The sequence below is a fragment of the Microbacterium oxydans genome, assembly GCF_900095745.1.
GTDB classification, from domain to species: domain Bacteria; phylum Actinomycetota; class Actinomycetes; order Actinomycetales; family Microbacteriaceae; genus Microbacterium; species Microbacterium oxydans_B.
In genome coordinates this window covers 503,944-618,412 of record NZ_FMIR01000019.1, presented here as the reverse complement: position 1 = coordinate 618,412, position 114,469 = coordinate 503,944, and the positions used below count along the sequence as shown (strand labels likewise).

Here is a 114,469-nt window from a genome sequence, read left to right as displayed (position 1 = left end):
GATCTCTCCCTGGTCGAGTCCTGCACGAAGGCGGACGGCACCGTCGCCACGCCTGACAAGCCGAAGCACGAGCAGATCATCGAGAAGCAGACCGCGGCCGAGATCACGCGCATGCTCGAGAACGTGGCCGTGCAGGGTGGAAACGCCGAGCGGATCCAGGTACCCGGTTACCGCGTGACCAGCAAGACCGGAACCGCTCAGGTCGCAGACCCCATCAACGGCGGCTACAAGAACGGCGTGTACTACACGAGCATGGTGGGCTTCGCGCCGGTGGATGATCCCCAGTACGTCGTCGTGGTCACCCTGGACGAGCCGACTAAGGTTGTATCGTCCGCGGCCACCGCATCCGCCTTCCAGAAGGCGATGACGCAGGTGATGAAAACGTATCGCGTGATGCCGTCCTCTGTCCCGATGGACGAGCTCCTTCCCAAGTTCGGATAGTCGGCGAGAGCCGCGCATGGAGATGAAATGATCGCCCTGACGCTCGCTGAGATCACCGCCGCAGTGAGCGGTGATCTGCGCGTGGCCGGAGAAGACACGGCCGAGACGGTCGTCGACGGCCTCGTCGACACGGACTCGCGGACGATGGTCCCCGGCTCGATCTTCGTCGCGAAGCCCGGAGCGGAGACCGACGGTCACCAGTTCGTCGGAGCTGCCGTCGCTGCCGGCGCGGTGCTGGCGATCGTGGAGCACCCGGTCGATGTCCCCGTCAGCCAGATCGTCGTCGCCGACGCCGTCGCGGCGCTGGGAGAGCTGGCCAGAGAGGTCGTGGCACGTGTGCGTGCCGGCGGCTCCCTCCGCATCATCGGGATCACCGGATCCAACGGCAAGACCACCACGAAGAACTTCCTCGCACGCATCCTCGAGGGTGAGGGCGAAACCGTCGCGCCGGTCAAGTCGTTCAACAACGAGGTCGGCGCCCCCGTCACGATGCTCCGCGTCACCGAGAACACGCGGTTCCTGGTGAGCGAGTTCGGGGCGGCGGCACCGGGCAGCATCGCGCACCTCGCCGGTCTCGTCGAGCCGGACGTCGCTGTCGTGCTCATGGTCGGCATGGCTCACGCCGGCGGATTCGGGGGGATCGAAGCAACCGCGAAGGCGAAGGCCGAGCTCGTCGAAGCGGCTCGCGTGCCCGGGACCGCCGTTCTCAACGTCGACGACAGCAGGGTCGCCGCCATGCAGGAGCTCGCCGAAGCGCGTGGCCTGCAGGTCGTCGGCTTCGGGCAGGGTCCGAGTGCCGATGTCCGCGCGCACGATATCTCCGTTTCCGCCTCCGGCACGACCTGCACCGTCGAGGTCGGCGGCGACCGCCTGACGCTGCGCCTGCGGGTCCTCGGCGCGCATCACGTGTCCAACGCGCTGGCAGCCATCGCCGCAGCGCTCGTCGTCGGCGTCACTCCCGTAGACGCTGTCGCGCGCCTGGAGACGGTGGAGATCGCCGAGCGGTGGCGCATGCAGCCGCTGGGCAGCGACCGCGTGCGGATCATCAACGATGCCTACAACGCCAGCCCCGACTCGATGTCCGCGGCGTTGCGGACTCTCGCGCAGATCACCGGGCCGGAGGAGCGCACCGTCGCCGTCCTCGGCGCGATGACCGAGCTCGGAGAGAGCGCAGGGGAGGAGCACGACCGGATCGGTCTGCTCGCCGTCCGACTCAACATCCAACGCATCGTCGTCGTCGGCCCCGAGGCGCGGCGGCTCTACCTCGCTGCTGTCGGCGAGGGCTCCTGGGACAGTGAGGCCATCCACCTGGCCGACCAGGACGCAGCCTTCGAGTACCTGCGCACCGAACTCCGCGACGGCGACCGCGTACTCGTGAAGTCATCCAATTCCGTGGGCCTCCGGCATCTCGGCGATCGTCTGGGAGAATTGTTCTCGTGAGGTCTCTCATCATGTCGGCGGCGATCTCGCTCGCCTTCACCCTGTTCCTGACTCCTGTCTTCCTCCGACTCTTCCGGAAGTGGGGCTGGGGGCAGGTGATCCGCACCCCGGAGTCAGTGCACAATCCGAGCCACGAGGCGAAGCGCGGCACGCCCACGATGGGCGGTGTCATCTTCATCGTCGGATCCATCGTCGGTTACTTCACCGGCGTGCTGGTGAGCGGCGAGGTGCCCGCACTCTCGGCGATCCTGGTGATCTGGCTGATGGTCGGCTTCGGCGCCGTGGGCTTCATCGACGACTACATGAAGGTCCGCAGCCAGCGCAGCCTCGGCCTGTCCGGCTGGCGCAAGGTGATCGGCCAGTTGCTCGTCATCGTCCCCTTCGGCATCGTCGCTCTGAACTTCCCGAACAAATGGGGGCAGATGCCGGCGAGCCCCGCGATCTCGCTCTTCCGCGACATCACCTGGTTGAACCTCTTCGCCTTCGGCGTCGTGCTCGGCTGGATCCTCTACCTCGTGTGGATCTCGATCATCGGCGTCGCGACCTCGAACAGTGTGAACCTGACGGACGGTCTCGACGGTCTCGCCGCCGGGGCCGGAGTCATCGTCGTCGGCGCCTACAGCGTGATCGCGTTCTGGCAGTTCAAGCAGCCCTGCATCGGCGGCGATCCCGACGCCCTCGGCGGATGCTACGAGGTGCGCGACCCGTTCAACCTGGCCATCATCGCGGCGTCGGTCGCGGCCAGCCTCATCGGATTCCTGTGGTGGAACGCGCCCAAGGCGAAGGTTTTCATGGGCGATGTCGGCTCGATGGCGATCGGCGGCGTGATCACCGCGATGGCGATCCTGACCCGCACCGAGCTCCTCCTGCTGGTGATCGCCGGCGTCTTCGTCCTGTCCTCCGGCTCCGTCATCCTGCAGCGGGCGTACTTCAAGATCACGCGCGGCAAGCGGCTGTTCCTGATGAGTCCCTTCCATCACCACCTCGAGATGCGCGGCTGGTCCGAGGTCACGATCGTGGTGCGCATGTGGATCATCGCCGGACTCCTCGCGGTCTCGGCCGTCGGCCTCTTCTACGTCGAGTGGCTCACCCGTGTCGACTGATCGGCTCAGCGGACTCACGAGCTGGAACGCCGATTGGCGCGATCTCCGCGTCGCCGTGCTCGGTTTGTCGATGACGGGCTTCTCGGTGGCCGACACCCTCGCCGAGCTCGGTGCGGAGGTGCTCGTGCTCAGCGAGTCCGCAGAAGAGGAGTACGCGCGCCTGCTCCCGGTGATCGGTGCCGCGCTCGAACTCGGCTCCCTGGCCGACGTGCCGGCCGCACTGGTGGACTTCGCCCCCGAAGTGGTGATCGCCTCGCCCGGTTTCTCGCCGTCGCACTCCGTGATCCGCTGGGCCCAGGAGTCGGGAATCGCGATCTGGGGCGATGTCGAACTCGCCTGGCGTGTCCGTGACAAGGTGGTGCGCGCCGACGGAACGCCGGCCGATTGGGTGCTCATCACCGGGACCAACGGCAAGACGACCACGACGCAGCTGACGGCCTCGCTGCTGGTCGAGGGCGGCCTGCGGGCGGCGCCCTGCGGCAACATCGGCGTACCCGTCCTCGATGCGGTGCGGGACCCCGCCGGCTTCGACGTGCTCGTGGTCGAGCTCTCCAGCCACCAGCTCTGGTACCTCGGCCAGTCGCGGCCCGAAGGTGAGCTCTTCCCGCACGCGGCCGTGTGCCTCAACCTCGCCGACGACCATCTGGTGTGGCACGGCAGCGCCCAGGCGTATCGCGACGCGAAGGCTGTGGTCTATCGAAACACCCGCGTCGCCTGCGTCTACAACAAGGCCGATGAGGCGACCAGGCTCATGGTCGAAGAAGCCGAGGTGGTCGAAGGAGCCCGCGCGATCGGCTTCGATCTGGGTATCCCCGGACCGAGCGACCTCGGCATCGTGGAGGGGCTCATCGTCGATCGGGCCTTCCTCGACGACCGCGCGCGCAGCGCCCTCGAACTCACGACCATCGCGGCCCTCGACGAGGTCGGGCTCGCAGCTCCGCACATCGTCCAGAACATCCTCGCCGCCAGTGCCCTGGCGCGATCGCTCGGAGTCGAACCGGAGGCGATCCACACGGCGCTGCAGAGTTTCCGCCTGGACGCGCACCGCATCCAGGTCATCGCGCGGCATGCGGGCATCACCTGGGTCGACGACTCCAAGGCCACCAATCCGCACGCCGCGGCGTCGTCGCTGCGTGCCTACCCCGGAGCGGTATGGATCGTCGGGGGTGACCTGAAGGGCGTCGACATCGCCGACCTGGTCGCCGATGTCGGTGCGACGGCTCGAGCGGCAGTCGTGATCGGGGTCGAGCGGGCCTCCGTGGTCGCGGCATTCCGGCGACACGCGCCGTCGGTACCGGTGTTCGAGGTCGATGCTGGCGAGACTGGACAGGTCATGAACCGTGTCGTGGAGATCGCGTCGGGGATCGTCGAAGGCGAGGGCACAGTCCTGCTGGCCCCGGCGGCGGCATCGTTCGATCAGTTCTCGAGCTACGCGGATCGAGGTCACCGTTTCGCCGAGGCGGTGCGTGGCTGGATAGACCGGGGGAGCGCCGATGACGCAGGTGTCCCGCCCTCCGCGCTCTGAGTCCGGCGGACTCGCCGCCAGGGTGTCGCTCGGACGCCGGTTCACGCCGGTGTCCACCGAGTTCCTCCTCATCGCGTCGACCGCTCTGCTGCTGACGCTCTTCGGCCTGGTCATGGTGCTCTCCGCGACCAGCGCGACCGCGGTGGCCAGCGGATCCGATCCGATGGGCGGCGTCCTCCGCCAGGGGGTGTTCGCGCTCCTCGGAGTCCCGCTGATGTTCCTGATCAGCCGTCTACCCGTCGCGTTCCTGAAGAAGATGGCGTGGCCCGCGCTGTTCGGCGCCGTCGCCCTGCAGCTGCTCGTGTTCACCCCGCTCGGGATCGAAGACGGCGGAAACCGGAACTGGATCGACATCGGCGGCTTCACGCTGCAGCCCTCCGAGTTCCTGAAGCTCGCACTGGCTCTGTGGATCGCCGCGGTGCTGCTGCGCAAGCAGGCCATGCTCGGCACCTGGCACCACGTCTTCATCCCCGTGATCCCGGTCGGGGCGCTGGCGATCGGAACCGTGCTCGCCGGGAAGGACCTCGGCACCGCGATGGTGCTGGTTCTCATCCTGCTGGGCTGCCTCTTCTTCTCGGGCGTCAAACTCCGCCTGTTCATCATCCCGGTGGTGATCGGCATCGGCGCGGTCCTCGCCTACGCGCTGTCGAGCCAGGACCGGATGCGGCGCATCACGGCGACCTGCGACAACATGGCGCTGTACGAGAGCGACTGCTACCAGTCCATCCACGGCATCTGGGGGATGGCATCGGGCGGGATATTCGGGCTCGGGCTCGGCAACTCCCAGGAGAAGTACGGATGGTTGCCCGCCGCCGGCAACGACTTCATCTTCGCGATCGTCGGGGAAGAACTCGGGCTGATCGGCTGCATCGTCGTCCTGGCGCTGTTCACGTTCTTCACGGTCGGTGCCTTCCATGTGATCCGGAAGACGCCTGATCCCTTCATCCGCGTCGCGGCAGGCGGAATCACGGTGTGGATCGTCGGTCAGGCCGTGCTCAACATCGGCGTCGTCATCGGCGTGTTCCCGGTGATGGGAGTGCCGCTCCCGTTCATGTCTCAGGGAGGTACGGCCCTGCTCGCCGTGCTGATCGCCTGCGGCGTGCTGCTCGCCTTCGCGCGCACCATTCCCGTGGTCGAGAAGCCCTCAGCCGAGCGGGGTAGGGTCACCAGGTGACCTCGTACCTCCTCGCCGGCGGTGGCACCGCCGGCCATGTGAATCCCCTGCTCGCCGTCGCCGACGCACTTCGTGAACGCGACGCCGATGCCACCGTGCTCGTGCTCGGTACGGCCGAGGGGCTCGAGTCCCGGCTGGTGCCCGCTCGAGGCTACGAACTGCTCATCGTCGACAAGGTCCCGTTCCCGCGTCGTCCGAACCGCCAGGCGGCGGCCTTCCCGATGCGGTTCCGCAAGGCGATCGCTCAGGTGCGCGCGCACATCCGCCGACACGGCGTCGATGTCGTCGTCGGATTCGGCGGCTACGCGTCCGCCCCCGCCTACGTGGCTGCGCGGCGCGAGGGCGTGCCGTTCGTGGTGCACGAGGCCAACGCCAAGCCCGGTCTCGCCAACGTGCTCGGGGCCCGCCGTGCCGCGGCCGTGGGCGTCGCGTTCGAGGGCACGCCGCTCCGGGGCAGCGAGACGGTCGGGATGCCGCTGCGCCAGGAGGTCATCACGCTCGATCGTGCGGCGGCGCGCGCGGAGGCCGCGGAGTACTTCGGTCTCGACCCGGATCGCCCGGTGCTGCTCGCGTTCGGCGGCTCGCTCGGTGCTCAGCGCCTCAATGAGGCCCTCGAGGATTCCTGGCGCGATGTCCTGGCGGCCGGGTGGCAGCTCCTGCACGTGACGGGTGAGCGCAGCGAACTCGCCGATCCTGGGGCCGAGGGGTACGCACTGCGGCGCTACGTCGACCGTATGGACCTGGCTTTCGCCGTCGCGGACCTGATCGTCTCGCGGTCCGGATCGGCGACGGTCAGCGAGATCAGTGCGCTGGGCATCCCCGCCCTGTACGTGCCCTACTCGGTCGGCAACGGCGAGCAGCGTCTGAACGCGGCGTCCGCGGTGGCGGCGGGTGCGGCCGAGCTCCTCGACGACGCGACCTTCGACGGCGACGCCGTGCGGCGCATCGTCGTGCCCATCCTGGGGGACCGGGACAAGCTCGACCGGATGGCCGCAGCGGCCGAGACGGCGGGAACGCGCAACGGCACCGAGAACGTGATCCGGCTGATCGACCGCGCGCTGGACGCGGTCTGACACGGTCGACGACATCGAAGAAAAGTAGACTGAAGCGGACATGATCAGACCCGACCTCACCCTCCCCATTCCCGAGACGATCACCGCTGCGCACTTCATCGGCATCGGTGGTTCCGGCATGAGCGGCCTCGCCAAGATGTTCCTCGACGCGGGGATCCGCGTCTCCGGCAGCGACCGTGCGGACAGCGACAATCTGCGCGCCCTGGCAGCCGCCGGGGCGACCGTGCACGTCGGCCACGACGCCGCCCACCTCGGTGATGCCGACACGGTCGTGCACACCGGAGCGATCTGGCCCGAGAACCCCGAGTTCGTGACGGCGAAGGCGCGCGGTCTGCACGTGATCCACCGGTCGCAGGCGCTGCATTGGCTGATCGGTTCGCGGCGGCTGGTCTCGGTCGCGGGTGCCCACGGGAAGACGACCTCGACCGGGATGATCGTCACGGCACTGCGCGAGCTCGGCGCCGACCCGCACTTCGTCAACGGAGGCGTCATCGAACAGCTCGGCACCTCGAGCGCCACGGGCACGGGCGACCTGTTCGTCGTCGAGGCCGACGAGTCCGACGGCACGTTCCTGCTGTACGACACCGCGGTGGCGCTCATCACCAACGTCGATCCCGACCACCTCGACCACTACGGCTCGGAAGAGGCATTCCACGACGCTTTCGTGCGGTTCGCCGACGCGGCCACCGAAGCCGTCGTCATCTCGAGCGACGACGCCGGTGCGCTCCGCGTCGGTGCAGGGCTGTCCCACCCGAACGTGCTCACGTTCGGCCAGGCGGAGAACGCCGACGTGCGCGTCACCGACATCGTCGCGGCCGGACCGGTCGCCGCGACCATCAGCCAAGGGGATGAGCAGGCGCGCATGCAGCTCGCGGTCCCCGGCGTGCACAACGCGATCAACGCGGCCGGAGTCGTCGCGGTGCTCCGAGCACTCGGGTACCCGCTCGTCGACGCCGTGCGCGCGGTCGAGGGCTTCGCCGGGACCGTGCGCCGCCTCGAGCAGCACGGCGTCGAACGAGGCGTCACGGTCTACGACGACTACTCGCACCATCCGACGGAGGTGCGGGCGGCGCTCGAGGCCATGCGCAGCATCGCGGGGTCGGGACGGATCATCGCGATCCAGCAGCCGCACACCTACTCCCGCACACAGCACATGTATCAGGAGTTCGCCGACGTCCTCGAGGAGTTCGCCGATCACACGGTGATGCTCGACGTGTACGGCGCTCGCGAAGACCCCGTCCCCGGTGTCACGGGCGAGCTGGTGAGCGCGGCGTTCCGCGATCCGTCGCATGTGCACTTCGTCGCCGACTGGCAGCAGGCGGCCGACTACACCGCCGCGGTGGCCCGTGACGGCGACTTCGTCGTGACGCTCGGCTGCGGCAACGTCTACCAGATCATCCCGCAGGTCCTGGATTCGCTGCGCCGGACCGACGAGGCGTAGCGATGCGCCGTCCCCCACCGCTGCCGTCCGCACCGGAGAGCCCGGTGGAGAAGGGCGACGCGTCAGAAGCACGGGCACGCCACGGACGGCGGAGCGACCGCAGCGGGGTGCGGTCCGAACCGGATGGGTCGGTGCCGGAGCCTCCGGCCCACGACGGATTCGACGCTGCCGGCGCGGACGAGCCGGAGCCGACCTCGACCAGGGACGTGTGGCGTGCAGCACGGGCCAGACGTAAGGCTCTCCGCTCCGAGATTCGGCGCTTCACGCAGCGCTCCCGGCGTCGACGGATCATCTGGCTGAGTAGCATCGGTGCCGTGATCCTGTTGATCGGGGGCAGCGTCGCGGCCGCGTACAGCCCGCTGTTCGCGGTGGAGAAGATCACCGTGGTCGGGGCCGGGAGCCTCGATCCCGCCGCGATCGAGGCGGCGCTCGGCGACCAGATCGGCACGCCGCTGGCGCTCGTGGACACCAGTGAGGTGAAGGCCGCGCTGCTGGCCTTCCCCCTCATCGAGACATATGCACTCGAAGCGCGTCCGCCACACGACCTCACGGTGCGGATCGTGGAACGCACGCCGGTCGGTGTCATCCGATCGGGCGCCGGGTACACCCTCGTCGATGCCGCGGGAGTCGCGCTCTCGACCACAGCCGATCAACCGGCGGGCCAGCCGGTGATCGACGTCGACGGCGGCGTCGAGTCGCGCGCTTTCCAGAGCGCCGGTCTCGTCGTCCGTGCGCTGCCGGCAGATGTCCGTGCCGCTCTCACAGGCGTGCGCGCCACGACCGCGGATGATGTGACGCTGACCCTCGAATCCGGGCTGACCGTGGTCTGGGGGAGCGCAGAGGAGTCGGCCCTGAAGGCGCTCACGCTCTCCGTCACGATGGCCAAGAACCCGGACGCTGCCTCCATCGACGTCACTTCTCCCGAGGTGGCCGTCGTCGGCTGACGGCTTTCGAAGCCACGCCGAAGGCTTTCGCGAAGGAATGGCGCGACACGCCCAGGCGATCGCGCGCGCGGAGCCAGGCGGCGCTTACCTTCGATCAAAGAGAACGCAATACCGGGAAATACTTTACACCTCTACTTGAGGTTTAAGGTTCACCCTTTTCCAGGCTCGAATAATCGGAGGCCGGCCATGAGCCAGAACCAGAACTACCTCGCCGTGATCAAGGTCGTCGGCGTCGGCGGTGGCGGCGTCAACGCCGTCAATCGCATGATCGATCTCGGTCTCCGCGGAGTCGAGTTCATCGCCGTCAACACCGACGCTCAGGCGCTGCTCATGAGCGACGCCGACGTCAAGCTCGATGTGGGCCGTGAGCTCACCCGCGGCCTCGGCGCCGGCGCGGACCCGGAGGTGGGTCGACGTGCCGCCGAGGACCACGCCGAGGAGATCGAGCAGGCCCTGACCGGCGCCGACATGGTCTTCGTGACCGCCGGCGAAGGTGGCGGAACCGGAACCGGAGGCGCACCGGTCGTGGCTCGCATCGCGAAGTCCATCGGCGCCCTCACCATCGGTGTCGTCACCAAGCCGTTCTCCTTCGAGGGTCGCCGTCGTCAGAGCCAGGCGGAGGCGGGTGTGGTCAAGCTCAAGGAAGAGGTCGACACCCTCATCGTCGTCCCCAACGACCGTCTCCTCGAGATCAGCGACCGCGGCATCTCGATGATCGAGGCGTTCGCCACCGCCGACCAGGTTCTGCTCGCCGGTGTCCAGGGCATCACCGACCTCATCACGACCCCGGGTCTGATCAACCTCGACTTCGCGGACGTCAAGTCCGTCATGCAGGGCGCCGGCTCCGCGCTCATGGGCATCGGTTCGGCGCGCGGGGCGGACCGGGCCATCAAGGCCGCGGAGCTCGCCGTGGAGTCGCCGCTGCTCGAAGCCTCCATCGAGGGTGCCCACGGTGTGCTGCTCTCGATCCAGGGTGGATCGAATCTCGGAATCTTCGAGATCCACGATGCCGCCGACCTCGTCAAGGAGGCCGCGCACCCCGAGGCGAACATCATCTTCGGTACGGTCATCGATGACACTCTGGGCGACGAGGTGCGGGTGACGGTGATCGCCGCCGGCTTCGACAGCGGGGAACCGTCGCTGCGTCTCGACCCGATGGTGGTCTCGCGTCCGTCGGCCGCGACGCTTCCCGAGGTGGCCCTCCCGGACGAGTCCGAGACGAAGAGCGAGCCTGCACAGGCGGAGCCCGTGCACCAGCGCGTGCCCGCCACGAGCATCGAGCCGGCGTTCGCCGACGACGACATCGACATCCCCGAATTCCTGAAGTGACCTCGGCGGTCGACGGCCAGGAGCCATCGGGCCTGGCCGCGCGGCTGGCGGCGATCGACGAACGGATCGCCGCCGCCGCGCGTGCCGCAGGCAGAGATCCCGAAGAGCTCACCAGGATCGTGGTGACGAAGTTCCACCCGGCGTCGCTGGTCGAGGAGCTGTGCGCGCTCGGTGTGCGGGACGTCGGTGAGAACCGGCAGCAGGAGTTGTCGGCCAAGCAGGCTGAGCTCGCCGCCCTCGACCTGGCCTGGCACTTCATCGGCCAGGGGCAGACGAACAAGGCGGCGGCTATCCGTCGCAGCGCCGACGTGGTGCACTCGGTCGACCGAGGCCGGTTCGCCGATGCCCTGCACAGAGCAGCCGACGGTGACGATGTGCTCGACGTGCTCGTGCAGGTCAACCTGACGGATGATCCGGGTAGAGGAGGCGTGGCCCCCGCCGATGCGGTCGGTCTCGCCGAGCATGTGCTCGCCCTGCCTTCCCTGCGCCTGCGCGGCGTGATGGCGGTCGCTCCTCTCGATGAGGAGCCTGGTGCCGCATTCGCTCGTCTGCGCGACGTCTCCGATGCCGTCCGAGCCGCGGCCCCGGACGCAACCTGGATCTCGGCCGGGATGACCGGAGACTTCGTCGAGGCGATCGCCGCCGGCGCGACACACCTGCGGATCGGCTCCGCAATCACCGGACCCCGGCCCGACCGGGGTTAACCTGTGAAAAGACCAGCCCCAAACGTTCGAACCGGAGGACACGATGGGTAACCCGCTGAAGAAGACCATGGTGTATCTCGGCCTCGCCGACGAGGAAGAGGTCTATGAGGAAGAGGCGCAGGCTCCTGCCCGCGCTCACCGCGAACGAGACCGTGACCGCGAGGAGCCGGCACCGGCCCCCGTCACGCCGTTGCGTCGCCCCGTCGCCGTCCGCCAGCCGTCTGCAGGAGCCGTGAACGAGATCCTCACCGTCCACCCGAAGCAGTACCGCGACGCGCAGCTGATCGCCGAGAGCTTCCGTGAGGGCGTCCCCGTCATCATCAACCTCTCCCAGATGAGCGATGCCGACGCGCGTCGCCTCATCGACTTCGCGAGCGGGCTCTCCCTCGGTCTGTACGGCCGTATCGAGCGCGTCACTTCGAAGGTGTTCCTGCTCTCGCCGGAGAACATCGCGGTTTCGGGCCACGGGGGCATCGCACACGCAGACGCTGAGTCTGCGGGCTTCGACCAGTCGTAGCCCGTGGAGCTGGTCTCCGTCGCAGCGAGCATCGTTCATCTGGTGCTGCTGCTGTACATCTTCGTGCTCTTCGCGCGCCTCATCCTGGACTACATCCCGATGTTCAATCGGGAATGGCGTCCGAAGGGTTTCGGTCTGGTCGCCGCTGAGGCCGTCTACACGGTCACCGATCCACCCATCCGGTTCTTCCGGAGGCTCATCCCGCCCCTGCGGATCGGATCGCTGTCGCTCGACTTCGGGTTCACGCTCACGCTGCTCGTGGTGCTGATCCTCATGAACATCGTGCGGCTTTTCATCCGCTGAACTCCGCCCGCTCCTCGCGTCGGGCACGCCCCGAGTTCGTGCACTCTGAGTGTCGCGACATCGCGGCGCTGAGGCGCGGGGACTATGCTGGCACCCAGGTGCGCGCCCCGGGTTCGCGCCACATCACGACCACGCCATACATCGATACTGGCATTCGAACTCATCGAAAGAGGAGCCACTCATGGCACTTACCCCGGATGACGTCGTCACCAAGCAGTTCCAGCACGTCCGATTCAAGGACGGCTTCGACCCGGACGAGGTGGACGACTTCCTCGACGAGATCGTCATCGAGTGGCGCAAGGCTCTCGAGGAGAACGTCGAGCTGAAGGCCAAGCTGGCCGCCTACGAGTCCGGTGCCGCCCCCGAGGCCCCCGAGGCCGCCGCACCTGCCGCGACCGAAGCTCCCGCGCCCGTCGCCGAGGTTCCTGCAGAGCCCGCACCGACCGGATCCGCGACCGCGACCGCCGGCATCATCGAGCTCGCGCAGCGTCTCCACGACGAGCACGTGGCCGAGGGTGAGGCGAAGCGCAATGCGCTCATCGCCGAGGCCGAGACCGAGGTGGCGCGCATCCGCACCGAGGCCGAGGCGAAGCAGCGCGAAGAGTCGGCACGCCTGGAGCGCGAGCGCAACACGCTCGAAGCCCGCATCACCGAACTCCGCAACTTCGAGCGCGACTACCGCTCGCAGTTGCGCGGCTACATCGAGGGCCAGCTCCGCGAGCTCGACGAGAAGTCGGCGTCGACGGACTCCACGCCCGTCTCCGCGATCGGTCTGTAAGGCGCCCCTTGTCAGGACGCCCGCCCCTTCGTCGGTCGGCGGCCGGTGCGATCGTTGCGATTCTCGCAGCGCTCGTGCTGGCCGCCGATCAGTTTGTGAAGTACCTCACGATCGAGAACCTGCCCCTGCATGAGCCGGTTCCGGTTCTCGGTGAGTTCCTTCAGCTGTACTACGTCCGTAACCCCGGCGCGGCTTTCTCGCTCGGGTCCGAGGTGACGTGGATCTTCACGATTGCCCTCGCGGTGGTGGCGTCGATCATCATCTGGAAGGCATTCGGGATCAAGTCCCGGCTGTGGGCCGTCGTTCTCGGCTGCCTGCTCGGCGGTGTGCTGGGCAACCTCACGGACCGTCTGCTCCGCGAGCCCGGTTTCCCCGTTGGGCACGTCGTCGACATGATCTCGATGCCGTGGATGATGCCCGCGATCTTCAACGTGGCAGACATCTTCATCGTGACCGGCATGATCTCGGTCGCCCTTCTCGTCGTTTTCGGGCTCCGCTTCGACGGGACGCGCGAGCGCGACCACGCCGTCATCGAGACCGAGGAAGAAGCCGAAGCGGCCGCTGTGGCCGCCATGGCCGAGACCGAGACGGATGCAGAATTCGTCGACGCGGATGATGCAGCGGCGGATGCCGCAGGCACAGGCCGCTCGAGCGACGACGATGCGTCATCGGAGGATGCGGCTCCCGCATCCGAAGGACGCTGACCGTGGAGTCCCGGTCTCTGCCGGTGCCCGACGGTCTGGACGGCACTCGCGTCGACGCGGCTCTGGCGAAGCTCATGGGCTTCTCGCGTACCTTCGCCGCCGACGTCGCCGCAGCAGGCGGTGTGCGCTTGGACGGCCTGACGCTCGACAAGTCCGACCGCCTTCGCGGCGGCGGTTGGCTCGATGTGGAATGGCAGCCGAAGGAAGCGCCGAGGATCATTCCGATCGCGGTGCCCGAACTCGGCATCGTGTACGACGACGACGACATCGTCGTGGTCGACAAGCCCACCGGCGTCGCGGCGCATCCCTCGGTCGGTTGGGAAGGCCCGACGGTCGTCGGTGCTCTCGCGGCCGCAGGATTCCGCGTCGCCACCAGCGGCGCTCCCGAGCGCCAGGGAGTCGTGCATCGGCTCGATGTCGGCACCAGCGGTCTGATGGTCGTCGCGAAATCCGAACACGCCTACACGGTGCTGAAGCAGGCGTTCAAGGATCGTACGGTCGAGAAGATCTATCACGCCGTCGTGCAAGGGCACCCCGATCCGCTCGCCGGGACGATCGACGCGCCGATCGGGCGCCATCCGAACCACTCCTGGAAGTTCGCCGTCGTTCCCGACGGCAAGCCCTCGGTCACCCACTACGAGACGCTCGAGGCGTTCCCCGGTGCTTCGCTCCTGGAGATCCATCTCGAGACGGGACGCACTCACCAGATCCGTGTGCACATGGCCGCCCACCGGCATCCGTGCGTCGGTGATCCGCTGTACGGAGCCGACCCGACGATGTCGGCCCGTCTCGGACTCACGCGGCAGTGGCTTCATGCGCATCAGCTGGCGTTCGCGCACCCGGCGACGGGGGATTGGGTGCAGTTCGATTCCCCGTATCCGGAGGACTTCCGGCACGCGCTGGACGTGCTCCGCGGCGAATAGCCCGCGCTTCGTCGAGGCGATGTCTGCGTCGTGCGCCACACTGATCGCATGGACATCGAGGTTCGACCAGCAACGGAGTTCGATGACGTCGCAGCGCTCGTCGGCCCGAAGAAGCCGACGTCCAACGTCTGTTTCTGCCTGAGCTATCGCATCGGCAGCAAGGAGAACGTCGCACTGCGTGGGTCGCAGCGCGCTGATCGCGTGCGCGACCTGTGCCATCAGGATCCGCCACCTGGGGTCATCGCCTACCTCGACGATGAGCCGGTGGGCTGGGCGGCGCTGCATCCACGGCGTGACACGAGCTTCGCGCGCAACCGTCTCATTCCGCACATCGACGATTCGGACGTCTGGTCGCTGTGGTGCTTCCGGGTGCGGCCGGGACACCGCAAGCAGGGCATCTCCCACGCGCTGATCGACGGTGCCGTGGCCTACGCGAGGAAGCGCGGCGCGCCGGCGATCGAGGGGTATCCCGTCGACAACGGCGGGGAGAAGGTCAACCTGACTATGGCGTACGTCGGTACGCGAGCGCTCTTCGAGAGCGCAGGCTTCGTGAAGGCAGCCGATACGGGCTCCGTCCTCGACGGCTTCCCTCGGGTGTTGATGAGGCTCGATCTGGGCGCCTCACGAAAGGCGTCGAAGAAAGCGTGAACCGTTTTCGTGAATCGTCCCAATACTCAGTGTGAGCACGGACAGCGAGATCATCCAGCGGTCGCTCGAAGAACCCGGAGTCTTCTCCGAGATCTTCGAGCGGCACGTCCGACCCGTCGGCGGCTACATCCGACGACGGGTCGGGGCGGACGCCGTCGACGACGTTCTGAGCGAGACGTTCCTCGTCGCCTTCCGGCGACGCGCGTCCTTCGAGCTCGGGACGGAGTCGGCGCGGCCGTGGCTGCTCGGCATCGCGACCAGGGTGGTGAAGAGCCATCGGGCTGCGGAAGCGCGGCAGTGGCGGGCCTTCGAGGCCTCGGCGTCCGCAGGGGAGGTTGCGGCAGAGACTCCGCAGGTCGCATCTGAGTCCCGGATCGACGCCGATGCCGCTCTGCGAGCGCTGGCCCCGCGGATCGCGGCTCTCGCGGCGAAGGATCGCGACACCTTGCTGCTGCACGCGTGGGGCGATCTCACGTATGAGCAGATCGCCGCTGCGCTGGGCGTGCCCGTCGGAACCGTGCGGTCCCGACTGAATCGCGTTCGTCGCAAGCTCGCACCGCCCGGCTCGCACGGAGCAGCCCGACTGACATGGATGGCGAAGGAGGAGAGCGATGCAGCTTATGGAACAAGTTCGTGAGATCGGGATCGACGAGTCCCGTGTGGATGAAGACACCGTTCTCGCGGCGCGACGGGCGCTGACGCGAGAGATGGCGCGGAGTGCGCGTCCGGAGCGAGCGCGGTCGTCGAAACGACGCACGTGGACCGGGATCGGTCTCGGGGGTCTCGTGGCCGGAGCGGCCGTGACCGCGATCGTGGCCGGTTCTGTCATCGCGCCACCGAACGCACCCGATGCGGCCGCAGCCGAGGTGCTGGAGCGCGCGTCAGCGGTGACGCTCGATGCGCAGGACACCACACTCGTCCCCGGGCAATACCTGCGGATCGAGACCGTCGGTGAGTACCTCCATTTCTGGAAGGCCGAATGGGCCGATGACGATGACGAGAACACGTTCGCGTTCAACGCCTCGCGAGACGGCGGCGACGCCGCCGTGCTGGAGCGCGACACGCGCGTGCTCTACGTCCCGGCCGACCGGGCTGGTGACTGGTTCTACGACTGGGGCTCCTCCGAGGTCGTGGACTCCTTCGGATCCCGTGGCGCGGAGGCGGCACGGGAGTGGTCATCCTCGCCCGGCTCCGCGATTCGTGAACGCGGCACGATCGAGACACTCCCGGCGGGCGAGTATCTCGCCGTGGGAGGCGACGAACCGCCGATGCCGTACCTGGCGGACGGATACCGTCCGTACTACGACGAAATGCCGAGGGATCCTCAGAAGCTGCTCGATTGGCTCCGCGCGCAGTCGGGGATGACGGGGGAGGAGGGGGACCGCTGGCTTGTGGCGAGTCTCAGCGACCCGTCGGCGATCAACCTGATGCCGGCCGACCTGCGCTCGGCGTTCTTCCTCGCGATCGCGCTGATCCCCGGATTCGAGGTGGTGGCGGAGGACGGTTCGACGGCGACGCTGCAATACGTCGTTCCCGGCCACCGGACGACGAAGATCGCGATCGATACCGAGCAAGGCCTCGTCGACTCGATCTCGGAGAATTACGAAATCGGTGGGCCCGCAGGAGACACGGTCGACTCCGTCACCACGGTGCACACCTCCGTCGTGGACTCCGCGCCCCAGGGCTAGCGGCCGAGGCTGAGCCCCGGCGCCGACCTCCGGTGTCGGGGCTCCGCCATAGACTCGGCGGGACGCCCAAGATAATTTCGAACCGTTTGCCGACTCAGGGGCAATACATAGTGTGAGCACAGATAGCGAGATCATTCAGCGGTCGCTCGGGCAACCCCGAGCCTTCGCTGAACTGTTCGATCGGCACGCGGGATCGGTGGGTCGGTATGCCGCTCGCCGCCTCGGTCCCGATGCCGGTGAGGACATCCTGAGCGAGACATTCCTGGTCGCTTTCGCGCGACGGAAGTCTTTCGACGCGGCGTGGGACTCCGCGCTGCCGTGGTTGTTCGGCATCGCCTCGCGGTTGATCAAGAAGCACCGAGTTCGGGAGGCGAAGCACCACCGATCGAGTGTGGAGTCCGCACACCGCGAGGAACACGTGTCGCTCGGCGATCTCGAGGGGACGATCGCTCGCCTCGATGCCGAGATCTCCACCCGAGAGCTGGCGCCCCGCATCGCCGCGCTGTCAGCGAAGGAACGGGACACGCTGCTGCTCTACGCCTGGGGAGACCTGACGTATGAGGAGGTCGCCGTCGCCCTCGGCGTACCTGTGGGCACCGTCCGCTCGCGAATGAATCGAATACGGACTCGACTCGATCCGACCAGAGGGAACCGCCGAGAACGAGTTGTGAGCGAGAAGGAAGGAGAGGTCGATGGACGTTTTCGAACGCGTGCGTGAGGTGAACACGAGCGCGAGCCTCACGGACGACCGTGTAGCCGCGGCTCGTGCACGCCTTCTGAGTGGGATCGACGAGAGCCGGGAGCGGAATCGCCGACGTCTCGCGCATCGAACCCTGTTGATCGCCGGCGCCGTGGCGACCACAGCCGCGGTGGCCACAGCCGTGGTGGTCTTCACGCAGGAGACAGCGCCGCCGCCTCGCGTCGAGGCGATTCCGACACCGACAGCGACGCCGCAGCCGCAGGCGTCGCCGAGTCCGCAGCCCTCCGCGACCTCGGGAACCGGGACGACCGAGCCTTTCCCCGGTACGACCCCGCAGGCGGGACAATACCTCCACATCGTCAGCGTCACTGAACGTCTGCACTACACAGCCTCGTCAGGGGAGGTGTTCCCCTGGGCCTGGACGACCCAGTCCTCGTCCCCACCCGTCTCGGCTCTGCTGGCGCGCGATCGCGACGAGCAGTACGTCCCCGCGGATCGCTCGGGCGATTGGTATCAGGCGCACGGCCCCACGGCCGAGAGGGTGAAGCTCTTCCCGGGGGTGCAGGGGCCCGATGAGGAGCAGAGGTGGAACACCCTCATGCCGGTGGACGGCAATGTCGGGGAGACATGGAGCACGGGTGGGCTGGCGGGCGACGCTTTCCCCCCCATGGGTTCGACGGAGTACTACGCGGACCTTCCGCGGGAACCGCAAGCACTTCTCGATCATCTACGGACGGTTGTCGGCGCCTGGACGTCCAGCCAGGAAGAGACGGACGATGCACTCCTCGAGAACATGACGTCCACGTTGCTGTCGAACTTCGCACCGGCCGATGTCCGCGAGGCGTACATGGGTGCATTGACCCTGAGTGGCCTCGCTGTGACGACATCGTCAGACGACGGGACCGTCAGTTTCGAGGTTCGCCGAGAACAGTACTCCCCGCGGACCGAGACGATACGCGTCGACGAAACGACGGGATGGGTGACTGTCCATACTGTGCGTTACGACCGTCAGTCCGGTGCGTCGGGGGACATGGTGCCCGCAGACGTGCCCGACATCCGGACGACGTACACCGTTTCCCTCGTGAATTCGGGTCCGTAGCGGTCGCCGATCGCAGGCACAGAGCCCCGACACCGACCTCCGGTGTCGGGGCTCCGCCGTAGACTCGAAGGCATGGCATCCGACTCCTTCGTCCACCTGCATGTGCACAGCGAGTACTCCATGCTGGACGGTGCGGCGAAGATCAATGCGATGACCCAGGCGGCCGCCGATTACGGCATGCCGGCCATCGCGGTGACCGATCACGGCAACACTTTCGCGGCGTTCGAGTTCTACAACGCGGCGCGGAATGCGGGCATCAAACCCATCATCGGGCTCGAGGCGTACATGACCCCGGGCACCCACCGCAGCGACAAGACGCGCGTGCAGTGGGGGTCGCCCGATCAGAAGAGTGACGACGTCTCCGGCTCGGGCGCCTACACCCACATGACGATGTGGAGCCAGAGCACTGCCGGCATGCACAACCTCTTCCGGATCAGCTCCCGGTCCAGCCTGGAGGGCTACTACTTCAAGCCCCGCATGGACCGCGAGCTGCTCCAGACCTACGGCAAGGGGATCATCGCGACGACGGGGTGCCCGTCGGGCGAGGTGCAGACGCGGCTCCGGCTGGGGCAGTACGACGCGGCGCGGGCGGCGGCCGCAGAGTTCCAGGACATCTTCGGCAAGGAGAACTACTTCGCCGAGATCATGGACCACGGTCTCTCCATCGAGCGACGGGTGATGACCGATCTGCTCCGCCTCTCGAAAGACCTGAACATCCCGCTGGTCGCGACGAACGACTCGCACTACACGCACCAGCACGAGGCCGATGCGCACGAGGCTCTGCTGTGCGTGCAGTCGGGCTCCACCATGGATGACCCGAACCGCTTCAAGTTCGACGGCGACGGCTACTACATCAAGACCGCCGCCGAGATGCGGCAGCTGTTCCGCGATCACCCCGAGGCCTGCGACAACACCCTGTTGATCGCCGAGCGCTGCGAGGTCGAGTTCGACACCTCGGCGAACTACATGCCGCGGTTCCCGGTGCCGGACGGCGAGACCGAAGACAGCTGGCTCATCAAAGAGGTCGAGACGGGCCTGCACTACCGGTATCCGGGTGGTATCCCCGACAAGGTGCGCAAGCAGGCCGAGTACGAGACCGGCATCATCCTGCAGATGGGTTTCCCCGGCTACTTCCTGGTCGTCGCCGACTTCATCAACTGGGCCAAGGACAACGGCATCCGCGTCGGTCCCGGCCGTGGCTCCGGTGCCGGCTCCATGGTCGCGTACGCGATGAAGATCACCGACCTCGACCCCCTCGAGCACGGCCTGATCTTCGAGCGGTTCCTGAACCCCGACCGTGTCTCGATGCCTGACTTCGACGTCGACTTCGATGACCGGCGCCGTGGCGAGGTCATCGACTACGTCACGGAGAAGTACGGCTCGGAGCGCGTAGCCCAGATCGTCACCTACGGCACCATCAAGTCCAAGCAGGCGCTGAAGGACGCGGGTCGCGTGCTCGGGTTCCCGTTCAGCATGGGGGAGCGGCTCACCAAGGCGATGCCGCCGCCCGTCATGGGCAAGGACATGCCCCTCGACGGCATGTTCGACTCGGCGCACCCGCGGTACAAAGAGGCGAGCGAGTTCCGCGTGCTGATCGAGACCGACCCCGAGGCGAAGACGGTCTTCGACCGTGCGCTCGGTCTCGAGGGCCTGAAGCGTCAGTGGGGCGTGCACGCCGCCGGCGTGATCATGTCGTCCGACCCCCTGCTCGACATCATCCCGATCATGAAGCGGGAGCAGGACGGTCAGATCGTCACGCAGTTCGACTACCCGTCGTGCGAGTCGCTCGGCCTGATCAAGATGGACTTCCTGGGGCTCCGAAACCTCACGATCATCTCCGACGCGCTCGACAACATCCGGACGAACCGTGGCGAGGAACTCGACCTCGAGCACCTCGGCCTCGATGATCCCGGCGTGTACGAACTGCTCGCGCGCGGCGACACCCTGGGCGTCTTCCAGCTCGACAGCCCGCCGCTGCGGTCTCTGATGCGCCTCATGAAGCCTGACAACTTCGGTGACATCTCGGCCCTCATCGCCCTCTACCGCCCGGGCCCCATGGGTGCGAACTCCCACACGAACTACGCGCTGCGCAAGAACGGTCTGCAGGAGATCACGCCGATCCACCCTCAGCTCGAGGAGCCTCTCGCGGAGATCCTGCAGGAGTCCTACGGTCTCATCATCTATCAGGAGCAGGTCATGGCGATCGCTCAAGCGGTGGCCGGGTTCAGCCTCGGACAAGCAGACATCCTGCGCCGAGCGATGGGAAAGAAGAAGAAGTCCGAGCTCGACAAGCAGTACGAGGGCTTCGCGGGCGGCATGAAGCAGCGCGGATTCGGCGAGGCGGCGATCAAAGCCCTCTGGGACATCCTGCTTCCGTTCTCCGACTACGCGTTCAACAAAGCCCACTCCGCCGCGTACGGCCTCGTGTCGTACTGGACCGCCTACCTCAAGGCGCACTATCCCGCCGAGTACATGGCCGCGCTGCTGACCAGCGTCGGTGACTCCAAAGACAAGATGGCGCTGTACCTCAACGAGTGTCGCCGCATGGGCATCAAGGTGCTCCCTCCCGATGTGTCCGACTCGATCAATTACTTCGCGGCCGTCGACGACGACATCCGCTTCGGTCTCGGCGCTGTCCGCAACGTCGGCAGCAACGTCGTCGACGGCATCGTGCGCGCACGAAAAGACGAGCGGTTCACCTCGTTCCACCACTTCCTCGACAAGGTGCCGCTGCACGTCTCGAACAAGCGCACCGTCGAATCGCTGATCAAGGCCGGTGCCTTCGACTCGATGGGCGATTCGCGACGGGCTCTCATGGAGGTGCACGAAGACGCGGTCGAAGCGGCCGTCGACCGTAAGCGCAATGAGGCCCAGGGCGCGATCGGGTTCGATTTCGACAGCCTCTACGACGGGATGGAAGAGGCAGCCCCTGCCAAGGTGCCCGCTCGCCCGGAGTGGATCAAGAAGGACAAGCTCGCCTTCGAGCGGGAGATGCTCGGCCTCTACGTCTCCGATCACCCGCTCGCGGGCCTCGAGGTTCCGCTGGCCAAGCACGCCTCGATCTCGATCCACGACCTCAACAACTCCGAGGATCTTCAGGACGGCGATCAGGTGACGGTCGCCGGACTCGTGACCAGTGTGCAGCACCGCGTCGCCAAGGCCAGTGGAAACCCGTACGGCATGATCACCGTCGAGGACTTCAACGGCGAGGTGACCGTGATGTTCATGGGGAAGACCTACACCGAGTTCCAGCACACGCTGCAGCAAGATGCGATCCTCGCTGTCCGCGGGCGAGTCTCCCGACGTGACGACGGGCTCAACCTGCACGCCCAATCGGCGTTCGCGCCCGACATCGGCTCATTCGATGCCGCGGGTCCGTTGGCGCTCGTCCTCGCCGAGCAGCGCGCGACGGAGCGGGTGATGACGGAACTCGCCGAGGTTCTTCGTCGGCACAACGGCGATACCGAGGTGCTGCTCCGCGTGCACCGCGGCGGCACCGCGAAGGTCTTCGAAGTGCCGATGCCGGTCAAGGTCTCCGCAGACCTCTTCGGTGACCTCAAGTCGCTGCTCGGACCCACCTGTCTGGGGTGAGCGGGTAGGATCGTGAGCCGTCGGCAGCACGACGAACACCCCGTCGAGCACTGTGACGAAAGGACCACCATGAGTACGGACACCTCCGAACCCGACCTTCCCGAATCGGACCCCGAGGACTCGATCTTCAGCGACGACGACGGTGTGCTCTACGACGACGAGGTGACTCCGGAATTCGGCATTCTCGGATTCACGCTGCGCGAACTGCTGATCGTCGGAGTGTGGGTGGTCTCCTTCGTGCTGTCCTTCTTCCCGCTGACCGGCGGCCTCTCGCTCTGGGGGATCGGCATCCAGTGGATCCTCCCCATCGCACTTCCGACCGTGGCGGTCTTCCTGCTGGTGCTGCGCCGCTTCTCACCCGATGGCATCCGCCGGGTGGGCTCGCTGGGCATCGACCAGTTCGCCTCGGTGGCGTTCTCCGTCGCGGCGGTCGTCTGGGTCGGGAATCTGTGGCTCTCGATCTCGGGGCTGATCGCCACCGGCTACTGGGGACTCCCGTGGAATGGCGTGGGAATGGTCATCACCTCTCTGGCGCTGGTCACGTTCACGGTCTTCGCCCCGATCATTCCGGGGCTGAAAGAGGACTTCCACGGCCGCCTCGTCACGCTCGCTCATCGCAATGCGAATCCAGTGCGACCGGTGATCGCACGCCCGCGGCCCGAGCCCGAGCCCGACCCCGTTGCCGAGTCGACCGCCGCGCCCAGCGGTACTCAGGCAGAGGTCACCGTCGATGCATCAGCGCTGCCGCCGGTGACCGGCCTCGACGTCGAGATGAGCGGGCGCCAGGCGACCGACGAGATCGCGCGACTCGACCTCGCGGAGCAGGTGCCTCTCACGGCGCACGCCTCCGGTGGCGGTGTCGGGACTGACCAGGACACCTCCGACGAGGAGTATGTTCCCACCTACTCCCGTCGATCCCGCGGGCAGGAGCCCGAGATCGTCTCAGACACTGGGAGCATCGAGTCGCTGCTCGAGACGGCGGCGACCTACGAGACCGGTGATGTCTCGGCTGAAGCGGAACCCCGCATCGTCGAGGGCTTCGCCGACGCCGACGCTGATCTGGATGCGACGAATCCTCGTGAGACGGCTCCGGCCGCGCAGCCGTTCTGGATTCTCGCCGCCTCCGAACGGGATGTGCATGACGAGCGAGGAGAGCCGCTGTTCCGCATCGGGCCGAGCGCCTGGGCTCTTGTGATCGAGGACCGTGGAGGTGCGTACGTCGTCCGACATGACGACGGACGGATCGGCTACCTCCACGACATCCACGACATCTCGAAGGGCTGAAATGCGCACGATCGATCTGCGGGGGCGCGAGCTCTCGCCCGCTGACATGCTCGCGGCCGTGCCGCGCGCCACACAGGCTCGAGCGGAGGCGCTCGACACCGCCGCCCGCATCGTCGAGGACGTGCGCGTTCGCGGCGAAGCCGCTCTCCGTGAGCAGGCGGAGCAGTTCGATCGGGTGACGGGCCACGAGGTGCGTGTTCCCGCCGAGCACATCGCCGACGCCCTCGCATCCATCGAACCCGCCGTCCGGGCCGCGCTCGAAGAGGCGATCGTGCGTGTGCGCCGCGGGTCCGAAGCCCAGGTGCCGGCACCGCGGACAACCGAGATCGGTACCGGTGCGCGCATTCTGCAGCGGTGGCAGCCCGTGCACCGCGTGGGCGTGTACATCCCGGGCGGTAAGGCTGTCTATCCGTCGAGCGTGATCATGAACGTGGTCCCCGCGCAGGTGGCGGGCGTCGAGCAGATCGCTCTGGCGTCGCCGCCGCAGGTCGATCAGGGCGGTCGGATCCACCCGACGATCTTGGCGGCCGCCGCCCTGCTGGGCGTCACCGAGGTCTACGCCATGGGGGGAGCCGGCGCGGTCGGCGCCTTCGCGCATGGTGTCCCGTCGCTCGGGCTCGACCCCGTCGACGTGGTGTCCGGTCCGGGAAACAACTACGTCGCGTCTGCGAAGCGCGCCGTCGCCGGCGTCGTCGGGACGGATTCCGAGGCCGGTGCGACCGAGATCCTCGTCGTGGCCGATGCGGATGCCGACCCGCGACTCATCGCCGCGGATCTGGTCAGCCAAGCGGAGCACGATGAGCAGGCCTCCGCGGTCCTGGTGACGGATGCGGTCGAGCTCGCCGATCAGGTCGCCGCCGAGGTCGAGCGGATGGCGGCGGTCACACGCCACAGCACGCGTGTCGCCGCGGCTCTGTCCGGTCCGCAATCCGCGATCGTCCTCGTCGACGACCGTGCCATGGCGACGGCCTTCAGCAACGCCTACGCCCCGGAGCACCTCGAGCTGCACCTCGCCGACGCTGAGGACGCGGCCGCGGCGTTCACCAGCGCCGGTGCCGTCTTCGTCGGCGACCAGACGCCCGTCAGCCTCGGTGACTACATGGCGGGGAGCAACCACGTGCTCCCGACCGGTGGTCAGGCGCGGTATGCGCCCGGTCTCGGGTCCTACACCTTCCTGCGACCGCAGCAGGTCATCTCCTACGATCGCGCGGCGCTGTCAGCCGTTCGCGCCGGCGTCGTGGCCCTCGCCGAAACCGAGGTGCTCCCGGCACACGGCGAGGCGATCGAGGCGCGTTTCACGGCGTAGGATCGGTCAGATGCACTGCCCCTTCTGTCGTCATCCCGACTCTCGTGTCATCGACTCGCGCACCAGCGACGACGGGCTGTCGATCAGGCGCCGCCGTCAGTGCCCGGAATGCGGGGGCCGGTTCACGACCACCGAGACGGCGAGCCTCAACGTCATCAAACGGTCCGGCGTCATGGAGCCGTTCAGTCGCGAGAAGGTCATCTCCGGCGTGCGCAAGGCCTGCCAGGGACGGCCGGTGACGGAGGCTGACCTGGCCATCCTCGCGCAGCGGGTGGAGGAGGCCGTTCGCCAGACCGGTGTCTCGCAGCTCGACGCGAACGAGATCGGTCTCGCCATCCTCGGCCCGCTGCGTGAGCTCGACGAGGTCGCGTTCCTCCGGTTCGCCAGTGTCTACCAGGCGTTCGACTCGCTCGAGGACTTCGAGGAAGCGATCACCGATCTGCGAGCCGACCACACGAAGCAGGAGTCCGCGGACCGGTAATCTGGCAGGGATGTATCCGCTGCTCTTCCGCGCTGTCCTCTCGCGCTTCGACCCCGAGTTCGCCCACCACGCCGGAATGGCGGTGATCCGAGTTCTCGGCGTGCCTCCGCTCTCTTGGGCGACACGTGCGATGACCCGCCCGGACCCATCCCTGCGTGTCGAGGCGCTCGGTCTCACCTTCCCCTCGCCCTTCGGCATCGCGGCCGGATTCGACAAGAACGCCGTCGGGGTGCGGGGCCTGGCTGCTCTCGGCTTCGGGCACGTGGAGGTCGGCACGCTCACGGCGATCCCGCAGGACGGCAACCCGAAGCCGCGTCTGTTCCGTCTCATCGCCGACCGTGCCGTGATCAACCGGATGGGCTTCAACAACGCCGGCGCGGATGCTGCGGCGCGTCGTCTGGCCCGCCTGCGCCGCGGAGCGCCCGACACGGTGGTCGGCGTCAACATCGGCAAGAGCCGGGTGGTGGACGTGGAGAACGCGACGGCCGACTACGTGGCCTCCGCGACTCGCCTCGCCCCGCTCGCCGACTACCTCGCCGTCAACGTGTCGTCTCCGAACACGCCGGGGCTGCGCGGGCTGCAGGCGGTGGAGACCCTCGCCCCGCTCCTGCGCGCGGTCAAGCAGGCCTCCGGTGCCACTCCGCTGCTCGTGAAGATCGCCCCGGACCTTCCGGACGAGGAGATCGCGGCGATCGCGCAGCTGGCAGTGGCCGAAGGACTCTCCGGAATCATCGCGAACAACACGACCATCAGCCGAGACGGCCTGCTCGCGGATGCGACGAAGGTCGAGGCTGCCGGCGCGGGCGGTCTGTCGGGTGCGCCGTTGAAGCAGCGCTCACTCGAGGTGCTGCGCGTCGTGCGAGCCGCAGTTCCCGACGACTTCTGCGTGATCGCGGTCGGTGGAGTCGAGACCGCTGCAGACGTCCAGGAGCGTCTGGAAGCCGGCGCCACGCTCGTGCAGGGTTACACGGCATTCCTGTACCGCGGTCCGTTCTGGGGCCGCGAGATCAACAGGGGACTGGTCAGTCGGGGTACTGTCCGCGCTTGACCTGCGGCTTCGGCAGACGCATGAATCGCATCTGCAGGGCTCGCATCGCGGCGTACCAGCCGAGACCGCGCTCGAGACGCTCCTTGCCGAACTTCGCCGCCGCTTTGCGCTTGACGCGCATGCCCAGCAGAACCATGCCGCCGATCGCGATCACCAGGTAGCCCATCATGACCATGTAGGCGTAGAACGAGATCATCATGTTCGTGGGCAGCAGCGAGGCGAGGATGACCAGCACCATGACGCCCATCACGAACTCCGCCGGGTGCCAGCCCGCGTCGACGTAGTCACGCACCCAACGGCGCTGAGGCCCCTTATCGCGGACGGGGAGGTACTTCTCCTCGCCGGCGGCCATACCGGCCTGCGCCTTGGCTCGGCGCTCGTTGAGCTCAGCCTTAGCGGCGGCTTTGGCCTCTTTGGTGTTGGCGACCAGGGGGCGGCGGCGGGCAGCCTCCTGCTCCGCACGGGTCGGCGTCGCGCGCCCCTTTCCGACGGCGGGCGTCTCGGGGGCGTCGTCGTTCGTCGAAGGGGAGACAGGGGTAGTGGCCACGGAGTTCCTCGGTTCGCTGCGGGGGATCACCTTAAGATTACTCGCATGACCTCTCCTGTTCCTCCCCGTGAGCCCGATGCCGCCGTCCTCGAGGCAGTGGCGACCGGTATCCCCTCGGCATTGTCGGACCTCGGCCACCTCGTGCGCATCCCCGGAATGGCCTGGCCCGCGTTCGACCAGACCCAGTTGGAGCGCAGCGCGGAAGCCGTGGCGGCGCTGGCCTCGGGCACCGGCGTCTTCGACGAGGTGCGCGTGCTCCGTGCGGCGATTCCGGGCACCGATGAGCAGGGACAGCCGGCGATCCTCGCCACTCGGAAGGCCCGCAACGGCAAGCCGACGATCCTCCTCTACGCGCACCACGACGTGCAGCCTCCCGGTGATGACGCCCTCTGGGAGACCCCGCCGTTCGAGCCCACGGTGCGCGACGGGCGTCTGTACGGACGCGGCGCCGCAGACGACAAGGCGGGGATCATGGCGCACATCGCGTCGATCCGAGCCGTACACGAGGTGCTGGGCGACGACCTCGACCTCGGTATCGCGATGTTCATCGAGGGGGAGGAGGAGTACGGGTCTCGTTCCTTCGCTCAGTTCCTCTCCGACAACAAGGAGGCGCTCCGCGCGGACGCCATCGTCGTCGCCGACTCCGGCAACTGGGATTCGGTCACCCCGGGCCTCACCGTCTCGCTTCGCGGGAACGCCCGCTTCACGCTGCGCGTGCGCACCCTCGATCACGCGTCCCACTCGGGGATGTTCGGGGGAGCGGTGCCCGACGCGATGATGTCGACCGTGAAGCTGCTCTCGACGCTGTGGAACTCCGACGACTCGGTGGCGGTGGCGGGGATGACGGAGCGCGATGCTCCCACTCCTGATTACACCGAGGCGACACTCCGTGACGAGGCAGGGCTCTTGCCCGGCACCACTCCGATCGGTGACGGCACGATCCTCAGCCGGATCTGGAACAAGCCCGCAGTGACGGTGATCGGCATCGACGCGACGAGCGTGGCGGCGGCATCCAACACCCTGCTTCCCGAGGTCACGGTCGTGATCAGCGCTCGTGTCGCACCGGGGCAGACAGGACAGGACGCCTATGACGCGCTCGAGAGCCATCTGCGGGCGCACGCCCCGTTCGGCGCTGAACTCACCTTCTCGGATGTGGACCTGGGGGATGGTTTCCTCGTCGACACCAGCGGATGGGCGGTGCAGCTCACGCGTGACGCCATGCGGGACGGCTACGGCGTCCCGCCGGTGGATCTGGGAGTCGGCGGGTCGATCCCGTTCATCGCCGACCTGGTGCGGGAATTCCCGTCCGCCCAGATCCTCGTCACCGGTGTCGAGGACCCGCACTCGCGCGCGCACAGCCCGAACGAGTCGCTGCACCTCGACACCTTCCGCCATGCGGTCGCCACCGAGGCATTGCTGCTCGCCCGCATGAATGCTGCAGAACTCTGAGCCTCTCAGGATCTGCGGCGGTAGAATCGTCCGAGAAGCCGTGCACCTGCGGCCCGTCACAAGGAGCGACATGAGCGACACCACACTCTCCCCAGAGACCACCCGCGCACACGGCGTCACCCTGACCGACGCTGCCGCCGTCAAGGTGAAGAACCTCCTCGAGCAGGAAGGCCGCGACGATCTCCGTCTGCGCGTCGCCGTGCAGCCCGGCGGATGCTCGGGCCTGATCTACCAGCTGTACTTCGACGAGCGTTACCTCGAGGGCGACGAGACCGTCGACTTCGACGGCGTCGAGGTGATCATCGACAACATGAGCGTCCCGTACCTCGACGGTGCGGCGATCGACTTCAAGGACACGATCTCCGAGCAGGGGTTCACGATCGACAACCCCAATGCTGCGGGCAGCTGCGCCTGCGGTGACAGCTTCCACTGATCATCCGTCTGCCGAATCGGCCGCCGTCACCACTGGTGACGGCGGCCGTTCCGCTTTCGGAACCTGCGTGGTTGGCATGAATCAGGTGTGAGGTTGCCCTAGACTTGGGTGTGCTCTGTTCGCGATCTGAAAGGTGCATCGTGCCCTCGAAACGCAGCCTTCGTTGGGCCGCACTCCCTGTGGGAGTCGTGGCAGCCGTTGCTCTGGCGGGATGTTCTCCCACCGAGCTGAACGGCTTTCTTCCGGGCTTCGTGGAGGGTGGCCCCGCAGCCACCAATCAGACCGAGCGCGTCTCCTCGCTCTGGGTGAACTCCTGGATCGTGCTGCTCGCGGTCGGCATCATCACCTGGGGCCTGATGGCCTGGGCCGCGATCGCCTACCGTCGCCGCAAGGGGCAGACCGGCCTCCCGGTGCAGATGCGCTACAACATGCCGATCGAGATCTTCTACACGATCGTGCCGCTCATCCTCGTGCTGGGGATGTTCTTCTTCACCGCTCGTGATCAGACCGAGATCGAGGCCAAGTGGGACGAGCCCGACGTCGAGATCACCGCGATCGCCAAGCAGTGGGCGTGGGACTTCCAGTACGACGGCGAAGAGGAAGACAACTCCGACGCCGTGTGGACGATGGGCATCCAGGCCCAGCCCGACGCCGAAGGCAACATCGATCAGTCGCAGCTGCCGACCCTGGTTCTGCCGGTCGACAAGAAGGTCACGATCGACCTGCAGTCGCGCGACGTCATCCACTCTTTCTGGATCATCGACTTCCTCTACAAGAAGGACATGTTCATCGGGAAGGACAACTCCTGGTCGTTCATCCCCACCCGTGAGGGCGAGTACGCCGGCAAGTGCGCCGAGCTCTGCGGTGAGTATCACTCGATGATGCTCTTCAACGTGAAGGTCGTCTCTCAGGACGACTACGACGCGTACCTCGAGTCGCTCGAGGAGAAGGGCAACACGGGCGACATCACCGACGCGTACGACCGTCTCTCGAACTTCCCGGGGACGACCCCGAAGACCGACACCGAGGAAGGAGGGGAGTAAGTCATGTCGACCACAGAAGCTCCCCGTACCGACGAGACTCCCCAGTCGCGTCCGACCACTCTGCCCGCTCGCCAGGCCGCTCTCATGAGCTCCTCGCGCGTGGAGCAGAAGGGCAACATCGTCGTCAAGTGGATCACCTCCACCGACCACAAGACCATTGGGTACATGTACCTGATCGCGTCCGTACTGTTCTTCCTCCTCGGTGGTGTGATGGCACTCGTCATCCGCGCCGAGCTGTTCGCGCCGGGCATGCAGATCGTCCCGACGAAGGAGCAGTACAACCAGCTGTTCACGATGCACGGCACGATCATGCTGCTGATGTTCGCGACGCCGCTCTTCGCGGGCTTCGCCAACGCGATCCTGCCGTTGCAGATCGGCGCCCCCGACGTGGCCTTCCCGCGTCTGAACGCGTTCGCCTTCTGGCTCTTCCTCTTCGGCTCGACCATCGCGGTCGCCGGCTTCCTCACCCCGCAGGGCGCGGCGTCCTTCGGATGGTTCGCCTATCAGCCATTGGCCGGTGCGTCGTTCTCGCCGGGCGCGGGTGGAAACCTCTGGATGGTCGGACTGGGCATCTCCGGTTTCGGAACGATCCTCGGTGCCGTCAACTTCATCACCACGATCATCACGATGCGCGCTCCGGGCATGACGATGTGGCGCATGCCGATCTTCTCGTGGAACACGCTCATCACGAGCCTGCTCATCCTGATGGCGTTCCCCGTGCTCGCCGCAGCGATCTTCGCTGCTGCAGCGGACCGCATCCTCGGCGCTCACATCTACGACCCCGCCAACGGCGGCGTCCTGCTGTGGCAGCACCTGTTCTGGTTCTTCGGTCACCCCGAGGTCTACATCATCGCTCTGCCGTTCTTCGGCATCGTGTCGGAGATCTTCCCGGTCTTCAGCCGTAAGCCGATCTTCGGATACAAGACGCTGGTCTACGCGACGATCGCGATCGCCGCTCTCTCCGTCGCCGTGTGGGCGCACCACATGTACGTGACCGGGTCGGTGCTGCTGCCGTTCTTCGCCCTCATGACGATGCTCATCGCGGTGCCGACGGGTGTGAAGATCTTCAACTGGATCGGCACGCTCTGGCGAGGATCGGTGACCTTCGAGACTCCGATGGTGTTCGCGCTCGGATTCCTCGTGTCATTCGTCTTCGGTGGTCTGACCGGTGTCATCCTCGCGGCCCCGCCGCTGGACTTCGCCCTCTCCGACTCCTACTTCGTCGTCGCTCACTTCCACTACGTGGTGTTCGGCACCGTCGTGTTCGCCATGTTCGCCGGCTTCTACTTCTGGTGGCCGAAGTGGACCGGCCGCATGCTCAACGAGCGTCTCGGCTACGTCCACTTCTGGATGCTGTTCATCGGCTTCCACATGACGTTCCTCATCCAGCACTGGCTGGGTGTCGACGGAATGGTGCGGCGCTATGCGGACTATTCCGCGGCCGACGGCTGGACCTGGCAGAACCAGGTCTCCACGATCGGAGCGATCATCCTCGGCGCCTCGATGCTGCCGTTCTTCCTGAACGTCTGGATCACGGCCCGCAAGGCTCCGAAGGTCACGGTCAACGACCCGTGGGGCTACGGTGCTTCGCTCGAGTGGGCGACGTCGTGCCCGCCGCCGCGGCACAACTTCACGTCGATCCCGCGCATCCGCAGCGAGCGTCCTGCGTTCGACCTGAATCACCCGGAGGCCGCCGAGTTCGCGACCACGGCGCCCGGCGAGCGAGAGGCCCACTAAGTCATGCGCGACAACGTCATTCTCTGGTGGGTGCTGACGGCGTTCTTCGCCCTCGTCGGTGTCGTCTACACCGGCTGGCACATCCTGGTCACTCCGTCCGACAACTTCGCGATGCGGATCGAGTGGGTCGGAACCGTCGCCCTGTTCTTCGCGGCGTTCATGGCAGCGATGGTCGCGTTCTACCTCGACCGCACGCACAAGGCGCAGAACGGCGAGCTGCCGGAAGACATCCTGACGGCGGACATCGACGACGGTGACCCCGAGCTCGGCGAGTTCAGCCCCTGGTCCTGGTGGCCGATCGTGCTCGCGGCTTCGGCCGGTGTCTTCGTCGTCGGCCTGGCCGTCGGTCACTTCCTGCTCCCGATCGGTCTCGCGATCTTCGTCGTCGCGATCGTGGGCTGGGTGTACGAGTACTACCGCGGCAACTTCGCCCGCTGACGCTGGCGTAGATGTAGCGAAGGCCCCCGGATTCGTCCGGGGGCCTTCTTCATGTACCCGCAAGCGGATCGGTTCGAGTGCGGAAAGCGGGGCTCTTCACGCCCTCGTTCGGACGCGTGCGATGCCGGTCAGCGGGTCGACGGGGCGGCGGTGCACACCGTCAGCGTCCTCCACGGGATAGCCCTCTCGTACCCAGTATTCGAAGCCGCCGATCATCTCGCGCACTTGATAGCCGAGGCGGGCGAACTCGAGGGCACCTTTGGCTCCGGCGTTGCAGCCCGGGCTCCAGCAGTACACGACCACATCTGCGTCTGCGGGGATCTCCACTGGCGCGCGGTCGGCGATCTCGCTGTAGTGCATGTGTACGGCGCCGGCGACCCGACCTTGCGCCCAGGCCTCGTCCGAGCGCACATCGACGATGACGATGTTCTCGCCGGCCTTCTGCGCGGCGCGCACATCGCTGGCGTCGGTCTCGTAGGCGAGTTTGGCCGTGTAGAAGTCCGCGCGATCGATCATGCTCTCAGCCTAGGACGAGGCCATCCGCTGGTCCGAGTGGATTCCAGTCGTCCAGAGAGCGAATGCCGTCAACGTCGTCGCATCAGAGGGTTGCCGACATCTGCACGCGCGGGCCGTATCTGAAGAGCCCGAGGGCGGTCTCCGTGTCGACGAGGGAGCGGAGCAGAGTGGAGTCCGGCTCGGTCACTGTGAAGCCGCAGGAGGCGTAGAACGGGGCGTTCCAGGGGACGTCACGGTAGGTGCGGAGGGTGATCGTCTGATGGCCGCGGCTTCGTGTCTCGGAGAGCGCAGCCTGGACGAGCCGACGGCCGATTCCGCGGCGGCCGAATGAGGGCAGCACGGAGAGCTGTTCCAGATGGGCGTGCCCGTCGATCTCCAGGACGTGCACGAAGCCGACGGCGTGTGCAGACACAGCTGAGGCCTCCCGAGCCTCGGCGACGAGCACGAAGCCCGGCATTGACGTCCGTTCCTGCGCAGTGGTCGGGGGAGGCCAATCGGCGGCGCCGAAACGATCGACGAGCATGGCATCTGCCGCGACTTCGATCTGTTCGGTCGCCCCATCATCCGCCGGACGTGCGGGACGCACGCGGATCTCCATGGTCACTCTCCGGCGACGGCGGCGATGGCCTCGATCTCGACGAGCTGGTCGTCGTAGCCGAGTACCGTGACCCCGAGGAGGGTGCTGGGGACGTCGTGATCGCCGAAGGCGGCGTGGACCACATCCCACGCCGTGACCAGGTCGGCCTGCGCGGAGGAGGCCACCAGGACGCGTGTGCTGATGACATCAGTGAGGGTCGCGCCGGCGACGGCGAGTGCTGCCTCGAGCGTCTTCACGCACCGGGCCGCCTGAGCCGCGTAGTCGCCCGGCGCGGCGGTCGTCCCGTCGTCGTTTAGAGGGCAGGCTCCGGCGAGGAAGATGAGGCGCGAACCCGCAGGTGCGGTGGCGGCGTAGGCGTAGGGGGCATCAGCGAGGGCGGTGGCGCGGATCAGCTGGACGGCAGATGACATGGTTCGATCCTCTCATTCAGGGATTAACGATGAAGGCCCCGTCCGTGTGGACGAGGCCTTTATCGTGTGGGGGAGTGGCGACTACTCGCCATCCTCCGACTTCTTGCGAGGCTTCTTCACCGGCTCAGTCGCGATGACCGTGCTAGGGGTGTTCGGCGTCTCGTCGACGTGCGTCTCATCGACGGTGAGCGGGGCATCAGGGAAGCCGGCGCGCTCGTGAGCGCCCTGGATCTCTGCGGCCTCGGTCTCGTCGTTCTGAGCCGTGACGTGGTGCTGGTGTGCATCAGCTGCTTCGACCTCTGCCTGCGTGAGCGGGGCGAGACGGTCCTCGAAGAACCAGCGGGAGATCGAGGAACGGAGGTTCTCCGTCCACGGGATACGTCCCTTGGCGTTCGGGCGAACCACGAGGGGTTCGTAGCCGTCGACATCGATGAGCTTCCAGCGGTCGTACTGGTCGACCGGCTGGTGCACCTCGATGAACTCGCCACCGGGGAGGCGGACGATGCGGCCGGACTCGAAGCCGTGCAGCACGATCTCGCGGTCCTTCTTCTGGAGCGCGATGCAGATGCGCTTCGTGACGAAGTATCCGAGGATCGGGCCGAGGAACAGCAGCGCCTGCAGCGTGTGGATCACGCCTTCCATCGTGAGCATGAAGTGCGTCGCGATGAGGTCGGACGATGCCGCAGCCCAGAGGACGGCGTAGAAGATGACGCCGGCCACGCCGATCGCCGTGCGCGTCGCCGCGTTGCGGGGACGCTGTGCGATGTGGTGCTCGCGCTTGTCGCCGGTGATCCACGCCTCGAGGAACGGGTAGATCGCGACGACCACGATGAAGAGGCCGAGTACGAGCACGGGCGCGATGATTCCGAAGGACCACGTGCGGTCGAGGAAGACGATGTCCCAGTTCGACGGCGCCAGACGCAGAGCGCCGTCGGCGAAGCCGATGTACCAGTCCGGCTGCGTGCCGGCGGAGACGGGGGACGGGTCGTACGGGCCGTAGTTCCAGATCGGGTTGATCTGGAAGAACGTCGCGATCATCACGATCACGCCGAACACGATGAACAGGTAGCCGCCCATCTTCGACATGTAGACCGGCATCATCGGGTAGCCCACGACGTTGTCGTTCGTGCGGCCGGGGCCGGCGAACTGCGTGTGCTTGTTGATGATCATGAGCATCAGGTGCACGACGATGAGCGCGATGACGAGCATCGGCAGCAACAGGATGTGCAGCGTGTACAGGCGTCCGACGATGTCGGTTCCGGGGAACTCGCCGCCGAAGAGGAGGAACGAGGTCCAGGTGCCGATGAGGGGGAGGCCCTTGATCATGCCGTCGATGATGCGCAGACCGTTGCCCGAGAGCAGGTCGTCCGGCAGCGAGTAGCCGGTGAAGCCCTCTGCCATCGCGAGGATGAACAGGACGAACCCGATGACCCAGTTGAGCTCACGCGGCTTGCGGAACGCTCCCGTGAAGAACACGCGGAGCATGTGCACGCCGATGCCGGCTATGAACACGAGCGCCGCCCAGTGGTGGATCTGGCGGACCAGGAGCCCACCGCGCAGGTCGAACGAGATGTGCAGCGACGACTCGAGGGCCGCCGACATCTCGATACCACGCATCGGCGCGTAGGCGCCGGTGTAGTGGGTCTCGACCATGGATGCCTGGAAGAAGAACGTCAGGAATGTTCCGGAGAGGAACACGACGACGAAGCTCCACAGCGCGATCTCGCCGAGCATGAACGACCAGTGGTCGGGGAAGATCTTGCGTCCGAGCTCCTTGACGAAGCCGGAGAGGCTGGTGCGCTCATCGATGTAGTTCGACGCGGCACCGACGAAGCGACCGCCGAGGGGCGCCTTGGTGTCCTTGTCGTCTTTGGACAGCGTTGCGGTGCTCAATGGCGCTCCCAGAAGCTCGGGCCGACGGGTTCCTTGAAGTCGCTGCGTGCGACCAGGTAGCCCTCGTCATCGACGGTGATGGGCAGCTGCGGCAGCGGGCGTGCCGCCGGGCCGAAGATGACCTTTGCGTGGTCCGTGACGTCGAACTGCGACTGGTGGCACGGGCACAGCAGGTGGTGCGTCTGCTGCTCGTACAGAGCCACGGGGCATCCGACGTGCGTGCAGACCTTGGAATAGGCGACGATGCCGTCGTAGGACCAGTCCTTGCGGTCCTCGGCCTCGATCAGCTGCTCGGGGCGTAGGCGCATCATCAGGACGATGGCCTTGGCCTTCTCTTCGAGATAGCCGTCGTGGTGGCTGAGCGTCGCGAGCTCTTCGGGGATCACGTGGAACGCCGACCCGAGGGTCACGTCCGCGGCGCGGATCGGGGTGCCGTCGGGGTCGCGGACGAGGCGCGCGCCCTTCTCCCACATTGTGTGCTTGAGCAGCACGACCGGGTCGCCCGCGGTGGGGTCTTCCGGCGTCGAGTGCGGAGCCAGGCCACGGAAGAGCGTGACGCCCGGGATGATCGAGGCGACGAGTGCGGCGAACAGCGAGTTGCGGATCACCGTGCGGCGGCCGAAGCCGGACTCCTCGTTGGCGTCGGCGAAGGCCTGGATGGCCGCCTCGCGGGTCGCATCCTTGCCGCGGGTGGGGTGGCGGTGCTCGATGAACTCCTTGTCGGACATGAGCGCCTTGGACCAGTGGATCGCACCGATGCCGAGGGCCAGCAGCGCGAGGGCGATGCCGAGACCGATGAAGAGGTTGTTCTGTCGGATGTCGATGAGCGCGCCGCTCTCGATCGGGAACAGCATGTAGGCGGCGACCGCCCAGATGCTCCCGGCGAGCGAGAGGTAGAACAGCGTGTACACAGTGCGGACAGCGGCCTTCTCAGCGCGCGGGTCCTTATCGGTCATCCGCGCGCGGTGCGGCGGAAGCCCGGGGTTCTGCACGGGATCGCTGACTGCGACACCCAGCCCCGGAGAGGGCTGGTAGGCCCTGTCAAGAGCCTGCGAGTCGTCGTCGTGTGCCATGGTGCTCCTCGTACGTTCCTCTTCGATGAATAAGCGTCAGTTGGACTTCGCCGTGATCCACACGGTGATGGCGACGAGCGCGCCGATTCCGAAGATCCACACGAACAGGCCCTCGGAGACCGGGCCGAGCGAACCGAGCGAGAATCCGCCGATCTGCACGGACTGCTGCTGGAAGAGCAGCGCCGAGATGATGTCGCGCTTGTCCTCGTCGGACAGGTTCATGTCGCCGAAGACCGGCATGTTCTGCGGGCCGGTGACCATGGCCGCATACATGTGCAGCGCGCTGGTCTCCTGGAGTCCCGGTGCGTACTTGCCCTCGGTGAGTGCTCCACCCGCGGCGGCCACGTTGTGGCACATCGCGCAGTTGACGCGGAACAGCTCGGCGCCGTTCGAGACGTCGCCCTCTCCGTCCAGGATGTGGTCGGCGGGGAACGTCGGGCCGGGAGCCTCGGACTGCACGAAGGACGAGATCGCGAGGATCTGGTCTTCGGTGAACTGCGGTGCCTTCTGTGGAGCCTGCGGTCCCTGCATCTGCAGGGGCATGCGACCGGTGGACAGCTGGAACTCGGTTGCCAGCTCGCCCACGCCGTACAGGCTGGGGCCGTTGGCGGTGCCCTGCAGGTCGAGACCGTGGCAGGTGGCGCAGTTCGCCTGGAACAGCTTCTCGCCGTCTTCGACGGTCAGCTGCGTCGACGCGGTCGGCGTGTCGGATGCGGCGAACGCAGCCGTGGCACCGGCGTACACGGCGCCGGTGATCATGAGGCCTGCTCCGATGAGCGCGGCCGCCGCCAAAGGGCTGCGACGACCGCTGGAACGGCGCTTCTTCTCTCGTGCCATCTCGGGGATCAGCTCCGCTCTTATTTCAGGAAGTAGATAACGAGGAACAGCACGATCCAGACGACGTCGACGAAGTGCCAGTAGTAGGACACCACGATCGAGGAGGTCGCCTCCTTGTGCCGGAAGTTCTTGACGGCGTATGCGCGTCCGATGACGAGCAGGAACGCGACGAGGCCGCCCGTGACGTGAAGGGCGTGGAAGCCGGTAGTCAGGTAGAAGGCGGAGGCGTACGAGTCGGCGTTGATCGGCATGCCTTCAGCGACAAGCTGTGCGTACTCCCACACCTGGCCGGAGACGAAGATCGCGCCGAGGGCGAAGGTGAGGAAGAACCACTCGACCATTCCCCAGCCGAAGAGGCGACGGCGTCCGGCGCCGTTCTTCTGCCCCTTGCCGATCTTGTAGGGCTGCAGGTCTTCTGCCGCGAACACGCCCATCTGGCACGTGAACGAGGAGAGGACGAGGATCGCAGTGTTCACTGCGGCGAACGGGACGTTCAGCAGCTCGGTCCGGTCTGCCCACAGCTCCGGGGAGGTGCTGCGGAGAGTGAAGTAGATCGCGAAGAGTCCCGCGAAGAACATCACCTCACTGCCGAGCCACACAATGGTGCCGACAGCTACCGGGTTGGGCCGCTTAATCGTTCTCGCCGCCGGGGCATACGTCGCTGAGGTCGTCACCCCTCCATTATGGCCGATCCTGGGGCGTGATTCTTGCACCCACGACCTTCGAATCGCCGGTCCTTGACTTAGGGGACCCTAAGAAAACACTGCGAATACCCGGTGAATCCGCGGGAAACTGGGGGTGGGCGCGGAGTGCGCATGCGTGCGGAAGCATCTGCATGTTTTCTCCACGCCGATAGGATCGCACACATGCCTGATTCGTTGACCTGGCCCGACGTGCTCACCTCCCTCTTGGAACGCCGCGATCTCAGCGTCTGGGAGTCCACATGGGCGATGCGTCAGATCATGCAGGGCGGAGTGAGCGAGGCTCAGCTCGCGGGATTCCTCGTCGCACTCCGTGCGAAAGGGGAGACGATCGACGAGATCGTCGGGTTCCGCGATGCGATCCTCGAGGCCGCCGTGCCGCTCCCGGTCTCGCCGGATGTGCTCGACATCGTGGGCACCGGCGGGGACCGCGTCGGTACCGTCAACGTGTCCACGACCGCAGCGATCATCATCGGTGCCACCGGCGTGCCCGTCGTGAAGCACGGCAACCGCGCGGCCAGCTCCGCCTCCGGATCTTCGGACGTGCTCGGAGCGCTCGGCCTGGAGCTTTCTCTGAACCCCGCTGACGTGGCATCCATCCTCGACCGCACCGGGATCACCTTCGCGTGGGCGGGAGCGTTCCACCCCGGCTTCAAGCACGCCGGCGCCGTCCGCGCCGAGCTGGGGGTGCCGACGGTCTTCAACATGCTCGGACCGCTGTGTAACCCGGCCCGTGCGGAAGCCAATGCCGTCGGTGTGGCGCAGATCGAACGCGTCCCTCTGATCACGGGTGTGTTCCGCACCCGTGGCGCGACCGCCCTCGTCTTCCGCGGTGACGACGGCCTCGACGAGCTGACGACGACCGGGCACAGCCGCATCTGGGAGGTCACCCGCGGTGACATCCACGAGCATGACCTCGACCCTCGCGACCTCGACATCCCGATCGCCGACCTCGCCGACCTGATCGGCGGCTCGCCGCAGCACAATGCCGAGGTGCTTCGGCGGACGCTTGCGGGGGAGACCGGCGCCGTGCGTGACATCGTGCTCCTCAATGCCGCTGCCGGCATCGTCGCCTTCGAGCTCTCGCAGGACGCCACCCAGGTGCAGCGGCCCATCCTCGAGCGGTTGCGTGCCGGGTACGACAAGGCTGCCGCGGCCGTCGATGACGGTCGCGCCCTGGCCAAGCTCGATCAGTGGATCGGTGTCAGTCGCGAGCTGGCGGCTACACAGGAGTGATCGTGGATCCCGTCGACGCGCTGCTCGAGATCGCTTCCCTCCTGGAACGCGAGCGTGCGTCACGGTACCGGGCGAAGGCGTTCCGCCAGGCCGCGGCGACTCTGCAGGATCTTCCCGACGACGTGCAGGCCGATCCCACGAGACTTCGTGCGGCCAAGGGCATCGGCGAGTCCACGTTCGCGGTCATCCGGCAGGCACAGGCGGGGCAGGTTCCCGATTATCTGGTCGAGTTGCGCGGCGACGTCGAGCCGGAGCGCGTCTCGGCGCTGCGCGCCAAACTGCGCGGTGACCTGCACGCGCACACCGACTGGTCGGACGGCACGACGCCGATCCCGGTCATGGCCGCGGCCGCGCGGGCGCTGGGACACGAATACCAGGCGATCACGGATCACTCTCCCCGCCTGCGCGTGGCGCGCGGGCTGTCAGCCGAGCGTCTTCGCGAGCAGATTCCGTTGGTGCGCGCCGAGTCCGGCGACGGCTTCACGCTGCTCGCGGGGATCGAGGTGGACATCCTGGAGGACGGCACCCTCGACCAAGAGGATGAGCTGCTCGCGGAACTCGACATCGTCGTGGCCTCCGTGCACTCCAAGCTGCGTATGGACGCACGGCCGATGACGGCGCGGATGATCGCCGCCGTCTCGCATCCACGGGTGAACGTGCTCGGGCACTGCACGGGGCGGCTCGTGCAGGGCGATCGGGGAACGCGTCCGCCGTCGGCGTTCGACGCCGCGGCCGTGTTCGCGGCATGCGCGGAGAACGGCGTGGCGGTGGAGATCAACTCGCGGCCCGAGCGGCAGGATCCTCCGGACGAGCTGATCGCCATCGCGCTCGACGCGGGGTGCCTGTTCTCGATCGATTCGGATGCCCACGCGCCGGGGCAGCTGTCGCTGCTCGATCACGGCGCCGAGCGCGCCGAACGGGCAGGGATTCCCGCCTCACGGATCGTGACGACCTGGGGCCTCTCGCGCCTGCTCGCCTGGGCGGAGTGACTTACCCGCGAACGTCGGTCAGTCGGCTCCGAGGGCAGCTTTCGACACAGCGGCGACCGCGCGCGTCATCGAACCGCCGAGGTTCCACTTCTCAGCGAGAGCGGTGGCGGCGTCGACCTCGGCGGGGTCGAGAACGCGCAGCGGGATGTCGGGCGCACTGATCGGCAGCGAGGTCGCCACGGCGACAACGGTGGGGGCGACGTCGAGGTAGGCAGAAGCCGCCAGGATCTTCGTGCGGACTCCCGCGCTCATTCCCTCGCCCTCCTCCGCCGCGGCGCGGATGCCGGTGAGGTCGCTGTGAGTCTGGAGGAGCGTCGCCGCCGTCTTCTCTCCCACGCCCGCGACGCCGGGCAGCCCGTCGGAGGCGTCGCCGCGCATCGTCGCGAAGTCCGCATACTGCGAAGGGAGCACTCCGTACTTGGCCACGACCGTCGCATCGGTCACGATCTCGAGGTTGCTCATGCCACGCGCGGTGTAGATGACGCGGACGTCGCGGGCATCGTCGACGAGCTGGAACAGGTCGCGGTCGCCCGTGATGATGTCGACCGGCATCGTGGCGTCGGTCGCGAGTGTGCCGATCACATCATCGGCTTCGTGTTCGGCGACCCCGATGATGGGGATGCCGATGGCGGCGAGAGTCTCGCGGATCAGAGGGATCTGCGCCTCGAGCGGGTCGGGGATCTCCTCGACGTCGGGCCCACTGGCCACGACTTCGACGACTCGATGGGTCTTGTAGCTCGGGATGAGATCGACGCGCCACTGCGGGCGCCAGTCGTCGTCCCAGCACGCGATCACATGCGTCGGCTCGTACAGGGTGACGAGCTTGGCGATGATGTCGAGGAGACCGCGGGCCGCGTTGATCGGCGACCCGTCCGGCGCCGTCACCTTGTCGGGAACGCCGTAGAAGGCGCGGAAGTAGAGGCTGGCGGTGTCGAGCAGCATGAGGCGGTCGGCGCGGGGCATGGACTCAGCGTAGAGCGCGGTCGGTCCGCGGTCAGCAACCGGGCGCACCGGGTTGCTCGACACAGGTTCGAGCGACCAGTGCGGTCTCTGCTTCATAGACCCGGATCTGCTGTGCCGGGCCGTCGATCGCCAGTTCGCCCGCGACCGAGAACCACCCGCCGCCGATATCGATCTCGGCGGTGTAGTGGACGGTGACGTGTGCCGAGTACGTGCCGCGGTCGCGATACGAGTGGCTCGTCGGAGTCGGGGTGAACTGCGCCTGACCCAGCGTCGCCCAGGACCGGCCGCCCGTGCTCGAGATGGCCGAGGCGCCGTCGCCGAACGCGAAGGTGAATCGGACCGGGGTGAAGCGCACGCTGATCGGTCTGTCGAAAAGCGTGCCGGCGCGCGTGTGCACGGCTGCCGCGGCCACGAAGTTCGTGGGCATGCCCGCGATGCCGACATTGCCCGGCTCTCCCGCGGTCGTCGCAGGGGTGGGGGCGAACTGCGCCACATCGGTGATGGTGAGGGGCTGGCCTTCGTCGTTCGTGATCCGCTCAGCCGTGATGTTGCAGGACGCCTGGCGGACGGGGTCGGTGGTGCAGGGCTTCGGTTTGTCGGGACTCGTACGTGGGTCGGTCGGAGAGTTGGGGGACCGGGAGGTGTCGCGGGGCGATCGGGTATCGGTACCGGAGACGACCACGGCGTTGTTGACGTTGGATGCCCATGCGTCATCGATCCCCGCCTGGGGTGGCGGACTATCCGTCTGTCCGGATGTCACGACGCTGGTGACCAGAGAGATGACTAGTAAGGCACGAACTCCTAGCATTCGATCGCCGTCGTAGAGATGGTCGAAGAGATCGCAAGCGCAGAACTCGTCATGGCGCGCGTGAACTGGACCTCGAGCGATTGTCGAGGGGGACGGTCGGCGGGCACAGCTGAAACACCGTACGCATCGAGCAACTCAACATCTGATACGTCCAAACAAAGACGAGCGGTGACGATCTCGCCGTCGTACGAAACGGGTGAGAACGAATCGAAGGTAGTCTCGCCGGTGCGACTCATGCCATTGGCGTAGAAGTCGCTGTAGTTGTCTTTCGCTGCTGAGAGCGCTTCACCTCGAAGCCATCCATATAGGGGTTCAAACGAACGCGCATCGCGTAGGTCCGTCGCGTTGGATGCGTCGGTGTATTCCCGATACGTCGCCTCGGCGGCGGCGAAGGCCTCGTCTTCCGAGGCGAAGGCGGGGGTCGGAGTAGGCGAGGGCAAGGGCTCGGGGGTGCAGCCGGCGAGCAGGAGAAGAGCGCTCGTCAGTGCTGCAACGCGCGCGAACGAGCGGAAGGAAGGCGTCGGGGAGATCACCCGGTCACGCTAACTCGCGAGACCGCCTGCCCCTTCGAGTTATCCACAGCTCGCCTGCCCGGAATCCGACTCCCTGCAGCATCCGAAGTTCTGATAGCCTTAACCGTCACTCGTGGCGTGCATGCGCATGCCCTCGTGGCAAGAAAACCAAAATCCAACTGCTGAGAAGCATGCAGTCGGCCGTGCGCGGTCGTTGCCTCTCAGCCTGAGTCTCCATTCACAAGGACAACCCACTACATGACTACCGCAACGACCGCCCCGGCCACCAAGCAGGTCGCCATCAACGACATCGGATCTGCTGAGGACTTCCTGGCCGCGGTCGAGAAGACCCTGAAGTTCTTCAACGACGGCGACATCATCGAAGGCACGATCGTCAAGATCGACCGCGATGAGGTCCTCCTCGATGTCGGCTACAAGACCGAGGGTGTCATCCCCTCGCGTGAGCTTTCGATCAAGCACGACGTCGACCCCAACGAGGTCGTCGCTGTCGGCGACCTGGTCGAGGCCCTCGTTCTCCAGAAGGAGGACAAGGAAGGCCGTCTGATCCTCTCCAAGAAGCGCGCACAGTACGAGCGTGCCTGGGGAGACGTCGAGAAGATCAAGGAGAACGACGGCGTCGTCACCGGAACGGTCATCGAGGTCGTCAAGGGTGGACTCATCGTCGACATCGGCCTCCGTGGCTTCCTGCCGGCGTCGCTCATCGAGTTGCGTCGCGTCCGCGACCTCACGCCGTACCTCGGCCAGGAGATCGAGGCCAAGATCCTCGAGCTCGACAAGAACCGCAACAACGTCGTCCTCAGCCGCCGTGCGCTGCTCGAGCAGACGCAGTCGGAGTCGCGCACCACGTTCCTGAACAACCTGCACAAGGGTCAGGTCCGCAAGGGTGTCGTCTCGTCGATCGTCAACTTCGGTGCGTTCGTCGACCTGGGTGGCGTGGACGGCCTCGTGCACGTCTCCGAGCTGTCCTGGAAGCACATCGAGCACGCCTCCGAGGTCGTCGAGGTGGGCCAGGAGGTCACCGTCGAGATCCTCGAGGTCGACCTCGACCGCGAGCGCGTCTCCCTGTCGCTGAAGGCGACGCAGGAAGACCCGTGGCAGGTCTTCGCCCGTACCCACGCGATCGGTCAGGTCACGCCGGGTAAGGTCACCAAGCTCGTTCCGTTCGGTGCGTTCGTCCGCGTCGCAGACGGCATCGAGGGCCTCGTCCACATCTCCGAGCTCTCCAGCAAGCACGTCGAGCTGGCCGAGCAGGTCGTGTCGGTCGGCGAAGAGGTCTTCGTCAAGGTCATCGACATCGACCTCGAGCGTCGTCGCATCTCGCTGTCGCTGAAGCAGGCCAACGAGTCGGTCGACCCCAACGGCACCGAGTTCGACCCGGCCCTGTACGGCATGCTCGCCGAGTACGACGAGGCCGGCGAGTACAAGTACCCGGAGGGCTTCGACGCCGAGACCGGTGCGTGGAAGGACGGCTTCGACGCCCAGCGCGAGGCATGGGAGCAGGAGTACGCTGCAGCCCAGGCTCGCTGGGAGGCGCACAAGGCTCAGGTCGTCAAGGCGGCCGAGGCCGAGGCAGCAGCCGGAGAAGACTTCGGCGGCGGCCAGTCCTTCGCCAGCGAGGTCGCCGGTGCCGGCACCCTCGCGGACGACGAGGCTCTTGCGGCTCTGCGCGAGAAGCTCTCGGGCGGCAACGCTTAAGCAGCACTCTGAAACGGGTCGCCACCTCGCCTTCGGGCGGGTGTGGCGGCCCGTTTCGCGTTTCCGGGATGCGGCTGCTGTTGCGTGACGGAACATTACGACGGCATTCGTAACAATCGACGCGCCCCGCCAGCATGGGGGTATGACCGCTCTGCTGCCCGCGTCGCGCACCGCTGACGCTTCGCCGTCGGCAGGAACTGCGCAGGCCGTCCGTCTCGACGGGATCGACCGTTCCTTCGCGCTGCCGCGCGGGAGGCGCGACGTGCTCCGCGGCATCGACCTCCGTATCGCAGCGGGGGAGATCCTCGCGGTCGTCGGCCCCTCCGGGTGCGGCAAGTCCACCCTCCTCCGTCTCATCGGCGGACTCGACGCTCCGTCGCGCGGACGCATCCTCCTCGACGACATCGACGTCGCCGACGTCGACGAGCGGACAGCCATCGCCTTCCAGGAGCCGCGACTGCTCCCATGGCGCACCATCGCCCAGAACGTCGAGCTCGGACTGCCGCGAGGCACCGCTCGTCGTGACGGCCGAGAGCGGGTGCGCGAACTGCTGCACCTGGTAGGACTCGAACACGCGGCCGACCAGCGGCCGCGCGAGGTCTCCGGCGGTATGGCCCAGCGCGCCTCCCTTGCCAGGGCGCTCGCCCGAAACCCCGGGGTGCTGCTGCTCGACGAGCCGTTCGGCGCGCTCGACGCCCTGACGCGCCTGCGCATGCACGATCTGCTCCTGAAGATCCATGCGGCCGAGCCCACGACGATCCTGCTGGTCACCCACGACGTCGAAGAAGCGCTCTACCTCGCCGACCGCGTGCTGCTCCTGCGGACGCTGGACGCCTCGGGCACGGGCGCCGACGACGAACCGTCCATCGCCCGCACGATCTCCGTGCCGGGTATCCGTCCCCGCGACCGCGCCGATCGCGGCCTCGCCGACCTGCGCGCCGACCTTCTCGAAGGACTCGGCGTCGACACCCACCACCGCATCACCGAGGAGTCCCGATGAGCATCACCACCCGCCGAATCGTCCCCGCGATCGCGATCGCCGGGACGATGATGCTCGTCGCGACCGGTTGCGTGGCCGGAGAGAACGCCAAGGCGTCCGACACGGAGAGCACGCCGGGCACGACCGAGTGGTCGTCGGACACGCTGTCGATCGACTTCGCCACCTACAACCCGTTGAGCCTGGTGATCAAGGACCAGGGCATCCTCGAGGAGATCCTCGGCGACGACGTCGAGGTCGAGTGGGTGCAGTCCGCCGGGTCGAACAAGGCCAACGAGCTGCTGCGCTCCGGCTCCGTCGATGTCGGCTCGACGGCAGGATCGGCTGCACTGCTGGCTCGGGCGAACGGCTCGCCCATCCAGGTCATCGACATCTACTCGCAGCCCGAGTGGTCGGCCATCGTCGTGGGTCCGGACAGCGACATCACCTCGCTCGAAGACCTCAAGGGTGCGTCCGTCGCCGCCACCAAGGGTACCGACCCCTACTTCTTCCTCCTGCAGGCGCTCGAGGAGGGCGGCCTGTCGCTCTCCGACGTCGAGGTGCAGAACCTGCAGCACGCCGACGGCCGGGCCGCGCTCGACGGTGGCTCCGTGGACGCCTGGGCGGGACTCGACCCGATCATGGCCGCGGCCGAGGTGGAGTCGGGTGACCAGCTCATCTACCGCAATGTCGACTTCAACACGTACGGCTTCCTGAACGCCACCGAGGACTTCATCACGAACCATCCCGACCTCGCACAGGCTGTCGTCGACGCGTACGAGCAGGCCCGCGAGTGGGCTCTCGAGAACCCGGAGGAGACGGCCACGCTGCTCGCCGAGGTCGCCGGCATCGACCTCGACGTCGCCACCACGGTGATCGAGGAGCGCTCGAACCTCGACGTGAGTGGCGTCCCCGGTGACGACCAGATCGCGGTGCTCGAGAAGATCGCGCCCGTGCTCGTCGAGTCCGGTGACGTGCAGGGCGGCAAGGACTCCGTCGACAAGGCGCTCTCATCGATCGTGAACGACACGTTCGCGAAGAAGGCGGTCGACGGCGAGTGACCATTCCCGACCGACTGATCGTTCCCGAGGAGTCTCGGGACGCGTTCGACTTCGCGAAGGGCGCGTCACAGCCACGGAGCGGGGCTGCGCGGCGCTCGTGGGATCGGCCGGTCGTCCGGGTCATCGCCGGTCTCCTGCTGCCCGTGATCATCCTGACCGCGTGGCAGGTGGTGACGACGAGCGGGATGGTGCCGCCGTACCGCCTGCCCACGCCGGCGTCGGTGTTCCAGGCCGGCGTGGAGCTCGCCGAGACCGGACAACTCTGGACGCATATCGCGATATCTGTACAGCGCGTGCTGCTCGGTTTCGCGATCGGGTCCGTCATCGGGCTCGCGGCCGCAGGTGTGGTGGGGTTGTCCCGGCTGGGAAAGGTGCTTCTCAGCCCGACGCTCACGGCGGTCCGCGCCGTGCCGTCGCTGGCCTGGGTGCCGCTCCTCATCCTCTGGATGCAGATCGGCGAGGAGTCGAAGGTCACGCTGATCGCGATCGGTGCATTCTTCCCCGTGTATACGACGGTCTCGTCAGCGCTCCGACACGTCGATCCTCAGCTCGTCGAGGCCGGGCGTTCGTTCAGCCTGCGGGGCTGGTCGCTGTTCCGGATCGTGCAGCTGCCGGCGGTCGTGCCGTCGGTCGTGTCCGGGCTGCGTCTGGCGCTCGCGCAAGCCTGGCTGTTCCTCGTCGCGGCCGAGCTCATCGCAGCGTCCATGGGCCTGGGGTTCCTGCTGACCGAGTCGCAGAGCAGCGGTCGCGTCGACCGCATCCTGCTTTCGATCGTGCTGCTCGCCCTTCTGGGAACGCTCACCAACGGGATCCTCGTGCTGGTCGAGAAGTACCTGCTCCGTCGATGGGTGTGAACATGACCGAGGCTCGACTGCAGGAGTCGCGTGTGTACGCGCCCGGCGGCGGATTCAGCGACGCGAACGTCACCGCGGAGGCGTATGCGCGCGCCGCCGCGGATCCGATCGCGTTCTGGGAAGAGGCCGCGCACCGGCTGGACTGGTCCGAGCCCTGGCACACCGCCCACGAGTGGGATCCGCCGGTCGGCGACGCGGTTCCGGCCGCACGCTGGTTCCTCGGCGGGAAGCTCAACGTCGCGGTCAACTGTGTGGACCGTCACGTCGAAGCCGGGCGCGGCGCCAAGGTCGCCCTGCACTTCGAGGGCGAGCCCGGCGACCGTCTGTCCGTCACGTACGCCGATCTGCAGCGCCGCGTGTCGCAGGCAGCCAACGCGCTCGTCGCCCTCGGCATTCGTCCCGGCGACCGCGTCGTGATCTACCTGCCCGTGCTCGTCGAGACGGTGGTGATCACGCTCGCCTGCGCACGGATCGGCGCCGTGCACTCGCTCGTCTTCGGCGGCTTCTCGGCCGAGGCCGTGCGGTTCCGTCTCGCGGACACCGGCGCGAAGCTGCTCGTCACGAGTGACGGTCAGTATCGCCGCGGAACCGCCACCGAGGTGAAGTCGACGGCCGATGTCGCTGCGGCGGAGCTTCCCGACCTCGAGCACGTCCTCGTGCTGCGCCGCACGGGGCAGGACATTCCGTGGACGGATGGCCGCGACGTGTGGTGGCATGACGTCGTCGACACGGCGTCGCCGGAGCACAAGGCGCAGGCCTTCGATGCGGAGCATCCGCTCTTCATCATCTACACATCGGGAACGACGGGGAAGCCGAAGGGGCTCGTGCACACGTCGGGCGGGTACCTGACACACGCAAGCTGGGCGCACTGGGCGCATTTCGACGCGAAGCCCGACGACGTGCACTGGTGCACCGCAGACCTCGCGTGGGTCACGGCGCACACCTACGAGATCTACGGTCCGCTCTCGAACGGACTCACCCAGGTCCTCTACGAGGGGACGCCCGACGCACCGCACCGGGAACGCCACCTCGAGATCATCGAGCGCTATGGGGTGACCGTCTACTACACGGCGCCCACGCTGATCCGCACGTTCATGACCTGGTTCGGGGCGGAATTCCCACGGGGACATGACCTCTCCACCCTGAGGCTGCTCGGAACCGTCGGCGAAGCGATCAATCCCGAGGCGTGGGTCTGGTTCCGACGCAACTTCGGCCGCGACGAGCTGCCCGTCATCGACACGTGGTGGCAGTCGGAGACCGGCGCGGCGATGATCGCCCCGCTCCCGGGTATCACCGCTCTCAAGCCGGGATCAGCCTCCGTGCCACTCCCGGGCATCGATGCGGCCGTGGTGGACGAGCGGGGCGACGAGGTCGCGCCCGGGCGCTCAGGAACACTCGTGGTCCGCAGACCTTGGCCAGGAATGGCCAGGACCGTGTGGGGCGACCCCGCCCGATATCGCGACGCCTACTGGTCGGCGTTCGCCGGACGGGGCGAGCACGGCGGGTTCTATGTGGCCGGTGACGGAGCGACCAGGGACGCCGACGGTTACATCTGGATCCTCGGCCGGCTCGACGACGTCGTGAACGTGTCGGGACACCGACTCTCCACGATCGAGATCGAATCGGCACTGGTCGCGCACGACACCGTGGGTGAGGCCGGGTCCGCCGGAGTCTCCGACCCGGTCACCGGGCAGGCTGTCGTCGCCTTCGTGACCCCGTCCGGCCGGGCAGAGATCACGCCATCCGACCTGCGCACGCAGGTCGCGCACGCCATCGGCCCCGTCGCCAAGCCGAAGCACATCGTGATCGTGCCCGACCTGCCGAAGACCCGCTCGGGCAAGATCATGCGCAGACTCCTGGCACAGTTGTGGGAGGCCGAGCAGGATCGCCGGTCAGGCCGCGACCCCGGCCCGCTTGGGGACACCACATCGCTCCAGAACCCCTGGGCCGTCGACGACATCGCCGACGTGCTCGCCGCCGCCGAACTGAGGACAGCATGACGGAAGAACACCGCTTCGGATTTCGCACCAGAGCCCTGCACGCCGGCGGTACGCCTGACGCGGCCACCGGTGCCCGGGCGGTGCCGATCTACCAGACGACCTCGTTCGTGTTCGAGGATGCGGCGGATGCCGGGAATCTGTTCGCTCTGCAGAAGTACGGCAACATCTACTCGCGGATCGGCAACCCCACGGTCGCCGCGCTGGAGGAGCGCCTGGCTTCGCTCGAAGGCGGCATCGGCGCCGTCGCGACCGCGTCGGGCATGAGCGCCGAGTTCATCACGTTCGCGGCGCTCGTCGGGGCCGGTGACCACGTCGTCGCCGCGGCCCAGCTCTACGGCGGGACGGTGACGCAACTCGACGTGACACTGCGACGGTTCGGCGTCGAGACGACGTTCGTCCCGTCCACCGACCCTGCCGACTATGCGGCGGCCATCCGTCCGGAGACCAAGGTCGTCTACGTCGAGATGATCGGCAACCCGTCCGGGGAGATCGCCGACATCGAGGGACTGGCCGCCGTCGCCCACGAGGCCGGGGTTCCGCTCGTGGTGGATGCGACGCTCGCCACGCCGTACCTGGCGCGGCCGCTCGAGCACGGTGCCGACATCGTGATCCACTCCGTGACGAAGTTCCTGGGCGGGCACGGCACCACCCTCGGCGGCGTCGTCATCGAGAAGGGCACTTTCGACTGGGGCAACGGCAAGTTCCCGCAGATGACCGAGCCCGTCGACTCCTACGGCGGCATCAAATGGTGGGACAACTTCGGGGAGTACGGATTCCTCACGAAGCTTCGCTCGGAGCAACTGCGCGACATCGGCCCGGCACTCAGCCCGCAGTCGGCCTTCAATCTGCTCCAGGGGATCGAGACGCTCCCGCAGCGCATCGACGCCCACCTCGCGAATGCACGCATCGTCGCCGACTGGCTCGCCTCCGATCCACGGGTCGCGTACGTGACGTGGGCGGGTCTCGAAGGACATCCGCATCGTGATCGGGCGGCGAAGTACCTGCCGCTCGGCCCCGGTTCGGTGTTCGCGTTCGGCGTCGCGGCGGAGGACGGACACAACGCGGGGGAGACGCTGATCGAGAACCTGCAGCTCGCCTCGCATCTCGCCAACATCGGCGACGCTCGCACCCTCGTCATCCACCCGGCCTCGACGACGCATCGCCAGCTCACCGAGGCGCAGCTCGTGGCCGCCGGCGTGCGCCCCGACCTGATCCGCATCTCGGTGGGTCTCGAAGACGCCGAGGACATCATCTGGGATCTCGACCAGGCCCTCACGACCGCGACAGGAGCGAACCGATGAGCGAGACGCAGACGGCCACCGCAGAGTCCTGCGCTGTTCCGGCGGTGTCGGACGGGGTGGCCTGTGCGCTGCCCGGCGCCCCCGCAGCTCATCCCGAGCGGAGCTGGGTCGGCCCGAGCCAGCAGGAGCGCTTCGGGCTGCTCCGGCGGGCCAAGTCCATCGCGATCGTGGGGGCGTCGAACAACCCGGCGAGGGCGTCGTACTTCGTGACGACCTATCTCCTCTCCAGCACCGGCTACGACGTCTATCTCGTCAACCCGCGCGAGACCGAGATCCTCGGGCAGCCGGTCTACGCGTCGCTGAGCGACCTTCCCGTCGTCCCCGACATCGTGGATGTGTTCCGCCGGCACGACGACCTTCCGGGTGTCGCGCAGGAGGCGATCGAGGCGGGCGCGCAGACGCTCTGGCTGCAGCTCGGCTCATGGAACGAAGACGCTGCGGCAGTCGCCGAGGCGGCAGGGCTGTCGGTCGTGATGGATCGCTGCATCAAGATCGAGCACGCCCGATTCCACGGCGGTCTGCACCTCGCCGGGTTCGACACCGGTGTGATCAGCTCGCGGCGTCAGCTGCTCGCCCGCTGAGCGTCGACCTGATCGAAACATAGACTGGCGACATGCCACTCATCGCGCTCACCGGCGGCATTGCGTCGGGGAAATCGACCATCGCCCGGCGACTGGCGGAGCACGGAGCGGTGATCGTCGACGCCGACCAGATCGTCCGCGACGTGCAGGCGCCGGGCTCGCCGGTGCTGGAGCGGATAGCGGAGACGTTCGGGGCGTCGATGATCGATGGCGAGGGTGCGCTCGACCGCGCAGCCCTGGGTGCGAAGGTCTTCGGAGACCCCGAACTTCTCGGAAAGCTGAACGCCATCGTGCACCCGGCCGTGCGAGCGGAGTCGCAGCGCCGATTCGATACGGCGTTCGCGGCCGACGCGGATGCTGTGGTCGTGTACGACGTGCCGCTGCTCGTCGAGGCGAGGGTCGACGATCCGTGGGATCTGATCGTCGTCGCGCATGCCCCCGCGTCGGAACGGCTCCGACGGCTGACCGAACTGCGCGGCATGGAGGAGAAGGCCGCGCAGGAGCGGATCGATGCCCAGGTCTCTGACGAGAGGCGGCTCGCCATCGCCGATGTCGTGATCGACACGGCAGGAACCCTGGAGCGCACGCACGAGCAGACCGACGCGCTCTGGGGTCGGCTCCGGCAGCGGTGACGTTCGGCGAGGTGCTTGACCTCCACCGTCGTGGGCTCCGCTCCGGGGACGCTCAGATCGACGGCCCCATCCTCGCCTGACGGCCTCGATGTCGGAGGGGCGGCATACGCTGGAGGTATGCAACCCACGCGCAGTGTCCGCCCCTTCGAGGTCATCAGCGAGTACGCGCCCGCCGGCGACCAGCCGGCGGCGATCGCCGACCTGGCGGCGCGGATCAACGCGGGCGAGACCGACGTCGTGCTGCTCGGAGCTACGGGTACCGGAAAGTCGGCGACCACCGCCTGGCTCGTCGAGCAGGTGCAGCGGCCGACGCTCGTTCTCGCGCACAACAAGACGCTCGCGGCCCAACTGGCCAACGAGTTCCGCGAGCTCATGCCGAACAACGCCGTCGAGTACTTCGTCTCGTATTACGACTACTACCAGCCTGAGGCCTACGTTCCGCAGACAGACACCTTCATCGAGAAGGACTCGTCGATCAACTCCGAGGTCGAGCGGCTGCGGCACTCCACGACCAACTCGCTGCTGAGTCGTCGCGACGTGATCGTGGTCTCGACCGTGTCCTGCATCTACGGACTCGGTGCTCCCGAAGAGTATCTGCGCGCCATGGTGGCCCTACAGGTGGGGGAGCGATACGACCGCGACGCGCTGATCCGTCAATTCATCGCGATGCAGTACAACCGCAACGACGTCGACTTCTCACGGGGCAACTTCCGGGTGCGCGGCGACACCATCGAGATCATCCCCGTCTACGAAGAGCACGCCATCCGCATCGAGCTGTTCGGTGACGAGATCGAGGCACTGTACTCGCTCCACCCGCTGACGGGCGAGGTCATCGAGAAGCTCGACGCCGTCCCCATCTTCCCGGCGTCTCACTACGTCGCCGGTACCGACGTGATTCAGCGTTCGATCGGCACGATCGAGCACGAGCTGGAAGAGCGCCTGGCCGAGTTCGAGCGGCAGGGCAAGCTCCTCGAAGCGCAGCGTCTGCGCATGCGCACCACCTTCGACCTCGAGATGCTACAGCAGTTGGGCTTCTGCTCGGGGATCGAGAACTACTCACGTCACATGGACGGGCGCATGCCGGGGGAGCCGCCGCACACGCTGCTCGACTTCTTCCCCGACGACTTCCTCATGGTGATCGATGAGTCGCACGTCACCGTGCCGCAGATCGGCGCGATGTACGAGGGAGACGCGTCCCGCAAGCGCACCCTCGTCGACCACGGTTTCCGGCTCCCGAGCGCGATGGACAACCGCCCGCTGCGATGGGACGAGTTCAAGAACAGGATCGGGCAGACCGTCTACCTGTCGGCCACGCCGGGCAAGTACGAGATGGGGATCGCCGACGGCATCGTCGAGCAGATCATCCGTCCGACCGGTCTGGTCGACCCGCACATCGTGGTCAAGCCGTCGAAGGGTCAGATCGACGACCTGCTCGAGGAGATCCGCGTCCGCGTCGAGCGGGACGAGCGCATTCTCGTCACGACTCTCACGAAGAAGATGGCCGAAGAGCTGACCGACTTCCTCGGTGAGCATGGTGTGCGCGTGCGGTACTTGCACTCCGACGTCGACACCCTGCGTCGTGTCGAGCTTCTCAGCGAGCTGCGTGCCGGCGTGTACGACGTGCTGGTCGGCATCAACCTGCTGCGTGAGGGCCTCGATCTTCCCGAGGTCTCGCTCGTGGCGATCCTGGATGCCGACAAAGAGGGCTTCCTGCGGTCGGGGACGTCGCTCATCCAGACCATCGGTCGCGCCGCGCGAAACGTCTCGGGCGAAGTGCACATGTATGCCGACAAGATGACCGACTCGATGGCGAAGGCGATCGACGAGACGGATCGTCGACGCGAGAAGCAGGTCGCGTACAACAAGGAACATGGCATCGACCCGCAGCCCCTCCGCAAGCGCATCGCCGACATCACCGACGTGCTCGCCCGCGAAGGCGCCGACACGGCAGAGCTGATGTCGGCCCGTGGTCGCGCATCGGGCAAGGGCAAGTCGCCGACGCCCAACCTGCGCCGCACCGGCATCGCGGCCGAGGGAGCGCTGCAGCTCGAAGCCACGATCCAGGATCTGTCCGACCAGATGCTCGCGGCGGCGGCGGAGCTCAAGTTCGAGCTCGCCGGACGCCTGCGCGACGAGGTGCAGGACCTCAAGAAGGAACTCCGGGCGATGGAACGCGCGGGGCACGCGTAAGGCGACGCGCGGACCATGGATGCTGCGGGGGACGAGTTGGCCGATCGGATCAGGGCGCTGCTGAGCGCCGACATCGAGATCGAGGAGCGGCGGATGTTCGGAACCCGGGCATTCCTCGACGACGGTCGCATTCTTCTCGGTGCGCGTCCGGGCGGCGTCCTCCTGGTGCGCGTCGACGACGAGAACGGAGCGGCGCTCGTGACTCGCGCGGGTGTCGCGCGGGCGGTCATGGGCTCGCGCACGATGGGTTCCGGATGGCTCGACGTCTCGCCTGAGGCCATCGAAGACGACAGCGAACTGATGTTCTGGCTCGATGTCGCGCGCGAGTCGACCGGCTCGGCGACCGATACCTCCGGCTCGGACTGACCTACGGGCAGTGCATCAGTGGCTTGGGGCCCGATCGATCGATCTCGTGCTGGGTCATCGGTGCACCGCACAGCGGGCATGCGCGTTCGGCGCGTTCGGCGGCACTCGGCGGAGGAGTCTTCTCGTACGGGCCGACGGAGGCAGGACCGGCGAGCCGGATGAGGTTCGTGTTCACCCAGGAGTAGAGGCCACCTGCCTCGCGGATGCGGGTGCGAAGGGGCGGGCGGTCGGAGTCCTGTGCCATGTTGCTTAGTGTACTAATGATTAGTGCAGATGTATAGTCGTCCATGTGACGGCTGACGACGACCTGCTCAAGCTGGAGAACCAGCTGTGCTTCGCCCTGGTGACCGCGGCACGCAACGTCGTCGCCCTCTACCGCCCGATCCTCGAGCCCCTGGGACTCACGCACCCGCAGTACCTCGTGATGCTCGCCCTGTGGGAGAGGGCGCCGCGCACGCTGAACGATCTCGCTCTGGATCTCGCGTTGGAGCCTGCGACCGCGTCGCCCCTGGTCAAGCGGCTCGAAGCGGACGGACTCGTGGCGCGACAGCGAAGCAGCGAGGACGAGCGACGACTGGAGATCACCCTGACAGCGACAGGCGTGGCACTGCGCGAGCGCGCCGTGGATGTTCCGCACCAGGTCATGGCGGCGGTCGGCATGGGCATCGATGAGATCGCTGCGCTCCGCGACGGCCTCGGTCCGTTCGCCGGGCGGCGTCCGGATCTCGGCTGAACCCGAGCGATGCCGCCCACGACTCGCGCGACCGACGACGGATTCATCGGGAGTCGCGCCCTAGGGTGGAGGCATGTCGCGCGCCGAAGCCCCGGTTTCCGGGGACCGGCGCGTCGGCGGCTCTCGCGCGGTCCGCGTCTTTCTGTCTCTGGTCACGGTCGCGGGCGTCTTCGCGGTCCTCATGTTCGTCGCTGCACACCAGGGTCTTCCGCAGTTCCGCCCGCTGTCCGGCAACGGTGCGGAGATCGTCAATGAAGCGACCAGTGAGCCCGCGCCTGCCGAGTCGACGCCCGGACCGATGGAGCAGACCGAGGAATCGCCCCTGCTCAAGGTGATCGGCGCGGTGATGGCCGCCCTCGTCGCGATCGCGGTGTTGACGCTGCTGTTCTTCGGGGTGAGGATGCTGGTCCGCTACGCGCGCGGTCTCTGGCGGGATCGACCGCTCGCGCGGCGCGAGGCCGCCGACATCGATGCGTCGAGCGCGGCTGTCGCCGGGGCGGATGCCGAGCCTGACGCAGCGGTCATCCGAAGAGGGATCGACGAAGCACTGCGGACGATCGACGTCGACCCGGCACCGGGCGACAGCATCGTCGCCGCGTGGGTCGGTCTCGAGGAATCGGCGACGGATGCCGGCGCCGGCCGCGCCCCTCACGAGACGCCTTCCGAGTTCACCGTCCGGATCATCGGCCGACGTGCGGGGATAGCCGCCGACGTCGTCGGGCTGCTCCGACTGTACGAGCAGGTCCGTTTCGGCGGTCTCGTCGCGGACGAGCGCGATCGCGCCGCGGCAGCGGCCTGTCTGCACGGCATCCAGGAGGGGTGGCGATGAAGGCGCGGCTGATTCTCCTGGCGCTCGGGGCGGTCGTGGCGGCCGTCGTCCTCGTGCTGCTCGGCGCACTCGGCGTGCCGTTGCTGTTCGCCGCCTCCTGGCTGCTGATCGTGCTGACGATCGCGCTCGTGAGCCGTCAGGTCTTCTTCGACGAAAGCTCCCTCTGGCCTCCGGAGCAACGCCGAGGTGCGGAGCGCGGCTCCGAAGTGTCTCGGCTCGCCTGGTCGATCAACTCGCGGACCGGCGTCGCCGGGCACGTGGTCGTTCGTCGAGTGCAGAACGTGCTGCATCGTCGACTGGCCCATCGGGGGCTCGACCTCGATGATCCCGGTCAGCACGCGACGATCGATGCGCTTCTCGGGCCGGGAGTCCGTGACGCGCTCCACAAGCGCGAGGTTCAGGCCGCCGATCTCGAAAAGGTGCTCGACGCGGTCGAGGGCATCACGACCGAGGCCTCCGCGAACGCAGACCACCCGACCGCCGCGAAAGCCGGCATGGAGGAGAACCGATGAACACGGATGACGTCACCCGGATCGCTGCTGTCGGACACCGAGTGCGGGAGAGCGTCGGCGCCGCCGTCGTCGGCATGGACGAGCCGCTCACGATCGCCCTGGCCGCGATCTTCGCCGGTGGTCACGTGCTGTTCGAAGACGTCCCCGGGCTCGGCAAGACACTCGCAGCGCGGAGCCTGGCCTCTGCGCTGGGTCTGGACTTCCGGCGCTTGCAGTGCACACCCGACATGCTCCCCGGAGACGTCACCGGGTCATACGTCTATGCACCGGCGACAGGCGACTTCGAGTTCCGGCCGGGGCCCATCTTCACCGGGCTGCTGCTGGCGGACGAGATCAACCGCACCACCCCCAAGACCCAGTCGGCGATGCTCGAGGCGATGGCGGAGCACCAGGTCACCGTCGAGGGGAACAGGTTCCCGCTGCCCCAGCCGTTCCATGTCATCGCCACGTCGAACCCGATCGAGTACGAGGGAACCTACGCGCTTCCCGAGGCCCAGCTCGACCGCTTCATGGTGCGGCTCTCGGTCGGCTATCCGGACGTCGACGACGAGACCCGCATCATCCTGGACCGCGTGCGACGGCAGTCGCCCGACGTCTCCGTCGAGCCGGTCGTCGACGGCGAGGGCCTGCGGGCGATCCAGCGAGCGGTGGAACGGATCCACGTCGACGCGGACGTCGCCCGCTACTGCGTCGAGCTGGTCCGCGCCACGCGTGAGGTGGCGAACGTCTCGGTGGGTGCCTCTCCGCGCGGCTCGCAGTCCCTGGTGCTGCTTGGACGCGCACTCGCCGCGCTGGACGGGCGGGCGTATGTGCGGCCGGACGACATCAAGCGCATCGCGGAACCCGTGCTCGCACACCGCCTCACCCTCACCCCGCAGGCCTGGGCGCAGGGCGTGGATCCCCGATCGATCGTCGCGGCGGTCGTCGCGAAGACGTCGGTGCCACCGACCGTATCCGCGGTGCGATGACCGATCCGATCCGCGTCACGGAACACACGACGCTCCGGTGGCAGCGGACCCCCGTCGTCGCAATCGGCGTGGCCGGAGCGGCGCTGCTCGTCGCGGCAGGGCTCGCGTTCTCGCGGCCCGACATCGTCGGCATCGGTCTGCCTCTTGCGCTGACGACGGCCTGGATGCTGGTGCGCCGACCTACCGCGGCCGAGCTGCGCGTCGAACTGCGCGCGCAGGCCGGTGCGGACGGTGAGCAGGCGGAGGCACGGGGCGAGGTCGACGTCCACGTCGATGCGGATTGGGTGCAGCTCGCCGTCGCACAGGACCAGGGCCCGCAGCGACTCGCAGACGTCGGCGTCGGTCGATGCGTGGTCACCACGAGAACCCGCCTTCAGCACTCCGGTCCGGTGGATCTGTTGAGCGTGACGGCCAGGTGTGTGGCGCAGGACGGCGCCTGGATCACGGACGAGGCTCCGCCCGTGGGGATCCGGTGGAACACGCCGCCGCGCGTGCGTCACATAGGGGGACTCCCCGTCGCGCCGCGGCTCACCGGTCTTCACGGCGCTCATGAGGGCGGACGCCCGGGCCAGGGCGGCGACTTCCGCGACATCCATCCGTTCGCGCCGGGTGATGAGCTGCGCCGCGTCGACTGGCGTGCCACCGCCCGGGCCGCTCGGAGGCCCGGCGAGCTCCTCGTGCGCCGGAACAACACCCTGAGCGACTCGTCCGTCGTCCTCGCAGTGGATACGGCAGAGGATCTCGGCGCTGTGGTCGCGGGCTGGGGCGCCGCCGACCCCGACCGGTCCGGCGTGACCTCGTTGGACCTCGCCCGAGAAGCGGCGCTGTCGATCGCGACCACGGCCGTCGGTGCGGGCGACAGGATCGCCTACCACGCGCTGTCGAGCGGGGGACGGAGCATCCCCTCGGGCGGAGGAGCGCGACACCTGGCCCGGATGCGCGACGTCATCGCCGCGACCGGTCCGAGCACCGATGGCTCGCCCTATCGCCGTTCGCCCGTCGTTCCGTCCGGCTCCATCGTGTACGTGCTCTCGACCTTCTTCGACGGGGTGGCTGCTCAGCTGGCGACCCGATGGCGTGCGGCGGGCCACGCCGTCGTCGCGGTGGACGTGCTCCCGACGCCGGACGCATCACGCCTCACGCGGGAGCAGCACATCGCGTTGCGCACCGTTCTCGCGGAACGGACCGACATCCTGACCGAGCTGCGCCATGCGGGTATCGAGGTGGTGTCGTGGGCGGCCCCGGATGTCGATGCCGCGATGCGTTTGGCGGCCCTGCGCCAGCAGCGGATGAGGGCGGTGCGACGATGAGTCGTACGATCCGGCGGATCCGGGTGCCGGGTGCCGTACCCGGGATCACGATCCGGCTGCTCCTCCTCGGCGTCGTCTCGGTCGGCGCGGTGGTGCTGGTCCCGTTCCCCCTCTGGCAGGGGATCGCGGTGGTCGCGGCCCTGGTCGCCGTCGTCATCCCTCGCACGCTCACGGCGTGGACGGCTGCGGCATGCCTCCCGTTCGGCGTGATCCTCACGGAGCCGTCTCCCGGCCGGACGGCTCTTGCGCTCCTGCTCGTGCACGCCATCCACGTCCTCGCCGCGCTCAGCCTGGTCGTGCCGTTGCGGTCGCGCCTCGCTCTGCGGGTGCTGGGGCCGACCCTCCTGCGGTTCCTCGTCGTGCAGCTCCTCTCGCAGCCGCTGGTCTTCGCGATGTGGCTGCTCGCTCCGGGCGGTGTCGACCGAGGAACGGCATGGCTCGCGCCGGTCGCCGCCGCGGCCCTCGTCGTGGGGGTACTGCTCGCGCTGCGGGCTTCGAAGCGGGCGGATGCGGAGCCGGCGCACACGGCCCCAGGCGGGGGAGATGCCGTCGTGGAAGCCGGAGTCGGAGCCGATGTCCGTGGTCCCTCGTAGACTTGTTCGGTGCCCATCGTCCCCGTTGCTTCCTCAGGAAAACTCAGTGTCCGCGGTGCCCGCGTCCACAATCTCAAGAACGTCGACATCGACATCCCGCGCGACTCACTGGTCGTGTTCACCGGCTTGTCCGGGTCGGGCAAGTCGAGTCTCGCGTTCGACACGATCTTCGCCGAAGGGCAGCGTCGCTACGTCGAATCGCTGAGCGCGTACGCGCGCCAGTTCCTCGGGCAGGTCGACCGCCCCGACGTCGACTTCATCGAGGGTCTCAGCCCCGCGGTCTCCATCGACCAGAAGTCGACCAACCGCAACCCTCGGTCGACCGTCGGCACCATCACCGAGATCTACGACTACATGCGTCTGCTCTGGGCGCGAATCGGCATCCCGCACTGTCCCGAATGCGGGGAGCGCATCCAGCGTCAGACGGTGCAGCAGATCGCCGATCAGCTCATGGAGCTTCCGGAGCGCACCCGATACCAGGTCGTCGCACCGATCGTCTCGCAGAAGAAGGGCGAGTTCGTCGACCTGTTCCGCGAACTGGGTGCGAAGGGCTACTCGCGTGCCATCGTCGACGGAGATCTCGTCCAACTCGCCGAGCCGCCGACGCTCAAGAAGAGCTACAAGCACGACATCGCGGTGGTCGTCGACCGCCTCGTGGCGTCTGATGACATCCTCGGCCGCGTGACCGATTCGGTCGAGACCGCGCTGGGTCTCGCCGGCGGAGTGGTGCAGATCAACTACGTCGACGGCGAGGGCGACGACGCGTGGCAGACGTTCTCAGAGAAACTCGCTTGCCCGAACGGGCACGCGCTCACGCTCACCGAGATCGAGCCCCGCACGTTCTCGTTCAACGCGCCGTTCGGTGCGTGCCCGGCTTGCTCCGGGCTCGGCACCCGCATGTCGGTCGACGTCGACCTGATGCTGGGCGACGAAGATCTCTCGATCCGTGAGGGCGTCATCATCCCCTGGACCACCCAGGGCAAGGGCCTCTTCCAGTACTACGAGCGCCTGCTCGAGGGACTCTCCCGCGATCTGGACTTCTCGCTGGACACCCCGTGGCGCAAGCTGCACTCCGATGTGCAGAACGCGATCCTGCGCGGCGAGAACTACAAGGTGACCGTCAAGTGGAAGAACCGCTACGGACGCGAGATGCGCTACGCCTCCGGCTTCGAGGGCGTCGTCCCCTACATCGAGCGGCAGTACCTGCAGGCGGAGTCCGACAACCAGCGCAGCCGGTGGGGCGAGTACCTCCGCGAAGTGCCGTGCCCGGTCTGCGACGGCAACCGCCTCAAGCCCGAGGTGCTCGCCGTACAGGTGCACGGTCACTCCATCGCCGAGGTCTCGCACCTCAGCCTCGCCGACGCCCGCGGGTTCATGGAGACCCTCACCCTCACCGACCGTGAGGCGAAGATCGCCGCTCAGGTGCTGCGCGAGATCCGTCTGCGTCTCGACTTCCTGCTCCAGGTCGGACTCTCCTACCTCAACCTCAGCCGCTCGGCCGGATCCCTGTCCGGTGGAGAGGCGCAGCGCATCCGCCTGGCCACGCAGATCGGCTCCGGCCTCACCGGGGTGCTCTACGTGCTCGACGAGCCGTCGATCGGACTCCACCAGCGTGACAACCGACGCCTCATCGACACCCTGCTGAAGCTGCGCGACCTCGGCAACACGCTCATCGTCGTCGAGCACGACGAGGAGACGATCGAAGCGGCCGACTGGGTGGTCGACATCGGTCCCGGCGCCGGCGTCAACGGCGGCGAGGTGGTGCACTCGGGTCCGTATTCGGCACTGCTCGAGGACAGCGACTCGATGACGGGGGAGTATCTCTCGGGTCGCCGTGAGATCCCCATGCCGACGAAGCGCCGCAAGATCGAAAAGAAGCGGATGCTGAGCGTCGTGGGCGCTCGGGCCAACAACCTCCGCAACGTCACAGCCGACTTCCCGCTGGGTGTGCTCACGGCCGTCACCGGTGTCAGCGGCTCCGGCAAGTCCTCGCTCGTGAACGACATCCTGTACCAGGTGCTCGCGTCGCGGCTGAACGGTGCTCGCACGGTCCCCGGCAAGCACACGCGCGTGACCGGACTCGACAACCTCGACAAGGTCGTCCACGTCGACCAGGCGCCGATCGGCCGCACCCCGCGGTCGAACCCCGCCACATACACGGGCGTGTTCGATCGCATCCGCACACTCTTCAGCGAGACGCCGGAGGCGAAGGTCCGCGGCTATCAGCCCGGTCGCTTCAGCTTCAACGTCAAGGGTGGCCGTTGCGAGGCGTGCTCCGGTGACGGCACGATCAAGATCGAGATGAACTTCCTGCCCGACGTGTACGTCGACTGCGAGGTCTGCCACGGCAAGCGGTACAACCGTGACACGCTGGCCGTGCACTACAAGGGCAAGAACATCGCCGAGGTGCTCGAGATGCCGATCGAAGAGGCGGCCGACTTCTTCGAGCCGATCCAGGCGATCCACCGTTACATGAAGACGCTCGTCGACGTTGGGCTCGGCTACGTCCGACTCGGACAGTCGGCGACGACGCTCTCGGGTGGGGAGGCGCAGCGCGTCAAGCTCGCCACCGAGCTCCAGCGCCGCAGCAACGGACGCAGCATCTACGTGCTCGACGAGCCGACGACGGGTCTGCATTTCGAAGATGTCCGCAAGCTCCTCGAGGTGCTGAACGGACTGGTCGATAAGGGCAACACTGTGATCGTCATCGAGCACAACCTCGATGTGATCAAGTCGGCCGACTGGGTGATCGATCTCGGCCCCGAGGGCGGTTCCGGCGGTGGCCAGATCGTCGCCACGGGCACCCCGGAGCAGATCGCACGCGTCGAGGCGAGCCACACCGGCCTGTTCCTCGGCGAGATCCTGGGTGAGGGGCGCTCCGCGCGGAAGGCCAGCTGATGGCCGACGTGCTGCCGTACAAGCCGCGGCCGGGGGAGATACCGACCGATCCCGGCGTGTATCGCTTCCGTGATGCGTCCGGCCGGGTGCTGTATGTCGGCAAGGCGAAGAACCTGCGTCAGCGCCTGTCGAACTACTTCGCCCCGCTGCGGACGCTCCACGAGCGCACCCGGCGCATGGTCACGACGGCGGCATCCGTCGAGTGGACGGTCGTGTCGACGGACGTCGACTCGCTGCAGCTGGAATACATGTGGATCAAGGAGTTCGATCCGCCGTTCAACGTGCGCTACAAGGACGACAAGTCGTATCCCTTCATGGCGGTGACGCTCGCCGACGAAGCGCCCAGGGTGATCGTCACGCGCAATCGCAAGATCCCCGGTGCGCGGTACTTCGGTCCGTTCCCGAAGGTGTGGGCGGTGCACGAGACCATCGATCTGATGATCAAGGCGTTCCCGATCCGCACCTGCAGCGACTCCAGCTACAAACGTGCGATGCAGACCGGCAGGCCCTGTTTCCCGGGGCAGATCGGCAAGTGCGGTGGTCCCTGCTCGATGACGGTGAGCATCGAGGAGCACCGGGCCATGGTCGATGACTTCGTGGCGTTCATGGCCGGCGGTGATGAGCGCTTCACCCGCGAGCTCACCAAACGGATGCTGGCTGCTTCGGCGGCGATGGACTACGAGGCGGCGGCGAAGTACCGGGACAAGCTCACGGCGATCGAAGCGGTGCTGGGTAAGAGCGCACTCGTGCTCCCCTCCGACGAGGACGCCGATCTCTTCGGGATCGCCGAGGACGAGCTGGCGGCGGCGGTGCAGCACTTCGTGATCCGCGGCGGCCGGGTGCGCGGTGTGCGTGCGCTGACCATCGAGAAGGAGATCGACATCTCGAGTGGCGATCTCGTCGAACAGGTCCTGCAGCAGGCGTACGGCGAGGCGCAGGACGTCCCTCGCCGCATCCTGGTCCCGACACTGCCCGACGACGCTGCCGAGCTCGAGGTGTGGCTGCGCGAGCGTCGTGGCAAGAAGGTCGAGATCGCGGTCGCGCAGCGCGGCCAGCGGGCCGACCTCATGCGCACCGCGACGCTGAACGCGCAGCAGGCGCTGATCCGCTACAAGACCCGTCGCACGAGCGACTACGTCGCCCGCACACAGGCCCTCACAGACCTGCAGGAGGCGCTCGGGATGTCCGAGGCCCCGCTGCGCATCGAATGCTTCGACATCTCGCATCTCGGCGGCACGAACGTCGTGGCGTCGATGGTGGTGTTCGAAGACGGTCTTCCTCGCAAGGACCAGTACCGCTCGTTCAACATCGCCGAGACGACGGATGACACCGACTCCATGTACCAGGTGCTTCGTCGTCGGCTCGCCTACCTCGATCGTCCCGAGGAACCGGAGGTCATCGATCCGACGACCGAGGCGGTCGTCGCAGAAGATCTGGGTGAGGCGACGGTGCGCCGCAAGCCACGGTTCGCCTACCCGCCGCAGCTGCTGCTCGTCGACGGTGGGCAACCGCAGGTGGAAGCGGCGGCCCGTGCCCTCCGCGATGCCGGGCACCCGGAGATCGCGGTGTGCGGAATCGCGAAGCGCCTGGAGGAGGTCTGGCTCCCCGGCGACGACTTCCCGGTGATCCTGCCGCGCACCAGCGAGGCGCTCTATCTGCTGCAGCGTCTTCGTGATGAGGCGCACCGCTTCGCGATCACGCACCAGCGCAAGCGGCGGCGCAACGACATCTCCTCCGTGCTCGCCGAGGTGCCGGGGCTCGGCGCATCCCGCATCAAGGTCCTGCTCAAGCACTTCGGCTCGGTGGCCGCGCTGCGCGCGGCTGAACCAGGACAGATCGAAGAAGTGCAGGGAATCGGGCCGGTGCTCGCCCAGAACATCCATTCGCACCTGTCCACTCGCTAGGCTGGAGGCCGAGGGGGAGAGGGAGCACTGAGCAATGTCTGACGAGGAAAAGGGCGAGTTCCTCATCGTCACGGGAATGTCCGGCGCGGGCCGGACCACGGTGGCGAACGCGCTGGAGGATCTCGGCTGGTACGTCGTCGACAACCTCCCGCCCCAGATCCTCCGGCCGCTGCTGGATCTGACCGATATGGGCGGCAATGCGCTTCCCAAGGTGGCCGCCGTGGTCGATGTCCGAGGCCGCAACCTCTTCGACGATTTCCCCGGGGTCGCGCGAGCTCTCCGCTCTCGCGGGTCCGTCCGTGTCCTGTTCCTCGACGCCTCCGACGACGTCCTCGTGCGGCGCTTCGAGTCCGTCCGGCGACCGCATCCGCTCCAGGGGGATGGGACGCTCCTCGACGGGATCCGCATCGAGCGCACCCGGCTCGCACCGATCCGCGAGGCAGCGGACCTGGTCATCGACACCTCGAGACTCAACATCCATCAACTGGCGACACAGGTGTCGGACATCTTCTCGGAGGAGGGCGCGGCGCGTCACCGGGTGACGCTCCTCAGCTTCGGATTCAAGTACGGCCTGCCGACCGACGTCGACATCGTCGCCGACATGAGGTTCCTGCCCAACCCGTTCTGGAACGAAGAACTCCGCGGCCTGACCGGCCAGGACGAGACGGTCCGTGAGTACGTCCTCTCGCGGCCGGGTGCGATGGAGTTCCTGGACGCCTACTCGACGGCCCTCGTGCCTGTCCTCGAGGGGTATCAGCGCGAGAACAAGAGCCACTCCACGATCGCGATCGGCTGCACGGGCGGAAAACACCGTTCGGTCGCGATGTCGGAGGAGCTCGCGCGCAGGCTGTCCGCGATCCCCGGCGTCGCCGTCAACGTCCGCCACCGAGACCTCGGCCGAGAATAGCGGTCCGCCCGGCCGAGTAAGCTGGACGTTTGCGCCGCGACCCGGCGCGTGAACGTGAAGGAGTGTCGTGGCACTAACCACCGACGTCAAGGCCGAGCTGGTCAGCATCCGCAATGCACCCCCGACGGTGCGAGTTGCGGAAGTCACCGCGATCCTCCGGTTCGCCGGTGGTCTGCATTCCATCGCCGGCCGTGTGGCCGTGGAGGCCGAGGTGGACGCCGAGACGCTCGCGCGCCGCGTCGCACGTGACCTCGCCGAGATCTATGGCGTGCGTCCCGAGATCGCGCAGGTGCAGTCGAGCACCGCGAACGATGGTGCCCGGTGGGCCGTGCGGGTGATCGCCCAGGGCGAGACGCTCGCCCGTCAGACGGGGCTCCTCGACCAGCGGCGGCGCCCCGTGCGGGGGCTCCCGAACCGCCTCACGACCGGCTCTCGGGCCGAGGTCGCCGGCCTGTGGCGTGGCGCGTTCCTCGCCGCGGGCACGCTGAGCGAGCCGGGCCGTTCGGCCATGCTCGAGGTCGTCTGCCCGTCGTCGGAAGCGGCGATGGCTCTCGTCGGTGCAGCGCACCGGCTCGGCGTGGCCGCCAAGGCGCGCGAGGTCCGCGGCATGCCGCGCGTCGTCGTGCGCGAAGGTGAGGCGATCCGCACCATCCTCAACGAGATGGGCGCGCAGAAGACCGCCATCGCGTGGGAAGAACTCCGTCAGCGCCGCGAGGTCCGGGCCGGGGTCAACCGCCTCGTGAACTTCGACGACGCGAACCTGCGCCGTTCGGCGCAGGCTGCTGTCGCCGCTTGTGCCCGTGTGGAGCGCGCGCTCGAGATCCTGGCCGACGAGGTGCCCGATCATCTGAAGGTCGCCGGAGAGCTGCGTCTGGCTCACCGGGACGCCAGCCTCGACGAGCTCGGCCATCACGCCGACCCGCCGCTGACGAAGGATGCCGTTGCCGGACGCATCCGCCGTCTGCTGGCGATGGCCGACAAGCGCGCTCAGCAGGAGGGCATTCCGGGTACCGAGGCCGCCGTGCCCGTGGGACTCGACGTCTGAGAGACTCGCCGTATGAGTGTCTTCGACTGGCGTAGCGCAGAATTCGGTGAGGCGACGGTCGGGACGCCGTTCGCGGAGGCGATCCGCGATGCGGTCATCGTGCTCGGCGTCGCTCCCACGATCGCCGAGGGGCCTTTCGTCCGCTGGTACGACGGTGCGCGGCTCGTTACCGTGCGTCCCTCGGGCAGCGGCGGCGCGCACATCCTCGTCGAGCAGGCGGATGCGGCGGCCGACGAGGAGTATCGGAACTTCGAGTCGCTGCCCGACTCCGCTCTTCCCTACCGGTGGCGCGCGGATGACATCGCCCTCCTCCCGAACGGGAGCTATCTGCCGGGGGAGCGGTCCGTCGAGGACTTCGATGCCCTGGCTCCCGTCCTGACCCAGACGCTCGTCTCGCTGTACGAGGCGACGGCGGCGCTGGGGGATGGGCGGTCGGAGGCGCAACTGCACGTCTGGTATGCCGACCCGGCGCATGACGCCCTCGCCAGGGCCGAACGGTGGGCGGCGCGTCGCAAGACCTCGCTGACCATCGCGTTCAAGGCGGGAGCGGGAAACATCCATGTGATGCCGGTGGGCGGAAAGGCGCTCGCAGAGCGGATCTCGTTCCCCGCCACCACCCCGAACGCGTCGACCGCGGCGGACGCCCTCCTGGAGCAGATCGTGGCCACGGGGGCGCCGACTCCGGCGGCACTGCGACAGGACTCCCTGATGTACGTCGACCGTCGCAAGCTCGCGCTCAGCCCATTCGCTCTCGGCATCCCGCACCTGGGGCTGAACGTCTGATCCGACCGCGATCGGTCCGAACCGTCATATGGCGGAAGGTTCCGGGGCGCACCCGCGTTGTCGTCAGTAGGATGAAAGTTGTCCGCTCTACGCCGCACATCGGCGGCGCGGAGGATCGGCAAGCGCCGCGGCGCGGCGCGGATTGGATGAAAGCGATATGGCGACCTACACGCTCCCCGACCTTCCCTACGACTTCGCAGCCCTCGAGCCGCACATCAGCGGCAAGATCATGGAACTGCACCATGACAAGCACCACGCGACCTACGTCGCGGGCGCGAACACCGCGCTCGACCAGCTCGCCGAGGCCCGCGAGAGCGGCAACCTCGCGAACGTCAACAAGCTCGAGAAGGACCTCGCCTTCAACCTCGGCGGCCACGTCAACCACTCGATCTTCTGGACGAACCTCTCGCCGAACGGCGGAGGCCAGCCCGAGGGCGAGCTGAAGGCGGCCATCGACGAGTACTTCGGCTCGTTCGAGAAGTTCCAGGCGCACTTCACTGCAGCGGCGACCGGCATCCAGGGCTCCGGCTGGGCCGTGCTCAGCTGGGACTCGATCGGCTCGCGCCTGATCATCCAGCAGCTGTTCGACCAGCAGTCGAACACGGCGCAGGGCACGATCCCGCTCTTCCAGCTCGACATGTGGGAGCACGCGTTCTACCTCGACTACCTCAACGTCAAGGCCGACTACGTCAAGGCCGCGTGGAACATCGCGAACTGGGAGAACGTCGCCCAGCGCCTCGACGTCGCCCGCAAGCAGACGAACGGCCTGCTGGTACTGTCGTAATCGGGTCGCGTCCCGACGGGCTCCGGCTCGTCGGGACGCCCTCTCAGCCAAAAAACCCCGCGCTTCACTCATGCTGGAAAGCTGTGTGCAGCGCACGAGAAACAGGGAGACCTGAGTGTCTGTCAAGATCGGTATCAACGGCTTCGGCCGCATCGGACGCAACTACTTCCGCGCGGCTCTCGCGCAGGGAGCGGACCTTGAGATCGTCGCCGTCAACGACCTCACCGACAACAAGACCCTGGCGCACCTGCTGAAGTACGACTCGGTGGGCGGCGTCCTCGACGCCGACATCAGCTACGACGACGAGAGCATCACGGTCAACGGCAAGGTCATCAAGGCCTTCGCCGAGCGCGACCCCGCAGGCCTCCCCTGGGGCGAGCTGGGTGTCGACATCGTCATCGAGTCGACCGGCTTCTTCACCAAGGCCGAGCTCGCCAAGAAGCACATCGAGGCCGGCGCGAAGAAGGTCCTCATCTCGGCTCCGGGCACCGGTGTCGACGGCACGTTCGTCATGGGCGTGAACGAAGACACGTACAACCCGGAGACGGATCACATCATCTCCAACGCGTCCTGCACCACGAACTGCCTCGCGCCGCTGGCACAGGTCTTCAACGACGCGTTCGGCATCGACCGCGGCTTCATGATGACCGCGCACGCGTACACCGCCGACCAGAACCTGCAGGACGGCCCGCACAGCGACCTCCGTCGTGCCCGCGCTGCCGCGATCAACATCACCCCTGCTTCGACCGGAGCCGCCAAGGCCATCGGCGAGGTGCTCCCGGAGCTCCAGGGCAAGCTGAGCGGCTCGTCGTACCGCGTGCCGGTTCCCACCGGCTCGATCGTCGACCTCACCCTCATCACCGACCGCGAGAACCTCACGGTCGACGAGGTCAACGAGGCGTACAAGAAGGCTGCTGCCGATGGTCGCCTCGCCGGCTACCTGCAGTACAACGAGGACCCGATCGTCTCGAGCGACATCGTGCACAACCCGCACTCCTCGATCTTCGACTCGACGCTCACCAACGTGAGCGGCAACCTGATCAAGGTCTCGAGCTGGTACGACAACGAGTGGGGCTACTCCAACCGTCTCGTCGACCTGACCGAGTACGTGGCCGAGCGCCTCTAAGCTCAGAAACATGACTCTGCGCACCCTGGACACACTGGGGTCGCTCGAGGGCAAGCGCGTCATCGTCCGTTGTGATCTCAACGTCCCGCTCCGGGACGGGATCATCACGGACGATGGCCGTGTCCGCGCCTCGCTGCCGACCCTCAACGCACTCATCAACGCGGGCGCCCGCGTCGTCGTGTGCTCTCACCTCGGGCGGCCGGATGGCGCGCCCGACCCGCAATACAGCTTGGAGCCGGTGGCTCAGCGGCTGTCCGAGCTGCTCGGCGCTCCGGTCGCGTTCGCACGCGACACGGTCGGCGAGTCGGCGAAGGAGGCCGTGGCATCGCTCGAGGACGGCGGGGTCGTCGTCATCGAGAACCTGCGGTTCAACCCGGGCGAGACCGCGAAGGACGACGCCGCGCGCGGAGCCTTCGCGGCTGAGCTCGCCGAGCTCGGCGACGTGCTCGTCTCCGACGGGTTCGGAGTCGTGCATCGCAAGCAGGCGAGCGTCTACGAGCTCGCCGAACTGCTCCCGTCTGCGGCCGGTCTGCTGATCGCGGCCGAGCTCGACGTGCTCGACCGCCTGACCGAGAATCCCGAGCGCCCGTACGCGGTCGTGCTCGGCGGGTCGAAGGTCAGCGACAAGCTCGGCGTCATCTCGCATCTGCTGCCGCGCGTCGACAAGATTCTCGTCGGTGGCGGAATGCTCTTCACCTTCCTGAAGGCGCAGGGTCACGCTGTGGCTTCGAGCCTGCTGGAAGAGGATCAGCTCGAGACGGTCCGCGGATACATCGCGGAAGCGGCCGAACGTCGTGTGGAGCTCGTGCTCCCCACCGATGTCGTCGTCGCCGCATCGTTCGGTGCGGACGCCGCGCACGAAGTCGTCGCCGCAGACGCGATCGAGTCGACGCCGTTCGGTGCCTCCGGCATCGGGCTCGACATCGGTCCGGAGACGGCCGCGCACTTCGCCGAGGTCATCCGCGAGTCGAAGACCGTGTTCTGGAACGGCCCGATGGGCGTGTTCGAGTTCCCGGCGTTCGCGGCCGGCACGAAGACCGTGGCTCAGGCGCTCACCGAGCTCGACGGCCTCAGTGTCGTCGGCGGCGGCGATTCCGCCGCGGCTGTGCGTCAGCTCGGATTCAGCGACGACCAGTTCGGTCACATCTCGACCGGCGGCGGCGCGAGCCTCGAATTCCTCGAGGGCAAGAAACTACCTGGGCTGGAGGTCCTCGGATGGGCGTGAACTCCCGTACCCCGCTGATCGCGGGAAACTGGAAGATGAATCTCGACCACCTGCAGGCGGTCGCGTTCGTGCAGAAGCTGCACTGGACGTTGAAGGATGCCAAGCACGAAGACGGATCCGTCGAGGTGGCGGTCTTCCCGCCGTTCACCGACATCCGCAGCGTGCAGACGCTCATCGACGCGGACAAGATCCCGTTCGCGCTCGGTGCACAGGACGTGTCGGCACACGACTCCGGTGCGTACACCGGCGAGGTCTCCGGGGCTTTCCTGGCGAAGCTCGACGCGAAGTACGTCATCATCGGTCACTCGGAGCGTCGTGAGTACCACGCCGAGAGCGACGATGTCGTGGCGGCCAAGGTGCAGGCATCGCTCAAGCACGGTCTCGTGCCGGTGATCTGCGTCGGCGAGACCGCGGGTGACCTCGAGAAGTTCGGTGCCAGCGCCGTTCCGGTGTCCCAGCTCGAGGCCGCGCTTCAGGGCGTGTCCCCGAAGGCGGACATCGTCGTGGCGTACGAGCCCGTGTGGGCGATCGGCTCCGGCCAGGCCGCGACGCCGCAGCAGGCGCAGGATGTCTGCGCCGCTCTGCGTGCGGTCGTCGCGAAGGTTCTGGGCGACGAGGCCGCCGCGCGCACGCGCATCCTCTACGGCGGCTCGGTGAAGGCGGCGAACATCGCCAGCTTCATGCGTGAGCCCGACGTGGACGGCGCACTGGTCGGCGGGGCGAGCCTCGTCGTGGACGAATTCGCAGCGATCATCCGCTTCGAGAAGCACGTCGGAGTGTGAGTGCAGCGGGGCTGCGGCCCCGCTGCACCGTATACTTGACCGTTACGGGGGCGTTCCGGCCCCAGCGAAAGGCTCTTTCTCGTGGCAATTCTCGAGTTCGTCCTGCAGGTCGTGCTGGGCATCACCAGCGTTCTGCTGACCCTCCTCATCCTCCTCCACAAAGGTCGGGGCGGTGGACTGTCCGACATGTTTGGTGGAGGCATGACCTCTGCGGTCGGCTCCTCCGGTCTTGCGGAGCGGAACCTGAACCGCTTCACCGTCGTCCTGGCATTGACATGGTTCGTCGCCATCGTCGCGCTGGGCCTCATCACGAAATTCGAGGTCATCTGATGGCTACCGGTGGAAACGCCATCCGCGGCACCCGTGTGGGTTCCGGCCCGATGGGCGAACAGGATCACGGCTATCACGCCGACCGCATCGCCGTCTCGTACTGGGACGGGCTCGGCAACGAGACCGTGCGCTACTTCGCCGCAGGACTTCCCGAAGAAGAGATCCCCGAGACGATCGACCACCCGCAGTCGGGTCTCCCGGCCGGGCGCGACAAGGAGAACCCTCCTGCTCTCGCGAAGCCGGAGCCGTACAAGACGCACCTCGCGTATGTGAAGGAGCGTCGCACCGACGAGGAAGCCGTCCAGCTTCTCGACGACGCACTCACGCAGCTGCGCGAGCGTCGGGGACAGTGACCTCGAGCTGACATCGAAGAAGCCGCCGTGAGCGATCACGGCGGCTTCTTCCGTTCCCGGGTCTGCTTCGTGGCTCAGCGGCAGCCTGCGGCGGCGTCGACGTACTCCTGGGGCGGGTATCCGTAGGCCCAGACCCCGTTGGCATCGTCGGTGTATCCCATACTGATGGCCCACGCGGTGGCCCACTTCTCGATGCTGTCCTGCGTCGACGCGTCGTACATGTCCTCGCACTTCACGCTGATCGCGTGACCCACCTCGTGCGCGACGAGTGCCTTGCTCCGCTCCGCCGGCCACTGCTCGGCGACGGAGTCCGACAGCTCGATGTGGGCGCGGCCGGGGTCGTCCCACCACCACGTGGTGTACCCGCCCATGCTGCCGTTGTAACCCGCGCCGTTGACCACGGGGGACCAGTCGAACTCGAGGAGCACGCCGGGGGCAAGGGAGCGGGCGAAGGCCTCGATCTCCAGGCGAGCACCTCGCAACGGCCCCGACTTCTCCGCCATTTCTTCGGACTCCGTCGCGACGACCTGCGCGCCGGCGTCCTGCAGTGCGACATAGGTCGTCGCCGCGTCGTCGTCGATGGTGGTCGCTGCGAGCGCATCCGCAGCGGCGTTGCGGAGCGCGATCACGGCATCGTTGCGGGCTGAGGGATGTGCGGCCTCGAAAGCCGCGGCTGACTCGCCGGCGGAGGAGAGCACGGCCAGGCCGCTCTCCTGGACGGCATCCTCGGCCTCGACGGCGCTCTCGGACGCGGTTTCGAGGTCCTGCACCAGGTCGTCGAGCGAGCTCTCGTCCTCGACGAGCTCCGAAGAGGCTCCGAACAGCTCCCAGAACCAGATCGGCTTCGTCCCGGGGGACGGCAATGCGGTGGCGAGAAGCTTCTCCGCGGCAGCTCCGACTTCTTCGCCCTCGGCGATGGCGGTCGACAGCGCCGAGACGATGTCCTCCGGCACGGCGATCGGTGCGCTGCCGGCGTCTCGGATCACGTGACCGGCATCGGTCGCCCGGGCGAGCACGTCTCGGGTGTGAGCGGTCTCCGACGTGACCGCCGTCGCGGTTCGCAGTGTGTCGGCGAATCGGTCCGCGGCAGCGTCGTAGCCGAGGTTCGCGGTCAGCTGGGTGATGCCGAGGGCGGCGATCACCGCGGCGCCCCCGAGAACGCCGATGACGAGCCCCCGACGCGGGCGACGGCGAGCACGGGGCTTCGCGGTCGCGTATGGACTCGAGGAGAAGCGCACCGGCAGCTCGTGGGGGCCGCGTGTCGAAGGCGTCGAAGTCTCCAGGTCGGGCCGAAGCGGGGCGGTCACGTCGTGCCCATTCGATGGTGCCTTCCGGTCGGAGACTGCGTGGTCGGTGCTGTCAGCGTATTGGACCGACCGCCGAGCATGCGAGAAGGCCCCCACCGTATTCGATGAGGGCCTTCTGATCCGGAGGGGCTGACGGGAATCGAACCCGCATCATTAGTTTGGAAGACTAAGGCTTTACCACTAAGCTACAGCCCCGAATCCCCGCGGAATCTCGGGGTCGGGCCGGAGTCGTATCTCCGGACTCATCGATCATACCGGACAGTCGGGAGTGCTCTTGTCCGTTAGACTCGGTGGGGCTGAATCTGCGTGCGGATTCCCCGGGGCGTAGCTCAGCTTGGTAGAGCGCCCGCTTTGGGAGCGGGAGGTCGCAGGTTCAACTCCTGTCGCCCCGACACGGCCCCACGGACCTTACAGCCGCGATACCGCGCGGAAATCACAAGGAGAACACACCAGCATGGCGAACAGCACCGTCGAGAAGCTGACCCCGACCCGGGTCAAGCTCAGCATCACGGTCACCCCGGACGACCTCAAGCCCAGCATCGCTCACGCCTACGAGCACATCGCTCAGGACGTGCAGATCCCCGGCTTCCGCAAGGGCAAGGTCCCGGCGCCCATCATCGATCAGCGCATCGGCCGCGGTGCGGTCATCGAGCACGCGGTGAACGAGGGCCTGGACAAGTTCTTCCGTGACGCCACGGTCGAGCACAAGCTGCGCGTCGTCGGCCGTCCGGCCGCTGACATCACGCAGTGGCCGAACGAGAAGGACTTCTCCGGAGACCTGCTCGTCGACATCGAGGTGGACGTCCGCCCCGACATCGATCTGCCCGCTTACGACGACATCACCGTGACGGTCGACGCCGTCGAGGCCGACGAGGCCGCACTGGACGCCGAGCTCGACAACATGCGCGCGCGCTTCGGCACGCTCGTCCCCGTCGACCGTCCCGCAGCGAAGGGCGACTTCGTTGAACTCGACCTCGTCGCGACGATCGACGGCGCCGAGATCGACCGCGCCGAGGGTGTCTCCTACGAGATCGGCTCCGGCGAGCTGCTCGAGGGCATCGACGACGCGATCGAGTCGCTCACCGCCGGTGAGGACACCACGTTCCGCTCGGCTCTCGTGGGCGGCGACCACGCCGGCTCCGAGGCCGAGGTCTCCGTGAGCGTGAAGGCCGTCAAGGAGCGCGAGCTTCCCGAGGCCGACGACGACTTCGCGCAGATCGCGAGCGAGTTCGACACCATCGCGGAACTCCGCGAGAGCCTGGCCGAGCGCGTCGCACAGCAGGGTGTCTTCACGCAGGGTTCCGCCGCGCGCGACAAGCTCGTCGAGGCGCTGCTCGAGAAGATCGAGATCCCGGTTCCGCCGCAGCTCATCGAGGACGAGGTGCACAACCACCTCGAGGGCGAAGGCCGTCTCGAGGACGACGTGCACCGCGCCGAGGTCACCGAGGCGAGCGAGAAGCAGTTCCGTACGCAGGTGCTGCTCGACACGATCGCCGAGCAGGCCGACGTGCAGGTCTCGCAGGAAGAGCTCAGCCAGTACCTGATCCAGTCGGCCGCGCAGTACGGGATGGCTCCGCAGGAGTTCGTCGAGGCGCTGCAGTCCTCGAACCAGCTGCCCGCGCTCGTCGGTGAGGTCGCCCGCAACAAGGCCCTCGCCATCGCGCTCGGCAAGGTCAAGGTCGTCGACAGCAACGGCAAGGCCGTCGACCTCTCCGACTTCATCGTCACGGACGACGAGGCCGCCGAGGCAGAGACCGAAGCCGAGGAGAAGCCGGCCAAGAAGGCTCCCGCCAAGAAGGCGCCCGCGAAGAAGGCTCCGGCCAAGAAGGCCGACGCCGACGCTGCGGACGAGCCCGCCGAGAAGAAGCCGGCTGCCAAGAAGCCTGCCGCCAAGAAGGCTCCGGCCAAGAAGGCTGCCGACAAGGCTGAGTGATCGCAAACGATCCAATGAAGAGGGCGGATGCTGCGGCATCCGCCCTCTTTTCCATCCAGGGAGAGAGCAGCGATGAAGACGTGGGATGAGCGCATCGACGAGGTGTGGGACGACGCGACGGGCGAAGAGGTCGGCGACGACACCATCGCGCGGATCGACGCCCTGGCCGCCGAGCGCGGATCGGACGACGCACGCGCGGAGTTCGAACGTGCCGGCGCGCGGGACTCGGCGGGGAAGCCTGCCGAGGCGGTGGAACTGTACCGCCGGGCGCTCACATTGGGCCTCGACGATGAGCACCGTCCGCAGTGCGTGATCCAGCTGGCGAGCTCTTTGCGCAACCTGGGGGAGTACGACGAGGCTCTCACCGTGATCCGCGCCGAGGAGGAGCTGTCGGCGGACGGTCCTTATCGTGACGCCGTCGCGACGGTTCACGCGCTCATCCTCGCGAGCGCCGGGCGACCGGCGCAGGGGCTCTCGGTGGCACTGCTCGCCCTCGTGCCGCACCTCCCGCGGTACCACCGCTCGATGACGGCCTATGCCCACGAGATCGCCGGCACCGACACCTGATATGCCGACGGCGAACACGGCCTGAGCGCTGCGTTGTCGCCGGTAGATTCGAATCACTGAAACACGGAATCAGGAGCTGACATGGCTGCAGAACCCCTCCTCGCAACGAGCGTCTTCGACAGGTTGCTGAAGGACCGCATCATCTGGCTCGGCTCGGAGGTGCGAGACGAGAACGCGAACGAGATCTGCGCGAAGATCCTTCTTCTCGCCGCAGAGGACTCCGAGCGAGACATCTACCTCTACGTGAACTCGCCGGGTGGCTCGATCACCGCGGGTATGGCGATCTACGACACGATGCAGTTCGTGCCGAACGACATCGTCACCGTCGGCATCGGAATGGCCGCCTCGATGGGCCAGCTGCTGCTGACCGCGGGCACCAAGGGCAAGCGCTACATCACGCCCAACGCCCGAGTGCTGCTGCACCAGCCGCACGGTGGCTTCGGCGGTACGTCGAGTGACATCCAGACCCAGGCGCAGCTCATCATGTCGATGAAGAACCGCCTCGCCGAGATCACCGCGGCGCAGACCGGCAAGTCTGTCGAGCAGATCAACGCCGACGGTGACCGCGACCGCTGGTTCACCGCCGAGGAAGCGCTCGAGTACGGCTTCGTCGACCACATCCGCGAATCGGCCTCCGACGTCATCGGCGGCGGCGGAACCGACCAGGACACCGAGTAACGGAAAGCGAAAGGACGCTCATGTACACACCCACCTTCCGCGCTGCCGGTGATCTGCCCTCCAGCCGCTACGTGCTCCCGCAGTTCGAGGAGCGCACGGCCTACGGATTCAAGCGTCAGGACCCGTACAACAAGCTGTTCGAAGACCGCGTGATCTTCCTCGGCGTGCAGGTTGACGACGCGTCGGCCGACGACGTGATGGCGCAGCTCCTCGTCCTGGAGAGCCAGGACTCCGAGCGCGACATCACGATGTACATCAACTCGCCCGGCGGTTCCTTCACCGCGATGACCGCGATCTACGACACGATGCAGTACGTCGCGCCGCAGATCCAGACCGTCGTGCTCGGCCAGGCGGCATCCGCCGCGGCCGTGCTGCTCGCGGCCGGCGCGCCCGGCAAGCGTCTCGCGCTGCCGAACGCCCGAGTGCTGATCCACCAGCCCGCGATGGGCGAGGCCGGCCACGGCCAGGCTTCGGACATCGAGATCCAGGCCGCGGAGATCCTCCGCATGCGGACCTGGCTCGAGGAGACCCTGGCCGGGCACACCAAGCGCACCCCGGAGCAGGTGAACCGCGACATCGATCGCGACAACATCCTCTCCGCCGCGCAGGCGCTGGAGTACGGCATCGTCGACCAGGTGCTCACCACCCGCAAGCGGGTCTGAGGCCTTCCGATCCTGAAGGGGCGTCCGTCATCATGACGGGCGCCCCTTCGTCGTCTCCGGCGAATGTGCACGCGCTCGGCGCATAGTGCGCATATGAGCATGTGGATGCGCGAACGCGGATTCCGGCATACTCTGGGTAAGGAAGGAGGAAGCCGTGGAAGAAGATCTGCTCATGGTTCGCGTCGCCGAGCTCTACTACGACGAGGACAAGACTCAGGACGAGATCGGCGGACTCCTCAAGATCTCCCGCTGGAAGGTCGGCCGGCTTCTGGTGCAGGCCAAGGAACGCGGCATCGTGCGCATCGAGATCGTGCACCCGCGTGCTCGCCGACTCGGTCTGGAGCGGCTCCTGGTGGAGCGGTTCGGCCTCACCGATGCCGTCGTCGTTCCCGCGCCCGAGGGCGATGACGGGACGCTCGAACGCGTAGCCCAGGCTGCCGCCGACTTCCTGACCGCGCTGCGACCTGTTCCGCGCACGCTCGGGGTGAGCTGGGGACGCACGCTCCGTGCCGTCGCCGAGGCGCTTCCCGACGGATGGGCCAACGGCGTCACCGTCGTGCAGCTCAACGGCGGCGTCAGCCTGAACCGCCGATCCGGCGGTGCGGCCGGCCTCGCCGTCACGATCGCCCAGCGCGCCTCCGGCCAGGTGTCGCTGCTGCCGAGCCCGGCGATCCTCGAGCGCGTGGAGACCAAACAGGCCATCGAGTCCGACCGCACGGTGGCGGCGGTTCTCGAAGAAGCCGCCGAGGCGCAGGCGTTCCTGTTCACCGCTGGACCCTGCGATGCTTCGTCCGCCCATGTCGAGAACGGCTACCTCACGGGCGAGGAGGTCGAGGAGCTCGCGCGCAGGGGAGCCGTCGGCGACGTTCTGGGCCGATACGTCGACGCCGAGGGCAACATCGTCGACTCGCAACTCGATGCGCGAACGGTGGGCGTCTCGCTCGACCGGCTGCGCGGAGCCGACCACGCGATCTTCGTCACGGCGGGACCTGCCAAGCACGACATCGCACGCACGGTCGTGACCAGCGGCCTGTGCGGCGTACTGGTGACCGATGAGACCACAGCACGAGCATTGTTGGAGGAACAGTGACCACCACAGAAATCAGCCGCAGAGCGGCGGTGGATGTCCTCGGCGGAGAGCCGGACGACGCCACCCTCCGTCGCTTCCTGCACGGGCTTCCGGGCGTCGACGCGGTCGGCCTGGAGCAGCGCGCTGCCGGGCTCGGCACGCGCTCGATCAAGACCACGTCGAAGGCGTGGGCCCTCGACACGATCATCAAGCTGATCGACCTCACCACGCTCGAGGGTGCGGACACCCCCGGCAAAGTGCGCTCGCTCGTCGCGAAGGCGAAGACCCCGGACGCCGCCGATCCGTCGACCCCTCGGGTCGCGGCCGTGTGCGTGTATGGCGACATGGTGGGGGACGCGGTCACGGCACTCGGCGGCATGCACGGCGACCCCGACGACGGCCTGATCTCGGTCGCCGCCGTGGCGACGGCGTTCCCGAGCGGCCGCGCATCACTCGCGATCAAGCTCGCCGACACCGCCGAGGCAGTCGCTGCGGGCGCCGACGAGATCGACATGGTGATCGATCGCGGAGCGTTCCTCTCCGGCCGCTACGGCCTCGTGTTCGACCAGATCGCGCAGGTGAAGGAGGCGTGCCGCCGCGAAGACGGCTCGTACGCCTCGCTCAAGGTGATCCTCGAGACCGGCGAGCTGAACACCTACGACAACATCAAGCGGGCGTCCTGGCTCGGCATCCTGGCCGGAGGCGACTTCATCAAGACGTCGACCGGCAAGGTGCAGCCGGCGGCGACTCTGCCGACGACGCTCCTGATGCTCGAGACGGTGCGCGACTGGTACCGCGGCACGGGCGAGAAGATCGGTGTGAAGCCTGCCGGCGGCATCCGCTCGTCCAAGGACGCGGTCAAGTACCTCGTCACCGTCGCAGAGACCGTGGGGGAGGAGTGGCTGCAGCCGCACCTGTTCCGCTTCGGTGCGTCCAGCCTTCTCAACGATGTGCTCCTGCAGCGTCAGAAGCTCAGCTCCGGCCACTACTCGGGCCCCGACTACGTCACGATCGACTGACGGGAAGACGAACATGTCATTTCTGGAATACGCTCCGGCACCGGAGTCCACTGCGGTCCTGAACCTGAAGAGCAGCTACGGGCTGTTCATCGACGGCGAGTTCGTCGACGGGTCCGGCACGCCCTTCACCACCATCTCGCCGGCGACCGAGAAGCACATCGCGGAGATCGCCTCCGCGAGTGACGACGACGTGGACCGTGCGGTCAAGGCGGCGCGTCGCGCCTACGAGAAGACCTGGTCGCGGATGAGCGGTCGCGACCGCGGCAAGTACCTCTTCCGCATCGCCCGCCTCGTGCAGGAGCGTGCCCGTGAGCTCGCCGTCGCCGAGAGCCTCGACAACGGCAAGCCGATCAAGGAGAGCCGCGACGTCGACGTGCCGCTCGTCGCCTCCTGGTTCTTCTACTACGCGGGCTGGGCGGACAAGCTCGATCACGCCGGGCTCGGTGCGAACCCCCGCGCTCTCGGCGTCGCCGGACAGATCATCCCGTGGAACTTCCCGCTGCTCATGCTCGCGTGGAAGATCGCGCCCGCTCTCGCCGCGGGCAACACCGTCGTGCTCAAGCCCGCCGAGACCACGCCGCTGACGGCGCTGATCTTCGCCGAGATCCTGCAGCAGGCCGACCTTCCGGCCGGTGTCGTGAACATCGTCACCGGAGCGGGAGCCACGGGTTCGACGCTCGTGCGTCACCCCGATGTGGACAAGGTCGCCTTCACGGGTTCGACCGGTGTCGGTCGCGACATCGCGCGCGCCGTGGCCGGGACGAACAAGAAGGTGACCCTCGAGCTCGGCGGTAAGGCTGCGAACATCGTGTTCGACGACGCTCCGATCGACCAGGCCGTCGAGGGCATCGTCAACGGCATCTTCTTCAACCAGGGCCACGTCTGCTGCGCAGGGAGCCGCCTCCTGGTGCAGGAGTCGATCCATGACGAGGTCGTCGACCGGCTCAAGGCGCGCCTGTCGACGCTGCGCCTCGGCGACCCGCTCGACAAGAACACCGACATCGGTGCGATCAACTCCGCCGCCCAGCTCGCCCGCATCCGTGAGCTGAGTGACATCGGCGAGGCCGAGGGTGCGGAGCGCTGGACGGCCGACTGCGCGATCCCCGAGCAGGGGTTCTGGTTCGCTCCGACCATCTTCACCGGGGTCGAGGCGTCGCACCGCATCGCCCGTGACGAGGTCTTCGGTCCCGTGCTCTCGGTGCTCACCTTCCGCACACCGGCCGAGGCCGTGGCGAAGGCGAACAACACGCCCTACGGGCTCTCGGCGGGCATCTGGTCCGACAAGGGATCCCGCATCCTCGCGGTGGCCGACCGGCTGCGCGCCGGGGTGATCTGGGCCAACACCTTCAACCGCTTCGATCCGTCGAGCCCGTTCGGCGGTTACAAGGAGTCCGGATACGGCCGCGAGGGCGGACGTCAGGGCCTCACCGCCTACCTCAAGGGAGCCGCAGCATGAGCAAGCGTCTGACCGTTCCGAAGACATACAAGCTGGCGATCGGCGGCGCTTTCCCGCGCAGCGAGTCGGGCCGCACGTACGAGGTGCTCTCGCCCAAGGGCGCGTTCCTCGCCAACGCGGCGAAGGGTTCCCGCAAGGACGCCCGTGACGCGGTCGTGGCCGCGCGCGCGGCGGTCAAGGGCTGGTCCGGCGCGACCGCCTACAACCGCGGCCAGGTGCTCTACCGCGTGGCCGAGGTGCTCGAGGGGCGGCGCGCGCAGTTCATCGATGAGATCGTCGCCCAGCAGGGGATCTCGTCCTCCGCTGCGGCCACGCAGGTGGAGGAGGCCATCGATCTCTGGGTCTGGTACGCCGGGTGGTGCGACAAGTACGCGCAGGTCGCGGGTAACGCGAACCCGGTCTCGGGGCCGTACTTCAACATCTCCGTTCCGGAGCCGACGGGCGTCGTGGCGATCGTCGCGCCCCAGGACTCCGCGCTGCTGGGCCTGGTCTCGGTCGTCGCTCCGGCTCTCGTCGCGGGCAACACGGTCGTGGTGGTGGCCAGCGAACGGCATCCGCTCTCGGCCATCAGCCTCGCCGAGGTCCTGGCCACGAGCGACGTCCCCGGTGGCGTCGTCAACGTGCTCACCGGTTCGCCCGCGGAGATCGCTCCGTGGCTCGCCTCGCACCAGGATGTGAACGCCCTCGACCTCGCCGGTGCCGGCGACCTCGACTGGGTCGACATGCAGATCGCGGCCGCCGACACCCTGAAGCGCGTTCTCACGCCCGGTGAGGTCGTCGCCTCGCCCGAGCGGATCGGCGCCTTCACCGAGGTGAAGACGGTCTGGCACACGAAGAGCATGGTCTGACGCCCTCTGTCGATCTCGTGAGGGGTCGGGAATCGCCGCCCCGGAACCGGGGGTAGCGGCGGTTCCTGACTCCTCATGTGTCGCGACCCGATGCCGAGTGCGGTCCAATGCGGCCCAGTGTCGTATGCAGCGGTTAGGCTCGAAGAACGATCTCTGATCCCCCCATAGGAGGACGCGCATGGCCCGCATCGGTGAAAGCGCTGACCTGTTCAAATGCTCTTTCTGCGGAAAGAGCCAGAAGCAGGTCCAGCAGCTGATCGCCGGACCCGGCGTGTACATCTGCGACGAGTGCGTCGAGCTCTGCAACGAGATCATCGAAGAGCGCATGGCCGAGTCCTCCGGCGACGGTGTCGCCGAGTTCGAGCTGCCCAAGCCGCGTGAGATCTTCTCGTTCCTCGAGGAGTACGTCGTCGGTCAGGAGCCCGCCAAGCGCGCTCTCTCCGTCGCCGTCTACAACCACTACAAGCGCGTTCGTGCACTCGGCACTCTGCAGTCCGCCGAGCAGCGGGCCGAAGAGGTCGAGATCGCGAAGAGCAACATCCTGCTCATCGGTCCGACCGGCTGCGGCAAGACCTACCTCGCGCAGACTCTCGCCAAGCGCCTCAACGTGCCCTTTGCCGTGGCCGACGCCACCGCCCTCACCGAGGCCGGGTATGTCGGCGAGGACGTCGAGAACATCCTGCTCAAGCTCATCCAGGCCGCCGACTACGACGTCAAGCGCGCCGAGCAGGGCATCATCTACATCGACGAGGTCGACAAGATCGCCCGCAAGGCCGAGAATCCGTCGATCACCCGTGACGTCTCGGGCGAGGGCGTGCAGCAGGCGCTCCTGAAGATCATCGAGGGCACGGTCGCGTCGGTTCCGCCGCAGGGCGGACGCAAGCACCCGCACCAGGAATTCCTGCAGATCGATACCTCGAACGTGCTGTTCATCGTCGCGGGCGCTTTCGCCGGCCTCGAAGACATCGTGTCCGCGCGCGTCGGCAAGCACGGCATCGGCTTTGGCGCGCCGCTGCACGACAAGGGCAAGGACCTCGACCTGTTCAGCGAGGTGCTTCCCGAAGACCTGCACAAGTTCGGCCTGATCCCCGAGTTCATCGGCCGTCTTCCGGTCGTCACCTCGGTCTCGCCGCTCGACCAGGCTGCGCTCATCGACATCCTCACCGGCCCGCGCAACGCGCTGGTGAAGCAGTACCAGCGCATGTTCGAGATCGACGGCGTGCAGCTCGAGTTCGAAGAAGACGCGCTGCGTTCGATCGCCGACCTCGCCGTCGGTCGCAAGACCGGTGCGCGCGGACTCCGTGCCATCCTCGAAGACGTCCTCGGGCCGATCATGTTCGAGATCCCGTCGGCAGAAGACGTCGCCAAGGTCATCGTGACCCGCGCGGCCGTCGACGAAGGCGCCCCGCCCACCATCGTGATGGAGCGCAAGCGCAAGAGCGCGTGACCTCGATCAGGTCAGCGGCATGATGAGGTCGGTGCGCAGGTCTGCCGGCGTGGTGCTCGGATCGGAGACGTACACCTCGATCCAGACACCTCCGGGGCGGAGCCCCTGCGCTCCGGCCCGTTCGACGAGCCCTGCCCACCCGGCACCCAGTTCGTCGTAGGAACCGAGCACGGTGGTCGCGACCGCCGCCCCCGACGGCAGGGTCGAGCCGACGATGACACTCCCGCTCGCCGTCGGGATCGGATTCTGCGGCGGGGAGTCCACGGGGAAGCCGAGCTCGAGGTCGAAGACACCCATCGGGTCGCCGTGGTAGATCGCGAGCGCGGGTCCGGTCGGGGTCAGCACGTCGCCGGCGAACGTGAGGGCGATCGCCGAGTAGCCCGCGTCGAACGCGTCTTGAAGATCGGCGATGCGGATGCCGTTGTGGCGGATGACGGCGAGCGGAGTGGCGTCGAGGTCGAGGCGGTCAGCGGGGCCGAACGGTGCGTCGGGGAATGCGTTCATCCGCCCAGGTTCTCACGACTCAGTCGCCGAGGCCACGGCGCTTCAACAGCGGCTCGATCTCGGCGTCGCGACCCCGGAAGTCGCGGTAGGCCTCCAGCGGGTCCTTCGAGCCGCCGACACCGAGCAGGCGCCCCCGGAACCGGTCACCGTTGGCGCGGGTGAGTCCGCCGTTCTCTCGGAACCAGTCGACCGTGTCGGCGTCGAGCACCTCGCTCCAGATGTACGAGTAGTAGCCCGCGCTGTAGCCACCGGAGAAGATGTGTGCGAAGTACGTGGACGAGTAGCGGGTGGGGACGGCAGGGTCGTCGAGCCCGATGTCGGCGAGGGCGGCTGCCTCGAACGCGGCGACGTCACCGATCTCCGCGTCGACGCCCACGCGGTGCCAGGCCTGGTCCAGCCATGCGGCGGCCAGGTACTCGCTCGTCGCGTGGCCCTGGTCGAAGGTCTCGGTCGCGCGCAGGCGCTCGACGATGGCGGGGTCGAGCGGTTCGCCGGTCTCGTGGTGGCGGGCGTAGTTGTCGAGGACCTCCGGCCACAGGATCCACATCTCGTTCACCTGACTCGGGAACTCGACGAAGTCGCGGAACACGTTCGTGCCGGCGAAGTGCGGGTAGGTCACCGTCGCGAAGAGTCCGTGGAGGGCATGACCGAACTCGTGGAACAGGGTGGTGACCTCGTCGAGCGTCAGCAGCGTGGGCTCGCCGTCGCCGGGCAGTGGCACATTGAGGTTGTTGACGACGACGGCTGCGGTACCGCGCAGGCGGGACTGACTCACGATCGGGTTCATCCAGGCGCCGCCGCGCTTCGAGTCGCGTGTGTACAGGTCGAGGATGAACAGACCGACGGGCGTGCCGTCTTCGTTGCGAACCTCGAACACCCGAGCGCCGGCATGGTACGCGACGAGGTCGTCGCGTTCTGCGAACGTCACACCGTACAGCTGCGTCGCGGCGAAGAAGACGCCGTCCTGCAGGACGCGCTCCGCCTCGAACCAGGGGCGCAGCGCGCTGGAGTCGATGTCGTACCGGGCCGTGCGCACCCGTTCGGTGTAATACGCCCAGTCGTGGGCCTCCACGGCGAACGGGGCGGATTCGGTCTCGTCGACGATCGTCTGCAGGGCGGCGTGCTCGGTCTTCGCGTTGCGCGCGGAGGGGGTGGCGAGCCGACGCAGCATCTGCTCGACGGCATCCGGAGTCCCGGCCGTCTCGTCGGCGGTGACATACGCCGCATGCGACTCGTACCCGAGCAGCGTCGCACGCTCGGCACGCAGCCGTACGATCTCGAGGAGGACCGGGCGGTTGTCGTTCGCGTTGTCACGTGACCCGCGAGCGAGGGACGCCGCCATGATGCGCCGTCGTGACTCCCGCACACGCAGCTGGGCGAGGGCGGGGTGTCCGGTGAACAACGGGAGAGTGATGAGCAGCTTGCCGTCGAGCCCGCGGTCCGTCGCGGCACGCGCCGCGGCCGACAGCTCTCCCGTGCTCAGACCATCGAGTTCCGCGGGGGAGTCGAACACCACGGCGAGGTCGTTCGTGTCGTTCAGCAGGTTGCGCTCGAACGTGTTCGTCAGCGTCGAGAGCTTCTGGTTCAGCGCCGTCAGTCGTTCTTTGGCCTGATCGTCGAGGGCGGCACCGGCGTGCGTCATCTCACGGTGGTGGCGCTCGACCAGATAACGCTGCTCGGCGTCGAGACCGAGAGCATCCCGCTGCTCGAACACCTGCTGCACCCGCCAGTACAACTGGGCGTCGAGGGTGATCGCGTCCTGGTGAGCGGCCATCAGGGGTGCGAGCTGCTCGTCGATCTCCTGGATCTCGGGCGTCGCATCCGCGGAGCTGACCGTGTAGAAGGCGTGGGCGACCCGGTCGAGCAACTCGCCGGAGCGTTCGAGCGCCTCGAGGGTGTTCTCGAAGGTCGGCATCGATCGCACCATCGTGATGCGGGCGACCTCGCGGAGCTGCTCCTCGAACCCGGCTCGGAACGCCGGGAGATAGTGCTCGGGGCGGATCGCGGGGTAATCGGGAAGCCCGAACGGGAGCGTCGACGGCTGCAGCAGCGGATTCGTGGCGTCGGTCATCCTCCGAGCCTAACCACCGATGCGGGCAGAGGTCGGGAACCGTGCAGACAGTGTTGCAAAGAAATACTTGCAAAGAAAGTTTTGCAAAGGTATCTTTGCATCATGACGAACGAGACGCAGGTACGGACGCTCGATGCCGGGGCGCTGAAGGCGCTGGCGCACCCGCTTCGGGTGAAGATCTTCGACCTGCTCGCGGCTCGTGGCCCGCAGACCGCCAGTTCGCTGGCGGCGCTCGTGGGGGAGACCTCCGGATCGACCAGTTACCACCTTCGAGCTCTCGCCGCCCACGACCTCATCCGCGAGGTGGAGGGGCGCGGCACCGCCCGCGAGCGGTGGTGGGAGCGGCCGAAGGGACGCATCGACGTTCCCGGTCCCGACGATATGACCTCGCCGGCCAACCGCGCCGCCGCCCAGATCGTCAACTCGGAGTTCTTCCGGCTGCGTCACGAGACCCTGATGGCCTACGTCAATCGCCCTCAGGCGGACGTGCCGGAGGAGTGGCGCGACACCGGCATCATCATGACCACGCACCTGGACCTGACGCCGGAGCAGGCGACGTCGCTCCGCGATGAGCTCGAGGTGATCGTCGAGCGCGCGATCGAGCGCTACCGGGGTCAGACGGGCCCGGACGTCCGGCGGGTGTCGCTGCGGACCGAGCTCTTCGACCTGTCGACGCCGTCGGCACCGACATCCGCCCCCGCCGCCGACATGGAGGAGGAATCATGACCAGTGCGACGCTTCACCTGATGGCTCCGACCCACACCGAGGTTCGTGTGCTCCGGCTGGCCGACACGCTCACCACATGGGTCGCGCGCCGCGTCGCCCGTCGGGCCGAGCGTCGCGCGAGGGTTCTCGACAGGCTGCGGCAGCAGCAGACGCCGGCGCAGGACCCGCGGTCGCTGACCCGCGCGCTCGCGCAGCTCGACATCCCTCGGTTCTGAAGGAGCCCGAAGTATCTCCGCGCGGGCCTGCTCAGTCCGCGAAGGGGCGGGCGACGACCTCGCCGGACGCGGCCTGGAAGACCTCCCAGCCGGCGTCGAGCTCCGCGATGGCGCGACCCTCGAGCCAGGTGAGGGTCCAGTGGCCGGTGAGGCCCTTCGCCTCCACCGCGGAGATCGCCGGCCGCAGCGATGCGGGGACCGAGGCCGGTGCCTCGGAACCGGCCGCCCATCGAGTGCCGAGCTGCATCAGGAACCCTCGACCGGTGCGAGCTCGATCGCGGTGACCGCGAACTCCTCGGCCTCGCTGAAATCGAGCTCGGCGATGCGGCCGACGGCGCGGAGATCGTCTGCGGCGGCACGGAGCGCCTCGAGCTTTGCGGCGGGAGCCGCGATCGCGGCGCGCGAGACGGGGGTCTTCTGCGACGCTTTCGCCTCGGTCTTCGCGCGGCGGATGCCGATCAGCGCCTCACTCGCGGCGGAGAGCACGGCCGGGTCGCCGTCGATGCCGAGCGGCGTGGGCCACTCCGCCGTGTGCACGGACCCTTCCTCGAACCACGACCACGACTCCTCCGTGGCGAAGGAGAGCACCGGTGCCAGCAGGCGGAGGAGCGTCGAAAGGGCCAGACGCAGCGAGAGTGCTGCGGAGGCCTGGCCCACGTCGGCCTGATTGTAGGCGCGCTCCTTCACGAGCTCGAGGTAGTCGTCGCAGAAGGTCCAGAAGAACGCTTCGGTCAGCTCGAGCGCGCGGGCGGCGTCGTAGCGGTCGTAGGCCTTGGTCGCCTCGGCCACCACACCGTCGAGCGCTGTCAGCATCGATGCGTCCAGGGCGTGCGTGACCTGCGCACCCTCGGGCACGGGGAACGACAGCACGAACTTGGCGGCGTTGAGCACCTTGATGGCCAGACGACGGCCGATCTTCACCTGCGTGGGGTTCTGCGGGTCGAACGCGGCGTCCATGCCGAGGCGGCTGGAGGCGGCCCAGTAGCGCACCGCGTCGGAGCCGTGCGATTCGAGCACGTCGGCCGGGGTGACCACGTTGCCCTTCGACTTCGACATCTTCTTGCGGTCGGGGTCGACGATGAAGCCGGAGATCGCGGCGTTGCGCCACGGGGTCCTGCCGTCTTCGAGAGTGGAGCGCAGCATGGTCGAGAACAGCCAGGTGCGGATGATGTCCTGACCCTGCGGGCGCAGGTCGAACGGAGCGGTGAGGTTCCAGAGTTCCTCGTCGCGCTGCCAGCCGCCCGCGAGCTGCGGAGTCAGGGACGACGTCGCCCAGGTGTCGAGGATGTCGGCCTCGGCGTCGAACCCGCCGGCCACGCCGCGCTGGTCCTCGGTGTATCCGGCGGGGACATCGGTCGTCGGGTCGATCGGGAGCGTCGCCGCGTCGGGAGCGAGCACGCGGTCGTAGTCACGCTCGCCGTTCTCGTCGAGCGCGTACCAGAGCGGGATCGGCACTCCGAAGAATCGCTGGCGCGACACGAGCCAGTCGCCGGTGAGGCCGCCGACCCAGTTCTCGTAGCGCACGCGCATGAACTCGGGGTGCCAGGCGAGCTCTTGACCATGGGCGATGAGCGTGTCGCGCAGCGCGCCGTCGCGGGCGCCGTTGCGGATGTACCACTGGCGGGTGGACACGATCTCGAGCGGACGGTCGCCCTTCTCGAAGAACTTCACCGCGTGGTTGAACGGCTTGCCGACCGCGGTCATGTCGCCGGTCTCCTGCAGCTTCTCGACGATGGCCTTGCGTGCGCTGAAGACGGTCTTGCCCGCGAGCTCCTCGGCGTACCAGGTGATCGCCGCGGGGTTCGTGACGGATGTCGGGGCCTCCGGGAGGAAGCGCCCGTCCAGGCCGATCGTCGTCATGTTCGGCAGCGGCTCGTTCTCGGTGGTGCGCAGTTCGCGCCACCACACGATGTCGGTCACGTCACCGAAGGTGCAGACCATCGCCGCTCCCGTGCCCTTGTCGGGCTGGGCGAGGTGGTGTCCGTGGATCTCGATCTCGGCGTCGAAGAAGGGCGTGCGCACCTTGGTGCCGATGAGGTGCTTGTGCGGACCCTCCGGGTGCGTCACGAGCGCGATGCACGCGGGGAGCAGCTCCGGACGCGTGGTGTCGATCGCCAGCGTGCCCGATCCGTCCGCGAAGGGGAACTCGATGGTGTGGTACGCGGCCTGCTGGTCGCGATCTTCGAGCTCGGCCTGGGCGATCGCGGAGCGGAAGTCGATGTCCCACAGGGTCGGTGCGAGTGCCTGGTACGCCTCGCCGCGCTCGATGTTGCGCAGGAAAGCGAGCTGGCTCTGGCGGATCGTGTCGTCGGAGATCGTGCGGTAGGTCTGCGTCCAGTCCACGCTCAGTCCGAGCTGGCGGAACAGGGCCTCGAACTGCTTCTCGTCCTCGATCGTGAGGCGCTCACAGAGCTCGATGAAGTTGCGGCGACTGATCGGCTGCTGGTCGGCCGCGCGGCTCGACTTGTTGTCGCCGCCCTCGAACGGCGGCGTGAAGTCGGCGTCGTAGGGGAGCGAGGGGTCGCAGCGCACGCCGTAGTAGTTCTGCACGCGGCGCTCGGTGGGGAGGCCGTTGTCGTCCCATCCCATCGGGTAGAACACGGTCTTGCCGCGCATGCGCTCGTAGCGCGCCTTCACGTCGGTGTGCGTGTACGAGAACACGTGCCCGATGTGAAGGCTTCCGGATGCCGTCGGCGGCGGGGTGTCGATGGAGTACACGCCCTCGCGGCCGGACTGTGCCGCGCGCAGACGGTCGAACAGGTAGGTGCCCTGATCTACCCAGGCGGCGTCCCACTTCGCTTCGAGACCTTCGAGTGCGGGCTTGTCGGGAATCCCGGTGGGAATCGATTCGGAAGCAGGCATGGGGATCTCCTCGAGCGATGTATGCGGCACTGTGTGAGCGTGCCTGAGTGTGGGTTGTGCGCACCAGTCTATCGAGCGAGTGGGAGGCCGGCTCGACACGGCAGAGTCGTCCGGCGCGGCGCGGATGTGCGCTGCTGCACCCCTGGAAGGATTGGAGCATGACACTGCTGTCGTCCGCCTCCTCCCGTCCCCGCCTCGCCGACCTCGGTGTGCCGTCGGGGGCGTTCGCGCGCGGTGCGGAGAACGCCATCACCGATGTCGGCGGTGTCCGGGTCGGGCACGCCACGCTGCACGGCGACGGTCTCCACACCGGGGTCACCGCGATCGTGCCCGATACCCTGACCGGGGAGCGCCGCAGCCTCCCCGCGAACCTCTCGGTCGGCAACGGCTACGGCAAGCTCGTCGGCGCCACGCAACTTCGTGAGCTCGCCGCGCTGGAGACCCCGATCCTCCTCACCTCGACCCTGTCGGTCTTCCGCGTCGCCGACGCGCTGCTCGGACACCTGCTGGCGACCCCGGCGCACGCGCGGACGACGACGCTGAACCCGGTCGTCGGGGAGACGAACGACGGCTTCCTCTCCGACATCCGACGCCGGGCCGTCGGCGAGGAGCAGGTGGTCCAGGCGTTGGAGGCGGCGGCCGCCGGTCCCGTCGTGGAGGGGTGTGTCGGGGCCGGCGCGGGGACGGTCGCTCTCGGCTACAAGGGCGGCATCGGCACGTCATCCCGGCTCGTCGACGTCGCGGGACAGACGCGTACGGTCGGTGCCCTGGTGCAGACCAACTTCAGCGGGACGCTGCGGATCGCGGGAGTGCCGCTTCCCGCGGAGGAGCTGCTGTCCGGGGCCGCAGCTCAGCCCGTCGGCAACTCGTGCATGATCGTCGTCGCGACGGATGCGGCCGTGGATGGTCGGCAGCTCGGGCGAGTCGCCAATCGTGCGGTGTTCGCGATGCGGGGCGTCGGCGCCGACTACGCGCAGGGCAGCGGCGACTACGCGATCGCGTTCTCGGTGCACGATCCGGCGCTCGGAGGGCCGGTGGCGGACGACGTGCTGTCGCCGCTGTTCGCCGCCACGATGGATGCCGTGGAGGAGGCCCTGATCAACTCCGTGCTCGCCGCCGAGACGACCGTCGGCCCGGATGGTCGGACCGCGCGTGCGGTGCCCATCGGCGAGGTCCGGGCGCGTCTCGCCCGCGCCGGGGCCGTCTGACCCGCGTGCACAGCCGCGGACTCACCCGGCGAGCGCGCTGCGGATGCCCTCGCCGATCGTGCGCATCGCGGCCAGCACCGGTCCGCGCCCGTCCGTGCCGCGGTCCCAGTTCGCCAGCACCGCATAGGCGATCCGGCGATCCGGCGACATCACGATGCCCGTGTCGGCGCGCACCCGGGAGATCGTGCCGGTCTTGTTGAGCAGCCAGATGCCGCGGTCGAAGCCCCAGTGTGCGAGCGGGTCGAGGTCGAAGGCGGACGCGACCATCGACAGGTCCATGCCCGCGCCGAGCCAGCGTCGGAGGGTGTCGGCCGATGCCGGGGTCAGGTCGGTCCCGTCGGCGAGACGCGTCATGAATCGCACCAGTTCGGTGGCGCTCGCATGCGACAGCGTCGTCGGAGCGCCGGGCGGGATCGGCCATCGCACGATGTCGTCCAGCGCGGAGGAGGTGTAGCCGAGGGCGCGCGTGTGCTCCTGGACCACGGGGATCCCGATCACCCGGCCCAGGGTGTTCGTCGCGGCGTTGTCGCTGACCGCGCCGATGAGGGCGGCCACGTCGTAGAGCGACAGCTCCGCCGCTTGCAGCAGGTACCAGAGTCCGGAGTCGTCGATGGACTCCACGGGGCGGCGCGTCACGCGCTCTTCCAGGCTCCGCGTCCCGGCATCGACCTCGGTGAGCAGCCGATGCAGGAGGAAGATCTTGCCGACGCTCGCGGTGTCGAGCGCCGCCTCGGGCTCATGCTGCAGCAGCACCTCGCCGGTGTCGATGTCCTTCACCAGGACGGACCACACCGTGCCGTGATCCGCAGGCAGTTCCGCGCCGATGACGCTCATGCGAGCCCCGTCTCGTCACGCGCGAGCCCGGTGACATGCAGTCGGATCCGTTCTCCGATGTCTCTCATGCCGTCGATGACGGGCGCGCGCAGATCGGTCGGACTCTGCTTCCAGTTCGCGGCCACCGCGTAGGCGACGGTCGCGACGGGGCCGCGGAGCAGGCCGGTGTCGACGCGGGCGAATCCGACGCTGCCGGTCTTGTGCCGCAGGACCATGCCCTGGTACTCGGCGTCCACGTGGGCGAGCGGGTCGAGCAGGAAGGCATCGGCGGTCATGGACGTGTCGGTGTCGGCGGCCAGCCAGTCGAGCACGCGTGCGCTCACCGCGGGGGAGAAGGCCTCACCGGCACCGAGGCGGCGCATCAGGTCGGTCAGTTCCGCCGCGGTGCCGTACGACGGTGTCCAGGGCAGGTCGGGCGTGCGCTCGTTGCGGATGTAGTCGTGCAGCGAGGTCTGCGTGTATCCGAGGGCCGGCGCGACGGCGCGCACGGACTCGAGGCCGCACAGGTGGATGAGGGCGTTCGTGGCGAGGTTGTCGCTCACCGCGCCGACGAGGAGGGCGGCGTCGTGCACGCCGATACCCTGATTGCGCATCCGGTAGAGTAGACCGGAGTCCTCCACACGGTGCCCCTCCGGGATGGCGACCGGCTGATCCGGATCGAGCGTGCCGTCTTCGAGTCGGCGCGCGACTTCGAGCAGGAGGAAGATCTTGCCGATGCTGGCGGTCTCGCACTGCACGTGTGGGTCGTGCTCGGCGAGGGTGGCGCCGCTGTCGGCGTCGATCATCCGCACCGACCAGGTGATGCGGGGATCGAGCGTCGGCACGGCGATCATCCGGGCACTCCCACCGTGAGTCGCGGCTCATCCGTCATCGCATCGAGGACGCCGTCGACGCCGAGGGGGATCGTCAGGGCGTGCGGGTCGTGCCCGAAGCCCTGCTCCCACAGCACGGGCACACCGGCGTCCTGGAACTCGTCGCGCATGAGGGCGTGCACGAGCTCGAGGTCGCCGCATTCGTGCCAGGAGCCCAGCACGATCCCGGTCGCCTGCGCGAGTCGCCCCGCCCTCCGCAGCTGCGTCACGAAGCTGTCCAGCCGGTACGGCTCCTCGGTGATGTCCTCGAGGAAGAGGATGCCGGGAGCGGGCACGGCAGCCTCGGGGGCGCCGAGCCCGGCGGCGAGCAGGCTGAGATTGCCGCCGGTGAAACGCCCGATCGCACGCCCCGGTGTCATCACCTCGGTCTTCGGGCCGATCAGCTCGCGTCCGCGCCAGGGCTCGAACAACCACCGCTGCACGTCGGCGCGCACCTGTTCCGAGTCGCGGAAGACGTTGTTGCCCGCCATCGGGCAGAACAGCGTCGCCAGGTCCAGGTGCGCGCGCATGGTCTCGTGCAGCGCGGTGATGTCGGAGGAGCCGGTGAGGAGCTTCGGGCGACCGTCGCGCCGCAGCGCTCCGCGGCGCATCTCCGCCCAGTCGATGCCGTCGAGCAGTCGCAGTGCCCCGTACCCGCCCCGGGCGGCCACGACGGCGTCCACGTCCGGGTCCATCCACGCATCGACGAGATCCGAGCGGCGCACGTCGTCGGGACCGGCGAGGTACGACGCGCGCGGGTGCGGGGTGAGCACGTGGTCGCCCACCCGCACCCGCAGACCCCATGACTCGTAGTAGTCGACCGCGCGCTGCGTGTTCTCCTCGTTCCCCGGCCCGGACGGCGAGACGATCGCCACGGTGTCTCCGGGCTGCAGCGGGGCGGAGTCGAGGTAAGGAGAGGTCGTGCGGGTCATGCCGGCTGCTCCTCGATGCGCGGTGCTGCGGAGAGCAGATGCCGGGTGTACTCGTGCTGTGGATTCAACAGGACCTCCTCGGTCGTGCCCCGTTCGACGATCTCCCCGCGGTACATCACGGCGACGCTGTGGGCGATGTTCCAGGCGAGGCCCAGGTCGTGCGTGATGACGAGCGCGGAGAGTCCGAGCCGCCGGCGCAGGTCGAGCAGCAGGCCGAGGATCTCTCCCCGCACCGAGGCATCGAGCGAAGCGACGGGTTCGTCGGCGATGAGCATCTGCGGCTGCACGGCGAGGGCACCGGCGATGACCACGCGCTGGCGCTGCCCGCCGCTGAGCTCCTGTGGGATGGCACTGAAGAACCTCTCCGGCGGCGTCATCTCGGCATCCGTGAGGCTCTGGGCCACGCGCTCGCGTTCGTCGCCTGTGAAGTGCTGCACCCGCAGACCTTCGGCGACCGACTCGTACACGCTGTGCTTCGGGTTCAGCGCGGCCCAGGGATCCTGGAGCACGAGCTGCACCTGAGAGCGGAAGTGCGCGAGGTCGCGGCCCTTCGTGGGCATCTCCGCGCCGTCGAAGAGGATCCGTGAGCCGGGGTCGGCGGGCTGCAGGCCCATGAGCGCCCTGGCGAGTGTCGACTTCCCCGAACCGGATTGTCCGACGAGCGCGACGATCTCGCCTCGACGCACGGTGAGGTCGACGTCGCGCACGGCGTGCACCGGTCGACTGCCCGAGCGATAGGTGACGTTGACCCCGCGGGCCTCCAGCAGCACCTCGTCGCCATGGGCGATGTCCGGCACCTCGTCGGCGCCCTGCCCGTGCCGGGTCACCGGCGCCAGGCGGGAGGCCGGATCGCCGATGGTGGGGAAGGCGTCGGCCAGCTGCCGGGTGTAGTCCTGCGTCGGACGTGTGCAGACGGCGTAGCTCTCACCGACCTCGACGAGTTCGCCGTCGCGCATGATGGCGATGCGCTGGCACGCCGTCGCGAGGACCGACAGGTCGTGGCTGATCATCAGCATCGAGATGCCGCGCTCGGAGACGAGCCGCGAGATCATGTCGAGGATCTGCTTCTGCACGATGACATCGAGAGCGGTCGTCGGCTCGTCGGCGATGATGACCTCGGGGTCGCACGCCAGGGCCATCGCGATCATCACCCGCTGCTTCTGGCCGCCGGAGAGCTCGTGCGGGTACGACTCGGACTTCTGCTGCGGGAGGTCGACGACATCCAGCAGCTCCGCCATGCGCTGCTTGCGGCCCTTCTCGCTCTTCCAGCGATCCGACGCGTGCAGCTCCAGGGCCTCGAGCAGCTGCCAGCCCACGGTCCGTACCGGGTTCAGCGAGTGCATCGCCCCCTGGAACACGATGGAGGTCTGCGCCCAGCGCACCGCGCGGAGCTGGCCGAAGGAGAGCTCCGCGACGTCCTGGTCGCCCAGGAGCACGCGGCCGCTCAGGCGTGCGTTGTGGGGCAGCAGGCGCAGTACGCTCATCGCCAGGGTCGATTTACCGGACCCCGACTCCCCGGCGATGCCGAGCGTCTGGCCCGCCGGCAGCGTCAGTGAGACGTTGCGGACGGCGGCGACCTCGTCCCGCCCGGCGCGCCCGGCGGTGCGGTAGGTGATCGAGACGTCGTCGAAGATCAGATCGGGCATGTCATCGGCTCCTCAGCGTCGGGTTCGTGATGTTCTCGACGGCGCGGCCCATCAGGGTGAACGACAGCACCACCAGGACGATCGCGATACCGGGCACGAGCACGTACCACCAGTAGCCGCTGGTCGCCGCGGACACGTCCATCGCGTTCTTCAGGATCGAGCCCCAGGACTGCAGCGTGGTGTCGCCGAGCCCGAGGAACGCCAGCGTGGACTCGGAGATGATCGCCGAACCCACCGTGAGCGTGGTGTTGGCGAGCACCAGAGGCAGCACGCCGGGGAGGAGGTGCTTGATGATGATGTGCCAGTGGCCGGCGCCGAGGGCCCGCGAGCGCTCGATGTAGTCGCGCGATTCGATCGACAGGGTCTGCGCCCGCACCACGCGCGCCGTGCCCGCCCAGGATGTGAGCCCGATCGCGATGATGATCGTCCAGACACCGCGGCTGAGCACCGAGGAGAGCACGATCGCGAGGATGAGCGAGGGCAGCACGAGGAAGAAGTCGATGATGCGCATCATCAGGCCGCCGAAGAAGCCGGTGAAGTGACCGGCGGAGAGCCCGACCAGTGTGCCGATGACCATCGACATGGCGGTGGCCGCGAGTCCGACCAGAAGGGAGACGCGCGCCCCCCACACCATGCGGACCCAGATCTCGCGGCCCTGCTGATCGGTGCCGAGCGGATGCTGCCACGAGGGCGGCGCGAACCGCTCCGGGTCGACGAGCTTGGTGACGTCGAGCATGCTCGACGGTGCGATCACCGGTGCCAGGATCGCCACCGCCGCGACGATGACCAGGAAGATCAGACCGACCATGCCCGCGCGGTGGTGCGTGAACTGGCGGCAGAAGTCGGCGAACGCCGCCCCGCGGCGGTGCCAGGCGAGCGCGCGGGGCGAGCGGATGGAAGTGGATGCCGTGCTCATGCGCGCCTCACCCTCGGGTCGAGCTGACGGTAGATGAGGTCCGCGATGAGGTTCATCACGATGATGATCGTGGAGAACACCACGAAGGTGCCCTGCAGGAGGGGCAGGTCGGGACCGGAGATGGCCTCGAAGGTGAGCTTGCCCAGTCCGGGCCACGAGAACACGGTCTCCACCGTCACCGCCCCGGCGATCAGCCCGCCGATGTGCATGAAGACGAGGGTGACGGTCGGGAGCAGGGCGTTGGGGACGGCGTGGCGTCGGCGCACGAGGTCCTCCCGCAGTCCCTTCGCGCGCGCGGTCGTGAGATAGTCGGCGCCCATCTCCTCCAGGAGCGAGCTGCGCATCACCATCAGGTACTGCGCATAGACGACGGCGACCATCGTGATCACGGGCAGGACCATGTGCGAGATCACGTCGAGGACGGCGCCGACGGGATCGGTGGGCGGGTTGGGGGAGACCATCCCGCCGGTGGGGAACCAGTGCAGCGTGCCGCCGAAGATCATCAGCAGCAGCAGGGCGAGCCAGAACGTCGGGACCGACCAGAACACCAGCGAGGTGCCCGAGACGATGCGGTCGAAGGTGGAGCCGTGCTTCCACGCGGCCTTCTGCCCGAGCCACAGGCCGAGGGCGATGGCGATGATCGCCGCGGTGCCGGTGAGGAGGATCGTGTTCCAGAAGTACATGCCGATGAGTTCGGAGACCGACGTGCGGTACACGTAGCTCGTGCCGAAGTTCAGCGTGAAGACGTTGCCGAGGTAGTCGATGAACTGCTGCCACAGGGGCTTGTTCAGGCCGAGCTGCTCGCGCAGCTGCGCCACCTGTTCGGCGCTCATGCCGCGCTCGCGCGCGATCGATGCGACCGGGTCTCCGGGCAGGATCTTGAAGGCGAAGAATCCGAGGAGGATGACCATCGCCATGCTGATGGCCGCGCCGCCCAGCTTGACCAGGAAGTAGCGGAGGCCGCCGAGACCTCTCGGCTGCTCCTCGGCTGCGGCGCTGGTGGCGATGGCGGATGTGGATGGGGGAACCGCGTTCGACATGAAGTCTCCTTACAGCGGACCGGGAGACGCCGCGGGGGCGGATGCCCGCCGCCCGCGGCGTCTCGCTGGAGTCATTCGACGTCGGCGATGTTGCGACGACGGATCAGGAAGAAGACCAGTCCTCCGATGAGGACCACTCCCACCACGATGCCTCCGATGATGAGTCCGGTGTTCGTGCCGGTGCCGCTGGCGGTCGCGCCCTCGACGGGCTCCACCGTGAGGTAGCCCCAGTAGCCGGCCTGGTTCGCGATGATGCCACCGTCCTTGGGCTGCAGGGTGAAGCCGGTGAACCGGTCGGAGCGGTAGGCCTCGAGCGAGTTGGCGTACCAGGTGGCGACCTGCGCCGTGTCGGTGTAGTTCAGCGCCAGCATGTCGTGCACGATCTCCTGGCGCTTCTCCTCGTCGATCTCGGAGCGCTGCTGGGCGTACAACTCGTCGAACTCGGGGTTGCAGTAGCCGTCCTGCGTGGTGCCGCCGGTGCCGTCGGTCGCCGTGGGCAGGTTCATGCAGGTGTTGATGCCGAGCTGGTAGTCGGGGTCGGGGTTGACGGACCATCCGCTGAAGTACAGGTCGTAGTCGCCGGACGTGGCCTTCGCGCTGATGGTGTCGGAGTCGGTCGACTCGACCGCGATCTCGATCCCGATGTCCTTCATCCACGGGACGAAGAACTCGGCGATGGACTGCTCGTTCGAGTCGTCGGCGTCCGTCAGCAGGCGCAGGCTCAGACGCTGTCCGTCCTTCTCCCTGATGCCGTCGGCAGCGGGCACCCAGCCCGCGTCGTCGAGCTTCGCCTTCGCGGCGTCGGGGTCGAACCCGACGATCACCTCGTCGTCGTTCGAGAGGTGCCACTTCGGGAAGGACGCGGGGATGAAGCTGGTGGCCTGCACGCCCTCGCCGGCGAGGACCTTGTCGAGCAGCGTCTCCGTGTCGGTGCCGAGGCGGATCGCCTGACGGACCTCGAGGTCCGTCAGCGCCGCGTTACCGGTGCCGTAGGGCACGTTCTCGCGGGTCTGCTGGCCCAGGTTGATGCTGATCGAGTGATAGCGGCGTCCGATCCCGGAATGGGTCGTGATGCCCTCGACGCCGTCGAGCGCCTCGAACTGCGTCGGGGTGAGGCCCGAGACGAGGTCGACGTCGCCGGCCTTCAGCGCCTGCACCTGGGCGTCCGAGTTGGTGTAGTACACGTACTGGATCGCGTCGATCTTGGGGGCGCCACGCCAGAAGTTCTTGTTCGCCTTGAGCACGATCGACTGGTTGGCCGAGTAGCTGTCCAGGACGAAGGGGCCGGAGCCGACCACCTCGGAGTCGTTCGCGAACGTGGTCGGGTCGTCGACCGCCTCCCAGATGTGCTGCGGGACGATCGGGATCTCGGAGCCGGGGTTGGGCGCCTGCGGCGTCTTGAGCGAGATCACCACGGTCTTGTCGTCGGGAGTCTCGACCGAGTCGAAGTTGGAGACGAGGTTGCCGTTCGCGGTCCCGAGGGCCGGCACGGTCATCATCTGGTCGTAGGTGTACTTCACATCGGCCGAGGTGATCGGCTCGCCGTCCGACCAGGTGAGATCGTCCTGCAGGGTGAAGGTCCAGGTCTGGCCGCCGTCGCTGGCCTCCCAGGAGTCGGCGAGGCCCTTGGTGGGGGAGCCGTCCTCGGCGTCGTTCTGCACGAGGGACTCGTACACGTAGCGGATGATGTTCGTCGGCGTCAGGTAGATCGAGATGAACGGGTTGAACGTGTCGACGAAGCCGGACGTCGCGATGCGCAACGTGGTCTCGGAGGCGGGGGATTCGGTCGCGGCACTCACGGACTGCGCCTGAGCGGCACCGGCGGGAGCAGCGATGAGCAGCGCGGAGGCGATCGCAGCGGCGGTCAGACTTCGTGCTGTTCTGGAGCGGGGGGCAAGACGCATAGAAGAAGTCCCTTCGGGCGCCGCCCGGATCCACGATGAAGCCGGGTCGGTGGAGACCATGCAAGCGGAAGTCTGCCCCTGGGTCAAGGGATTCGTTGCGTATCGTCGAAGATTTTTCGCAAGTCGGCATCTGGGCGCAGGTTGCTTTCCGCGTGTAACAGCGCGGAAACATGCGGATGCAAGGATGCGCCCCACGCGAAGGGGGTTCGATGAGGCAGTATTCCCGTCCCGAGATCCGGAACGTATCCCTCGGATCATCGTGATCAGGGCACAAACGGGAATCGTATCCTCATTCCGCGGGCAGGGTGAGTACGGCACGCAGGAGCTCGATGCGCTCGCCGAGGGAGGAGCGCAGGAAGTGCTCGTCCTCCGCATGCGCGCCGCCCCCGCGGGGTCCGAATCCGTCGACCGTCGGCAGCCCGAGGGCGCCGAGAAGATTGGTGTCCCCCGCGCCGGCCGCCGGACGTCCCTCGACGTGCTGCCCGACGCCGGCGGCGGACCGCTCGATGGCCGCCACCAGCGCGGCGTCCTGCGCGGAGGCGGCCCAGGCAGGGCGGGAGCTCAGGGTCTCGACGACGATCTCCGCACCGGTGCGGACGGGCGGCAGCGCGGCGAGTGCCCGCATCACGCGCTCCTCGGTGACCGGATCGGTGAAGCGGAGACCGATCTCCGCCTGCGCCTGCGCGGGGATCACATTGGCGCGAGCCCCGCCGGAGATCGTCCCGACATTGCAGAGCACGGGCCCCGGCAAGGCGGGATCCGCGACGATCTCCCGCACGCGCAGCAACTGATCGACGAGCTCGTCCACGGCGGACACGCCGTGCTCGGGGTCGAGGGCGGCGTGTGCGGCGCGCCCGGTGACCGCGATCCTGAGCCGTGCACTCCCGCGCCTGCCGACCTTGAGGGCGCCGTCCGGATGCGGCGATTCGAATCCGATGGCGGCGACGGCTCCGCGTGCGCGTTCGGTGAGCAGGGGGCCGGACTCGGGCGAGCCGACCTCCTCGTCGGCGACCAGGACGATGCGCACGGCTCTCCGGCGTTCGCGGGGGAGCGGCTGAAGTCGCCGCAAGGCCTCGAGCATGACCACGATCCCGGCCTTCATGTCGTAGGCGCCGGGCCCGCGCACGATGTCGCCCTGCTGGGACCAGGGCAGTGTGCCGTCGAGGGTGCCCTCCGGCCACACGGTGTCGGTGTGACCGATGAGGAGGTACGGATCGCCGGCTCCGGCGACGTCGATGACGAGATCCGTTCCCGCGGCGGTCGGCTCCTGACGGACCTCCCCGCCGACGCCCTCGAACCATCCGGTCAGGAGATCGGCGATGGTGCGGCTCGCGACGACATCGCGGGTGGGCGACTCGCAGGTCACAAGTTCGCGCACGAGTGCGATGATGTCGTCTGAAGGGTGGTCCGCTCCGGGAGCTGCCGGGAAAGTGGTCACAGTTACGAACCGTATCTGCCTCTTGATTGACGTGCAACCCGCCGATAACATCGCTCCCAGCTGCATCACTCGTTCGATCTTAGGAAACGTATCGTGCCTCACTCTTCGGTGGCCGCCGACGCGGGCGTCGGTTACGACTGCCGCGAACTGACCCAGTACTCCGAGTTCCGTGAGGCGGCGGCACTCTACGCGCGCGTCTTCGCGTACACCGAGCAGGAGTACGCGCTCAACGCCAATCTGCTCACCGCGCTCGCCCGTAACGGGGGATCCGCGGTGGGGGCCTTCGCTGACGATGGTGGGCTCATCGGCTTCGCCTACGGCTTCGCTGGCTGCGATGCGAGCGGGACCCACTTCCACTACTCGCAGGCCGCCGCGGTCGATGCCGCGCAGCAGGGCCGCGGGGTCGGTCAGGCACTCAAGCTCGCCCAACGCGACGTCGCGCTCCGGTGGGGGCAGCAGTCCATGCGCTGGACCTTCGATCCGCTGCTGGCGCGGAACGCGCACTTCAACCTCAGCTCCCTCGGTGCGGTCGGCATCGCGTTCGAACGCGACTACTACGCCCGGCCCGACACCGACCGGCTCGTGGTCTCCTGGGATCTGACCGCGACCGTGCCCCGGGTGCCGCGATCGGGCGTTCCGACAGGACTGGGCAGGGAGGACTGGGGGCGCGTCGTGCACGCCGGCGACGCCGACTGGATCGCGATCCCCGCGCGTGCGGATGAGCTCGTGCCCGGCGAGCGGTCGGCGCTGCGTCGGCAGCTGGAGAGTGCGATGACGGAGGTGTTCCGGCGAGGCGACGTGCTCGTCGCGGCCTCCCGCGTCGACGAGCACACCGCGGTCTACCGCGCGACATCAGGGGAGGCCATCGCATGAGCGACCAGCAGCACGAGGATCGCGAGCTCGTCTCGCCGCGGGACCGCTTCGGCGAGCGCATCCGGACCAATCTCTCGGCGGAGAGCATCCAGGCGCGCATCATCGAGACCGAGTTGCGCACGCTCGCGCTCACTTTCGAAGAGTTGAGCACCTCGGCCCAGGTGCCGCAGGCCGCGGCGCTGCTGCTGGGCGCACGACGACGCTACGTCGCCGGTGAGGGAAAGGCGGCCGCCTACGCGCAGCTGCTCAACGCCGACCTGTCCGCGACGCTGTCCAACGTCTTCCTCGTCGACGGGCATGCGCTGCAGCCGTTGACCGTGCTGACCGATGTGCGGGCCTCGGACGTGCTCATCGCTTTCTCCCTCCGGCGCTACCGGGAGGAGACCGTGCGGCTCGGCCAGCTGTTCCGGGAGGCGGGCGGGCAGCTCGTGGTGATCACCGACAGCGAGGACGCCCCGCTGGCACCGCTCGCGACGTCGCTCATCCGCGTGCGCACCGGGTCGGCGTCCTACGCGGACTCGCCCACCCCGGTCGCGGCCGTCTGCCACCTGTTGAGTGCGCTCACGACGGCGAGCGCGAAGGGAGCCCGCCGCCGCCTGGCTGAGCGCGATCGGCTCGTCGCGCGACTGGGCCTCTACAGCTCGGATCCCTCGCGACCCGAGGTCGACGAGGAGGCGGAGGCGTGAGGATCACCCGCATCCGTCTGTTCGCGCTGCGGCAGGAACTGCGGCACAGCTTCGAGACCAGCTCGCATCGCAAGTCGGGAATCGAGCACATCCTCGTCGAGGCCACCGACGAGGAAGGCCGCCGTGGCTGGGGAGAGATCGCCGCGCCCAGCGACCCGTACTTCGGCGCGGAGACGACCACGACGGCGTGGGAGATCGCCACCCGCTACCTCGTACCGGCCCTCGTCGGTGCAGAGGGCGAGGAGCCCGCCGACCTGGAGAGGACGTGGGCGCGGGTGCGCGGCAACGAGTTCGCCAGAGCCGGCTTCTCCGGCGCGGTGTGGGATCTCTTCGCCCGCCGCCGGGGAATCGCCCTCGCGACGGCGCTGGGCGGCACCCGCGACGAGGTCGTGGCGGGAGTCTCGCTCGGCATCGAGCCGTCGATCGACGAGCTCCTGGCCCAGGTGGAGCTGCAGCGTGCAGCCGGTTATCCGCGCGTGAAGCTCAAGATCGCCCCCGGGTGGGACGTGGAGCCGGTGCGAGCGGTACGCGACGCGCACCCCGACCTCGACCTCCACGTCGACGCGAACGGCGCGTATCCCGACGACGACGACTCCGCCGCCGTGTTCACACAGCTCGACGCGCTCGGTCTGACGATGATCGAGCAGCCGTTCGCCCCGCGGGAGATGGTGGCGCACGCGACGCTCCAGGCCCGCATCGGAACGGCGGTGTGTCTGGACGAGTCCGTCGTCGGGCTCGGCGATCTGCGCACGATGATCAGGCTCTCCGCCGCGCGCATCCTCAACATCAAGGTGTCGCGGATGGGGGGACTCACCGTCGCGAAGGCGGCGCACGACCTCGCCGTCGACGCCGGCGTCCCCGTCTGGTGCGGGGGCATGCACGAGTTCGGGATCGGTCGAGCGGCGAACGTCGCGATCTCGGCACTGCCCGGGTTCCTGCTCCCGTCGGATGTCTCCGGCTCCGACAAGTACTACGTCGACGACATCATCGCCCCACCCGTCACCGCGGTGGAGGGCAGGGTGCAGGTTCCTCGCGGAGCGGGCATCGGCCACGACGTGCTCGTGGAGCGGATCGAGCGGGCCGCTTCTCGCACCTGGGATTCCGCCGAATCCGCCGTCCGTGACCCCGCGCTCACGCATGGGTGAGACGCCCGTCCCGGAGAGGACCATCATGCGTGCGCTGCTGCTGTTTCGCCTCGACCTGTCGGGCACGTCCGCCGTCGAGGAGAGCATCCACCCGATCGACCCGCGTGAGCCGATCGTCAGGGCGACCGACCTCGGCGTCAATCGCGGCGACGGCGTGTTCGAGACGGCCGTGGTCCGCGGCGGCAGGCCGCAGGCGCTCGAAGCCCATTTGACGCGGCTCGAACGCTCGGCGGCGTTGATGGAGCTGCCCGCGCCCCGGCGCGACCTGTGGCGAGCCGCCGTGCTGCGGGCGGCCGCGGAGGTGTCCCTTCCCGGAGCGCTGGAGGAGGGGGAGATCGCGTCCGTCAAGTTCGTCATGACCCGGGGCGACGAATTCGACCCGGCAGGGCCGACCGGATGGGTGCTCGGGTTCGCCGGCAGCGACCCCTCCGGCGTGCGGGTCCGCGGCGTCCGCGCCGTCGTGCTGGATCGCGGCTACCGGCACGATGCGATGCAGACCGCTCCCTGGCTGCTGCAGGGAGCGAAGTCGCTCGCCTACGCGGTGAATCAGGCCGCTCTCCGGGAGGCGGCCCGGCGCGGCGCCGATGACGTGATCTTCGTGAGCGGAGACGGATTCGTGCTCGAAGGCCCGCGCTCGACGCTGATCGCCCGCATCGACGGCGAGCTCGTCACACCACCCGCCGAGCTCGGCGTCCTCCCCGGAACGACCCAGGCCGATGCATTCTCGGGAATCACCGACGTCCCGACGCGGATCGGGGTGCTCATACGCGACGATCTGGATCGGGCGGATGCGCTGTGGCTGTGCTCCAGCACGCGCGGCGCGGTGCCGGTGGCGCAGCTCGACGGCGCGGAGCGGGCCATCGACCATGACCTGACCGCGCGGATGAACGCGGCGCTGGACGCGCGCGAGGATTGAGAGAGGGGCACGGCGGATGCTCGACAGGGTGATCGACGGACACAACGACCTGGCATGGGCGAGCAGGACCCTGCTCGGGTACGGGGTGGAGGAGCTCGCGGACGGCGTGCCGTCGACGCAGACCGACCTTCCCCGGCTCGCGATCGGCGGGGTGGCCGGACAGTTCTGGTCGGTATGGGTCGATCCGGTGCTGCAGGGCGCAGAACAGGTCGTCGGAACGCTGGAGCAGATCGACTTCGTGCACCGCCTGGTCGACGCGCATCCCGAGCGCCTCGCCTTCGCGCGGACCGCTGCGGATGTGCGCCAGGCGATGGCGGAGGGACGGATCGCCTCGCTCATCGGCATCGAAGGCGGCGGCCAGCTCGGCGGTTCGCTCGCGGTGCTGCGCCAGTACGCCCGTCTGGGCGCGAGGTACATGACGCTCACCTGGTCGCGGACGACCGCCTGGGCCGACTCCGCGACCGACGACGCGCATCACGACGGTCTCAGTGCATGGGGCCGCGAGGTGGTGCGCGAGATGAACCGCATCGGTGTCCTCATCGATCTCTCCCACGTGGCCCCGACCACCATGCGTCACGCCCTCGAGGAGACCACCCGCCCCGTGATGGTGAGCCACTCCGGTGCTCTCGCCCTCTGCGATCACCCGCGCAACGTCCCCGACGACGTGCTCGCCACGATCGGAGCCCAGGGCGGAGTGGTGATGGTCGCTTTCGTGCCCACGTTCGTCTCGCAGGCCCGCCGCGACTGGTGGGAGGCCGGCGGCGAGGGTGATGCGCCGGTCGTGGGCGTCGGCGACGTCGCCGATCACCTCGACCACATCCGACGGGTCGCCGGACCGCACGCCGTCGGCATCGGCGCGGACTACGACGGCACCGACGTGATGCCGGACGGGCTCGCCGACGTCTCCGGCTACCCGGCGCTGTTCGCAGAGCTGCGAGCGCGGGGATGGTCGGAGGCCGACCTCGCCGCCCTCGCGCACGAGAACGTGCTCCGGGTCCTCGAGGCTTCCGATCGCGACCACGAGGCCTTCCTGGCGGGGCGGGCGGCACCGCCCGCCACCGTCGCGCTGGTGCCCGCCGTCGATGTGTCGACGCGGGAGGGAGCGCTGTGAGCCCGCGCGTGCTCGTCGTCATCAACTCGGCGAGTTCCGGACCACGACGCCTCGGGGACTGGCTCGTCGATCGCGGCATCGCGATCGACGCCGTGGTGGGCGCCGAGGAGGAGCTCCCCGTCACTCTCGACGGCTATTCCGGGCTGGTGCTCCTCGGCGGCGGACTGATGCCGGACGAGGACGATCGTGCACCCTGGCTCGTGGCCGAGCGCGCGCTCGCCGCCGAGGCCATCGACCGCGACCTCCCGACGTTCGGCATCTGTCTGGGCGCGCAGGTGCTCGCGTACGTCGCCGGCGGCGAGGTGAAGGCGAAGACCGGTCCCGTCGAGCGCGGGGCGACGCCCATCCGTCCGACCCCGTCCGGCCGGGAGGATGCGGTGATCGCGACGCTCGGCGACGGTGCCCCGATGATCGAGAACCACCAGGACATGATCACCCGTCTGCCTCCGCGGGCGGTGCTGCTCGCATCCAGCGACGCGATCGAGATCCAGGCCTTCCGCCTGGGGCGGCACGTGCGCGGTGTGCAGTTCCACCCCGAGGCCTCGGCTGCCGATCTCGCCCGCTGGGACGACGCCGCCCTGCGCGGAGAAGGACGATCGTTGGCGCGCCTCATCGCCTCCGCCGAGGAGGTCGACGCGCACAACACCGAGGTCAGCCGTGCTCTCGTCGAGGCGTTCGCGGACGAGGTCCTGGTCGGAGATCGCGCGTGAACAGGGCGACCCCTCCGCTCGCGACGACGCCGGTGACGGCGACGGCGGTAGCCCGTGCCCTCCGGCACGGGCGGGACGAGAGGGCGCGTCGGACCGCCCCGGCATCGATCGTCGCCCTGTGCGAGCGCGGGGAGGTGCGAGGTGTCCGCACTCACGGACACCCGCGCGCCGACGACTCGACGACGAGTCGGGGCACCGTGTTCCGGATCGCCTCGATGTCGAAGAGCTTTCTCGCCGCGACAGCACTCGCGCTGCGCGACAGCGGTGCCCTCGATCTCCATGCCCCGATCACGGAGTATCTCCCCGCCGTGCGCGCCAGGCACAGGGGCGCCGATGCCGTGCTCACCGGAGACATGCTGCTGTCCAACAGATCGGGGCTCGGCGAGGACAACGCCTGGGTCGACCGCCACCTGGGGGACTCCCGTTCGGAGATCGCCGCGCTGTTCTCCGAAGGGATGCTGCTCGCCGCCGCGCCCGGAACCACATACCAGTACTCCAATCTCGGGCAGTCGCTGGTCGGCGCGGCGGTCGAGGCCGTCACCGGACGAGCTGTCGAGGACGTGGTGCGGGAGACCCTGCTGGAGCCGCTGGGACTGACGCGCACCGCCCATTCGGCCGACGGCTATGCGCGCGACACCCTCGCCGGTGGCTTCCGCACCTTCGACGACGGCGCGACCTTCCACCCCGAGCCCTACGTGCGCACCGGCGCTCTCGGCTGCATCGGAAGCATGTTCAGCACCGTGGACGACATCGCCACCTGGATGTGGTTCCTCGGTTCGGCCTTCACCGACGATCCGCACGCGCCGCACGTGCTCGCTCCCTCCTCGCGGAGGGAGATGCAGCAGCCGCGGACACCCATCGACGTGCCATCGGGGATGTTCGACGGACGCGACCTCGCCGGCGCCGGCTACGGGTACGGACTCTTCGTGGAGCAGGACCGGCGGTTCGGCCGCATCGTGCAGCACTCCGGGGGCCTTCCGGGCTTCTCCGCCCACATGCGCTGGCATGCGGCGACCGGCATCGGCGTGGTGGCGTTCGGGAACTCGGACGAGTTCGGTGCGCGGCGTGTGGCCGGTGCCGCACTGCAGGACGCGCTCGACACGGCCGACGCGCCGTCGGCCGTGGTGCGCCCGTGGCCGGAGACCGTGACCGCGGCCCGGGCGATCGATGCCGCCATCCGAGAGGGCCGATCCGCCGCCGAGTATCCGGGCCTGGCCGACCACGTCCTCGACGATGTGCCGCCGGACATCCGCGATTCCCGCCTCGCGGCGCACATCGCCACGATCGGCGGCATGCACCCCGTTCAGAAGCCGTTCGCCGAGCGGGTGATCGCAGCCGCCACCGAGGCCGAGCTGCGCTGGCGGATCGCCGGAGCGAGTGCGGACCTGCGCGTGGAAGCACGCCTGGTGGGTGTGCCCCGGCCTCGCGTGCAGAGCCTGAGTCTCACCGTCATCGCGCACGATGAGACGCGTACAGAGGACGAGATCGTCTCGCCCGCCGACCGGCATCGCATTGTGTTCGACGGGGAGTGAGGAGCCCGAGAGCCGCGGGGACACACAGATCGACCCAGTCCAACAATCCGCCGTAGAATGGACGCATCCCGCCCCGTTCGTTCTGAGGATCGTCATGCCCGCAAACCCCGTGCGTCGTCTCCTGCCCTTCGCCGCGCTCGCCGCCGCCACCGCCCTGGTGCTGAGCGCCTGCGCTGCTCCTGCCTCGGAGGGGGAGGGTGACGGAGAACTCGTGTGGTCGATCGAGGGCGCGAACCTGTCGGCCGGGCACATGGACCCGCAGATCAGCCAGCTCGATGTCTCGGGCATGGTGCAGCGGGCGGTGCTCGACTCGCTCGTCTTCCAGGAGAACGACGGCACGTTCACACCGTGGCTCGCGAAGGAGTGGGAGGTCTCGCCGGACAGCACCGAGTACACCTTCACCCTTCGCGATGACGTGACGTTCACCGACGGCGAGCCCTTCGACGCGGCGGCGGTCAAGGCGAACTTCGACCGCATCGTCGACCCCGCGACGGTCTCGGCCCAGGCGGCCAGCATGCTCGGTGCGGCCTTCTACGAGGGCACCGAGGTCATCGACGACCACACGGTGAAGGTCTCCTTCACCCAGCCGTACGCACCCTTCCTGCAGGCGGCCAGCACGCCGCAGCTCGGGTTCTACTCGCCCGCCGTGCTCGAGGAGTCGGGCGACAAGCTCAAGGCGGGCGGCCCCGGCATCACCGTGGGCACCGGTCCGTTCGAGCTGACCGAGTACACGCCCGACCAGGAGCTCGTGTACACCCGCAACGATGACTACGCCTGGGGCCCGCACGACACGAAGGCTCCGAAGTTCGAGACGCTGCGCGTCGAGATCCAGCCCGAGGCGTCGGTGCGCACGGGCGTGGTGACCAGCGGTGAGGCCGATCTCGCCAGCAACATCCCGCCGAACCTCGCGAAGGACCTTGGCGACGGCGTCACGGTCGACTCGATCGAGTACCCCGGCCTGCCGTACTCGCTGTACCTCAACGAGAAGTACGGCGTCTTCGCCGATGAGAAGGTGCGTCAGGCTTTCGCCCGCGGCATCGACATCGACGCGGCGGTCGAGGAGATCTACTTCGGACAGTTCCCGCGTGCATGGAGCATCCTCGGCTCGACGACCCCGGGTTATGACGCCTCGCTCGAGGGCAGCTGGCCGTTCGATCAGGACGCCGCGAATGCGCTGCTCGACGAAGCCGGATGGACCGAGCGCGACGCCGACGGCATCCGCATGAAGGACGGCGAGCGGCTGTCGGTGCGCTGGATCGCCTGGACCCCGGTTCCCGACGACCGCGCGGCGCTCGCCAACGCGATCCAGTCCGACCTCAAGGGGATCGGCTTCGAGGTGAAGCGCGAGGTGCTCGAGCCGGGCGCCTACAACGAGCAGTACGAGCCCAAGACGTTCGACCTCACCGACTGGGGCTTCTCGGGAGTCGACCCCGATCTGCTGCGCAGCCACCTGCACACGGACGGCGTCCAGAACGCGTCGCAGGTGAGCGACCCCGAGATCGACGCACTCCTGGAGCAGGCTGTGGCCAGCAGTGACCAGGGCGAGCGCGACGAGCTCTACGCGCAGCTGCAGCAGTGGAACGCCGAGCACACCGCCATCGTGCCGCTGTACAGCCCGTCGGCGATCACCGCGGTCGGCGAGCGCGTCGAGGGACTGCAGTACGACCTGTACGGTCGACCGCTGTTCTACGATGTGACCGTCGGCTGAACCGCCGGCTGAGCGGAGGGCAGGGGTGGTGAAGGCTGCTCTCGGCCGCATCGTCGGCCTCGCTGCATCCGTCGTCATCGTGCTGTGGGGTGCCGCGACCGTCGCTTTCCTCGCGTTCCGGGTGATCCCCGGTGATCCCGTGTCGGTGATGCTCGGTCCCCAGGCGCAGGTCAGCGAGGCGGTGAAAGACGGGATCCGCGCCGACCTCGGGCTGGATCGGCCGCCGCTCGAGCAGTACGTCGGCTTCATCGGGCAGCTGGCCCGCGGAGACCTGGGCGAGTCGTACCAGCTGCGGATGCCCGTGTCCGAGGTCATCGGCCGGCAGCTCGGCGCGACCCTGCAGCTCTCGGTGCTCGCGCTCCTCATCGCCCTGGTGCTGGCGCTCGCCGTCGCGGTGCTCGTGCGCGGCCAGGTGGCTCGGACCGTCGCCGCGGGTATCGAACTGGTCGTGCTGTCGTCGCCTGTGTTCTGGATCGGGCTCATCCTGCTCAGCGTCTTCGCCTTCGGCTTGGGCTGGTTCCCGGTCTCGGGGGCGCGAAATCCGGCCACTCTCGTGCTGCCGGCGATCACCCTCGCCCTTCCGGTCGCGGCGTTGCTGAGTCAGGTGCTGCGGGACGGCCTGATACAGGCGGAGCGGATGCCGTTCGCCGAGACCGTGCGTGCTCGGGGCGCGAGCCCCTCGTGGTTCACCGTGCGGCATGGACTGCGTCATGGCGCGGCCTCCGCGATCACGCTCGCCGCGTACCTCACCGGTTCCGTGCTCGGTGGGGCCGTGCTCGTCGAGACCGTCTTCGCCCGGCCGGGACTCGGTCGCGTCACGCTCGCCGCGATCAGCGACCGGGACCTTCCGGTCATCACCGGCATCATCCTCCTGAGTGCACTCGTATTCGTCGTCGTGAACCTCGTCGTCGAGCTCGTGCACCCGCTGATCGATCCGCGCGTCCGAGCGGCCCGAGCCGGAGGCGTCCGATGAAGCGCGCACAGCGCGTGCTGCTGTGGGCGGCCGCGGCAGTGCTCGCCGTGATCGTCTTCGCCGCCGTCTTCCCCGGAGTGCTCGCGACTCACGATCCGCTGCAGACCGACGTGCGCTCGGCGCTGCTCCCGCCGAGTGCCGAGTATCTCTTCGGCACCGACCAGAGCGGTCGTGACGTGTACTCGCGTGTCGTCTACGGGGCAGGACGCTCGCTGGGAATCGGGTTTCTCGCCACGGCGGTCGCGCTGGCGGTCGGCCTCGTCGTCGGTGCTCTCGCCGGGGTCGCGCCCCGGGCGGTCGACACCACCGTGATGCGGGTCAACGACGTGCTGATGGCTTTTCCCGAGTTCCTCGTCGCTCTCGTCGTGGTCGCGGTGCTGGGGCCGGGCCCGGTGAACATCGCGATCGCGGTCACTCTCGCCGCGGTGCCGGTGTACATCCGGCTCGCCCGCGTGCAGACGCAGACCCTGCGGGTCGCCGAGCACGTCGAAGCCGCGCGTATCCTGGGCGTACCGAGGGTGAAGGCGTTCACGCGTCACGTCGTCCCCGGTGTGCTCGGAGCGCTGAGCGTGCTCGCGACGATCGGCATCGGGTCGAGCATCCTGGCGGCGGCGGGCCTCAGCTTCCTCGGTCTCGGGCCGTCCGAGCCGACGCCCGAATGGGGGTTGATGCTCGCCGGAGGACGCAACGTGCTCGGACAGGCATGGTGGATCGCGGTCTTCCCCGGAATCGCCATCACCCTCACCGTCATCTCGGCGACCGTCATCGGGCGAATCCTGCGGGCACGCGCAGAAGGGCGGACGTCGTGAGTGCGCTGGAGGTGCGGGGACTGCGGATCGCGTTCGGCGCGGAGCCGGTGGTCGACGGCGTCGGGTTCGCGGTCGAGCCGGGGGAGTGCGTCGCGATCGTCGGGGAGTCGGGCGCGGGCAAGACCCTCACCGCGCGCGCACTCCTCGGGCTCACGCCGTCGGAGGCGACGGTGACGGTCGACACCCTCATCGTCGACGGGAGGAATGCGGCGACGCTCTCCGAGCACGGTTGGCGGGGACTCCGCGGCTCCGGCATCGGCCTCGTCTCGCAGGATGCCCTGGTCTCGCTCGACCCGCTCCGCCGCATCGGTGCGGAGGTGGCGGAGCCGTTGCGCCTGCATGGCCTCGCGCGGGGCAGGGTGACGCTCGATGCCCGGGTGCGGGAACTGCTGCGGCGCGTGTGGATGCCCGATGCGGAGCGTCGCGCCCGGCAGTATGCGCACGAGCTTTCGGGCGGGCTCCGGCAGCGGGCGCTGATCGCCTCCGCGATCGCCGCGGCCCCCGTGGTCCTGGTGGCCGACGAGCCGACGACCGCGCTCGATGCCACCGTGCAGGCACGGATCCTCGCTCTGTTGCGCGAGATCACGGATGCGGGGACGGCGCTCGTCTTCATCAGCCACGACTTCGCGGCCGTCCGACGGCTCGCGGATCGGGTGCTGGTCATGAAGGGCGGTCGGGTGGTCGAGTCCGGCACGGTGGCCGAGGTGCTGGAGAACCCGCAGCACGAGTACACGCGTCAGCTGATCGCGGCGACGATTCACGAACCTCGTGCGGCCGTGGAGTCGGACTCCCTGCCGGTGCTGGTCGCGGACGGGCTCTCGAAGAGCTTCGACGCGGTGCCGGCGGTCACGGGCGCCTCGTTCACCGTTACGGCAGGGCAGACGCTCGGTGTCGTGGGGGAGTCCGGATCGGGGAAGACGACTCTGGCACGAATGATCGTCGGTGTCGAGCAGCCGGACGCCGGCTCGCTGCGCTGGATCGGCGCGCCGCGGGTGCAGCTCGTGCATCAGAATCCGCTCGGCGCATTCGACCCTCGGTGGACGATCGGCCGCTCCCTGCGCGAGGGGCTCGAGGCGGCCGGGGTGCCACGGGGCAGCAGGGCCGTGCGGGTCACCGAACTGCTGGACGAGGTCGGCCTCGCAGCCGAGCTCGCCGATCGCCGTCCTCGCGCACTCTCCGGCGGACAGCGTCAGCGTGCGGCGATCGCCAGGGCGCTCGCCGCCGATCCCGAGGTGCTGGTCCTCGACGAACCCGTGTCGGCGCTCGATCCCTCGGTACGTGAACGCGTGCTGCAGCTGCTGGCCCGACTGCAGCGCGAGCGGCAGCTGACGATGATCCTGGTCTCGCACGATCTCGATGTGGTCGGGGCCGTCGCCGACGAGGTGCTCGTCATGCAGGACGGCCGGATCGTCGAGCAGGGCGCGACCGCCGACGTGTTCGCGGCGCCGCAGCATCCGTTCACGCAGGAGCTGCTGGCGGCGAGCGGTCCCGTCAGTCCTTGATCTGGATGCCCAGACCCGCCGCGATCACCGGTGCCAGCTGCTGCACCTGGAACGAGGAGAGCGTCGTCCCGCGGAGGCTGTTGGCGTCGAGGTAGGTCATCGCATCGAGGCCGCGCAGGTCGACGTCTTTGGCGCGCATGCCCCGCGGGTCGACCTCATCGCTGGTCGTGGCGGTGAACCGGACGCGGGTGAGCTCGGCCTGGGGCATGTCGATCGTGCGGATCGCGCAGCCGGAGATCTCGAGGTCGGTCACCTTCGCGGCGCCGAGGTTGAGGTAGTCGATCCGGACATCGCGCAGCTCGAGTTCCGAGATGCGCGCCTCGCTGAGGTCGAGGGTGCCGATGCGGCCGCCGCTGATCCGCAGTCTTCGTACCCCGGCGTCACGCATACGCAGGGAGGCGATCCGTGCCCCGGACATCTCGACGTCGACCACCGTCGCGCCGGTGAGGTCGACCGCCTCGGCATCTGCCGACACGGTGCACTGCTCGAGTGTGGCGTAGGCGAGGTCGACTGTTCCGTGGAGATCGAGACTCGCGGCGACGATGTCGGCGCTGCGCGCGGGGGATGCGGGCTCGAACTCCCGGGGCAGGTCGGGATCGCTGATGCGGGGCGGTGCGGGGGACTCTGCGGTGCGGGCCATCCCTCGAGGCTATGGCTTGGCACCGACACAGCCCCGGCATCGGCATCGGCATCGGCATCGCAGATTCGCACCCGAGTCGCACGCTTCGGCCGTCTTCCACGGACCGCCGACGGCTCTCGACTCGCAGTTGCCGCGGCCTTCTGCGCTCCGTGCGGCCGCCCGCAAGGATCTCGGCCGAGGCGAGCGCGAATTGCCGGGGGAACTGCGAGCTCTACTCTTCCTCCACCCGCCCCGAGAGCACACAGTCGTACACGGATGCCGTTTTCGCGCTCGGAGAGTGAGCGTCATCAACTTCACACTGGACGGGTGCGGCGAACAGCAGAGGGACTCACGGAGCGAATCGTCGACCTCGGTGGTGTCGTGCGATCCGCTCGCGTCGCTGATCTCGGGTTCGGTAGGACGGCAGTGGATGCTGCACTCAGAGCCGGGACCATCACCCGCCCTCGCCGTGGATGGCTCGCCTCGCCCACGGCCGACTCGCTCCTGCTGGGCGCAGCCCGACACGGGGTGGTGCTCACCTGTCGGACGCAGGCCGACCGCCTCAGGCTCTGGGTGCATGACCCGAGCGGTATCCCGCACGTCGCGGTCGGGACGAACTCTGCGAGTCGACGCGGTCTCCGCGCCAAAGTGCACTGGGGAGCGCCGGTCATCCCGCGTCACCCTGACGCGTTGGTCGATCCGGTCGAGAACGTGCTCGCGCACATCGCGGAGTGCGAACCGTTCGAACAGGCGCTCGCCACGTGGGAGTCCGCGTTGAACAGATCGCTCGTGACGATCGAGGAACTCCACGGTCTCCCCTGGCGACCGGCCGCACGTCGAATACTCGCGACCGCCGTGCCTTTCTCGGATGCAGGGTTGGAGACGTATCTCCGCGAGCGGATCCGCTGGCTCCGGGTGCCGGTGCGCGCTCAGATCTGGATCGCGGGGCATCGCGTCGATGCTCTGATCGGCAGCCGCCTCGTCATCCAGATCGACGGTGGGCATCATGTCGGTGCTCAACGCAGCGAAGACATCCGACACGACGCGGTGCTGAAGCTCAGGGGTTACCACGTCATCCGGGTCTCGTACGCGCAGATGATGTTCGACTGGCCCATGGTGCAGGACCTGATCATGCGTGCGGTGGCGCAGGGGCTGCACGAGGCCGAATCGTCCCGCAAACGCGTGGCTCTCCGTTGACTCGGTCTCTTCCGGATAGCTGTTGCCGCGGCCTTCTGCGCTCCGCGCGGCCTATTCCTTCGATTTCGGCCGCGGTAGGCGCGAAAGGCCGAAGCAAGCGCATAACGGCGCGACCGCCCACCGCACGGGACCCGCGTACACTGGAGGGACGAGCATCGATCCGGCATCACCGGGGAGCTCTCGGAAGAACGGCGCATCCTTCGGGAAGTGCTCAGTAGAACCGAGCGGGGCAGGCCCGTCACAGCCGCAGTGAGAGTGGTCGCGTCGCAAGGCGTGGCACGCGAGGTGGTACCGCGGTCCGCGAGGGTCGTCCTCGCAGGAGCATCCGCCACGACGACCACTGCGAGACACGATGACCTACCCCCGTTCCTCCTTCGGCCCCGCCGCCGATTCCGTCGCGCCCAGCCCCCGCTTCCCGCAGATCGAGGAGGAGGTGCTCGCGTTCTGGAAGGACGACGACACCTTCCGCGCCTCGATCGAGCAGCGCGAGGGCTCGCCGGAGTGGGTGTTCTACGACGGCCCGCCGTTCGCGAACGGCCTTCCGCACTACGGCCACCTGCTCACCGGTTACGCCAAGGACGTGTTCCCGCGCTTCCAGACCATGACCGGCCACAAGGTCGACCGGGTCTTCGGCTGGGACACCCACGGTCTCCCGGCCGAGCTCGAGGCGATGAAGCAGCTCGGCATCACCGAGAAGGCCGAGATCGAGGAGATGGGAATCGACGTCTTCAATGCGAAGGCGAAGAACTCGGTACTCGCCTACACGCATGAGTGGCAGGACTACGTCACCCGTCAGGCGCGGTGGGTCGACTTCGACCGCGGCTACAAGACGCTCGACCTCGGGTACATGGAGAGTGTGCTCTGGGCGTTCAAGACCCTGTACGACAAGGGCCTCGCCTACGAGGGCTACCGCGTCCTGCCGTACTGCTGGCGCGACGAGACCCCCCTCAGTGCGCACGAGCTCCGCATGGACGACGACGTGTACCAGATGCGTCAGGACCCCTCCGTCACGGTGACCTTCCCGTTGACCGGAGCCAAGGCCGAGTCGCTCGGGCTCACGGGAGTGCGCGCCCTCGCCTGGACGACCACGCCCTGGACGCTGCCGACCAACGTCGCGCTCGCCGTGGGGCCGGAGATCGAGTACGTCGTGCTGCCCGCCGGTCCCCTCGGCGCGGCCGACGTGCATCAGGTCGCCGGAACCACGGATGCGGCGATCGAGTCGTCCGCACACCGCTACCTGCTCGCCCGCGAGCTCGTCGGCGGCTACGCCAAGGACCTCGGCTACGAGAGCACGGATGACGCGCTCGCCGCGGTCGACGCCACCGTCCGCGGCGCCGAGCTGCAGGACGTCACCTACGACCGCCTGTTC

The 114,469-nt window shown here is 68.0% G+C and carries 110 protein-coding genes and 2 tRNA genes (2 of these 112 running past the window's edge); 85 read left to right on the top strand and 27 right to left on the bottom strand.

Annotation, left to right across the window (positions count from 1 at the left end; genetic code table 11):
• The 25 genes from BQ2383_RS18535 to BQ2383_RS18415 all read left to right on the top strand — a co-directional run.
• A protein-coding gene (locus tag BQ2383_RS18535; RefSeq protein ID WP_091037320.1) for a peptidoglycan D,D-transpeptidase FtsI family protein crosses the window boundary here: on the top strand, positions 1–441 show its 3' end. The gene continues 1,329 nt to the left of window position 1, outside the view; 441 of the gene's 1,770 nt are visible here — the last part of the coding sequence; its start codon lies off the left edge, out of view; its stop codon occupies positions 439–441.
• 27 nt (positions 442–468) lie between these two features.
• Positions 469–1,881, top strand: coding sequence for a UDP-N-acetylmuramoyl-tripeptide--D-alanyl-D-alanine ligase (locus BQ2383_RS18530; protein ID WP_091037317.1), 1,413 nt, complete (start codon positions 469–471; stop codon positions 1,879–1,881).
• A complete protein-coding gene (gene mraY / locus BQ2383_RS18525) occupies positions 1,878–2,984 on the top strand; it encodes a phospho-N-acetylmuramoyl-pentapeptide-transferase (RefSeq protein WP_091037314.1) in 1,107 nt (368 codons plus the stop codon). The genes BQ2383_RS18530 and mraY overlap by 4 nt, the downstream gene beginning before the upstream one ends.
• Entirely contained in the window at positions 2,974–4,509 is a 1,536-nt protein-coding gene (gene murD / locus BQ2383_RS18520) for a UDP-N-acetylmuramoyl-L-alanine--D-glutamate ligase (RefSeq protein ID WP_091037312.1), read from the top strand. Before mraY ends, murD begins: the two co-directional genes overlap by 11 nt.
• Positions 4,478–5,683, top strand: a complete 1,206-nt coding sequence (ftsW, locus tag BQ2383_RS18515; protein ID WP_091037310.1) for a putative lipid II flippase FtsW — start codon at positions 4,478–4,480, stop codon at positions 5,681–5,683. The genes murD and ftsW overlap by 32 nt, the downstream gene beginning before the upstream one ends.
• Positions 5,680–6,756 carry a UDP-N-acetylglucosamine--N-acetylmuramyl-(pentapeptide) pyrophosphoryl-undecaprenol N-acetylglucosamine transferase gene (locus BQ2383_RS18510; protein ID WP_091037308.1) on the top strand — a complete coding sequence of 359 codons (1,077 nt, stop codon included), beginning with the start codon at positions 5,680–5,682 and terminating at the stop codon, positions 6,754–6,756. The genes ftsW and BQ2383_RS18510 overlap by 4 nt, the downstream gene beginning before the upstream one ends.
• A gap of 40 nt (positions 6,757–6,796) precedes the next feature.
• The gene (gene murC, locus BQ2383_RS18505; RefSeq protein WP_091037305.1) at positions 6,797–8,197 is read left to right on the top strand and encodes a UDP-N-acetylmuramate--L-alanine ligase; all 1,401 of its coding nucleotides are present in this window, start codon (positions 6,797–6,799) and stop codon (positions 8,195–8,197) included.
• Between the two features lie 2 nt (positions 8,198–8,199).
• The gene (locus tag BQ2383_RS18500; RefSeq protein WP_091037303.1) at positions 8,200–9,141 is read left to right on the top strand and encodes an FtsQ-type POTRA domain-containing protein; all 942 of its coding nucleotides are present in this window, start codon (positions 8,200–8,202) and stop codon (positions 9,139–9,141) included.
• A 186-nt stretch (positions 9,142–9,327) separates the two neighbouring features.
• The gene (gene ftsZ, locus BQ2383_RS18495; protein ID WP_091037300.1) at positions 9,328–10,470 is read left to right on the top strand and encodes a cell division protein FtsZ; all 1,143 of its coding nucleotides are present in this window, start codon (positions 9,328–9,330) and stop codon (positions 10,468–10,470) included.
• Positions 10,467–11,174 (top strand): YggS family pyridoxal phosphate-dependent enzyme, encoded by a 708-nt coding sequence (locus BQ2383_RS18490; RefSeq protein ID WP_091037298.1) that lies wholly within the window; start codon positions 10,467–10,469, stop codon positions 11,172–11,174. The genes ftsZ and BQ2383_RS18490 overlap by 4 nt, the downstream gene beginning before the upstream one ends.
• Before the next feature lie 43 nt (positions 11,175–11,217).
• Positions 11,218–11,691, top strand: a complete 474-nt coding sequence (locus tag BQ2383_RS18485) for a cell division protein SepF (protein ID WP_029261566.1) — start codon at positions 11,218–11,220, stop codon at positions 11,689–11,691.
• Between the two features lie 3 nt (positions 11,692–11,694).
• Positions 11,695–11,994 (top strand): YggT family protein, encoded by a 300-nt coding sequence (locus BQ2383_RS18480; RefSeq protein ID WP_029261567.1) that lies wholly within the window; start codon positions 11,695–11,697, stop codon positions 11,992–11,994.
• A 181-nt stretch (positions 11,995–12,175) separates the two neighbouring features.
• On the top strand, positions 12,176–12,772 hold the full coding sequence (locus tag BQ2383_RS18475; RefSeq protein ID WP_091037296.1) for a DivIVA domain-containing protein: 597 nt from the start codon (positions 12,176–12,178) through the stop codon (positions 12,770–12,772).
• Between the two features lie 8 nt (positions 12,773–12,780).
• Entirely contained in the window at positions 12,781–13,476 is a 696-nt protein-coding gene (gene lspA / locus BQ2383_RS18470; RefSeq protein ID WP_091037294.1) for a signal peptidase II, read from the top strand.
• A gap of 2 nt (positions 13,477–13,478) precedes the next feature.
• Positions 13,479–14,399 (top strand): RluA family pseudouridine synthase, encoded by a 921-nt coding sequence (locus BQ2383_RS18465; RefSeq protein ID WP_091037292.1) that lies wholly within the window; start codon positions 13,479–13,481, stop codon positions 14,397–14,399.
• A gap of 48 nt (positions 14,400–14,447) precedes the next feature.
• Positions 14,448–15,047: a GNAT family N-acetyltransferase gene (locus BQ2383_RS18460; protein ID WP_091037290.1), complete on the top strand. Its 600-nt coding sequence runs from the start codon at positions 14,448–14,450 to the stop codon at positions 15,045–15,047.
• A gap of 31 nt (positions 15,048–15,078) precedes the next feature.
• Positions 15,079–15,684 carry an RNA polymerase sigma factor gene (locus tag BQ2383_RS18455; RefSeq protein ID WP_091037287.1) on the top strand — a complete coding sequence of 202 codons (606 nt, stop codon included), beginning with the start codon at positions 15,079–15,081 and terminating at the stop codon, positions 15,682–15,684.
• Positions 15,659–16,735: a hypothetical protein gene (locus BQ2383_RS18450; protein WP_140403385.1), complete on the top strand. Its 1,077-nt coding sequence runs from the start codon at positions 15,659–15,661 to the stop codon at positions 16,733–16,735. Before BQ2383_RS18455 ends, BQ2383_RS18450 begins: the two co-directional genes overlap by 26 nt.
• Positions 16,736–16,847: 112 nt before the next feature.
• Positions 16,848–17,453 carry an RNA polymerase sigma factor gene (locus BQ2383_RS18445; protein WP_091037271.1) on the top strand — a complete coding sequence of 202 codons (606 nt, stop codon included), beginning with the start codon at positions 16,848–16,850 and terminating at the stop codon, positions 17,451–17,453.
• Entirely contained in the window at positions 17,428–18,534 is a 1,107-nt protein-coding gene (locus BQ2383_RS18440; RefSeq protein WP_091037265.1) for a hypothetical protein, read from the top strand. Before BQ2383_RS18445 ends, BQ2383_RS18440 begins: the two co-directional genes overlap by 26 nt.
• 72 nt (positions 18,535–18,606) lie before the next feature.
• Complete coding sequence (dnaE, locus tag BQ2383_RS18435) at positions 18,607–22,125, top strand: DNA polymerase III subunit alpha (protein WP_091037262.1); 3,519 nt, start codon at positions 18,607–18,609, stop codon at positions 22,123–22,125.
• Positions 22,126–22,194: 69 nt separating this feature from the next.
• Positions 22,195–23,409, top strand: coding sequence for a hypothetical protein (locus tag BQ2383_RS18430; protein WP_091037258.1), 1,215 nt, complete (start codon positions 22,195–22,197; stop codon positions 23,407–23,409).
• 1 nt (position 23,410) lies between these two features.
• Positions 23,411–24,715, top strand: a complete 1,305-nt coding sequence (gene hisD / locus BQ2383_RS18425) for a histidinol dehydrogenase (protein ID WP_091037255.1) — start codon at positions 23,411–23,413, stop codon at positions 24,713–24,715.
• A 10-nt stretch (positions 24,716–24,725) separates the two neighbouring features.
• Positions 24,726–25,196, top strand: a complete 471-nt coding sequence (nrdR, locus tag BQ2383_RS18420) for a transcriptional regulator NrdR (RefSeq protein WP_091037253.1) — start codon at positions 24,726–24,728, stop codon at positions 25,194–25,196.
• A 10-nt stretch (positions 25,197–25,206) separates the two neighbouring features.
• Entirely contained in the window at positions 25,207–26,244 is a 1,038-nt protein-coding gene (locus tag BQ2383_RS18415) for a quinone-dependent dihydroorotate dehydrogenase (protein WP_091037250.1), read from the top strand.
• Here BQ2383_RS18415 and BQ2383_RS18410 read toward each other — a convergent pair.
• Positions 26,219–26,791 (bottom strand): DUF3043 domain-containing protein, encoded by a 573-nt coding sequence (locus BQ2383_RS18410; RefSeq protein ID WP_091037685.1) that lies wholly within the window; start codon positions 26,789–26,791, stop codon positions 26,219–26,221. The genes BQ2383_RS18415 and BQ2383_RS18410 overlap by 26 nt on opposite strands.
• Before the next feature lie 45 nt (positions 26,792–26,836).
• On the opposite strand from BQ2383_RS18410, the gene BQ2383_RS18405 reads away from it, so the two are divergent.
• The 5 genes from BQ2383_RS18405 (at position 26,837) to ctaF (ending at position 31,891) form a co-directional block, all read left to right on the top strand.
• Complete coding sequence (locus BQ2383_RS18405; protein WP_091037247.1) at positions 26,837–28,240, top strand: dipeptidase; 1,404 nt, start codon at positions 26,837–26,839, stop codon at positions 28,238–28,240.
• A 70-nt stretch (positions 28,241–28,310) separates the two neighbouring features.
• The gene (gene erpA / locus BQ2383_RS18400) at positions 28,311–28,673 is read left to right on the top strand and encodes an iron-sulfur cluster insertion protein ErpA (RefSeq protein ID WP_029261583.1); all 363 of its coding nucleotides are present in this window, start codon (positions 28,311–28,313) and stop codon (positions 28,671–28,673) included.
• Between the two features lie 140 nt (positions 28,674–28,813).
• The gene (gene ctaC, locus BQ2383_RS18395) at positions 28,814–29,716 is read left to right on the top strand and encodes an aa3-type cytochrome oxidase subunit II (RefSeq protein WP_091037245.1); all 903 of its coding nucleotides are present in this window, start codon (positions 28,814–28,816) and stop codon (positions 29,714–29,716) included.
• Positions 29,717–29,719: 3 nt separating this feature from the next.
• On the top strand, positions 29,720–31,453 hold the full coding sequence (gene ctaD / locus BQ2383_RS18390) for an aa3-type cytochrome oxidase subunit I (RefSeq protein ID WP_029261585.1): 1,734 nt from the start codon (positions 29,720–29,722) through the stop codon (positions 31,451–31,453).
• A gap of 3 nt (positions 31,454–31,456) precedes the next feature.
• Positions 31,457–31,891 (top strand): aa3-type cytochrome oxidase subunit IV, encoded by a 435-nt coding sequence (ctaF, locus tag BQ2383_RS18385; protein WP_029261586.1) that lies wholly within the window; start codon positions 31,457–31,459, stop codon positions 31,889–31,891.
• A 96-nt stretch (positions 31,892–31,987) separates the two neighbouring features.
• Here ctaF and BQ2383_RS18380 read toward each other — a convergent pair whose 3' ends face one another.
• From BQ2383_RS18380 to ctaE, 7 genes are all read right to left on the bottom strand, one after another.
• Positions 31,988–32,407: a rhodanese-like domain-containing protein gene (locus BQ2383_RS18380; RefSeq protein WP_091037242.1), complete on the bottom strand. Its 420-nt coding sequence runs from the start codon at positions 32,405–32,407 to the stop codon at positions 31,988–31,990.
• A gap of 82 nt (positions 32,408–32,489) precedes the next feature.
• Entirely contained in the window at positions 32,490–32,864 is a 375-nt protein-coding gene (locus BQ2383_RS18375; RefSeq protein ID WP_347876386.1) for a GNAT family N-acetyltransferase, read from the bottom strand.
• A gap of 143 nt (positions 32,865–33,007) precedes the next feature.
• Positions 33,008–33,415 (bottom strand): RidA family protein, encoded by a 408-nt coding sequence (locus tag BQ2383_RS18370; protein ID WP_091037238.1) that lies wholly within the window; start codon positions 33,413–33,415, stop codon positions 33,008–33,010.
• A gap of 81 nt (positions 33,416–33,496) precedes the next feature.
• Positions 33,497–35,308, bottom strand: coding sequence for a cytochrome bc1 complex cytochrome b subunit (gene qcrB, locus BQ2383_RS18365; protein ID WP_091037218.1), 1,812 nt, complete (start codon positions 35,306–35,308; stop codon positions 33,497–33,499).
• Entirely contained in the window at positions 35,305–36,381 is a 1,077-nt protein-coding gene (gene qcrA / locus BQ2383_RS18360) for a cytochrome bc1 complex Rieske iron-sulfur subunit (protein ID WP_091037216.1), read from the bottom strand. Before qcrA ends, qcrB begins: the two co-directional genes overlap by 4 nt.
• Before the next feature lie 36 nt (positions 36,382–36,417).
• Positions 36,418–37,218 (bottom strand): cytochrome bc1 complex diheme cytochrome c subunit, encoded by an 801-nt coding sequence (qcrC, locus tag BQ2383_RS18355; RefSeq protein ID WP_091037214.1) that lies wholly within the window; start codon positions 37,216–37,218, stop codon positions 36,418–36,420.
• 20 nt (positions 37,219–37,238) lie between these two features.
• Positions 37,239–37,892, bottom strand: a complete 654-nt coding sequence (gene ctaE, locus BQ2383_RS18350; protein ID WP_029261593.1) for an aa3-type cytochrome oxidase subunit III — start codon at positions 37,890–37,892, stop codon at positions 37,239–37,241.
• 192 nt (positions 37,893–38,084) lie between these two features.
• Between ctaE and trpD the strand changes: the two genes are divergently transcribed.
• A complete protein-coding gene (gene trpD / locus BQ2383_RS18345) occupies positions 38,085–39,155 on the top strand; it encodes an anthranilate phosphoribosyltransferase (protein WP_091037211.1) in 1,071 nt (356 codons plus the stop codon).
• Positions 39,156–39,157: 2 nt separating this feature from the next.
• A complete protein-coding gene (locus BQ2383_RS18340) occupies positions 39,158–40,144 on the top strand; it encodes a PHP domain-containing protein (protein WP_208617697.1) in 987 nt (328 codons plus the stop codon).
• An 18-nt stretch (positions 40,145–40,162) separates the two neighbouring features.
• On the opposite strand, the gene BQ2383_RS18335 is transcribed toward BQ2383_RS18340, so the two are convergent.
• Genes BQ2383_RS18335 through BQ2383_RS18325 form a run of 3 tightly spaced genes read right to left on the bottom strand, consistent with a single transcriptional unit; the run spans position 40,163 to position 42,448 of the window.
• Positions 40,163–41,107 carry a 5'-3' exonuclease gene (locus BQ2383_RS18335; RefSeq protein WP_091037682.1) on the bottom strand — a complete coding sequence of 315 codons (945 nt, stop codon included), beginning with the start codon at positions 41,105–41,107 and terminating at the stop codon, positions 40,163–40,165.
• A 31-nt stretch (positions 41,108–41,138) separates the two neighbouring features.
• Positions 41,139–41,867, bottom strand: a complete 729-nt coding sequence (locus tag BQ2383_RS18330; protein ID WP_140403384.1) for a hypothetical protein — start codon at positions 41,865–41,867, stop codon at positions 41,139–41,141.
• A gap of 41 nt (positions 41,868–41,908) precedes the next feature.
• Positions 41,909–42,448 carry a hypothetical protein gene (locus BQ2383_RS18325; RefSeq protein ID WP_091037204.1) on the bottom strand — a complete coding sequence of 180 codons (540 nt, stop codon included), beginning with the start codon at positions 42,446–42,448 and terminating at the stop codon, positions 41,909–41,911.
• A gap of 237 nt (positions 42,449–42,685) precedes the next feature.
• Between BQ2383_RS18325 and rpsA the strand changes: the two genes are divergently transcribed.
• The 10 genes from rpsA (at position 42,686) to BQ2383_RS18275 (ending at position 54,104) form a co-directional block, all read left to right on the top strand.
• Positions 42,686–44,143, top strand: coding sequence for a 30S ribosomal protein S1 (rpsA, locus tag BQ2383_RS18320; protein WP_091037200.1), 1,458 nt, complete (start codon positions 42,686–42,688; stop codon positions 44,141–44,143).
• A gap of 142 nt (positions 44,144–44,285) precedes the next feature.
• Complete coding sequence (locus BQ2383_RS18315) at positions 44,286–45,143, top strand: ABC transporter ATP-binding protein (RefSeq protein ID WP_091037198.1); 858 nt, start codon at positions 44,286–44,288, stop codon at positions 45,141–45,143.
• Positions 45,140–46,180, top strand: coding sequence for an aliphatic sulfonate ABC transporter substrate-binding protein (locus tag BQ2383_RS18310; RefSeq protein WP_091037195.1), 1,041 nt, complete (start codon positions 45,140–45,142; stop codon positions 46,178–46,180). Before BQ2383_RS18315 ends, BQ2383_RS18310 begins: the two co-directional genes overlap by 4 nt.
• Positions 46,181–46,182: 2 nt before the next feature.
• A complete protein-coding gene (locus BQ2383_RS18305; RefSeq protein ID WP_208617705.1) occupies positions 46,183–47,034 on the top strand; it encodes an ABC transporter permease in 852 nt (283 codons plus the stop codon).
• Between the two features lie 2 nt (positions 47,035–47,036).
• Entirely contained in the window at positions 47,037–49,034 is a 1,998-nt protein-coding gene (gene acs / locus BQ2383_RS18300) for an acetate--CoA ligase (protein WP_244176049.1), read from the top strand.
• Positions 49,031–50,335 carry an O-acetylhomoserine aminocarboxypropyltransferase/cysteine synthase family protein gene (locus BQ2383_RS18295; RefSeq protein ID WP_091037190.1) on the top strand — a complete coding sequence of 435 codons (1,305 nt, stop codon included), beginning with the start codon at positions 49,031–49,033 and terminating at the stop codon, positions 50,333–50,335. Before acs ends, BQ2383_RS18295 begins: the two co-directional genes overlap by 4 nt.
• Entirely contained in the window at positions 50,332–50,916 is a 585-nt protein-coding gene (locus BQ2383_RS18290; RefSeq protein WP_167381662.1) for a CoA-binding protein, read from the top strand. Before BQ2383_RS18295 ends, BQ2383_RS18290 begins: the two co-directional genes overlap by 4 nt.
• A 32-nt stretch (positions 50,917–50,948) precedes the next feature.
• Positions 50,949–51,548 carry a dephospho-CoA kinase gene (gene coaE, locus BQ2383_RS18285; protein ID WP_091037188.1) on the top strand — a complete coding sequence of 200 codons (600 nt, stop codon included), beginning with the start codon at positions 50,949–50,951 and terminating at the stop codon, positions 51,546–51,548.
• Between the two features lie 117 nt (positions 51,549–51,665).
• Entirely contained in the window at positions 51,666–53,738 is a 2,073-nt protein-coding gene (uvrB, locus tag BQ2383_RS18280) for an excinuclease ABC subunit UvrB (protein WP_091037186.1), read from the top strand.
• A 15-nt stretch (positions 53,739–53,753) separates the two neighbouring features.
• Entirely contained in the window at positions 53,754–54,104 is a 351-nt protein-coding gene (locus BQ2383_RS18275) for a TfoX/Sxy family protein (protein ID WP_237682372.1), read from the top strand.
• Position 54,105: 1 nt separating this feature from the next.
• Here the strand turns inward: BQ2383_RS18275 and BQ2383_RS18270 are convergent, their stop codons facing one another.
• The gene (locus BQ2383_RS18270; protein WP_091037185.1) at positions 54,106–54,348 is read right to left on the bottom strand and encodes a hypothetical protein; all 243 of its coding nucleotides are present in this window, start codon (positions 54,346–54,348) and stop codon (positions 54,106–54,108) included.
• 45 nt (positions 54,349–54,393) lie between these two features.
• Here BQ2383_RS18270 and BQ2383_RS18265 point away from each other — a divergent pair, with 45 nt between their 5' ends.
• The 17 genes from BQ2383_RS18265 (at position 54,394) to BQ2383_RS18185 (ending at position 71,186) form a co-directional block, all read left to right on the top strand.
• Positions 54,394–54,837, top strand: coding sequence for a MarR family winged helix-turn-helix transcriptional regulator (locus BQ2383_RS18265; protein WP_091037182.1), 444 nt, complete (start codon positions 54,394–54,396; stop codon positions 54,835–54,837).
• Positions 54,838–54,910: 73 nt separating this feature from the next.
• On the top strand, positions 54,911–55,666 hold the full coding sequence (locus tag BQ2383_RS18260) for a DUF4129 domain-containing protein (protein ID WP_091037180.1): 756 nt from the start codon (positions 54,911–54,913) through the stop codon (positions 55,664–55,666).
• The gene (locus tag BQ2383_RS18255) at positions 55,663–56,178 is read left to right on the top strand and encodes a hypothetical protein (RefSeq protein ID WP_205828841.1); all 516 of its coding nucleotides are present in this window, start codon (positions 55,663–55,665) and stop codon (positions 56,176–56,178) included. The genes BQ2383_RS18260 and BQ2383_RS18255 overlap by 4 nt, the downstream gene beginning before the upstream one ends.
• Positions 56,175–57,146 carry an AAA family ATPase gene (locus tag BQ2383_RS18250; protein WP_091037177.1) on the top strand — a complete coding sequence of 324 codons (972 nt, stop codon included), beginning with the start codon at positions 56,175–56,177 and terminating at the stop codon, positions 57,144–57,146. The genes BQ2383_RS18255 and BQ2383_RS18250 overlap by 4 nt, the downstream gene beginning before the upstream one ends.
• Complete coding sequence (locus tag BQ2383_RS18245; protein WP_091037174.1) at positions 57,143–58,456, top strand: DUF58 domain-containing protein; 1,314 nt, start codon at positions 57,143–57,145, stop codon at positions 58,454–58,456. The genes BQ2383_RS18250 and BQ2383_RS18245 overlap by 4 nt, the downstream gene beginning before the upstream one ends.
• Positions 58,453–59,049, top strand: a complete 597-nt coding sequence (locus BQ2383_RS19420) for a hypothetical protein (RefSeq protein WP_091037172.1) — start codon at positions 58,453–58,455, stop codon at positions 59,047–59,049. The genes BQ2383_RS18245 and BQ2383_RS19420 overlap by 4 nt, the downstream gene beginning before the upstream one ends.
• A 9-nt stretch (positions 59,050–59,058) precedes the next feature.
• Positions 59,059–61,947, top strand: coding sequence for an excinuclease ABC subunit UvrA (gene uvrA / locus BQ2383_RS18235; RefSeq protein ID WP_091037170.1), 2,889 nt, complete (start codon positions 59,059–59,061; stop codon positions 61,945–61,947).
• Positions 61,947–63,851, top strand: coding sequence for an excinuclease ABC subunit UvrC (uvrC, locus tag BQ2383_RS18230; protein ID WP_091037168.1), 1,905 nt, complete (start codon positions 61,947–61,949; stop codon positions 63,849–63,851). Before uvrA ends, uvrC begins: the two co-directional genes overlap by 1 nt.
• A 34-nt stretch (positions 63,852–63,885) precedes the next feature.
• On the top strand, positions 63,886–64,758 hold the full coding sequence (gene rapZ / locus BQ2383_RS18225; RefSeq protein ID WP_091037165.1) for an RNase adapter RapZ: 873 nt from the start codon (positions 63,886–63,888) through the stop codon (positions 64,756–64,758).
• A 67-nt stretch (positions 64,759–64,825) separates the two neighbouring features.
• Entirely contained in the window at positions 64,826–65,803 is a 978-nt protein-coding gene (gene whiA / locus BQ2383_RS18220; protein WP_017202788.1) for a DNA-binding protein WhiA, read from the top strand.
• A 12-nt stretch (positions 65,804–65,815) separates the two neighbouring features.
• Entirely contained in the window at positions 65,816–66,586 is a 771-nt protein-coding gene (locus BQ2383_RS18215) for a hypothetical protein (protein WP_091037162.1), read from the top strand.
• A gap of 157 nt (positions 66,587–66,743) precedes the next feature.
• Positions 66,744–67,370, top strand: a complete 627-nt coding sequence (locus BQ2383_RS18210) for a superoxide dismutase (RefSeq protein ID WP_091037159.1) — start codon at positions 66,744–66,746, stop codon at positions 67,368–67,370.
• 115 nt (positions 67,371–67,485) lie between these two features.
• Positions 67,486–68,496, top strand: a complete 1,011-nt coding sequence (gap, locus tag BQ2383_RS18205; protein ID WP_091037157.1) for a type I glyceraldehyde-3-phosphate dehydrogenase — start codon at positions 67,486–67,488, stop codon at positions 68,494–68,496.
• Between the two features lie 10 nt (positions 68,497–68,506).
• Complete coding sequence (locus tag BQ2383_RS18200; RefSeq protein ID WP_091037155.1) at positions 68,507–69,721, top strand: phosphoglycerate kinase; 1,215 nt, start codon at positions 68,507–68,509, stop codon at positions 69,719–69,721.
• Complete coding sequence (gene tpiA, locus BQ2383_RS18195) at positions 69,712–70,503, top strand: triose-phosphate isomerase (protein ID WP_091037153.1); 792 nt, start codon at positions 69,712–69,714, stop codon at positions 70,501–70,503. Before BQ2383_RS18200 ends, tpiA begins: the two co-directional genes overlap by 10 nt.
• Before the next feature lie 81 nt (positions 70,504–70,584).
• Positions 70,585–70,833 (top strand): preprotein translocase subunit SecG, encoded by a 249-nt coding sequence (gene secG, locus BQ2383_RS18190; protein ID WP_029261623.1) that lies wholly within the window; start codon positions 70,585–70,587, stop codon positions 70,831–70,833.
• Complete coding sequence (locus BQ2383_RS18185) at positions 70,833–71,186, top strand: RNA polymerase-binding protein RbpA (protein ID WP_091037150.1); 354 nt, start codon at positions 70,833–70,835, stop codon at positions 71,184–71,186. Before secG ends, BQ2383_RS18185 begins: the two co-directional genes overlap by 1 nt.
• A gap of 74 nt (positions 71,187–71,260) precedes the next feature.
• On the opposite strand, the gene BQ2383_RS18180 is transcribed toward BQ2383_RS18185, so the two are convergent.
• Both BQ2383_RS18180 and BQ2383_RS18175 read right to left on the bottom strand, forming a co-directional pair.
• Entirely contained in the window at positions 71,261–72,493 is a 1,233-nt protein-coding gene (locus tag BQ2383_RS18180; RefSeq protein WP_140403383.1) for a hypothetical protein, read from the bottom strand.
• A 124-nt stretch (positions 72,494–72,617) separates the two neighbouring features.
• Positions 72,618–72,688, bottom strand: a tRNA-Gly gene (locus BQ2383_RS18175).
• 123 nt (positions 72,689–72,811) lie between these two features.
• Here BQ2383_RS18175 and BQ2383_RS18170 point away from each other — a divergent pair.
• The 10 genes from BQ2383_RS18170 (at position 72,812) to clpX (ending at position 82,172) form a co-directional block, all read left to right on the top strand.
• Positions 72,812–72,885: transfer RNA gene (locus tag BQ2383_RS18170), tRNA-Pro, on the top strand.
• Between the two features lie 62 nt (positions 72,886–72,947).
• Positions 72,948–74,426 carry a trigger factor gene (gene tig / locus BQ2383_RS18165; RefSeq protein WP_091037145.1) on the top strand — a complete coding sequence of 493 codons (1,479 nt, stop codon included), beginning with the start codon at positions 72,948–72,950 and terminating at the stop codon, positions 74,424–74,426.
• A 72-nt stretch (positions 74,427–74,498) separates the two neighbouring features.
• Entirely contained in the window at positions 74,499–74,993 is a 495-nt protein-coding gene (locus BQ2383_RS18160) for a tetratricopeptide repeat protein (protein WP_091037143.1), read from the top strand.
• Between the two features lie 81 nt (positions 74,994–75,074).
• Positions 75,075–75,671, top strand: coding sequence for an ATP-dependent Clp protease proteolytic subunit (locus BQ2383_RS18155; RefSeq protein ID WP_017830295.1), 597 nt, complete (start codon positions 75,075–75,077; stop codon positions 75,669–75,671).
• 20 nt (positions 75,672–75,691) lie between these two features.
• Positions 75,692–76,333 (top strand): ATP-dependent Clp protease proteolytic subunit, encoded by a 642-nt coding sequence (locus tag BQ2383_RS18150; RefSeq protein ID WP_029261627.1) that lies wholly within the window; start codon positions 75,692–75,694, stop codon positions 76,331–76,333.
• A gap of 154 nt (positions 76,334–76,487) precedes the next feature.
• On the top strand, positions 76,488–77,423 hold the full coding sequence (locus BQ2383_RS18145; RefSeq protein WP_244176048.1) for a sugar-binding transcriptional regulator: 936 nt from the start codon (positions 76,488–76,490) through the stop codon (positions 77,421–77,423).
• Positions 77,420–78,421, top strand: coding sequence for a deoxyribose-phosphate aldolase (gene deoC / locus BQ2383_RS18140; protein ID WP_091037140.1), 1,002 nt, complete (start codon positions 77,420–77,422; stop codon positions 78,419–78,421). Before BQ2383_RS18145 ends, deoC begins: the two co-directional genes overlap by 4 nt.
• Positions 78,422–78,434: 13 nt before the next feature.
• Complete coding sequence (locus BQ2383_RS18135; protein ID WP_091037138.1) at positions 78,435–79,877, top strand: aldehyde dehydrogenase family protein; 1,443 nt, start codon at positions 78,435–78,437, stop codon at positions 79,875–79,877.
• On the top strand, positions 79,874–80,725 hold the full coding sequence (locus BQ2383_RS18130) for an aldehyde dehydrogenase family protein (protein ID WP_091037135.1): 852 nt from the start codon (positions 79,874–79,876) through the stop codon (positions 80,723–80,725). Before BQ2383_RS18135 ends, BQ2383_RS18130 begins: the two co-directional genes overlap by 4 nt.
• A 178-nt stretch (positions 80,726–80,903) precedes the next feature.
• Positions 80,904–82,172 (top strand): ATP-dependent Clp protease ATP-binding subunit ClpX, encoded by a 1,269-nt coding sequence (clpX, locus tag BQ2383_RS18125; RefSeq protein WP_091037133.1) that lies wholly within the window; start codon positions 80,904–80,906, stop codon positions 82,170–82,172.
• 6 nt (positions 82,173–82,178) lie between these two features.
• Here clpX and BQ2383_RS18120 read toward each other — a convergent pair whose 3' ends face one another.
• Complete coding sequence (locus tag BQ2383_RS18120) at positions 82,179–82,676, bottom strand: GyrI-like domain-containing protein (RefSeq protein ID WP_091037130.1); 498 nt, start codon at positions 82,674–82,676, stop codon at positions 82,179–82,181.
• A 19-nt stretch (positions 82,677–82,695) separates the two neighbouring features.
• Positions 82,696–84,747: a M3 family metallopeptidase gene (locus tag BQ2383_RS18115; RefSeq protein ID WP_091037127.1), complete on the bottom strand. Its 2,052-nt coding sequence runs from the start codon at positions 84,745–84,747 to the stop codon at positions 82,696–82,698.
• 102 nt (positions 84,748–84,849) lie between these two features.
• Here BQ2383_RS18115 and BQ2383_RS18110 point away from each other — a divergent pair, with 102 nt between their 5' ends.
• Positions 84,850–85,473, top strand: a complete 624-nt coding sequence (locus tag BQ2383_RS18110) for an ArsR/SmtB family transcription factor (protein WP_091037125.1) — start codon at positions 84,850–84,852, stop codon at positions 85,471–85,473.
• Positions 85,470–85,688 carry a hypothetical protein gene (locus tag BQ2383_RS18105; RefSeq protein ID WP_091037121.1) on the top strand — a complete coding sequence of 73 codons (219 nt, stop codon included), beginning with the start codon at positions 85,470–85,472 and terminating at the stop codon, positions 85,686–85,688. Before BQ2383_RS18110 ends, BQ2383_RS18105 begins: the two co-directional genes overlap by 4 nt.
• Before the next feature lie 31 nt (positions 85,689–85,719).
• On the opposite strand, the gene BQ2383_RS18100 is transcribed toward BQ2383_RS18105, so the two are convergent.
• Complete coding sequence (locus tag BQ2383_RS18100; protein WP_091037118.1) at positions 85,720–85,935, bottom strand: hypothetical protein; 216 nt, start codon at positions 85,933–85,935, stop codon at positions 85,720–85,722.
• Complete coding sequence (valS, locus tag BQ2383_RS18095; RefSeq protein WP_091037116.1) at positions 85,935–88,550, bottom strand: valine--tRNA ligase; 2,616 nt, start codon at positions 88,548–88,550, stop codon at positions 85,935–85,937. Before valS ends, BQ2383_RS18100 begins: the two co-directional genes overlap by 1 nt.
• A gap of 158 nt (positions 88,551–88,708) precedes the next feature.
• Between valS and BQ2383_RS18090 the strand changes: the two genes are divergently transcribed.
• Positions 88,709–89,758, top strand: a complete 1,050-nt coding sequence (locus tag BQ2383_RS18090) for a P1 family peptidase (RefSeq protein ID WP_091037114.1) — start codon at positions 88,709–88,711, stop codon at positions 89,756–89,758.
• Positions 89,759–89,779: 21 nt separating this feature from the next.
• Here the strand turns inward: BQ2383_RS18090 and BQ2383_RS18085 are convergent, their stop codons facing one another.
• From BQ2383_RS18085 to BQ2383_RS18050, 8 genes are all read right to left on the bottom strand, one after another.
• Positions 89,780–90,592, bottom strand: coding sequence for a serine hydrolase (locus BQ2383_RS18085; protein WP_091037111.1), 813 nt, complete (start codon positions 90,590–90,592; stop codon positions 89,780–89,782).
• Positions 90,589–91,425 carry a serine hydrolase gene (locus BQ2383_RS18080; protein ID WP_091037109.1) on the bottom strand — a complete coding sequence of 279 codons (837 nt, stop codon included), beginning with the start codon at positions 91,423–91,425 and terminating at the stop codon, positions 90,589–90,591. The genes BQ2383_RS18085 and BQ2383_RS18080 overlap by 4 nt, the downstream gene beginning before the upstream one ends.
• On the bottom strand, positions 91,422–92,375 hold the full coding sequence (locus BQ2383_RS18075; RefSeq protein WP_091037106.1) for a S66 peptidase family protein: 954 nt from the start codon (positions 92,373–92,375) through the stop codon (positions 91,422–91,424). The genes BQ2383_RS18080 and BQ2383_RS18075 overlap by 4 nt, the downstream gene beginning before the upstream one ends.
• Positions 92,372–94,021 (bottom strand): ATP-binding cassette domain-containing protein, encoded by a 1,650-nt coding sequence (locus BQ2383_RS18070; RefSeq protein WP_091037104.1) that lies wholly within the window; start codon positions 94,019–94,021, stop codon positions 92,372–92,374. The genes BQ2383_RS18075 and BQ2383_RS18070 overlap by 4 nt, the downstream gene beginning before the upstream one ends.
• 1 nt (position 94,022) lies before the next feature.
• Complete coding sequence (locus tag BQ2383_RS18065) at positions 94,023–94,937, bottom strand: ABC transporter permease (RefSeq protein WP_091037101.1); 915 nt, start codon at positions 94,935–94,937, stop codon at positions 94,023–94,025.
• Positions 94,934–95,977, bottom strand: a complete 1,044-nt coding sequence (locus BQ2383_RS18060; protein ID WP_029261645.1) for an ABC transporter permease — start codon at positions 95,975–95,977, stop codon at positions 94,934–94,936. The genes BQ2383_RS18065 and BQ2383_RS18060 overlap by 4 nt, the downstream gene beginning before the upstream one ends.
• A gap of 71 nt (positions 95,978–96,048) precedes the next feature.
• On the bottom strand, positions 96,049–97,881 hold the full coding sequence (locus BQ2383_RS18055) for an ABC transporter substrate-binding protein (protein ID WP_091037099.1): 1,833 nt from the start codon (positions 97,879–97,881) through the stop codon (positions 96,049–96,051).
• Positions 97,882–98,170: 289 nt separating this feature from the next.
• A complete protein-coding gene (locus BQ2383_RS18050; protein ID WP_091037095.1) occupies positions 98,171–99,319 on the bottom strand; it encodes a M20/M25/M40 family metallo-hydrolase in 1,149 nt (382 codons plus the stop codon).
• A gap of 93 nt (positions 99,320–99,412) precedes the next feature.
• Here BQ2383_RS18050 and BQ2383_RS18045 point away from each other — a divergent pair, with 93 nt between their 5' ends.
• The 11 genes from BQ2383_RS18045 to BQ2383_RS17995 all read left to right on the top strand — a co-directional run bounded on the left by BQ2383_RS18045 (position 99,413) and on the right by BQ2383_RS17995 (position 111,284).
• Positions 99,413–100,192, top strand: a complete 780-nt coding sequence (locus BQ2383_RS18045) for a GNAT family N-acetyltransferase (protein ID WP_140403382.1) — start codon at positions 99,413–99,415, stop codon at positions 100,190–100,192.
• Positions 100,189–100,878, top strand: coding sequence for a MurR/RpiR family transcriptional regulator (locus BQ2383_RS18040; RefSeq protein ID WP_091037090.1), 690 nt, complete (start codon positions 100,189–100,191; stop codon positions 100,876–100,878). The genes BQ2383_RS18045 and BQ2383_RS18040 overlap by 4 nt, the downstream gene beginning before the upstream one ends.
• Positions 100,875–102,023 carry an o-succinylbenzoate synthase gene (menC, locus tag BQ2383_RS18035; RefSeq protein ID WP_091037088.1) on the top strand — a complete coding sequence of 383 codons (1,149 nt, stop codon included), beginning with the start codon at positions 100,875–100,877 and terminating at the stop codon, positions 102,021–102,023. The genes BQ2383_RS18040 and menC overlap by 4 nt, the downstream gene beginning before the upstream one ends.
• A complete protein-coding gene (locus BQ2383_RS18030; protein ID WP_244176047.1) occupies positions 101,998–102,939 on the top strand; it encodes an aminotransferase class IV in 942 nt (313 codons plus the stop codon). Before menC ends, BQ2383_RS18030 begins: the two co-directional genes overlap by 26 nt.
• Before the next feature lie 16 nt (positions 102,940–102,955).
• Positions 102,956–104,050 carry a dipeptidase gene (locus BQ2383_RS18025; RefSeq protein ID WP_091037082.1) on the top strand — a complete coding sequence of 365 codons (1,095 nt, stop codon included), beginning with the start codon at positions 102,956–102,958 and terminating at the stop codon, positions 104,048–104,050.
• A complete protein-coding gene (locus BQ2383_RS18020; RefSeq protein ID WP_091037079.1) occupies positions 104,047–104,760 on the top strand; it encodes a type 1 glutamine amidotransferase in 714 nt (237 codons plus the stop codon). Before BQ2383_RS18025 ends, BQ2383_RS18020 begins: the two co-directional genes overlap by 4 nt.
• Complete coding sequence (locus tag BQ2383_RS18015; protein WP_244176046.1) at positions 104,757–106,292, top strand: serine hydrolase domain-containing protein; 1,536 nt, start codon at positions 104,757–104,759, stop codon at positions 106,290–106,292. Before BQ2383_RS18020 ends, BQ2383_RS18015 begins: the two co-directional genes overlap by 4 nt.
• Positions 106,293–106,386: 94 nt before the next feature.
• On the top strand, positions 106,387–108,000 hold the full coding sequence (locus tag BQ2383_RS18010) for an ABC transporter substrate-binding protein (RefSeq protein WP_091037075.1): 1,614 nt from the start codon (positions 106,387–106,389) through the stop codon (positions 107,998–108,000).
• A gap of 25 nt (positions 108,001–108,025) precedes the next feature.
• Positions 108,026–108,973 (top strand): ABC transporter permease, encoded by a 948-nt coding sequence (locus tag BQ2383_RS18005; RefSeq protein ID WP_091037072.1) that lies wholly within the window; start codon positions 108,026–108,028, stop codon positions 108,971–108,973.
• Positions 108,970–109,782, top strand: a complete 813-nt coding sequence (locus BQ2383_RS18000; RefSeq protein WP_091037069.1) for an ABC transporter permease — start codon at positions 108,970–108,972, stop codon at positions 109,780–109,782. Before BQ2383_RS18005 ends, BQ2383_RS18000 begins: the two co-directional genes overlap by 4 nt.
• Positions 109,779–111,284 (top strand): ATP-binding cassette domain-containing protein, encoded by a 1,506-nt coding sequence (locus tag BQ2383_RS17995; RefSeq protein ID WP_167381660.1) that lies wholly within the window; start codon positions 109,779–109,781, stop codon positions 111,282–111,284. Before BQ2383_RS18000 ends, BQ2383_RS17995 begins: the two co-directional genes overlap by 4 nt.
• On the opposite strand, the gene BQ2383_RS17990 is transcribed toward BQ2383_RS17995, so the two are convergent.
• On the bottom strand, positions 111,274–111,924 hold the full coding sequence (locus BQ2383_RS17990) for a pentapeptide repeat-containing protein (protein WP_091037064.1): 651 nt from the start codon (positions 111,922–111,924) through the stop codon (positions 111,274–111,276). The two genes, BQ2383_RS17995 and BQ2383_RS17990, sit on opposite strands and share 11 nt — an antisense overlap.
• A gap of 405 nt (positions 111,925–112,329) precedes the next feature.
• Between BQ2383_RS17990 and BQ2383_RS17985 the strand changes: the two genes are divergently transcribed.
• Positions 112,330–113,100: an endonuclease domain-containing protein gene (locus tag BQ2383_RS17985; RefSeq protein WP_244176045.1), complete on the top strand. Its 771-nt coding sequence runs from the start codon at positions 112,330–112,332 to the stop codon at positions 113,098–113,100.
• Between the two features lie 352 nt (positions 113,101–113,452).
• A protein-coding gene (ileS, locus tag BQ2383_RS17980; RefSeq protein WP_091037059.1) for an isoleucine--tRNA ligase crosses the window boundary here: on the top strand, positions 113,453–114,469 show its beginning. Its footprint extends 2,364 nt past the window's final position; the window shows 1,017 of its 3,381 coding nt (coding positions 1–1,017); its start codon is at positions 113,453–113,455; its stop codon lies beyond the right edge, outside the window.

Excerpts from the sequence above, each read along its gene's own strand:
- BQ2383_RS18475 (WP_091037296.1), top strand. The coding sequence starts at position 12,176 with ATGGCACTTACCCCGGATGACGTCGTCACCAAGCAGTTCCAGCACGTC.
- qcrA (WP_091037216.1), bottom strand. The coding sequence starts at position 36,381 with ATGGCACACGACGACGACTCGCAGGCTCTTGACAGGGCCTACCAGCCC.
- acs (WP_244176049.1), top strand. The coding sequence starts at position 47,037 with ATGACCGAGGCTCGACTGCAGGAGTCGCGTGTGTACGCGCCCGGCGGC.
- BQ2383_RS18370 (WP_091037238.1), bottom strand. The coding sequence starts at position 33,415 with ATGTCATCTGCCGTCCAGCTGATCCGCGCCACCGCCCTCGCTGATGCC.
- coaE (WP_091037188.1), top strand. The coding sequence starts at position 50,949 with ATGCCACTCATCGCGCTCACCGGCGGCATTGCGTCGGGGAAATCGACC.
- BQ2383_RS18380 (WP_091037242.1), bottom strand. The coding sequence starts at position 32,407 with ATGATCGATCGCGCGGACTTCTACACGGCCAAACTCGCCTACGAGACC.
- BQ2383_RS18025 (WP_091037082.1), top strand. The coding sequence starts at position 102,956 with ATGCTCGACAGGGTGATCGACGGACACAACGACCTGGCATGGGCGAGC.
- BQ2383_RS18100 (WP_091037118.1), bottom strand. The coding sequence starts at position 85,935 with ATGCAGCTCGGCACTCGATGGGCGGCCGGTTCCGAGGCACCGGCCTCG.
- BQ2383_RS18130 (WP_091037135.1), top strand. The coding sequence starts at position 79,874 with ATGAGCAAGCGTCTGACCGTTCCGAAGACATACAAGCTGGCGATCGGC.
- murC (WP_091037305.1), top strand. The coding sequence starts at position 6,797 with ATGATCAGACCCGACCTCACCCTCCCCATTCCCGAGACGATCACCGCT.
- rpsA (WP_091037200.1), top strand. The coding sequence starts at position 42,686 with ATGACTACCGCAACGACCGCCCCGGCCACCAAGCAGGTCGCCATCAAC.
- BQ2383_RS18150 (WP_029261627.1), top strand. The coding sequence starts at position 75,692 with ATGTACACACCCACCTTCCGCGCTGCCGGTGATCTGCCCTCCAGCCGC.
- BQ2383_RS18010 (WP_091037075.1), top strand. The coding sequence starts at position 106,387 with ATGCCCGCAAACCCCGTGCGTCGTCTCCTGCCCTTCGCCGCGCTCGCC.
- rapZ (WP_091037165.1), top strand. The coding sequence starts at position 63,886 with ATGTCTGACGAGGAAAAGGGCGAGTTCCTCATCGTCACGGGAATGTCC.
- BQ2383_RS18120 (WP_091037130.1), bottom strand. The coding sequence starts at position 82,676 with ATGAACGCATTCCCCGACGCACCGTTCGGCCCCGCTGACCGCCTCGAC.
- BQ2383_RS18185 (WP_091037150.1), top strand. The coding sequence starts at position 70,833 with ATGGCTACCGGTGGAAACGCCATCCGCGGCACCCGTGTGGGTTCCGGC.
- BQ2383_RS18485 (WP_029261566.1), top strand. The coding sequence starts at position 11,218 with ATGGGTAACCCGCTGAAGAAGACCATGGTGTATCTCGGCCTCGCCGAC.
- BQ2383_RS18060 (WP_029261645.1), bottom strand. The coding sequence starts at position 95,977 with ATGTCGAACGCGGTTCCCCCATCCACATCCGCCATCGCCACCAGCGCC.
- tig (WP_091037145.1), top strand. The coding sequence starts at position 72,948 with ATGGCGAACAGCACCGTCGAGAAGCTGACCCCGACCCGGGTCAAGCTC.
- BQ2383_RS18335 (WP_091037682.1), bottom strand. The coding sequence starts at position 41,107 with ATGCCCCGCGCCGACCGCCTCATGCTGCTCGACACCGCCAGCCTCTAC.
- hisD (WP_091037255.1), top strand. The coding sequence starts at position 23,411 with ATGCGCACGATCGATCTGCGGGGGCGCGAGCTCTCGCCCGCTGACATG.
- erpA (WP_029261583.1), top strand. The coding sequence starts at position 28,311 with ATGAGCGACACCACACTCTCCCCAGAGACCACCCGCGCACACGGCGTC.
- BQ2383_RS17990 (WP_091037064.1), bottom strand. The coding sequence starts at position 111,924 with ATGGCCCGCACCGCAGAGTCCCCCGCACCGCCCCGCATCAGCGATCCC.
- BQ2383_RS18080 (WP_091037109.1), bottom strand. The coding sequence starts at position 91,425 with ATGATCGCCGTGCCGACGCTCGATCCCCGCATCACCTGGTCGGTGCGG.
- BQ2383_RS18415 (WP_091037250.1), top strand. The coding sequence starts at position 25,207 with ATGTATCCGCTGCTCTTCCGCGCTGTCCTCTCGCGCTTCGACCCCGAG.
- BQ2383_RS18460 (WP_091037290.1), top strand. The coding sequence starts at position 14,448 with ATGGACATCGAGGTTCGACCAGCAACGGAGTTCGATGACGTCGCAGCG.
- BQ2383_RS18530 (WP_091037317.1), top strand. The coding sequence starts at position 469 with ATGATCGCCCTGACGCTCGCTGAGATCACCGCCGCAGTGAGCGGTGAT.
- nrdR (WP_091037253.1), top strand. The coding sequence starts at position 24,726 with ATGCACTGCCCCTTCTGTCGTCATCCCGACTCTCGTGTCATCGACTCG.
- BQ2383_RS18070 (WP_091037104.1), bottom strand. The coding sequence starts at position 94,021 with ATGCCCGATCTGATCTTCGACGACGTCTCGATCACCTACCGCACCGCC.
- BQ2383_RS18085 (WP_091037111.1), bottom strand. The coding sequence starts at position 90,592 with ATGAGCGTCATCGGCGCGGAACTGCCTGCGGATCACGGCACGGTGTGG.
- BQ2383_RS18055 (WP_091037099.1), bottom strand. The coding sequence starts at position 97,881 with ATGCGTCTTGCCCCCCGCTCCAGAACAGCACGAAGTCTGACCGCCGCT.
- clpX (WP_091037133.1), top strand. The coding sequence starts at position 80,904 with ATGGCCCGCATCGGTGAAAGCGCTGACCTGTTCAAATGCTCTTTCTGC.
- BQ2383_RS18200 (WP_091037155.1), top strand. The coding sequence starts at position 68,507 with ATGACTCTGCGCACCCTGGACACACTGGGGTCGCTCGAGGGCAAGCGC.
- BQ2383_RS18250 (WP_091037177.1), top strand. The coding sequence starts at position 56,175 with ATGAACACGGATGACGTCACCCGGATCGCTGCTGTCGGACACCGAGTG.
- BQ2383_RS18210 (WP_091037159.1), top strand. The coding sequence starts at position 66,744 with ATGGCGACCTACACGCTCCCCGACCTTCCCTACGACTTCGCAGCCCTC.
- BQ2383_RS18450 (WP_140403385.1), top strand. The coding sequence starts at position 15,659 with ATGCAGCTTATGGAACAAGTTCGTGAGATCGGGATCGACGAGTCCCGT.
- trpD (WP_091037211.1), top strand. The coding sequence starts at position 38,085 with ATGCCTGATTCGTTGACCTGGCCCGACGTGCTCACCTCCCTCTTGGAA.
- BQ2383_RS18315 (WP_091037198.1), top strand. The coding sequence starts at position 44,286 with ATGACCGCTCTGCTGCCCGCGTCGCGCACCGCTGACGCTTCGCCGTCG.
- BQ2383_RS18310 (WP_091037195.1), top strand. The coding sequence starts at position 45,140 with ATGAGCATCACCACCCGCCGAATCGTCCCCGCGATCGCGATCGCCGGG.
- BQ2383_RS18405 (WP_091037247.1), top strand. The coding sequence starts at position 26,837 with ATGACCTCTCCTGTTCCTCCCCGTGAGCCCGATGCCGCCGTCCTCGAG.
- valS (WP_091037116.1), bottom strand. The coding sequence starts at position 88,550 with ATGCCTGCTTCCGAATCGATTCCCACCGGGATTCCCGACAAGCCCGCA.
- BQ2383_RS18065 (WP_091037101.1), bottom strand. The coding sequence starts at position 94,937 with ATGAGCACGGCATCCACTTCCATCCGCTCGCCCCGCGCGCTCGCCTGG.
- BQ2383_RS19420 (WP_091037172.1), top strand. The coding sequence starts at position 58,453 with ATGAGTCGTACGATCCGGCGGATCCGGGTGCCGGGTGCCGTACCCGGG.
- BQ2383_RS18105 (WP_091037121.1), top strand. The coding sequence starts at position 85,470 with ATGACCAGTGCGACGCTTCACCTGATGGCTCCGACCCACACCGAGGTT.
- dnaE (WP_091037262.1), top strand. The coding sequence starts at position 18,607 with ATGGCATCCGACTCCTTCGTCCACCTGCATGTGCACAGCGAGTACTCC.
- tpiA (WP_091037153.1), top strand. The coding sequence starts at position 69,712 with ATGGGCGTGAACTCCCGTACCCCGCTGATCGCGGGAAACTGGAAGATG.
- BQ2383_RS18430 (WP_091037258.1), top strand. The coding sequence starts at position 22,195 with ATGAGTACGGACACCTCCGAACCCGACCTTCCCGAATCGGACCCCGAG.
- BQ2383_RS18440 (WP_091037265.1), top strand. The coding sequence starts at position 17,428 with ATGGACGTTTTCGAACGCGTGCGTGAGGTGAACACGAGCGCGAGCCTC.
- BQ2383_RS18375 (WP_347876386.1), bottom strand. The coding sequence starts at position 32,864 with ATGCCGGGCTTCGTGCTCGTCGCCGAGGCTCGGGAGGCCTCAGCTGTG.
- BQ2383_RS18245 (WP_091037174.1), top strand. The coding sequence starts at position 57,143 with ATGACCGATCCGATCCGCGTCACGGAACACACGACGCTCCGGTGGCAG.
- BQ2383_RS18075 (WP_091037106.1), bottom strand. The coding sequence starts at position 92,375 with ATGACCCGCACGACCTCTCCTTACCTCGACTCCGCCCCGCTGCAGCCC.
- BQ2383_RS18155 (WP_017830295.1), top strand. The coding sequence starts at position 75,075 with ATGGCTGCAGAACCCCTCCTCGCAACGAGCGTCTTCGACAGGTTGCTG.
- ctaF (WP_029261586.1), top strand. The coding sequence starts at position 31,457 with ATGCGCGACAACGTCATTCTCTGGTGGGTGCTGACGGCGTTCTTCGCC.
- BQ2383_RS18115 (WP_091037127.1), bottom strand. The coding sequence starts at position 84,747 with ATGACCGACGCCACGAATCCGCTGCTGCAGCCGTCGACGCTCCCGTTC.
- BQ2383_RS18090 (WP_091037114.1), top strand. The coding sequence starts at position 88,709 with ATGACACTGCTGTCGTCCGCCTCCTCCCGTCCCCGCCTCGCCGACCTC.
- ftsZ (WP_091037300.1), top strand. The coding sequence starts at position 9,328 with ATGAGCCAGAACCAGAACTACCTCGCCGTGATCAAGGTCGTCGGCGTC.
- BQ2383_RS18255 (WP_205828841.1), top strand. The coding sequence starts at position 55,663 with ATGAAGGCGCGGCTGATTCTCCTGGCGCTCGGGGCGGTCGTGGCGGCC.
- BQ2383_RS18295 (WP_091037190.1), top strand. The coding sequence starts at position 49,031 with ATGACGGAAGAACACCGCTTCGGATTTCGCACCAGAGCCCTGCACGCC.
- BQ2383_RS18135 (WP_091037138.1), top strand. The coding sequence starts at position 78,435 with ATGTCATTTCTGGAATACGCTCCGGCACCGGAGTCCACTGCGGTCCTG.
- uvrC (WP_091037168.1), top strand. The coding sequence starts at position 61,947 with ATGGCCGACGTGCTGCCGTACAAGCCGCGGCCGGGGGAGATACCGACC.
- ctaD (WP_029261585.1), top strand. The coding sequence starts at position 29,720 with ATGTCGACCACAGAAGCTCCCCGTACCGACGAGACTCCCCAGTCGCGT.
- BQ2383_RS18500 (WP_091037303.1), top strand. The coding sequence starts at position 8,200 with ATGCGCCGTCCCCCACCGCTGCCGTCCGCACCGGAGAGCCCGGTGGAG.
- uvrB (WP_091037186.1), top strand. The coding sequence starts at position 51,666 with ATGCAACCCACGCGCAGTGTCCGCCCCTTCGAGGTCATCAGCGAGTAC.
- BQ2383_RS18110 (WP_091037125.1), top strand. The coding sequence starts at position 84,850 with ATGACGAACGAGACGCAGGTACGGACGCTCGATGCCGGGGCGCTGAAG.
- ftsW (WP_091037310.1), top strand. The coding sequence starts at position 4,478 with ATGACGCAGGTGTCCCGCCCTCCGCGCTCTGAGTCCGGCGGACTCGCC.
- BQ2383_RS18290 (WP_167381662.1), top strand. The coding sequence starts at position 50,332 with ATGAGCGAGACGCAGACGGCCACCGCAGAGTCCTGCGCTGTTCCGGCG.
- BQ2383_RS18270 (WP_091037185.1), bottom strand. The coding sequence starts at position 54,348 with ATGGCACAGGACTCCGACCGCCCGCCCCTTCGCACCCGCATCCGCGAG.
- BQ2383_RS18260 (WP_091037180.1), top strand. The coding sequence starts at position 54,911 with ATGTCGCGCGCCGAAGCCCCGGTTTCCGGGGACCGGCGCGTCGGCGGC.
- BQ2383_RS18275 (WP_237682372.1), top strand. The coding sequence starts at position 53,754 with ATGGATGCTGCGGGGGACGAGTTGGCCGATCGGATCAGGGCGCTGCTG.
- BQ2383_RS18215 (WP_091037162.1), top strand. The coding sequence starts at position 65,816 with ATGAGTGTCTTCGACTGGCGTAGCGCAGAATTCGGTGAGGCGACGGTC.
- qcrC (WP_091037214.1), bottom strand. The coding sequence starts at position 37,218 with ATGGCACGAGAGAAGAAGCGCCGTTCCAGCGGTCGTCGCAGCCCTTTG.
- BQ2383_RS18160 (WP_091037143.1), top strand. The coding sequence starts at position 74,499 with ATGAAGACGTGGGATGAGCGCATCGACGAGGTGTGGGACGACGCGACG.
- BQ2383_RS18040 (WP_091037090.1), top strand. The coding sequence starts at position 100,189 with ATGAGCGACCAGCAGCACGAGGATCGCGAGCTCGTCTCGCCGCGGGAC.
- BQ2383_RS18000 (WP_091037069.1), top strand. The coding sequence starts at position 108,970 with ATGAAGCGCGCACAGCGCGTGCTGCTGTGGGCGGCCGCGGCAGTGCTC.